108 protein-coding genes and 3 riboswitches (1 of these 111 only partly in view) are annotated in these 113,799 nt (G+C 63.5%); of the genes, 49 read left to right on the top strand and 59 right to left on the bottom strand.

Features of this window, described 5'->3' with window-relative positions:
* The first annotated feature begins 144 nt into the window (after window positions 1-144).
* From ACODRW_RS16975 to ACODRW_RS16985, 3 genes are all read left to right on the top strand, one after another.
* Window positions 145-993, top strand: coding sequence for a DMT family transporter (locus tag ACODRW_RS16975; protein ID WP_488906266.1), 849 nt, complete (start codon window positions 145-147; stop codon window positions 991-993).
* Window positions 994-1,067: 74 nt separating this feature from the next.
* Window positions 1,068-1,523, top strand: coding sequence for a large conductance mechanosensitive channel protein MscL (gene mscL / locus ACODRW_RS16980; RefSeq protein ID WP_107798407.1), 456 nt, complete (start codon window positions 1,068-1,070; stop codon window positions 1,521-1,523).
* Between the two features lie 38 nt (window positions 1,524-1,561).
* Window positions 1,562-1,745: riboswitch (yybP-ykoY riboswitch) on the top strand.
* Window positions 1,746-2,315, top strand: a complete 570-nt coding sequence (locus ACODRW_RS16985) for a TMEM165/GDT1 family protein (protein ID WP_253315029.1) — start codon at window positions 1,746-1,748, stop codon at window positions 2,313-2,315.
* A gap of 65 nt (window positions 2,316-2,380) precedes the next feature.
* Here the strand turns inward: ACODRW_RS16985 and ACODRW_RS16990 are convergent, their stop codons facing one another.
* The 3 genes from ACODRW_RS16990 to ACODRW_RS17000 all read right to left on the bottom strand — a co-directional run bounded on the left by ACODRW_RS16990 (window position 2,381) and on the right by ACODRW_RS17000 (window position 5,405).
* The gene (locus tag ACODRW_RS16990; protein ID WP_488906267.1) at window positions 2,381-4,201 is read right to left on the bottom strand and encodes a methyl-accepting chemotaxis protein; all 1,821 of its coding nucleotides are present in this window, start codon (window positions 4,199-4,201) and stop codon (window positions 2,381-2,383) included.
* A 199-nt stretch (window positions 4,202-4,400) separates the two neighbouring features.
* Window positions 4,401-4,982 carry a methyltransferase domain-containing protein gene (locus ACODRW_RS16995; RefSeq protein ID WP_488906268.1) on the bottom strand — a complete coding sequence of 194 codons (582 nt, stop codon included), beginning with the start codon at window positions 4,980-4,982 and terminating at the stop codon, window positions 4,401-4,403.
* Between the two features lie 33 nt (window positions 4,983-5,015).
* A complete protein-coding gene (locus ACODRW_RS17000; protein WP_107798403.1) occupies window positions 5,016-5,405 on the bottom strand; it encodes a DUF1289 domain-containing protein in 390 nt (129 codons plus the stop codon).
* Between the two features lie 95 nt (window positions 5,406-5,500).
* On the opposite strand from ACODRW_RS17000, the gene ACODRW_RS17005 reads away from it, so the two are divergent.
* Complete coding sequence (locus ACODRW_RS17005; RefSeq protein WP_107798402.1) at window positions 5,501-5,752, top strand: hypothetical protein; 252 nt, start codon at window positions 5,501-5,503, stop codon at window positions 5,750-5,752.
* A gap of 55 nt (window positions 5,753-5,807) precedes the next feature.
* Here ACODRW_RS17005 and ACODRW_RS17010 read toward each other — a convergent pair whose 3' ends face one another.
* Window positions 5,808-7,097: an NAD(P)/FAD-dependent oxidoreductase gene (locus ACODRW_RS17010; RefSeq protein ID WP_488906269.1), complete on the bottom strand. Its 1,290-nt coding sequence runs from the start codon at window positions 7,095-7,097 to the stop codon at window positions 5,808-5,810.
* Window positions 7,098-7,212: 115 nt separating this feature from the next.
* Entirely contained in the window at window positions 7,213-8,391 is a 1,179-nt protein-coding gene (locus ACODRW_RS17015) for an ABC transporter ATP-binding protein (RefSeq protein ID WP_488906270.1), read from the bottom strand.
* A gap of 648 nt (window positions 8,392-9,039) precedes the next feature.
* On the opposite strand from ACODRW_RS17015, the gene ACODRW_RS17020 reads away from it, so the two are divergent.
* The 3 genes from ACODRW_RS17020 to sbcB all read left to right on the top strand — a co-directional run bounded on the left by ACODRW_RS17020 (window position 9,040) and on the right by sbcB (window position 12,145).
* Window positions 9,040-9,828, top strand: coding sequence for an alpha/beta fold hydrolase (locus ACODRW_RS17020; protein WP_488906271.1), 789 nt, complete (start codon window positions 9,040-9,042; stop codon window positions 9,826-9,828).
* A 30-nt stretch (window positions 9,829-9,858) separates the two neighbouring features.
* The gene (locus tag ACODRW_RS17025) at window positions 9,859-10,647 is read left to right on the top strand and encodes an enoyl-CoA hydratase-related protein (protein ID WP_227107250.1); all 789 of its coding nucleotides are present in this window, start codon (window positions 9,859-9,861) and stop codon (window positions 10,645-10,647) included.
* A gap of 82 nt (window positions 10,648-10,729) precedes the next feature.
* Window positions 10,730-12,145, top strand: coding sequence for an exodeoxyribonuclease I (gene sbcB, locus ACODRW_RS17030; RefSeq protein ID WP_488906272.1), 1,416 nt, complete (start codon window positions 10,730-10,732; stop codon window positions 12,143-12,145).
* 368 nt (window positions 12,146-12,513) lie between these two features.
* Here the strand turns inward: sbcB and ACODRW_RS17035 are convergent, their stop codons facing one another.
* The 3 genes from ACODRW_RS17035 to ACODRW_RS17045 form a co-directional block, all read right to left on the bottom strand.
* On the bottom strand, window positions 12,514-12,789 hold the full coding sequence (locus ACODRW_RS17035) for a hypothetical protein (protein ID WP_107798394.1): 276 nt from the start codon (window positions 12,787-12,789) through the stop codon (window positions 12,514-12,516).
* On the bottom strand, window positions 12,786-13,829 hold the full coding sequence (locus ACODRW_RS17040; protein WP_488906273.1) for a DMT family transporter: 1,044 nt from the start codon (window positions 13,827-13,829) through the stop codon (window positions 12,786-12,788). The genes ACODRW_RS17035 and ACODRW_RS17040 overlap by 4 nt, the downstream gene beginning before the upstream one ends.
* A 170-nt stretch (window positions 13,830-13,999) precedes the next feature.
* Window positions 14,000-15,808 carry a PAS domain-containing protein gene (locus ACODRW_RS17045; protein ID WP_488906274.1) on the bottom strand — a complete coding sequence of 603 codons (1,809 nt, stop codon included), beginning with the start codon at window positions 15,806-15,808 and terminating at the stop codon, window positions 14,000-14,002.
* 326 nt (window positions 15,809-16,134) lie between these two features.
* Between ACODRW_RS17045 and ACODRW_RS17050 the strand changes: the two genes are divergently transcribed.
* The 4 genes from ACODRW_RS17050 (at window position 16,135) to miaA (ending at window position 20,840) form a co-directional block, all read left to right on the top strand.
* Window positions 16,135-17,604: an aldehyde dehydrogenase family protein gene (locus tag ACODRW_RS17050; protein WP_488906275.1), complete on the top strand. Its 1,470-nt coding sequence runs from the start codon at window positions 16,135-16,137 to the stop codon at window positions 17,602-17,604.
* 49 nt (window positions 17,605-17,653) lie between these two features.
* On the top strand, window positions 17,654-19,363 hold the full coding sequence (gene betA, locus ACODRW_RS17055) for a choline dehydrogenase (protein WP_488906276.1): 1,710 nt from the start codon (window positions 17,654-17,656) through the stop codon (window positions 19,361-19,363).
* Between the two features lie 23 nt (window positions 19,364-19,386).
* Window positions 19,387-19,647, top strand: a complete 261-nt coding sequence (locus ACODRW_RS17060) for a CBU_0592 family membrane protein (RefSeq protein WP_107798390.1) — start codon at window positions 19,387-19,389, stop codon at window positions 19,645-19,647.
* Window positions 19,648-19,862: 215 nt separating this feature from the next.
* Entirely contained in the window at window positions 19,863-20,840 is a 978-nt protein-coding gene (miaA, locus tag ACODRW_RS17065) for a tRNA (adenosine(37)-N6)-dimethylallyltransferase MiaA (protein WP_253315038.1), read from the top strand.
* A 4-nt stretch (window positions 20,841-20,844) separates the two neighbouring features.
* Here the strand turns inward: miaA and ACODRW_RS17070 are convergent, their stop codons facing one another.
* The 6 genes from ACODRW_RS17070 to ACODRW_RS17095 form a co-directional block, all read right to left on the bottom strand.
* Entirely contained in the window at window positions 20,845-22,062 is a 1,218-nt protein-coding gene (locus ACODRW_RS17070) for a M23 family metallopeptidase (protein ID WP_235089705.1), read from the bottom strand.
* Window positions 22,063-22,251: 189 nt separating this feature from the next.
* Window positions 22,252-22,599: a RidA family protein gene (locus tag ACODRW_RS17075; RefSeq protein ID WP_107798387.1), complete on the bottom strand. Its 348-nt coding sequence runs from the start codon at window positions 22,597-22,599 to the stop codon at window positions 22,252-22,254.
* A gap of 57 nt (window positions 22,600-22,656) precedes the next feature.
* On the bottom strand, window positions 22,657-23,802 hold the full coding sequence (locus ACODRW_RS17080; protein WP_227107242.1) for a trans-sulfuration enzyme family protein: 1,146 nt from the start codon (window positions 23,800-23,802) through the stop codon (window positions 22,657-22,659).
* 59 nt (window positions 23,803-23,861) lie between these two features.
* Complete coding sequence (locus ACODRW_RS17085; RefSeq protein ID WP_107798385.1) at window positions 23,862-25,238, bottom strand: pyridoxal-phosphate dependent enzyme; 1,377 nt, start codon at window positions 25,236-25,238, stop codon at window positions 23,862-23,864.
* Between the two features lie 78 nt (window positions 25,239-25,316).
* Window positions 25,317-26,180, bottom strand: coding sequence for a methyltransferase domain-containing protein (locus ACODRW_RS17090; RefSeq protein ID WP_488906277.1), 864 nt, complete (start codon window positions 26,178-26,180; stop codon window positions 25,317-25,319).
* A gap of 148 nt (window positions 26,181-26,328) precedes the next feature.
* A complete protein-coding gene (locus ACODRW_RS17095) occupies window positions 26,329-27,510 on the bottom strand; it encodes a DesA family fatty acid desaturase (protein WP_107798384.1) in 1,182 nt (393 codons plus the stop codon).
* A gap of 222 nt (window positions 27,511-27,732) precedes the next feature.
* On the opposite strand from ACODRW_RS17095, the gene ACODRW_RS17100 reads away from it, so the two are divergent.
* Window positions 27,733-29,349 carry a YdgA family protein gene (locus ACODRW_RS17100; RefSeq protein WP_107798383.1) on the top strand — a complete coding sequence of 539 codons (1,617 nt, stop codon included), beginning with the start codon at window positions 27,733-27,735 and terminating at the stop codon, window positions 29,347-29,349.
* Between the two features lie 83 nt (window positions 29,350-29,432).
* Here ACODRW_RS17100 and bfr read toward each other — a convergent pair whose 3' ends face one another.
* Entirely contained in the window at window positions 29,433-29,909 is a 477-nt protein-coding gene (gene bfr / locus ACODRW_RS17105; protein WP_107798382.1) for a bacterioferritin, read from the bottom strand.
* Between the two features lie 163 nt (window positions 29,910-30,072).
* The gene (locus tag ACODRW_RS17110; RefSeq protein ID WP_019103980.1) at window positions 30,073-30,273 is read right to left on the bottom strand and encodes a bacterioferritin-associated ferredoxin; all 201 of its coding nucleotides are present in this window, start codon (window positions 30,271-30,273) and stop codon (window positions 30,073-30,075) included.
* 107 nt (window positions 30,274-30,380) lie between these two features.
* Between ACODRW_RS17110 and ACODRW_RS17115 the strand changes: the two genes are divergently transcribed.
* From ACODRW_RS17115 to mnmA, 3 genes are read left to right on the top strand one after another with little or no spacing between them, the layout of a single operon-like run.
* Window positions 30,381-30,833: an NUDIX hydrolase gene (locus tag ACODRW_RS17115; RefSeq protein WP_107798381.1), complete on the top strand. Its 453-nt coding sequence runs from the start codon at window positions 30,381-30,383 to the stop codon at window positions 30,831-30,833.
* 28 nt (window positions 30,834-30,861) lie between these two features.
* Complete coding sequence (locus tag ACODRW_RS17120) at window positions 30,862-31,410, top strand: hypothetical protein (RefSeq protein ID WP_233246647.1); 549 nt, start codon at window positions 30,862-30,864, stop codon at window positions 31,408-31,410.
* Entirely contained in the window at window positions 31,407-32,483 is a 1,077-nt protein-coding gene (gene mnmA, locus ACODRW_RS17125) for a tRNA 2-thiouridine(34) synthase MnmA (RefSeq protein ID WP_107798379.1), read from the top strand. The genes ACODRW_RS17120 and mnmA overlap by 4 nt, the downstream gene beginning before the upstream one ends.
* 229 nt (window positions 32,484-32,712) lie before the next feature.
* Here the strand turns inward: mnmA and ACODRW_RS17130 are convergent, their stop codons facing one another.
* On the bottom strand, window positions 32,713-33,975 hold the full coding sequence (locus tag ACODRW_RS17130) for an MFS transporter (protein WP_235089709.1): 1,263 nt from the start codon (window positions 33,973-33,975) through the stop codon (window positions 32,713-32,715).
* A gap of 101 nt (window positions 33,976-34,076) precedes the next feature.
* Here ACODRW_RS17130 and ACODRW_RS17135 point away from each other — a divergent pair, with 101 nt between their 5' ends.
* Window positions 34,077-34,979, top strand: a complete 903-nt coding sequence (locus tag ACODRW_RS17135; RefSeq protein WP_488906278.1) for a LysR family transcriptional regulator — start codon at window positions 34,077-34,079, stop codon at window positions 34,977-34,979.
* Here ACODRW_RS17135 and ACODRW_RS17140 read toward each other — a convergent pair.
* Entirely contained in the window at window positions 34,963-35,715 is a 753-nt protein-coding gene (locus tag ACODRW_RS17140) for an SDR family oxidoreductase (protein ID WP_488906279.1), read from the bottom strand. The genes ACODRW_RS17135 and ACODRW_RS17140 overlap by 17 nt on opposite strands.
* A 3-nt stretch (window positions 35,716-35,718) precedes the next feature.
* On the bottom strand, window positions 35,719-36,621 hold the full coding sequence (locus ACODRW_RS17145; protein WP_488906280.1) for a prephenate dehydrogenase: 903 nt from the start codon (window positions 36,619-36,621) through the stop codon (window positions 35,719-35,721).
* A 93-nt stretch (window positions 36,622-36,714) separates the two neighbouring features.
* Here ACODRW_RS17145 and ACODRW_RS17150 point away from each other — a divergent pair, with 93 nt between their 5' ends.
* The gene (locus tag ACODRW_RS17150; protein WP_488906281.1) at window positions 36,715-36,984 is read left to right on the top strand and encodes a DUF4936 family protein; all 270 of its coding nucleotides are present in this window, start codon (window positions 36,715-36,717) and stop codon (window positions 36,982-36,984) included.
* Window positions 36,985-37,116: 132 nt separating this feature from the next.
* On the opposite strand, the gene ACODRW_RS17155 is transcribed toward ACODRW_RS17150, so the two are convergent.
* The 12 genes from ACODRW_RS17155 to ACODRW_RS17210 form a co-directional block, all read right to left on the bottom strand.
* Window positions 37,117-37,989 (bottom strand): EAL domain-containing protein, encoded by an 873-nt coding sequence (locus ACODRW_RS17155; RefSeq protein WP_107798374.1) that lies wholly within the window; start codon window positions 37,987-37,989, stop codon window positions 37,117-37,119.
* 258 nt (window positions 37,990-38,247) lie between these two features.
* Complete coding sequence (locus tag ACODRW_RS17160) at window positions 38,248-39,429, bottom strand: dicarboxylate/amino acid:cation symporter (RefSeq protein ID WP_107798373.1); 1,182 nt, start codon at window positions 39,427-39,429, stop codon at window positions 38,248-38,250.
* A gap of 198 nt (window positions 39,430-39,627) precedes the next feature.
* Window positions 39,628-40,440, bottom strand: a complete 813-nt coding sequence (gene pabC / locus ACODRW_RS17165) for an aminodeoxychorismate lyase (protein WP_488906282.1) — start codon at window positions 40,438-40,440, stop codon at window positions 39,628-39,630.
* The gene (locus ACODRW_RS17170) at window positions 40,440-41,732 is read right to left on the bottom strand and encodes an aminodeoxychorismate synthase component I (RefSeq protein WP_235089719.1); all 1,293 of its coding nucleotides are present in this window, start codon (window positions 41,730-41,732) and stop codon (window positions 40,440-40,442) included. The genes pabC and ACODRW_RS17170 overlap by 1 nt, the downstream gene beginning before the upstream one ends.
* A 126-nt stretch (window positions 41,733-41,858) precedes the next feature.
* Window positions 41,859-43,100, bottom strand: coding sequence for a beta-ketoacyl-ACP synthase II (fabF, locus tag ACODRW_RS17175; protein WP_488906283.1), 1,242 nt, complete (start codon window positions 43,098-43,100; stop codon window positions 41,859-41,861).
* Window positions 43,101-43,277: 177 nt separating this feature from the next.
* Entirely contained in the window at window positions 43,278-43,517 is a 240-nt protein-coding gene (gene acpP / locus ACODRW_RS17180; protein WP_019103041.1) for an acyl carrier protein, read from the bottom strand.
* Window positions 43,518-43,623: 106 nt separating this feature from the next.
* On the bottom strand, window positions 43,624-44,361 hold the full coding sequence (gene fabG, locus ACODRW_RS17185) for a 3-oxoacyl-ACP reductase FabG (protein WP_107798369.1): 738 nt from the start codon (window positions 44,359-44,361) through the stop codon (window positions 43,624-43,626).
* Window positions 44,362-44,413: 52 nt separating this feature from the next.
* On the bottom strand, window positions 44,414-45,343 hold the full coding sequence (gene fabD / locus ACODRW_RS17190; protein WP_488906284.1) for an ACP S-malonyltransferase: 930 nt from the start codon (window positions 45,341-45,343) through the stop codon (window positions 44,414-44,416).
* A gap of 130 nt (window positions 45,344-45,473) precedes the next feature.
* The gene (locus ACODRW_RS17195; protein ID WP_488906285.1) at window positions 45,474-46,433 is read right to left on the bottom strand and encodes a beta-ketoacyl-ACP synthase III; all 960 of its coding nucleotides are present in this window, start codon (window positions 46,431-46,433) and stop codon (window positions 45,474-45,476) included.
* A gap of 5 nt (window positions 46,434-46,438) precedes the next feature.
* Complete coding sequence (gene plsX / locus ACODRW_RS17200; RefSeq protein ID WP_107798366.1) at window positions 46,439-47,476, bottom strand: phosphate acyltransferase PlsX; 1,038 nt, start codon at window positions 47,474-47,476, stop codon at window positions 46,439-46,441.
* A gap of 57 nt (window positions 47,477-47,533) precedes the next feature.
* Window positions 47,534-47,713, bottom strand: coding sequence for a 50S ribosomal protein L32 (rpmF, locus tag ACODRW_RS17205; protein ID WP_011136965.1), 180 nt, complete (start codon window positions 47,711-47,713; stop codon window positions 47,534-47,536).
* Window positions 47,714-47,759: 46 nt separating this feature from the next.
* Complete coding sequence (locus ACODRW_RS17210; RefSeq protein WP_107798365.1) at window positions 47,760-48,263, bottom strand: YceD family protein; 504 nt, start codon at window positions 48,261-48,263, stop codon at window positions 47,760-47,762.
* Window positions 48,264-48,370: 107 nt separating this feature from the next.
* Here ACODRW_RS17210 and ACODRW_RS17215 point away from each other — a divergent pair, with 107 nt between their 5' ends.
* From ACODRW_RS17215 to pncB, 3 genes are read left to right on the top strand one after another with little or no spacing between them, the layout of a single operon-like run.
* Window positions 48,371-48,952: a Maf family protein gene (locus ACODRW_RS17215; RefSeq protein ID WP_107798364.1), complete on the top strand. Its 582-nt coding sequence runs from the start codon at window positions 48,371-48,373 to the stop codon at window positions 48,950-48,952.
* Entirely contained in the window at window positions 48,949-49,653 is a 705-nt protein-coding gene (locus ACODRW_RS17220) for an SAM-dependent methyltransferase (RefSeq protein WP_081546160.1), read from the top strand. The genes ACODRW_RS17215 and ACODRW_RS17220 overlap by 4 nt, the downstream gene beginning before the upstream one ends.
* 16 nt (window positions 49,654-49,669) lie before the next feature.
* Window positions 49,670-50,869, top strand: a complete 1,200-nt coding sequence (gene pncB, locus ACODRW_RS17225) for a nicotinate phosphoribosyltransferase (protein WP_255701250.1) — start codon at window positions 49,670-49,672, stop codon at window positions 50,867-50,869.
* On the opposite strand, the gene ACODRW_RS17230 is transcribed toward pncB, so the two are convergent.
* Window positions 50,858-51,730, bottom strand: a complete 873-nt coding sequence (locus tag ACODRW_RS17230) for a Rossmann-like and DUF2520 domain-containing protein (protein WP_488906286.1) — start codon at window positions 51,728-51,730, stop codon at window positions 50,858-50,860. The genes pncB and ACODRW_RS17230 overlap by 12 nt on opposite strands.
* Window positions 51,731-51,859: 129 nt before the next feature.
* Here ACODRW_RS17230 and ACODRW_RS17235 point away from each other — a divergent pair, with 129 nt between their 5' ends.
* The 3 genes from ACODRW_RS17235 to ACODRW_RS17245 are packed head-to-tail and all read left to right on the top strand — an operon-like array spanning window position 51,860 to window position 53,862.
* Entirely contained in the window at window positions 51,860-52,432 is a 573-nt protein-coding gene (locus ACODRW_RS17235; RefSeq protein ID WP_488906287.1) for a LemA family protein, read from the top strand.
* A 1-nt stretch (window position 52,433) separates the two neighbouring features.
* Window positions 52,434-53,363 carry a hypothetical protein gene (locus tag ACODRW_RS17240; RefSeq protein WP_488906288.1) on the top strand — a complete coding sequence of 310 codons (930 nt, stop codon included), beginning with the start codon at window positions 52,434-52,436 and terminating at the stop codon, window positions 53,361-53,363.
* A gap of 46 nt (window positions 53,364-53,409) precedes the next feature.
* On the top strand, window positions 53,410-53,862 hold the full coding sequence (locus ACODRW_RS17245; RefSeq protein ID WP_235089727.1) for a BLUF domain-containing protein: 453 nt from the start codon (window positions 53,410-53,412) through the stop codon (window positions 53,860-53,862).
* Between the two features lie 47 nt (window positions 53,863-53,909).
* Here the strand turns inward: ACODRW_RS17245 and ACODRW_RS17250 are convergent, their stop codons facing one another.
* Window positions 53,910-55,187, bottom strand: a complete 1,278-nt coding sequence (locus ACODRW_RS17250) for an O-acetylhomoserine aminocarboxypropyltransferase/cysteine synthase family protein (RefSeq protein ID WP_235089728.1) — start codon at window positions 55,185-55,187, stop codon at window positions 53,910-53,912.
* A gap of 678 nt (window positions 55,188-55,865) precedes the next feature.
* Here ACODRW_RS17250 and ACODRW_RS17255 point away from each other — a divergent pair.
* A complete protein-coding gene (locus tag ACODRW_RS17255; protein ID WP_488906289.1) occupies window positions 55,866-57,011 on the top strand; it encodes a porin in 1,146 nt (381 codons plus the stop codon).
* A gap of 307 nt (window positions 57,012-57,318) precedes the next feature.
* Here ACODRW_RS17255 and ACODRW_RS17260 read toward each other — a convergent pair whose 3' ends face one another.
* The 3 genes from ACODRW_RS17260 to ACODRW_RS17270 form a co-directional block, all read right to left on the bottom strand.
* Window positions 57,319-58,389 carry an ABC transporter ATP-binding protein gene (locus ACODRW_RS17260; RefSeq protein WP_227107199.1) on the bottom strand — a complete coding sequence of 357 codons (1,071 nt, stop codon included), beginning with the start codon at window positions 58,387-58,389 and terminating at the stop codon, window positions 57,319-57,321.
* The gene (locus ACODRW_RS17265; protein ID WP_235089731.1) at window positions 58,382-60,127 is read right to left on the bottom strand and encodes an ABC transporter permease; all 1,746 of its coding nucleotides are present in this window, start codon (window positions 60,125-60,127) and stop codon (window positions 58,382-58,384) included. The genes ACODRW_RS17260 and ACODRW_RS17265 overlap by 8 nt, the downstream gene beginning before the upstream one ends.
* A gap of 101 nt (window positions 60,128-60,228) precedes the next feature.
* Complete coding sequence (locus ACODRW_RS17270; RefSeq protein ID WP_107798355.1) at window positions 60,229-61,320, bottom strand: ABC transporter substrate-binding protein; 1,092 nt, start codon at window positions 61,318-61,320, stop codon at window positions 60,229-60,231.
* A 123-nt stretch (window positions 61,321-61,443) separates the two neighbouring features.
* Here ACODRW_RS17270 and ACODRW_RS17275 point away from each other — a divergent pair, with 123 nt between their 5' ends.
* Window positions 61,444-62,109: a response regulator gene (locus tag ACODRW_RS17275; RefSeq protein ID WP_488906290.1), complete on the top strand. Its 666-nt coding sequence runs from the start codon at window positions 61,444-61,446 to the stop codon at window positions 62,107-62,109.
* A complete protein-coding gene (locus tag ACODRW_RS17280; protein WP_488906291.1) occupies window positions 62,110-63,531 on the top strand; it encodes a sensor histidine kinase in 1,422 nt (473 codons plus the stop codon).
* 137 nt (window positions 63,532-63,668) lie between these two features.
* Here the strand turns inward: ACODRW_RS17280 and ACODRW_RS17285 are convergent, their stop codons facing one another.
* Window positions 63,669-64,319, bottom strand: coding sequence for a TetR/AcrR family transcriptional regulator (locus tag ACODRW_RS17285; RefSeq protein ID WP_107798352.1), 651 nt, complete (start codon window positions 64,317-64,319; stop codon window positions 63,669-63,671).
* Window positions 64,320-64,966: 647 nt separating this feature from the next.
* Window positions 64,967-66,550, bottom strand: a complete 1,584-nt coding sequence (locus ACODRW_RS17290; RefSeq protein ID WP_107798351.1) for an ABC transporter substrate-binding protein — start codon at window positions 66,548-66,550, stop codon at window positions 64,967-64,969.
* Window positions 66,551-66,737: 187 nt separating this feature from the next.
* On the opposite strand from ACODRW_RS17290, the gene ACODRW_RS17295 reads away from it, so the two are divergent.
* On the top strand, window positions 66,738-67,514 hold the full coding sequence (locus tag ACODRW_RS17295; RefSeq protein ID WP_370646609.1) for a substrate-binding periplasmic protein: 777 nt from the start codon (window positions 66,738-66,740) through the stop codon (window positions 67,512-67,514).
* Here ACODRW_RS17295 and ACODRW_RS17300 read toward each other — a convergent pair.
* From ACODRW_RS17300 to gcvT, 4 genes are all read right to left on the bottom strand, one after another.
* The gene (locus ACODRW_RS17300) at window positions 67,495-70,935 is read right to left on the bottom strand and encodes an EAL domain-containing protein (RefSeq protein WP_488906292.1); all 3,441 of its coding nucleotides are present in this window, start codon (window positions 70,933-70,935) and stop codon (window positions 67,495-67,497) included. The two genes, ACODRW_RS17295 and ACODRW_RS17300, sit on opposite strands and share 20 nt — an antisense overlap.
* Window positions 70,936-71,111: 176 nt before the next feature.
* Window positions 71,112-73,964: an aminomethyl-transferring glycine dehydrogenase gene (gene gcvP, locus ACODRW_RS17305; RefSeq protein ID WP_107798348.1), complete on the bottom strand. Its 2,853-nt coding sequence runs from the start codon at window positions 73,962-73,964 to the stop codon at window positions 71,112-71,114.
* A 123-nt stretch (window positions 73,965-74,087) separates the two neighbouring features.
* Window positions 74,088-74,474, bottom strand: a complete 387-nt coding sequence (gene gcvH, locus ACODRW_RS17310; RefSeq protein WP_107798347.1) for a glycine cleavage system protein GcvH — start codon at window positions 74,472-74,474, stop codon at window positions 74,088-74,090.
* 73 nt (window positions 74,475-74,547) lie between these two features.
* A complete protein-coding gene (gcvT, locus tag ACODRW_RS17315) occupies window positions 74,548-75,636 on the bottom strand; it encodes a glycine cleavage system aminomethyltransferase GcvT (protein WP_227107183.1) in 1,089 nt (362 codons plus the stop codon).
* A 41-nt stretch (window positions 75,637-75,677) separates the two neighbouring features.
* Window positions 75,678-75,774, bottom strand: a riboswitch (glycine riboswitch).
* 14 nt (window positions 75,775-75,788) lie between these two features.
* A riboswitch (glycine riboswitch) is annotated at window positions 75,789-75,880 on the bottom strand.
* Between the two features lie 245 nt (window positions 75,881-76,125).
* Between gcvT and ACODRW_RS17320 the strand changes: the two genes are divergently transcribed.
* Window positions 76,126-77,808: a dihydroxyacetone kinase family protein gene (locus tag ACODRW_RS17320; RefSeq protein ID WP_488906293.1), complete on the top strand. Its 1,683-nt coding sequence runs from the start codon at window positions 76,126-76,128 to the stop codon at window positions 77,806-77,808.
* Between the two features lie 43 nt (window positions 77,809-77,851).
* Here ACODRW_RS17320 and ACODRW_RS17325 read toward each other — a convergent pair whose 3' ends face one another.
* From ACODRW_RS17325 to gluQRS, 3 genes are all read right to left on the bottom strand, one after another.
* The gene (locus ACODRW_RS17325) at window positions 77,852-78,604 is read right to left on the bottom strand and encodes a M15 family metallopeptidase (protein ID WP_488906294.1); all 753 of its coding nucleotides are present in this window, start codon (window positions 78,602-78,604) and stop codon (window positions 77,852-77,854) included.
* Between the two features lie 141 nt (window positions 78,605-78,745).
* Window positions 78,746-80,086, bottom strand: a complete 1,341-nt coding sequence (locus ACODRW_RS17330; protein WP_227107177.1) for an amino acid permease — start codon at window positions 80,084-80,086, stop codon at window positions 78,746-78,748.
* A 423-nt stretch (window positions 80,087-80,509) separates the two neighbouring features.
* Window positions 80,510-81,397, bottom strand: a complete 888-nt coding sequence (gene gluQRS, locus ACODRW_RS17335) for a tRNA glutamyl-Q(34) synthetase GluQRS (RefSeq protein ID WP_488906295.1) — start codon at window positions 81,395-81,397, stop codon at window positions 80,510-80,512.
* Between the two features lie 137 nt (window positions 81,398-81,534).
* Between gluQRS and fdxA the strand changes: the two genes are divergently transcribed.
* Entirely contained in the window at window positions 81,535-81,858 is a 324-nt protein-coding gene (fdxA, locus tag ACODRW_RS17340) for a ferredoxin FdxA (RefSeq protein WP_107798342.1), read from the top strand.
* Between the two features lie 103 nt (window positions 81,859-81,961).
* On the opposite strand, the gene cheD is transcribed toward fdxA, so the two are convergent.
* From cheD to ACODRW_RS17390, 10 genes are all read right to left on the bottom strand, one after another.
* On the bottom strand, window positions 81,962-82,570 hold the full coding sequence (gene cheD / locus ACODRW_RS17345; protein WP_107798341.1) for a chemoreceptor glutamine deamidase CheD: 609 nt from the start codon (window positions 82,568-82,570) through the stop codon (window positions 81,962-81,964).
* The gene (locus ACODRW_RS17350; RefSeq protein ID WP_488906296.1) at window positions 82,567-83,640 is read right to left on the bottom strand and encodes a protein-glutamate methylesterase/protein-glutamine glutaminase; all 1,074 of its coding nucleotides are present in this window, start codon (window positions 83,638-83,640) and stop codon (window positions 82,567-82,569) included. The genes cheD and ACODRW_RS17350 overlap by 4 nt, the downstream gene beginning before the upstream one ends.
* A 75-nt stretch (window positions 83,641-83,715) precedes the next feature.
* The gene (locus ACODRW_RS17355) at window positions 83,716-84,549 is read right to left on the bottom strand and encodes a CheR family methyltransferase (RefSeq protein ID WP_227107171.1); all 834 of its coding nucleotides are present in this window, start codon (window positions 84,547-84,549) and stop codon (window positions 83,716-83,718) included.
* A gap of 20 nt (window positions 84,550-84,569) precedes the next feature.
* On the bottom strand, window positions 84,570-86,918 hold the full coding sequence (locus tag ACODRW_RS17360; RefSeq protein WP_488906297.1) for a methyl-accepting chemotaxis protein: 2,349 nt from the start codon (window positions 86,916-86,918) through the stop codon (window positions 84,570-84,572).
* Between the two features lie 10 nt (window positions 86,919-86,928).
* Window positions 86,929-87,435: a chemotaxis protein CheW gene (locus ACODRW_RS17365; RefSeq protein WP_227107169.1), complete on the bottom strand. Its 507-nt coding sequence runs from the start codon at window positions 87,433-87,435 to the stop codon at window positions 86,929-86,931.
* Window positions 87,436-87,453: 18 nt separating this feature from the next.
* A complete protein-coding gene (locus ACODRW_RS17370; protein WP_488906298.1) occupies window positions 87,454-89,463 on the bottom strand; it encodes a chemotaxis protein CheW in 2,010 nt (669 codons plus the stop codon).
* A 47-nt stretch (window positions 89,464-89,510) separates the two neighbouring features.
* Window positions 89,511-89,876, bottom strand: coding sequence for a response regulator (locus ACODRW_RS17375; RefSeq protein WP_043635932.1), 366 nt, complete (start codon window positions 89,874-89,876; stop codon window positions 89,511-89,513).
* Window positions 89,877-90,104: 228 nt separating this feature from the next.
* Complete coding sequence (locus tag ACODRW_RS17380) at window positions 90,105-91,103, bottom strand: SpoIIE family protein phosphatase (protein WP_488906299.1); 999 nt, start codon at window positions 91,101-91,103, stop codon at window positions 90,105-90,107.
* A gap of 80 nt (window positions 91,104-91,183) precedes the next feature.
* A complete protein-coding gene (locus tag ACODRW_RS17385) occupies window positions 91,184-91,489 on the bottom strand; it encodes an STAS domain-containing protein (RefSeq protein WP_039754785.1) in 306 nt (101 codons plus the stop codon).
* Between the two features lie 40 nt (window positions 91,490-91,529).
* Window positions 91,530-92,723: a sensor histidine kinase gene (locus ACODRW_RS17390; protein ID WP_227107165.1), complete on the bottom strand. Its 1,194-nt coding sequence runs from the start codon at window positions 92,721-92,723 to the stop codon at window positions 91,530-91,532.
* Window positions 92,724-92,866: 143 nt separating this feature from the next.
* On the opposite strand from ACODRW_RS17390, the gene ACODRW_RS17395 reads away from it, so the two are divergent.
* From ACODRW_RS17395 to ACODRW_RS17435, 9 genes are read left to right on the top strand one after another with little or no spacing between them, the layout of a single operon-like run.
* A complete protein-coding gene (locus ACODRW_RS17395) occupies window positions 92,867-93,820 on the top strand; it encodes a chemotaxis protein (protein ID WP_081546080.1) in 954 nt (317 codons plus the stop codon).
* A gap of 39 nt (window positions 93,821-93,859) precedes the next feature.
* Complete coding sequence (locus tag ACODRW_RS17400; RefSeq protein ID WP_107798334.1) at window positions 93,860-94,798, top strand: chemotaxis protein; 939 nt, start codon at window positions 93,860-93,862, stop codon at window positions 94,796-94,798.
* 51 nt (window positions 94,799-94,849) lie between these two features.
* The gene (gene cheY / locus ACODRW_RS17405) at window positions 94,850-95,245 is read left to right on the top strand and encodes a chemotaxis response regulator CheY (RefSeq protein WP_048410525.1); all 396 of its coding nucleotides are present in this window, start codon (window positions 94,850-94,852) and stop codon (window positions 95,243-95,245) included.
* A 45-nt stretch (window positions 95,246-95,290) separates the two neighbouring features.
* On the top strand, window positions 95,291-96,049 hold the full coding sequence (gene cheZ / locus ACODRW_RS17410) for a protein phosphatase CheZ (RefSeq protein WP_488906300.1): 759 nt from the start codon (window positions 95,291-95,293) through the stop codon (window positions 96,047-96,049).
* Between the two features lie 51 nt (window positions 96,050-96,100).
* Window positions 96,101-98,005 (top strand): chemotaxis protein CheA, encoded by a 1,905-nt coding sequence (locus ACODRW_RS17415; protein WP_488906301.1) that lies wholly within the window; start codon window positions 96,101-96,103, stop codon window positions 98,003-98,005.
* A 19-nt stretch (window positions 98,006-98,024) separates the two neighbouring features.
* Window positions 98,025-99,248, top strand: a complete 1,224-nt coding sequence (locus ACODRW_RS17420; protein ID WP_048415010.1) for an EAL and HDOD domain-containing protein — start codon at window positions 98,025-98,027, stop codon at window positions 99,246-99,248.
* A gap of 46 nt (window positions 99,249-99,294) precedes the next feature.
* Window positions 99,295-99,969, top strand: coding sequence for a tRNA (adenosine(37)-N6)-threonylcarbamoyltransferase complex dimerization subunit type 1 TsaB (gene tsaB / locus ACODRW_RS17425; RefSeq protein ID WP_488906302.1), 675 nt, complete (start codon window positions 99,295-99,297; stop codon window positions 99,967-99,969).
* Window positions 99,966-100,409, top strand: coding sequence for a ribosomal protein S18-alanine N-acetyltransferase (gene rimI, locus ACODRW_RS17430; RefSeq protein WP_488906303.1), 444 nt, complete (start codon window positions 99,966-99,968; stop codon window positions 100,407-100,409). The genes tsaB and rimI overlap by 4 nt, the downstream gene beginning before the upstream one ends.
* Window positions 100,406-101,248, top strand: coding sequence for a uracil-DNA glycosylase (locus ACODRW_RS17435; protein ID WP_488906304.1), 843 nt, complete (start codon window positions 100,406-100,408; stop codon window positions 101,246-101,248). Before rimI ends, ACODRW_RS17435 begins: the two co-directional genes overlap by 4 nt.
* 120 nt (window positions 101,249-101,368) lie before the next feature.
* Here the strand turns inward: ACODRW_RS17435 and rpmG are convergent, their stop codons facing one another.
* Together rpmG and rpmB are read right to left on the bottom strand one after the other, a co-directional pair.
* Window positions 101,369-101,524 (bottom strand): 50S ribosomal protein L33, encoded by a 156-nt coding sequence (gene rpmG, locus ACODRW_RS17440; RefSeq protein WP_017506994.1) that lies wholly within the window; start codon window positions 101,522-101,524, stop codon window positions 101,369-101,371.
* A 36-nt stretch (window positions 101,525-101,560) separates the two neighbouring features.
* Window positions 101,561-101,794 carry a 50S ribosomal protein L28 gene (gene rpmB, locus ACODRW_RS17445; protein ID WP_011137003.1) on the bottom strand — a complete coding sequence of 78 codons (234 nt, stop codon included), beginning with the start codon at window positions 101,792-101,794 and terminating at the stop codon, window positions 101,561-101,563.
* Between the two features lie 291 nt (window positions 101,795-102,085).
* Between rpmB and pyrG the strand changes: the two genes are divergently transcribed.
* From pyrG to ACODRW_RS17470, 5 genes are all read left to right on the top strand, one after another.
* Window positions 102,086-103,732, top strand: coding sequence for a CTP synthase (gene pyrG, locus ACODRW_RS17450; protein WP_107798328.1), 1,647 nt, complete (start codon window positions 102,086-102,088; stop codon window positions 103,730-103,732).
* A complete protein-coding gene (gene kdsA / locus ACODRW_RS17455) occupies window positions 103,729-104,580 on the top strand; it encodes a 3-deoxy-8-phosphooctulonate synthase (protein WP_107798327.1) in 852 nt (283 codons plus the stop codon). Before pyrG ends, kdsA begins: the two co-directional genes overlap by 4 nt.
* A gap of 82 nt (window positions 104,581-104,662) precedes the next feature.
* On the top strand, window positions 104,663-105,946 hold the full coding sequence (eno, locus tag ACODRW_RS17460; RefSeq protein ID WP_107798326.1) for a phosphopyruvate hydratase: 1,284 nt from the start codon (window positions 104,663-104,665) through the stop codon (window positions 105,944-105,946).
* 4 nt (window positions 105,947-105,950) lie between these two features.
* On the top strand, window positions 105,951-106,241 hold the full coding sequence (gene ftsB, locus ACODRW_RS17465; protein ID WP_019103546.1) for a cell division protein FtsB: 291 nt from the start codon (window positions 105,951-105,953) through the stop codon (window positions 106,239-106,241).
* Window positions 106,242-106,320: 79 nt separating this feature from the next.
* The gene (locus tag ACODRW_RS17470; RefSeq protein ID WP_486636695.1) at window positions 106,321-108,129 is read left to right on the top strand and encodes a GGDEF domain-containing protein; all 1,809 of its coding nucleotides are present in this window, start codon (window positions 106,321-106,323) and stop codon (window positions 108,127-108,129) included.
* Window positions 108,130-108,304: 175 nt separating this feature from the next.
* Here the strand turns inward: ACODRW_RS17470 and ACODRW_RS17475 are convergent, their stop codons facing one another.
* Complete coding sequence (locus ACODRW_RS17475) at window positions 108,305-108,604, bottom strand: RnfH family protein (protein WP_235089797.1); 300 nt, start codon at window positions 108,602-108,604, stop codon at window positions 108,305-108,307.
* Window position 108,605: 1 nt separating this feature from the next.
* Window positions 108,606-109,043 carry a type II toxin-antitoxin system RatA family toxin gene (locus ACODRW_RS17480; RefSeq protein WP_107798323.1) on the bottom strand — a complete coding sequence of 146 codons (438 nt, stop codon included), beginning with the start codon at window positions 109,041-109,043 and terminating at the stop codon, window positions 108,606-108,608.
* Between the two features lie 196 nt (window positions 109,044-109,239).
* Between ACODRW_RS17480 and smpB the strand changes: the two genes are divergently transcribed.
* The 6 genes from smpB to ACODRW_RS17510 form a co-directional block, all read left to right on the top strand.
* Window positions 109,240-109,695, top strand: a complete 456-nt coding sequence (smpB, locus tag ACODRW_RS17485) for an SsrA-binding protein SmpB (RefSeq protein ID WP_081546054.1) — start codon at window positions 109,240-109,242, stop codon at window positions 109,693-109,695.
* On the top strand, window positions 109,695-110,048 hold the full coding sequence (locus ACODRW_RS17490; protein WP_107798322.1) for a hypothetical protein: 354 nt from the start codon (window positions 109,695-109,697) through the stop codon (window positions 110,046-110,048). The genes smpB and ACODRW_RS17490 overlap by 1 nt, the downstream gene beginning before the upstream one ends.
* An 86-nt stretch (window positions 110,049-110,134) precedes the next feature.
* The gene (gene guaA, locus ACODRW_RS17495) at window positions 110,135-111,718 is read left to right on the top strand and encodes a glutamine-hydrolyzing GMP synthase (protein ID WP_107798321.1); all 1,584 of its coding nucleotides are present in this window, start codon (window positions 110,135-110,137) and stop codon (window positions 111,716-111,718) included.
* Window positions 111,719-111,962: 244 nt separating this feature from the next.
* Window positions 111,963-113,270: an MFS transporter gene (locus tag ACODRW_RS17500; protein ID WP_107798320.1), complete on the top strand. Its 1,308-nt coding sequence runs from the start codon at window positions 111,963-111,965 to the stop codon at window positions 113,268-113,270.
* A gap of 136 nt (window positions 113,271-113,406) precedes the next feature.
* Window positions 113,407-113,724 carry an ElaB/YgaM/YqjD family protein gene (locus tag ACODRW_RS17505; RefSeq protein ID WP_048415023.1) on the top strand — a complete coding sequence of 106 codons (318 nt, stop codon included), beginning with the start codon at window positions 113,407-113,409 and terminating at the stop codon, window positions 113,722-113,724.
* Between the two features lie 3 nt (window positions 113,725-113,727).
* Window positions 113,728-113,799, top strand: partial view of a phage holin family protein gene (locus tag ACODRW_RS17510; protein WP_107798319.1) — the start only. 318 nt of this gene lie beyond the right edge of the window; only the first 72 of its 390 coding nucleotides appear in the window; it begins with the start codon at window positions 113,728-113,730; the stop codon falls past the right edge of the window.

Consider the following 113,799-nt stretch of genomic DNA (forward strand, 5'->3'; position numbering starts at 1 on the left):
GAGCGACGGACTGTTAATCCGCAGGTCGCAGGTTCGAGCCCTGCTCGGGGAGCCAAAATTTCAAAAGCCACAATCTCCGGATTGTGGCTTTTTCCATTTTCGCTTCCGTTTTACAATCGGCCCACCCTCCCCATTGGAATAATAATGATTTCCAGACCGATTGCCTTTGCCGGGGGCGCCATCCTGCTCTGGGCCTCTCTGGCCGCGCTTGGCGCTCAAACACGCTCGCTTCCCCCTTTCTTCGTCGTCGGCGTCTGCCTGCTGATCGGCAGCCTGCTCAGCCTGCGCCATTACCGCGACTGGAAAGTCCCGATGCCCACCCTGCTGGTGGGGATCTACGGCTTGTTCGGCTATCACTTCCTGCTGTTCTTCGCGTTTCGGCACGCGCCGGCGATGGAAGCCAATCTGCTGAATTACCTGTGGCCGCTGCTGATCGTCATGCTCTCCCCCATCCTGGTGCCGGGCACCGTGCTGCATGGCCGCCACATCCTGGCCGGTGCGCTGGGCTTCAGCGGCGCGGCGCTGATCGTCAGCGGGGGCAAGCTCGCCTTGTCCAGCAGCCATCTCGCCGGTTATCTGCTCGCCATCGCCGCCGCCGTGGTGTGGTCCACCTTCAGCCTGCTGACCCGCAGGCTGCCCAGCTTTCCCAATAGCGCGGTGGGCGGCTTCTGCCTGCTGTCCGGCCTGCTCTCCTTGCTGTGTCACGCCCTGTTCGAACCCAGCGTCGCCCCCAGCGCCGGCCAATGGCTGGCCCTGATCCTGCTCGGCATCGGGCCGATGGGCGGCGCCTTCTTTCTATGGGACCGCGCGCTCAAGGAAGGCGACCCCAGGCAGATCGGCTCCCTGTCCTACGCCACGCCGCTGCTGTCCACCTTGCTGCTGATAGGCAGCGGCCAGGGTCAATTGAACGCCGTCGCTCTGACCGCCATCGTGCTCATTCTTGGCGGCGCCTTGCTTGGCAGCCTGCCCGTCCGCTCACGCTCAGCCGCTTGATAGAAAGACCCGCGGTGGAGCGACGGCGGCCGAATGTCCTATAATGCTTAACGCTATTTAAACAGAGGCCAACCATGTCCATTATTAAAGAATTCAAAGAATTTGCCATGAAAGGCAATGTCATCGATCTGGCGGTCGGCGTCGTCATCGGCGGCGCTTTCGGCGCCATCGTCAAATCGCTGGTCGACGATGTGATCATGCCCCCAATCGGCCTGTTGATCGGCAACGTCGATTTCTCCAATATGTTCTTCGTGCTAAAAGAAGGCAGCAAACAGCTTGGGCCTTATGTGTCCGTGGCCGCGGCCAAACAGGCCGGCGCCGTCACGCTGAATATCGGCCTGTTCATCAATGCCATGGTCAGCTTCACCATCGTGGCTTTCGCCATCTTCATGCTGGTCAAGGCCATCAATCGGCTGAAGCGCGAAGAACCGGCCGCCGCGCCGGCCCCCGCCACCAAGGAATGCCCGTTCTGCGTGTCCAGCATTCCGGAAAAAGCCTCTCGATGCCCGCAGTGCACGTCTCAACTCTAAGAGCGGAGATTGCCCCGCTACGCCAACTGATTTAGAATCGGCTGGTTCTGGGGGAGTAGCCTCGGCGCGGTTTTCAGCGCCGGCATGCGTCAACAGGCTTGGCCATCACGGCCATGGCGCATGCGACGAAAACTTCCGTTTGGCAAGACCCATGACATGTCTGCGCAACGCGGGGCTGCGGCGCGGGCTTGTCATGGCGTATGCGCAGCCCCCGGAGTTTTCATGGAAGCCTTCCTTATTTCCACCGGCATCGTCGCTTTGGCTGAAATCGGCGACAAAACCCAATTGCTCGCCCTGATGCTGGCCGGCCGCTACCGCAAACCCATGCCCATCGTTCTGGGCATCTTCGTCGCCACCTTGCTCAATCATTTCGCCGCCGCCGCGGTGGGTCACTGGCTGATGAGCAAGATAGGACCGGACTTCATGCGTTGGGGCTTGGGTCTTTCCTTTCTCGCCATGGCGGGCTGGATGCTGATTCCGGACAAGCTGGATGAAGACAGCCGGCTCATGGAGCGCTTCGGCGTGTTCGGCACCACCTGTATCGCTTTCTTTATCGCGGAAATGGGCGACAAGACGCAACTGGCCACCGTCGCGCTGTCCGCGCGCTTTCCTGAGGCCTTGCTGTTGGTGGTGGCCGGCACGACGCTGGGCATGATGCTGGCCAATGTGCCCGCGGTGCTCTTGGGCGAGGTGGCCGCGAAGAAGCTGCCGCAAAAGTTGGTGCACACCATTGCCGCGCTCTTGTTCGCCGGCCTGGGCATTATCACCCTGCTAAGCCCGTTGCAGATCTGAGGCAACGCTCAAAACAAAACGGAGGCCGCGGCCTCCGTTTTGTTTTCCTGCCGACCTGCGGCGCTTCAAGTCCGAGCGGCTCCGCGCCCAAGCGCCTCCAACAGCTGCTCCGGGTTGAAGCCCAGGCGGAAGCCGCCCCAATGCTTGCCGGACAACATGATGGGCAGCACCACTTCCGACAGCACCTCACCGGTGTCGCGGGTATACGTCTGCAGCAGGAAGGATTGCGTGCTGCGCGCGGCCCGCAAACCGGCGGCATCGGCGAACTTGCGCTTGTCGCGGCTGTTGATCAGGTCCTTGGCCGCATCTCCGCTCAAGGGCAGGCTATACCAGCTATTGTGGGTCGGCGCGTAGCCGTTGGTGTCCACCGCCAGGCAGAACACGCCGCCGGGCACGGACTTGGCGGCGCGGTCGTACACCGGCTGCATCAGTTTTTCCAGCTTGGCGTCGTACTGAGTGCGGAACTTGGCCGGCTTGGCGCCGGCGATGGGCTGGTAGTTCTGATCGAACAGCGCCACGCCCGCGGCCAGTTGCGCGGCCATCATGGTTTGCAATTCATCCCGCGCCTCGCGGGCCGTTTGCATGATCTGGTCGAACTCGCCCTCGCCCAGAATGAAGCGCGCCACCAGTTGCTGCACCTGCTCCGCCGCGCCGGATAATTTGGTGGCCGAGTCTTCGGTATGGTTCAGACGGTCCGTCACCTGATGGCCCAGTTCGTGGATTTCCGCCACATGCAGATTGACCTGGCCATTGGAGGCGACGAACTCCGACATGGTGGCGGCGATCTGGCTGAGACTGCTCGCCGTGGTTTCGAAGTCTCCCATCATCTTGCTGAAATGGTCGGACGCCTTGGAGACGATCTCCCGCGCCGACTTGGTGTCCTCGGTGATCTGCGCGGTTTCCACCTGGGTTTCCGACACCAGCCCCAACATGCCGTCGATATTATGCGAAATCTCGTCGGTGGCCTTTTTGACCCGCTCGGCCAGTTTGCGCACCTCATCGGCCACCACGGCGAAACCGCGTCCGCTCTCGCCGGCCCGCGCCGCCTCTATCGCGGCGTTCAAGGCCAGCAGATTGGTCTGGTCCGACACGTCCTTGATCAGATCGACAATGGTCTTGATGCTGGAGGAGCGCTGACTCAGATCATCCACCGTGTGATTGAAATGCCCCACTTTCTGGTTGATGCCGTAGATGCTCTCCGCCACGGATTTGAGTTCGGCGTAGGATTCCCGCGCCACATCCAGATTGGCCAGCGTAGTGGACGAGATCGCCTGGGTTTGCTCAGTGACCTGGCCCACGCCCTCGGTGCTCTGATCGCTGGCGGCCCGGACCTGCGTCGCCAGCTGATCCTGCTTGCGCGCGCCCTCCAGCGATTCGACCACGTTCTTGCGGGTGCGCGCCGAATCCATCGCGATCCGCACCGTCATCAGCCGCACATTGCTGATGATCTCGCGCATTTTCAGCAGGAAACGGTTATACGACAGCGACAATTCGCGGATTTCGTCATGGGTGATGGTGGGAATGTCTCTGGACAGATCCCCCTCACCGGCGCCGATTTCATTGAAAATCCGGATAATCATTTTCAGCGGTCTGACGATGAGAAAGCGCAGATACCAGACCATGAAGGCGATGAAAGCGACGCTGACCACCCACAGCGCCATTGTCCAAAACAGCGCGCCGTCGATGCTGGACTCGATGCCGGCCAACACCTGGGGCGAAGCGACCTGCCCTTTCAGCGAACTCCGTATGTTTTCCAGCACATAATAGACATAAGCCACCATGCCCAGCTGAAACACGCTGATGAAAAAGAAACTGCACAATTTCTTGGTCAACGTATCCCAGAAAGTCTTTTCCACCAGGGTATACACGCGCCAGAACCACTGCATGACTTCTCCTCTTGCTCCGCAATCCCGTTCAGCGGCTGGTGCCGGCCCCGCGCCCTCCGGCGCTTCGGACCCGCCCGTCGCTGTTATCTAGAATTATTGTTGTTTATTGACTTCAGTCAGCCATGCTAAGCGATAGCGGCCTTGTTTTTGGAATAGTTGGCTGACTATTGATTATCATCAAATAGGCCATGTCAATGTATTACAAATCCCCGTTTCTGTGTTGCCTTCTCCACACCATCCAGCACTCCCGACCGCCAAACACCGGCACGCCCTCCGCCTGCGGCGCGCAACTCTCCAACACGAAAGCCGGCTCCAGCAAAGCGCTCAAGGCCGGCATGCCCAAGCCGAACGGCGGGCCGCGCGGCGTGTCCGCAATAAAGAACACTCCAAGCAGCGCGCCGCCGGGGCGCAACAAGCGCGCCATCTTTTCCGCATAGCGGACATGCAGGCGGGGCGGCAACGCGCAGAGAAAGGCCCGCTCGAACACCATGTCGAAAGACGGCGTTTCCTCAACGGCGAAAAAGTCCGCCTGCCGGATATGGGCGGCCGCCTGCGGCCACTGCGCGCGAGCGATCTCCACCGCCTGCGCGCTGAAATCGACGGCCAGCACCTGATGGCCGCAGTCCAGCAACAGGGGCAAGTCTCCGGCGCTGCCGCAACCGGGCAGCAAGATTCGACTGGCAGGCTGAGCTTGGAAAAACGCCAGGGCCTCCGGACTCAGCCGCGCGCCCTCCCAAGGCGTCACGCCGTCGCGATACCGCACATCCCAAAACTCGGTCAAAGAACTGTCCTGCGCCATCGCCTTCCCCTCGTTCTATTCAACGCCCGCCTGCTCGCGCAAAAAGGCGGCCACCTGCGCCGGACTCCAGCCGGCGCAATCGCGCTGACACGCCGGCTCTCCCGCCCGCAGCCAACGCAGGCAGTTCCCCTCCATGCGGAACCACAAGGGCAGGCAGGGCACGCTCATCCACTCGCCCCCGTCCTCGCCCTGATGAAGCTCCGGCAGGCAGGAGAACACCGCGGCGATCTTCAATCCGCGCTGACGCAGCGGCAGCTGCAACCACACCCGCTCCCGCTCCTCCGCGTCCATGAAGCACCACTGCGAGATCTCGTCGAAGCTGCGCGCGCAGCCGCGGCAGATATCGTCGCCCACCGCGGTGGAACACACGGCGATGCAAGGCGAATCAGGCCGCTCCGTCGTCATGCCCCGGCCCTTGAAACAATAATGTCATATTTCTTGACGCGCCAAACTAAAGTGTCAGATAAATGAATAGTCATAAAAATAAAATATCCGCTGTCATGACCCGCAATGAAACCTTGATTTTCCGCACCTTACGCCTGCTGCAGACCATGCACATCCAGTATCTGGACGAACACAAACTGTTTCAGGCGCTCTCGCGCGAATCCGGCGGCGAATACAGCGCGGCCGACGTTCACGAGCACCTAGTCTACATGCAGCAAAACGGCTTGCTCAAACCCGTCCGCACCGCGGACAACCATACCGCCTACGCGTTGGATTGGGGCGGCTACGATTATCTGGACCCCACCTGAAAAATAAAAAGGCAGCGCGAAGGCTGCCCAGGGTCCGCGGCGCGGCGACGCCCGCTTATAAATAATCCCGCATCCGGAAATAAGCCATGCCCAGCACCAAGGCCGGCGTGCGCAGCCATTTGCCGCCGGGGAAGGGATTATGACGAATCTTGGCGAACAGGTCGAAGCGCGAAGCATCTCCGGCCACCGCCTCCGCCACCACTTTGCCGGCCAGGCCGGTGATGTTGACGCCGTGCCCGGAAAAGCCTTGCAGATAATAGACATTGCCGTCCAAACGGCCAAAGTCAGGGGCGCGGTTCACCGTGATGTCGCAAAAACCGCCCCAGGCATAGTCGATCTTGACGTCGGCCAGTTGCGGAAACACCCGCAGCATATCGCTGCGCATGCCGTCGGCCAAATGGGCCGGCTCGCGTCCGGAGTAACTGACCTTGCCGCCGAACAATAAGCGGTGGTCGGCGGACAGACGATAGTAATCCAGCACGAAATTGGTGTCGCACACCGCCATATCGTTGGCGATCAAGGCCTCGGCCCTCTCCTTCCCCAAGGGCTCGGTGGCGATCACATAAGTGCCGGCCGGCATGATACGCCGTTCCAGCTCAGGCACCAGCGCGCCGATGTAGGAATTGCAGGCCAACACCAGCTGGTCGCAATTGACCACGCCCCGCTCCGTCGCCACTTGCGGCCGCATCCCCCGCTTCAGGCGCAGCGCCGGGCTTTGCTCGTAAATGGCGACCCCCGCCTCTCGCGCGGCGCGGGCCAGGCCCAGCGTGTAGTTCAATGGGTGCAGATGGCCGGAGCGCGGATCGTACAGCCCGCCCTGGTAGCGATCGCTGGCCAGCCGGGTCCTGAGTTCGTCCCGGTCCCACAGCTGCATGCCTCCATAGTCATAGGCCTGCGCCGCCTCTCGCTGCCAGTCCTCCAACTCCTGCATATGCCGCGGCTTGACCGCCACGCTGACATAGCCGCGCCGCCAATCGCAATCGATGCCGTGGCGGCGCACCCGTTGCTCGATGATGTCCACCGCCTCCACCGACATGTCCCACATCTGCTTGGCCAGGCTGTCGCCCAATTGCGCGCGCAGCGTGTCGACGCCGCAAGCGAATCCGGAAATCACCTGTCCGCCGTTGCGCCCCGAGGCGCCGAAGCCGATTTGCGCGCCCTCCAGCAGCGCCACGGAGAATCCGCGCTCGCGCAGATTCAGCGCCGCCGACAAGCCCGCCAGCCCGCCGCCCACCACGCAGACATCGCAGTCGACGACGCCTTCCAGCGCAGCCCCGGGCTCCCAGGGCAGAGCGGTGGCGGCGTAATAGGATGGAGCGTGAGCCTGATGGGCAAAGCTAAGCATGAAGACCTCTCAATGAAAACAGGAATGGCGGCCAAAGCCGGGCGGACCAAACGCCTCGGGAAAGAGAAGAAAAAGCGGATGCCATGCGGCATCCGCTGCGGCGCGTGCGCGGGCGCTAGCGCGTCAACACCACCGGTACATCCTGGCGCCAACTGACGAAGACCGGATCTCCCCAGGTCGGCGCGGTTTCGCCCGCATCATACCAGCGCGAAGACGGCACCACCGATTTGACGACCTTGCCGCTGGCCAGTTTCACGTGATAGATGGAATAACTGCCCAGATAGGCGATGTCCTCCACCACGCCGGCGGCGACATTGGGGCCCACCGGCAACGGCTTGATGTCCAGCCTCACGTCTTCCGGCCGAATGCTGGCCCAGACGTGCATGCCCTTGGGGCCGGTAATCCCGTGGTCGATGCGGATGTCCCCGCCCAGCTCCGGCGAGCGCACTTCGACCAGGTCCGGCTCGTCCACCACCACCGCGCCCTCGAAAATATTGCTCTCGCCGATGAATTCCGCGGTGAAGCGACAGCTGGGGTAATCGTAAATTTCGGACGGGGTGCCCACCTGCAGCAAGGAGCCTTCGCTCATGATGCCGATGCGGCTGGCCATGGTCATCGCCTCTTCCTGATCATGGGTCACCATGATGCAGGTCACGCCCACCTGTTCGATGGTATTGACCAGCTCCAGCTGGGTCTGCTGGCGCAGCTTCTTGTCCAGAGCGCCCAGAGGCTCGTCCAGCAGCAAGAGCTTGGGCCGCTTGACCAGGCTGCGCGCCAGCGCCACCCGCTGCTGCTGGCCGCCGGACAATTGATGCGGCTTGCGGTTGGCGTACTTGCGCATCTGCACCAGATCCAGCATCTTGCCCACCCGCTCCGCGATCTCCTCGCGCGGCACCTTGTCCTGTTTCAGGCCAAACGCCACGTTCTGCTCCACCGTCATATGCGGAAACAAAGCGTAGCTCTGGAACATCATGTTCACCGGCCGTTCGTACGGCTGCAGGCCCTGCATGTCCTCCCCGTCCAGGATGATGCGGCCAGAAGTCGGCGTCTCCATGCCCGCCAGCATGCGCAGCAAGGTGGACTTGCCGCAGCCGGAGCTGCCTAGCAGGGCGAAGATTTCATTTCTGCGGATATCCAGATCCACATGATCCACCGCGACATGATCGCCGAACTTTTTCAGTACGCCGGCAATGCGCAGATAAGCCTTGTCGGCATCGGCCTGGGTTCCGGCGGCCTGGGCGTTGTGGGCGGAAAAAGCGGCCTGGGCCGGTTTGGCGGCAATAGCTTGCGTCATTGAGTCGTTCCCTCTATTGCAATTCCGCAGCGGCGCGGGCCGGCTGCGTCCGCCGCGCGGGCCTCGTCTCGAGGCGGCGCGGCGGCAATCGAATGCCTTGCTGGATGATCGCGCCGGCCTGGGCCCGCGCGCATGGGTTCAAGAATCCGTCCGGCGTCCTGCGCCGGCCGGCGGTCCCGCCGCGAGAGCGCGTGGCCATGCCGCCACCGCCGTGCCTATTGCCAACATGATGTCTCCTCTGTACGGCGCTTAATGCGAACACGGCCCGGCGGCCGCGACGACGGCGAGCGCCTTTGTCGTTTTAGTCTTGAACAGAAGCCTATGCCACGTTTAATAAATTTGACAATATCTAGTGCAAACGCTCTCGAAAATTTATCGCCTCTGTGGCGCGCGCGCCTCACCCAGGCTGGCCGGTCAAACCCGAAAACCCGGCCCTTTCCCCTAAGACGCCGGCGGCGAAAACCCCACCATCATTGTTTAATTCGTCAAACACTTTACCCTTTTCCACCACTGGCGAATCGGCGCGCGCGGCGCCGCGTCCTCGCCACGCGTCCGCGTCGCCAGCAAATTGCCCCGCAAACGCCGACGCGCTCTAGAATGAAGCATGCATGTTGACGCCGCGCAACGCCTGACCAAAGGAATACCGCCATGCCCTATGCCGAAATCGCCGGACACAAGGTCTATTACGAACTCAGCGGACAGGGCGCCCAAGTTCTGGCGCTATTCAACGGCATCACCATGTCCACCGCCGCCTGGGCCCTGCTGCAGCCGCAACTGGAACCGCACTTCCAGCTATTGCGCTTCGACTTTCTCGGCCAAGGCCAAAGCGACCGCCCCGGCGGCAACAAATATCCGCTCAGCGAACAAGCCGACCTCGCCGCCGGTCTGTTGAATCATTTGGGCATTGCGGAGGTCTATCTCACCGGCTTGTCTTACGGCGGCATGGTGGCGCAGCACTTCGCCCATCGTCATCCCGAGCGCGTGTCGCGGCTGCTGCTGGCCGCCACGCTGGCCTGGGCCGACAGCGTCAACAACCATATCAGCGACAGCTGGATTGCGGCCAACCGCAGCGGCGGGCTGGATTTGCGTTACGCGGTCAGCGTGCCCTGGCTGTTTTCCAGCCGATTTCTCGCCAGCAACGCCGCCATGCTCGACGATATGAAGCTGATCGCCGGCATGGTGGACTGGGACGCGGTGATACGTCTGATCGCCGGCGTCACCGAGCACGACGCGCGCACCTGGCTGCACGAGCTGAGCATGCCCTGCCATATACTGGTTGGCGACGAAGACCGCCTGACGCCCTTGTATCAAGCCGAACTATTGCGCGAACGGCTGCCCGGCGCGCAGCTGGAAATTCTGCCGGGCACCGGCCATGTATTGCACATTGAGGCCGCGGACGCCTTTGTCCGCAGCATTATCCGTTTTGGCCACGGCTGAAACGCCCATCATCAGAACAAGGAGAACCGAATGACCGCCGAGTCCGTTTTGCTTGCCGTTGATTCAAAGGGAATCGCCACCATCACCCTCAACCGCGCGGAACTGCTGAACGCGCTGGACGACAGCAGCGTCGGCCTGCTGACCGCGATGCTGGAAACCCTGGCCGAAGACGCTAGCGTGCGCGCCGTGGTGCTGACCGGCAGCGGCATCAGCTTTTCCGCCGGCCACGATATCGACTGGATGCGACGGATGGCCGGTTTCGGCCGCGAGGAACTGGAGCGCCACGCCCGCCTGCTGGCCAAGCTGCTGCGCACGCTGGACACCTTGCCCAAACCCACCATCGCCAAGATACAGGGCTCCGCCTTCGGCTTGGGCGCGGGGCTGGTCGCCTGCTGCGACGTGTCCATCGCCAGCTCCGAAGCGCTGTTCAGCTTCTCCGACGTCAAGCTGGGCGTGATCCCCGCGCTGGTGGCGCCCTATATGGTCCGCGCCATCGGCGAGCGCTCGACGCGCCGCTACTTCATGACCGCGGAGCGTTTCAACGCCGGCAAGGCCAAACGCCTGGGGCTGGTGCATCAGGTGGTGGAAAGCGATGAGCTCGACATGGCGGTGGACTTCCTGATCAACCATCTGCTGATCAACAGCCCGGCGGCGATGCTGGAAGCCAAGCGGCTGCTGGCCGACATCGCCGGCCTGGGCGTCGGGGAAGACGGCATGGAAATCTGCATCCAGCGCATTGTCGCCATCCGCCTGAGCGAGGAAGGCCGCGAGGGCGTTCAGGCCATGCTGGAAACGCGCAAGCCCTCGTGGATGGATTGAACAAGCGGCGGGGAACGGCGCGGCTGGCCCTGCCGCGCCATGGGTGCGACAATGCGGCCAACTTCACCGCATTGTTGCCGCCATGTCCAACCACAGCTTCTTCTGGCACGATTACGAAACCTTCGGCGCCGTGCCGCGCCAGGATCGCCCCTCGCAGTTCGCCGGCATCCGCACCGACGCCGAGCTGAATGAAATCGGCGAACCGGTCATGCTCTACGCCCGGCCCGCGCCCGATTACCTGCCGTCTCCGGTGGCCTGCCTGCTGACCGGCATCACCCCGCAATGGTGTTTGCAGCACGGCGTGGCCGAGCACGAATTCGCCGGCGTGATCGAACGCGAGCTGGCGACGCCGGGCACCATAGGCGTCGGCTACAACTCTATCCGCTTCGACGACGAAGTCACCCGCTTCCTGTTCTGGCGCAATCTGATGGACCCCTATGCGCGCGAATGGCAGAACCAATGCGGCCGCTGGGATCTGCTGGACCTGGTCCGCGCCACCTTCGCGCTGCGCCCGGACGGCATCCAATGGCCGCAGCACGAGGATGGACGCCCCAGCTTCAAACTGGAGCATTTGAGCGCCGCCAACGGCCTGGCGCACGAAACCGCCCACGACGCCCTCTCCGACGTGCGCGCCACCATCGCGCTGGCGCGCCTGATCAAACAACACCAGCCCAAGCTGTTCGACTTCTACCTGTCGCTGCGCAAGAAAGACGCGGTTAAGGTCCAGCTCAGCCTCCACGCGCCCAAACCCGTGTTGCACGTTTCCGGCATGTACGGCGCCGAGCGCGGCAATATGGCCGTGGTCTGGCCGCTGGCGGCCCACCCCTACAACGCCAACGAGGTGATTGTCTGGGACTTGGCCCACGACCCTCGCGAACTGCAAGGCCTGGGCTCGGACGCCATCCGAGAGCGCTTGTACACCCGCAGCGAAGATTTGCCGGAAGGCGTGCAACGTTTGCCGCTCAAAACCGTGCACATCAATAAATCGCCGTTCGTGGTCGCCAACCTCAAGGTGTTGAGCCCGGAGCGCGCCGCGCACTGGGGCGTGGACATGGAGCAGGTTCAGCGCCACGCCGACTACGCCGGCGCGCTGCCGGATCTGAGCCCGGTCTGGCGCAAGGTGTATAAGCGCGAAACCGGCGAGCCGCGCGACGTCGACGAAAATCTCTACGGCGGCTTCGTGTCCAACAACGATCGCAAAGTGCTGACCAAGCTGCGCCGCATGTCGGCCGACCAGTTGACCGGCGAGATGGCCTTCTTCGAAGACCCGCAACTGGCCGAACTCTTGTTCCGCTACCGCGCGCGCAACTTCCCGCGCTCCCTGTCCGGCGAAGAGCAAGAACGCTGGCAGACATGGCGTCAAGCCAAGCTCAACGGCGGACCCGGCCGCGATGTCCGGCAATTCCGCCAGGAACTGGAGGAAGCCCGCGCCGGCGAGCTGAGCGAAAAAGCGCAAGACGTGCTGGCGCAGCTGGAAGCCTACGCCGCGCAACTGTAAAAAAGTCGGTTCAAAGCCTGAGAGCAAGGGCGGGACAAGCCCTTGCGGCGGAGAAAACGGAATGCGCGCGCGGCGCAGGGCCTGTCTTCAGGGCTATAGCGTTCTCACATAACGCCTGGCGACGAATAAAGCCGCCAGGCTCAAACCCACAATCACAACCATCGCCAGCGTGGATGCGCCTTCATAACCCCAATAGTCGGACATGCCCTTCTCCTTAAAAGCGGTTCAATGTCTGCCGCGCGTCGGCGAGATGACTAGAACGGGGCCTTGAACCCGTCTTCGACATGCTCATGCGCCACGAGTACATTCCGCCTTGCTAGCCGTTATCGTCTTGTCTCGCTCTTGCTCGCGAGGCTTTGCGCGGGCATCTAGACCAAACCGGTCTGCCGCATGCGCTCCAGCCCGAACTCGCTGACCCGATAATTGAACAGCAGGCGCGCGCCCTCCTCCTGCCAACGCTCGCATAAGGCCACCACCAGACCGCTGGCGCTCAAATCCGCCAGGCAGGCCCTCACCATGCCCAGCCAGTAGGCGTCTTCCGGTTTGCGGTACTCCCGGCAAATGCGCCGGGCCAGATCCACGTCCCACAAGCCCGGCTGCCTGGCCAAAGCCTGCAGGATAAAACCCTTGATGTGCACCTTCACGCCCCGCCCTCCACATTGCGCACCGCGCCGGGATGGCGCTCGCTGTCCGACACCATGACGAAGCCGCCCAGAATCACCAGGGCCAAGCCGATCAGAAAATGCCACTCGGGAAAATTCAAAGTGAACGCGGCGGTGAACAAGGTGGCGAACAGCGCGTAGAAAGCACCGATCGCCTGGCCGCGCCCAACGCCGATCAAGGGAAAGGATTTGTACCAGGCCACGGCGCAGAAAGCGAAACTGAGCCCGCCCACCGTCAGATAGAGCATAGGCCGCCACGACCACAGCTCGCCGGCCAGCGCATACACCGGCAAGGGCGTCAGCCAGGCCAGCGCCGGCAGAATCAGCAGCAGCCAATACAGGGCCTCGGCCAGATAGCGGATCGCCACCCCGCAATCGGGATCGGTCACATCCATCGCCCGTCCGACGATGGCGCCCTCCAGTCCCCAGCCCAGCGCCGCCAGCGCGCCGCCCAGATAGCCCAGCCAGCGCGCGTCGCCGTCGCCGCTCAGGTCCCCAAGCAGGCCCGGCGCGTAAATCGCCGCTCCGCCCAGCACGATGACCGCGATGCCCAGCGCCGCGCGCCGGTCTATCCGCTCGCGGTACCACAAGCGCGCCAAGGCCGCGCCCACCACCGGATACAACAGGCCCGCCACCGCGGCGAACACCGCGCCCACATAACCCATCGCCAGATATGAGCCGAAATTGGCCATCAGGCCGCCCAAGACCGCGGCCAGGAAATACCACTTGGAAATGCCGCCGAAGCGCCATAGCGTGCGGAAGAAGTCGGCCAGCTTGCCCAAGGCCGCCAGCCACAACAATTGAAACGCCGCCACCAGGCAGGCGTGAAAGGCCGTCAACACCGCGGCCGCCATCAGAAACCACTCCGGCCGCCCCCGCGTCAGCCCGGCCAGCGGCGCCTCGTGCCACACCGCGGCGCCGGGCACATACCATGCGCCCCACAACACCGCCGCCCACAAGGCCCAGCCATAACCCCAGCGGGTTCGGCGGCGAAGATACTGCTGTCTGTGCATGCTGTTCATAGCGCGTCAGCTCCTGTTGTCGGACGCCGCCCAAGCTTCCAGCGGCGCCTATTCTGGGTTCGAACGCAACAAGACGAAATCCATCTGCCTTGCCAGACGAGGGTCAAAAATTACCATAAGTTAATTTTTTCACCAACAGTCAATTAGTCCACACCCGGCCGCGGCCGAGATCAGCGCGCGCCCAAAGCGCCGATCAGGCGGCTGAGCGCGCCGTCGCTCCCGCGCTGCGCCACCAGCGACAAGACCAGCGGCAAAGTCTTGCCGCCCTCGCCGTGCCACGACACATCCAGCTGCGCGCGGCTGGAAATATTGAAAATCGCCTCCAGGCTGTCCAGCCACCCCTGCCGCGAGGCGATGCGCAAACCGTCCAGAAAGCGCTGCTCCGTCGTCTCCTCCAAAGCCTCGCCGAACAATAGCCGCGCGGCCTGCGGCGACAAGCGCAGCCGCCCGGCGCCCAGATCCCATTCCCAACTGGCCATGCCGATGGACTGCAGCGCCAATTCGCTGCGCAACCGGGCCTCCTCCTGCGCGCGGCGCGCCTCGCGCCGCGCGGCCACCTCCTCCACCGCGGCGATCAAATGCCAGGGCTCGCCGCTCACCGGGTGACGGCTCAGCGAGGCGCTGACGTTCACCCAGATATGGCCGCCCTGTTTGCGCAGCAAGCGTTTCTCCAGCGAAAAACTGGCGACCTCTCCGCTCAGCAACTGATCCAGCCGCAGCAGATTGTCCTCCAGGTCTTCGGGGTGGGTCAGTTGCTGGAAGCTCATCCCCTCCATCTCCCACGGCGCGTAGCCCGTCATCTCGGCCAGACGGCGATTCACCTTGAGCCATCGACCATCCAGGCCCAGATGCGCCAGGCCCAGCGCCGCCTGCTCGAAGACCTCGCGGAAACGCTCCTCGCTTTCGCTATAGGCCACCGCGGCTTGCCGGCTGTCGGTGACGTCCTGAGCCGCGCCTATCATGGCCTCCGCCCGTCCTTCCCCGTATAGAACCTCGCCCTCCTCGTGAATCTGGCGGCGGCGGCCGTCCGGCAGCAGGATGCTGTACTCCACGCAATAGGGCTGGCGCTCATCGATCGCCCGCCGGATGGCCCGATCGATGCGATCTCGGTCCTCCGGCGCCATCGCGGCGAAGTAACGCTCCATCGTCACCTTGAAGGCCTGCGGCTGCCAGCCGAAAATCCGGTAAGCCTCATCCGACCAGATGCAGTCGTCCTTGCGCACATCCCAGAACCAACTGCCCAAATGGGCGATGGACTGCGCCTTGTCCAGGATGGCCTGGTTCTGACGCAAGGCCTGCTCGGCCAGGCAACGCTGGGTGATGTCGAAGCTGACGCCTATCATCTTCACCGGACGGCGGTCGGCGTCCAGCACGCAGGTGGCGCGCGAGGCGATCCATCTCGTGTCGCCCGCCGGCCAGCGCACGCGGAACTCGGCCTCGTAAGCCGCGCCGGAGTTCAGGCACGCCTCCAGTTTGGCGCGCAAGGCCGGCGCGTCGGCCGGATCCAGCGCCAGCCAGAAATCGGACAGCAGGCGCACCGGGCGGCCAAACAAGTGCTCGGCGTTGGCGGAGTAAGCCACCGCGTCGCTCAGGATGTTCCACTCCCAGGTGACGATGCCGGACACCTTCTGCGCGAACTTCATCCGCGCTTCGCTTTCCATGATCTCCGCCAGATGCTTGCGGCGGATCTCGGTCAATTGCGCATCCGTCGTCGTCGCCGTCGCCAAATCCAGCACCGCCTGCTCGCCGTAGCGCAGCCAGATCCAGTTCACGCCCAGAAAATCCGCCAACACCCGCAGTTTGCGATATTCGATTTCCCCGCCGCGCGTCCATTTGTGCACGGCGGCGGACGATACGCCCAGGGCTTCCGCCACCTGTTTAAGCATGACGCGCTTGCGCCCCAGCACCTCCTTCAGGCGGGTGGCGAAGGTTTCATCCCCGACGGGAACAAGGGTTTGGCTGACTTGATTTAACGACACGCAACTGGTCGCGGCGACGGCCGCGCCTCCTGGGTAATTGAATGCGAACACGGCGCGCCGATGCGCGCGCGCCACAGCCTGCGGCTGTCAGCCGGCCATGTTAACTCAGGCCGGAAAAATCCCGAAGCAAAGCAAAAGCCCGACAGCCAAGCAAGCCAGGCCGGCCTCCGGACCCGGCTTGAACCTCGCCAATATAGCCAAACTCAATACATCCACTATTGCCATAGCTGATTACGGATTGCCGGCCGCGCCGAATCGACACTACAATTAAACCAAAGGTAAATTTATTTACCAATAGTTAATTTCATCTCTTGCGTGAGGCTGCCATGATCTCTACCCAGCTCTTCATCGATGGCCAATGGCGCGACGCCGCCAAGGGGCAAACCCGTCAGATTCTCAATCCCTGCGACGAAAGCGAGATCGCGGTCGCCGCGGACGGCGGCCGCGCCGATGCGCAGGCCGCCATCGCCGCCGCCCGCGCGGCGTTTGATCACGGCCCCTGGCGGCTCCCCCCCCAGCGCCAACGCAGCCGCCTGCTGCTGGACATCGCCCAACTGGTGGAGCGCGACAGCGAGCGCCTCGCCGAACTGGAGACGCTGAACACCGGCAAAACCCTGAGCGAGAGCCGCACCGATATGGGCGACATCGCCGCCACCTTCCGCTATTTCGCCGGCCTGGTGGCCACCGAGAACGGCCAGGTCAACCCGGCGCCCGAGCAGGTGATCAGCCGCACCCTGCACGAGCCGGTGGGCGTCTGCGGCCTGATCACCCCGTGGAACTACCCCTTGCTGCAAGCGGCCTGGAAGATCGCGCCGGCGCTGGGCGCCGGCAATTGCGTCGTGCTCAAGCCCAGCAGCCTGACCCCGCTCAGCAGCTGGCGCTTCACCCAGCTGCTGACCGAGCTGGATTTGCCGCCGGGCGTGTTCAACCTGGTCAGCGGCGGCGCCGAGGCGGGCGCCGAACTGGCGGAGCATCCCGACGTGGATCTGCTGTCCTTCACCGGCGGCGCTCAGGCGGGGGCCAGCATCATGCGCGCCGCCAGCGCCAACTTCAAACGCATCGGCCTGGAGCTGGGCGGCAAGAACCCCAACATCGTCTGCGCCGACGCCGACCTCGACGCCGCCGTCGACTACGCGCTGAACGCCGCCTTCTTCCACGCCGGCCAGGTCTGCTCGGCCGGTTCGCGGCTGCTGCTGCAAAACGAGATTCACGACGACTTCGTGAACCGGCTGGCGGAACGGCTGCCGCGCATCGTCGTCGGCCCCGGCCAGCAGCCGGACACCCAGATGGGGCCGGTGCAGTCCGCCCAGCAGCACGACAAGATCCTGAGCCTGATCTCCGCCGGCGTGGAGGAAGGCGCCCGCCTGGTCTACGGCGGCGGCCGTCCGGACGGCGAACGCTATCGCAAAGGCTATTGGCTGCAGCCCACGCTGCTGGTCGACGTCCACGCCGACATGCGCATCGCCAAAGAGGAGATTTTCGGCCCGGTCATCACCGTGGAGCGCTTCCGCGACGAGGCCGAGGCGCTGCGGCTGGCCAACGACACGCCCTACGGCCTGGCGGCGGCGGTGTGGACGCGGGATCTGGCCCGCGCCAACCGCATGAGCCGCGCGCTGCGCTTCGGCACCGTCTGGGTCAACGACTACCACCCCTATTTCCCCGAAGCCCCCTGGGGCGGCTTCAAATCCAGCGGCATCGGCCGCGAGCTGTCGCGCATCGGCCTGGACGAGTACACCGAGCTCAAGCACAGCTACATCAATCTGGCGCCCAAGCCGATGGGGTGGTTTGGCGCCTGAGGGTCCATTCACCCGGTACCGCCTTCGTTCACCGATAAGGAGAATCAAGATGAGCACCACTCAGGAATTCGACTACATCATCGTCGGCGCCGGCTCCGCCGGCGGCGTGCTGGCGGCGCGGCTGAGCGAAGACAGCGGCGTCAAGGTGCTGCTGCTGGAAGCCGGCGGCCCGGACTGGCGTCTGGACTGGCGCACCCAGATGCCGGCGGCCCTCGCCTACCCCTTGCAAGGCCGCACCTATAACTGGGCCTATCTGACCGAGCCTGAGCCGCATATGGGCGGACGCCGCATGGCCCAGGCGCGCGGCAAGGGCCTGGGCGGCTCCTCGCTGATCAACGGCATGGTCTATATCCGCGGCAACGCGCTGGACTACCAGGGCTGGGCCGAATTGCCCGGGCTGGGCGACTGGAGCTACGCCGACTGCCTGCCCTATTTCCGCAAGGCGGAAAGCTACGACAAGGGCGCAAACGACTACCACGGCGGCGACGGGCCGCTGCACGTCACCACGCCCAAGGCCGGCATCAGCCCCTTGTTCGAAGCCTTCATCCAAGCCGGCGAACAAGCCGGCTACGCCCGCACCGACGATCTGAACGGCTATCGTCAGGAAGGCTTCGGCCCCATGGACCGCACCACCACCGCCCAGGGACGGCGCTGCAGCGTGTCGCTGGCCTATCTGGACGCCGCTCGCGACCGCGCCAATTTCTCGGTGCGGACCCGCGCGCTGGCGGACCGCATCCTGTTCGACGGCGCGCGCGCCGTCGGCGTGCAATACCTGCAAGGCGGCCGCAGCCATCGCGTTCGCGCCCTGCGCGAAGTCATCGTCTGCAACGGCGCGATCGCCTCGCCGCAGTTGCTGCTGCGCTCCGGCGTCGGCGACGCCGCCGAACTCGGCCGCCACGACATCGGCGTGGTCGCCCACCTGCCCGGCGTGGGCGCCAATCTGCAGGACCATCTGGAAATGTATCTGCAGTACGAATGCCTGCGTCCGGTGTCGCTATACCCGTCCTTGCGCTGGTGGAACAAGGCCCGCATCGGCGCTCAGTGGTATCTGAACGGCAGCGGTCCGGGCGCCAGCAATCACTTCGAGGCCGGCGGCTTCATCCGCAGCGACGAGCGCTTCGCCTTCCCCAATCTGCAATACCACTTTCTGCCGCTGGCGGTGAATTACGACGGCAGCCACGCCGTCAAGATGCACGGCTTCCAATGCCACGTCGGCTCGATGCGCTCGCCCAGCGTCGGCCACGTCAAGCTGGCCAGCCGCGACCCGCGCGACAAGCCGCTGCTGCAATTCAACTATATGGCGCACGACACCGACTGGCGGGAGTTCCGCGCCGCGGTGCGGCTGACGCGCGAGATCGTCGGCCAGCGCGCGCTTTCCGCCTTCCGCGGCCGGGAAATCCAGCCGGGCGACAAGGTCGCCAGCGACAGCGAGATCGACCGCTTCGTCAAAACCCACGCCGAAACCGCGCTGCATCCGTCCGGCACCTGCAAGATGGGCAGCGCCGCCGATCCGACTGCGGTGGTGGATCATCAGGGCCGCGTGCACGGCCTGACCGGCCTGCGCGTGGTGGACGCGTCCATCATGCCGCGCATCGTCACCGGCAATCTGAACGCGCCCACCATCATGATGGCGGAGAAGATCGCCGACCTGATCCGCCAACTGCCGCCGCTGCCGCGCTCGAACGCGCCGTTCTACCAGGCCGGCGGGGATCAAGACCCCGTCGCCGAAACGGCCGCGGCGCAAACCGCCCCCTTGTAAACGCCACGGCCCAAGGAGCCCATATGTACGACCTCATCGGCCTGATCGGCGTCATCAGCTATCTGGGCGCCTACTTGGGCAACCAGCTATTGGGCCTGCGCACCTCGGACCCTCGCTACTTCGCCTTGAACCTGATCGGGCCGGTCTGCATTCTGATTTCGCTGTCCAACCACTTCAACCTGGCGTCCTTCGTCAACCAGTGCATGTGGTTTCTGATCACCCTGGGCGGCTGGTGGCGCGCCAGCCGCCGCCGGGCGCTGCCGGCGCCCGAATCCGGGGCCTGAGCGCGTGTTTACCCTCTAGCGAGACCAGGCCTTGCGGCGGGGAACGCGGAAGCCACACATGGCGCACGGGCATTTTGCAGACGGTTCCAAGGCCCATGCCCACACCACCCTGTCGACGCGCAGCCCATCGTCGACACCTTGCGTGTCCTGGGCGGCACTGTCCGCCCATGGGCCGCTTATGCGACAATCCGTCGATTGAACCGCAAGACCCGCCCATGAACGACACCCCGCACGCCATCCTGCTGATGGGCCCCACCGCCTCCGGCAAAACCGGCCTGGCGCTGGAGCTGGCCCGCCATTTTCCGGTGGAGATCATCAGCGTGGACTCCGCGCTGGTCTATCGCGACATGGACATCGGCACCGCCAAGCCCAGCGCGGCGGAAATGGCGCAATGCCCGCACCATCTGATCGACATCATCAGCCCGCTGCAAAGCTATTCCGCCGCCCAGTTCCACGCCGACGCCAACCGGCTGATCCGCGAGATCAACGGCCGCGGCCGGCTGCCGCTGCTGGTGGGCGGTACCATGCTGTATTACAAGGCCTTGCTGGAGGGCTTGTCCGACCTGCCGCGCGCCGACGCGGCGCTGCGCGCTCAGCTGGACGCCGACGCGGCCCAGGCCGGCTGGCCGGCGATGCACGCGCGGCTGGCGCAACTGGACCCGGACACCGCCGCCCGCCTCAATCCCAATGATTCGCAGCGCATTCACCGCGCGCTGGAAGTCTGCCTGCTCAGCGGCGAGCCGATGTCGCGGCTGCTGGCGCGCGGCAAGGAAGCCGCGGCGGATTTTCGCCTGCTGTCGCTGGGCCTGGTGCCGGCGGAACGCGGCTGGCTGCACCAACGCATCGCGCAGCGTTTCGAACTGATGCTGGAACAGGATTTCCTGGCCGAAGTGCGGCGTTTGCGCGCCGCCTATCCGGCGCTGACGCTGGAGCTGCCGTCGATGCGCTGCGTCGGCTATCGCCAGGCCTGGGAATACCTGGACGGCGTCGGCGACGAGCAAACTTTCATCGACAAAGGCGTCGCCGCCACCCGCCAGCTGGCCAAGCGCCAGCTGACCTGGATGCGCAGTCTGGACCTGGTGCCGGTCAACGCCCAGCGGGACGGCCTGGCCGAACAGCTGGGCGCCGCCGTCGCCGCCTTCCAGGCCGGCGAGCCCCTGCCCGCCGGCCTGCGTTTCGACGGCGTGTATTAATCGCTCACCAGGGCCGGCTGGCCGACGCGCACAGCGGCACCACCGGCCCGTTGCTGCCGGTGTCCAGGAAGCCGTCGCTGATCCAGTCGCCGCCGCGGGTGCGGTTCCACACATCGGTGCGGCCCCACACCCCCTCCACCGCCTCGGCGCGCACATGGCACTGCAAGGCGACGCTGTCGCCGCGGCTGACCGCGCCGGTGATGCCGGCGCTCAGGCTGGGCGCGCTGCGCAGGTTCACCCTTCCCTCGCCCTTCGCCGGCGTCGCCACGCCGCTGGCGCCGGCCGGCGCGCCTCCGCCGCCGTAATTGTTCAGCAGGCCGCCGACATTGACCCGCGTCCCGTTGCGCAAGGCATAGCCCTGATAGGCGCGGTTGCCGGCGAAGAACTGCCAGCCGCCGAACAGCTTGCCGTTCACCGGCTCGGCCCGGCCCTGATACAAGAGGGAGAAATGCACGTGCGGGCCGGTGGTGCTGCCGCCGCACGGCAGGCCGTTGCCTATGGTGCCGAGATACGCGCCCGGATTGACCCGCGTTCCGTCCGCCAGCGTGTTCAAATTGATCATATGGTAGTAGGTGGACGAGAAGCCGTTGTCGTGCACCAGCTTGACTAAGCCGCTGCCGCCGCGCACGCAGCTCTTGTAGATCACCCCGGCCTGTGGCGCCAACACCCTGCCGTCGCCGCCGGCGAAGTCGATGGAATCGTAAGGCTGGCTTTCCCCGCTATAGCCGTGCGGGCCGCCGGTCATGCGCCAGGCCGCGCCTTGCCGCCACGGCAGGCCCAGACCGGTGGCGTTGGGCGCGAACGGCAAGCCCGGCCTGGCCGACTGGCTGCCCCAGGCGCGACGCTCGTCCGCGTTGAGCCAATCGGCCGGCGCCAGGCTCAGCATCGCGGCGAAGCCCGGACTGCCTTCCAGTTCCAGCGTCCAGCCCTGCGCGTCGCGGCGCGCCAGGAACAGCCTGGACACCGGCACATGATCCATCGCCGCGATCGTGGTCATCGTCGGCAGCGGCTGGGTCACCGATCCCAGCACCCAGCCGCCGTCGGCGCTATCGCGGTTGACCTCCACCAGCATGTCCAGCATCTCCCCCTTGGCCAGCGGCAGCATGGGCTGCAAGGCCTTGACCGCCGCCTGGCGCAATAAGGGGTCCGGCTGCTTCGATTCCGCCTGCGCGCCGCCGGCCAAGGCCGCCAATACGGCCATCATCAGAGCTGCTTGTTTCATTTCGGGCTCCATTCCTGGTTGGGAAAAACCAAAGCGACGCAATGCCAATAGCATTGCGCCGCAAACCATAGGGTTATAGAAAGCCCCATCCTTATTTCCTGCTGGCCTTTGGCTCAGCAGACAGCCGGCAAAAATCGATAAAAAAAGCCCACGTCGCAGGACGTGGGCGGTAGCGGCGGCGAGGCGATGTCAGCGCGCGGCCACCAGCTTGATTTCCACCTTCCAGGCCGGGTTGGCCAGTTTGGCCTCCACCGTGGCGCGCGCCGGCACATGGCCGGCCGGCACCCAGGCGTCCCAGGCGGCGTTCATCGCGTCGTAATCGGCCAGGCTGGCCAGGAAGATGGTGACGTCGACGATCTTGCTCTTGTCCGAATCCAGTTCCGCCAACAGCGCGTCGATCTGGCCCAGCACGTTTTCAGTTTGCGCCTTGGCGTCGGCCTCGGTGTTTTCCGGCACCTGGCCGGCCAGGAAGATCAGGCCGTTGGTGACCACGGCTTCTGCCAGACGCGCGCCCTGCTTGTGACGATAAATGCTCATGCGGATTCCCCTTGGGTGAGTCGGAACAAGACGAAGATTCTAACCCGGCCGCGCCGGCTATTGCCATGCCTGGCGCAAGTCCTCGATCAGCGCCGCCTCGCCTTCGATGCCCACCGACAAGCGGATCAGGTTGTCGGCGATGCCCAGCTCGCGCCGACGTTCAAGCGGAATCGACGCATGCGTCATCGCCGCCGGCAGGCAGACCAAGCTCTCCACCCCGCCCAGGCTCTCCGCCAGCGTGAACAGCTTCAGCCGCGCCAGCACCCGCCGCGTTTCTTCGGCGTCGCCTTTCAGATAAAAGGACACCACCCCGCCGTAACCCCGCATCTGGCTGCGCGCCAGCTCATGTTGCGGATGGCTGGACAGGCCCGGATACAAGACCCGCTCCACCTGCGGCTGGGTTTCCAGCCAACGCGCCACCGCCAGCGCGTTGCTATTGTGGCGCTCCACCCGCAAGGCCAGCGTGCGCAGGCCGCGCAGCACCAGGAAACTGGCGAACGGGTCCAGCACCGCGCCCACCGCGTTGTGCAGGAAGGCCAGTTGCTCGGCCAGCTCCGGCCGCCGGCGGCTGACCACCGCCGCGCCGGCGATCACATCGGAATGACCGTTCAGGTATTTGGTGGCGGAATGCACGACGATGTCGAAACCGAAGGCCAGCGGGCGCTGCACCACCGGCGAGGCGAAGGTGTTGTCCGCCACCGTGATCAGGCCGTGCCGCCGCCCCAGATCGGCCACCGCCGCCAGGTCCACCAGTTGGTTCAGCGGATTGGACGGGGTTTCCACCCAGATCATCCGGGTATTCGGCCGGATCGCCGCCTGCAAGGCGGCAAGGTCTTCCGACGCCACATAGCTGATCTCCAGCTGCGCGCTTTGCTTGCGCACCTGTTCGAACAATCGGTAAGTGCCGCCGTACAGATCGTTGACCGCGATCAGATGGCTGCCGGCCGGCAGCAGCTCCAGCACCGTGGCGATGGCCGCCAGGCCGGAAGGGAAGGCGTAGCCGCGCGCGCCGTCCTCCAACTCCGCCAAGGCCCGCTCCAAGGCCTCGCGCGTCGGGTTCTGCGAGCGGGAATACTCGTAGCCGCTGTGCTCGCCCGGCGCGTGCTGCCGGTAGGTGGAGGTGGCGTAAATGGGCGGAATCACCGCGCCGAAGGCGTCTTGATGCAGACCGGCGGTGATGGACAAAGTATTGAAATCAGTCATGACGTTTTCTCGCAATGCGGGTGGCCGGCCCCGCTTGGACCGGCCGGGATGAGGAGGAGCTAGACGGCGCGCGAGCGAGGCTGACGGCGCCAGAAGGCCAGCAGATCGGCCTGGGTGATCAGGCCCAGGTAGCGCTCGCCGTCCACCATTAGGGCGACGTGGCCGTCGTTGAAAATATGCAGCAGGTCTTGCAGCGAAGCGCGCGGCGACAGGGTCCGCACCTCGCTGGTCATCGCGCTGCGCACGTTCTGGCGGAAGTTTTCCGGCTCGCCGTGCACCGACAGCAGCAAGTCCCATTCGTCCAGGATGCCGACCACCTTATCGTCGGCCAGCACCGGCAACTGCGACACATCGTGCAGGCGCATGCGCTGATAGACCACGTTCAAGGGCTCGTCCGGGTGGCAAGAGACGGTGCTGCCGTCGGCGTGGCGGCGCACGATCAGATCGGTCAAATCGCCCAGCCGCGGCAGCTCCACCAGGCCGTTGTCCACCAGCCAATCGTCGTTGTACATCTTGGACAGATACTTGTTGCCGCTGTCGCAGACCAGCGTCACCACGCGCTTGGGCTCGGTCTGGGCGCGGCAATAGCGCAAGGCCGCCGCCAGCAGCGCGCCGGAGGAGGAGCCCGCCAGAATGCCTTCCCGGCTCAGCAGCAGGCGGGCGCTGTCGAAGCTTTCCTGATCGCTGATGCGGTAGGCGCGCTTGACCAGGCTGAAGTCGGTTTGCGGCGGGATGAAGTCCTCGCCTATGCCTTCGATCAGCCAGCTGCCGGCCTCGCCGTGGCGTCCGGTCTCGACATGATCCGCCAGCACCGAGCCCACCGGGTCCGCCAGCACGATTTCCACCCGCGGCGCCTCCCGGCTGAAGAAACGCGTCAGCCCGGTCAGCGTGCCGCTGGAGCCCACGCCCACCACCACCGCGTCCAGTTCATGGCGCGTCTGCTCCCAGATTTCCGGGCCGGTGCCGGTTTCATGCGCCAGCGGATTGGCCGGGTTGTTGAATTGATCGATGTAGTAAGCGTCCGGCGTTTCCTTGGCGATACGCGCGGCGAGGTCCTGGTAATACTCCGGATGCCCCTTGCCCACGTCGGAGCGGGTCAACACCACTTCCGCGCCCAGCGCCTGCAGATGCAGAATCTTCTCCCGGCTCATTTTGTCCGGCACCACCAACACCAGCCGATAGCCTTTTTGCGAAGCCACCAGCGCCAGCCCCAGGCCGGTGTTGCCGGCGGTGGCCTCGACGATGGTGCCGCCCGGCTTCAGCTTGCCTTCGCGCTCGGCCGCGGCAATCATGGACAGCGCCACCCTATCCTTGATCGAGCCGCCCGGATTGTGGCTTTCCAGTTTCAGATACAGCTCGCACAGGCCGGTGTCCAGATGCGTCACCTTCACCAGCGGCGTATTGCCGATTAAGGACAAAACGGATTGGTCTTGCATATTGAAATCTCCTAGCTACCGCATATAAATATTGTTTTTAACAACTTGTAGTTATATCGAAAATAAAAAAACGCCGCTTCACACCACGGCGGTGGCTTGCAGAAAACTATAGAAAAACACCAGTTCCGGATTGCTGCGCAATTGGCGCAGTTCCCGCGTCATCGCCGCCACCAGCGCGGCGTCCACCCGTTTCGCCTCGATCAGCTGATCCGCGGCCGACAGCAAGAGCTCGGTCCAGTAATCCAGCACTTGCTGGCGACGATGCGGATCGCGGCTGTCCAGATGCCAGGTCTTGACCTGGGTCTCCACATGGCGAAAGCCCAGGCGCAGCAGCATATTGCCCAGCTTGGCGCCGACGAAGGGATCGCCGCCCACCGCCAGTTGATGGTCATTGAAGGCCAGCCAGTACTGCTGCAGGTTCGAGGAATAAGGCGATAGAAAGAAGGACGCGTTCATCGCCTCGGTGGCGTACAGCCGCGCGCCCGGCTTCAGCACGCGCCGCACTTCGGCCAACACCCGCTCCGGCGACAAGACATGCTCCAGCACCCAGCACAGAAAGGCGGCGTCGAAACTGGCCGGCTGGAAATCCAGATCCTCGGCGTCCATATGCAGCAGCCGGGCGCGGTCCTGCCAGGGGCTGCCCTGCAAACGCTGACGCGCCACCGCCAGCTGACGCTGGCTGAAGTCGACGCCGATGACCTCCAGGTCCGGATAACGCCGCAACAGGATCTCTGTCTGCGCGCCCACCCCGCACCCCACCTCCAGCAGCTGGCCGACGCCGGAGAAATCGATGTCCCGGTAGACCACGGACTCGGAGAAGCGCGCCTGGCGCACCAGGCGCGCCTGTTCGGCGGCGGAAAAACCATGAATATAGGGCAGCTCGCTCGCCCCGTCGGTCAGTTGCAATGTGGCCATGTCCATCTCGCAGAGTTGCATCAACATGGCCACATTATATTTCCAATTATTATTACAAATATAAATTTTATTTCTTATTTTCATATAAAAAACGAGTCTATCCACCCCGCCCCAAGCCTGCGCGGACGCAAAAAAACCCGCGGCGCGCCGCGGGTTTTCATCGAGTCGGACAGGCTTAAACCATGGCCGCCTGACGCAGGCTGATCGAGAAGCGCTGCAAGGCGGCGATGCCGGAGGCCTCGGCGCGGGTGCACCAGTCCTGCAGTTCCTTGAGCAGCTGCTCGCGGCTCAGCGTGGAACGCTCCCACAGACGGGTCAGCTCCTGGCGCATCGAATACACGGTGGCCAGCACCTGGCTGTGCTCCAGCAAGGTGGCCAACTGCATGCGCTCGGTTTCCGGCGTGTCCTTGGCGTCCTGCTTCAGCCACACCTTCATCTTGCCGCTCAGCTTGCTACCGGAAAAGTCCGGCAGATTGATCTTGTCCAGCTCGCTGCGGTACACCTCTTTCAACTCGCGCGCATAACGGGAGGCGATGGCGTAGCGGTTGGAAATGATGGCCTGCAGATGTTCCAGGTCCAGTTGCGGGCGCGAAGCGTCCTCGGCCAGCCGCGGCGCCACCTTGCGCACCTTGGCCAGGCCCAGGATTTCCAGGATGCGGATATACATCCAGCCGATGTCGAACTCGTACCATTTATACGACAGCTTGGCCGAGGTGCCGAAGGTATGATGGTTGTTGTGCAGCTCTTCGCCGCCCACCAGAATGCCCCAGGGGAAGATATTGGTGGACGCGTCCTCGTTCTCGAAATTGCGATAGCCCCAGAAGTGGCCGATGCCGTTGATCACCCCGGCCGCCCAGAACGGAATCCAGATCATCTGCACCGCCCAGATCGTCAGGCCAGCCGGCCCGAACAAGACCAGATTGATCAGCAGCATCAGCACGATGCCCTTGGCGCTGTGGCGGGTGTAGACATTGCGTTCCAGCCAATCGTCCGGCGTGCCGTGGCCGAACTTGTCCATGATGGCCTGATCCTTGCAAGCGCCGCGGTACAGTTCCGCGCCCTCCCACAGGACCTTCTTGATGCCCAAGACCTGCGGGCTGTGCGGATCGTCCGCGGTCTCGCACTTGGCGTGGTGTTTGCGATGGATGGCGGCCCATTGCTTGGTGACCATGCCGGTGGTCAGCCACAGCCAGAAGCGGAAGAAGTGGCTGGGGATGGGATGCAGATCGAGCGCGCGGTGCGCTTGGTGACGATGCAGAAAGATGGTGACCGATGCGATGGTGACGTGGGTCAGCGCCAAAGCGACCACGATATAGCCCCACCAGGGGAGGTCAAGCACGCCGTTTATCCAATTCATGTACTAATCGCGCCTCGTAAAGCAATCTAGAAGAAAGACTCTATTCTATACAAGCGGCCCGCCGATGTCAGACCGTTTTGCGCTTGCGCCGGCAACCCGCCGCCGCAAACGCCCAACTTGGACCCCGCCGACGCCCTCCGGTTCACGCGCCGGCAGTAACGCAAGCGGTGGACGATGGTGTACCATAGGGCCTCATTCCATCCTAGTTAAGAAAAAGCGCTAGTGTTGCCAAATCGTCGTCTGATCATTGCCGGCGCCACCCTCGGTGGCCTGTTCGTTCTGTATGGAGGCGCGACCCTGTGGGCCGGCGTCAAGGCGGAGCAGACCTTGCAGGAACAGCACAAGATGCTGGCCGACCTGCCGCTGTTCAAAGTCAAATCCCACAGCTACCAACGCGGCTGGTTCTCCTCCACGGAAACCACCGAACTGGTGTTCAATCGCCATTTGTCCGGCCCGTATGAAAACATGCTGCCCGACAATGTGAAGCCGCTGCTGAACGCCACCATCAAGTTCACCAACCACGTCAAACACGGCCCCCTCCCCGGCATCGGCGATTTCGATTTCCGGCCCGGCCGCGCGCTGGTGCGCACCGAGTTCGCGATGAGCGACTCCACCCGCAAGACGCTGGCCAGCTTCTTCGGCGACAAGGAACCCATCACCATCTTCAACCGTCTGGGCTTCGGCGGCGGCGGCGAACTGGACGTCAAGGTGCCGGCCTTCGACTATGAAGAAGCGCTGTCCGGCGTAAAGATGAAATGGAAGGGCTTCGACCTGAAGCTCGACTACGCCAACGGTTATAAGGAATACAAGAGCGAGGCGCTGTCGCCCGGCTTCCTGCTGGAAGCCGCCAGCAAGGGAACCGTGGCCTTCGACGGCGTGCGCTACGTCTCCGACATCCGCCCCGGCAACACCGGGGTCAAGCTGGGCACCAGCGAACTGACCGTGGGCAATGTCCGGCTCAACTCCCGCGAAAGCGTGCCCTACAGCATCAAGCTGAACGAGCTGGTCTACCTGATGACCCGCGTGCGCGTCGGCGAGTTCATCAATCCGTCCGGCGAATTCAAGCCGTCCGCGGTGACGCTGAAGGACTTCCGCTATCAGATCGTCACCAGCGAGCAGGACGACTACGTCAACACCCGCGGCAAACTCAACTTCGCCGAGTTCAACTTCAACGACCACCGCTACGGTCCGATGCGCCTGGACATCTCGGCCAACCATCTGCACGGCCCGACCCTGGTCAAACTGGATCAGGCCATCGGCCAGATTCCGTTCGAAGGCGTGGACCCGGCGCTGCTGCGCAAGCAATACATCGACACCATCAAGAAGAACGGGATTCCGCTGCTGCAAAACGATCCCAAAGTGGTGATCAACGAGTTCTACCTGAAGATGCCCAACGGCGAAGCCAAGCTGGAGGGCAGCCTGGGCGTCAAGGGCCTGCAAGCCGCGGATCTCAACGACGCCGCGCAGTTCATCAGACGCTTCGAAGTGGACGCCAAGCTCAGCCTGCCGCGCCAGACGCTGGAAGACCTGGTGATCGCCCAGGCGCGTACGCTGTTCACCGTCGATCAGAGCGCCGAAGACCAGCCCAATATGAAGGAAGTGGAAGACCTGGCCAAAAACCTACTGGACAGCCAATTGGCGCAGTGGAAGAGCGAGCAGTACATCGTTGAGGACAAAGGCCAGATCAACACCGAACTCAACTACGGCGGCGGCGTGCTGACCATCAATAAGAAGAAGGTGGCCCTGCCCTGGGAGGAGATCGAGGCGGAAGCGCCGCGCGACGCCTCCCAGCCCGGCTCCGACAAGCATACGGACAAGAGCGCCGACAAGAAGAAGTAAGACGGCGGCCCACGCCGCACGCAAAAAGGGCTGTCATACGACAGCCCTTTTTCTTTTCCGACCCGGTCGAAACCTTGCGGCGCTTAATCGTCGTCGTGCATCTGGCTTTGCAGATAATTCTGCAGGCCCACGCTTTCGATCAGGCCCAACTGCGTCTCCAGCCAGTCCACATGTTCTTCCTCGCTCTCCAGAATGTCTTCCAGCAAGTCGCGGGTCACGTAGTCCTTGGCGCTTTCACAGTAGGCGATGGCTTCGCGCAACAGCGGCAGCGCGTCCATTTCCAGTTTCAGGTCGCACTCCAGCATTTCCTTCGGATTCTCGCCGATATGCAACTTGCCCAGGTCCTGCAGATTCGGCAGCCCTTCCAGGAACAGCACGCGCTCGATCAGCGCGTCGGCGTGCTTCATCTCGTCGATGGACTCGTGATACTCGTGCTCGTTCAGCTTCTTCAAGCCCCAGTTCTTGTACATGCGGGCATGCAGAAAGTACTGGTTGATCGCGGTCAGTTCGTTCTTGAGGATCTGGTTCAGATACTTGATAACTTTTTTATCGCCTTGCATCGCGCTCTCCGGGAAGAAATGATTCTTCCATTATGACATAGCGCGCGCCAGTCTCAAGTTATCACAGCCAAAATAAAGGACTTCGCCCCGCTTGACGCGGTGCGTGGGGGATTTGCAGTTCGTCCGGCCTTGGCCGAGACTAAGCAACAGACGGGGTCAGGAATTAAGCGGCGCTGCGCGCGGTCGAAGCCGGACCAAGCGCGTGGACAGCCTCCTTGCGAAGTTGGTTAGCCATGCAGGCGCACTTGCCGCAATCGGTCGCCACCCCAAGCTCGCGGCTCAGATCGCACATGCGGGTTGCCCCGTTGTGTACCGCTTCGCGGATTTGCTTGTCAGTTACAGCGTGGCAGAGGCAAACGTACATGGCAGTTCCGGTGGTGAATGAAGACGGGATTGAGTTAAAGTAATCGAGAATCGTTATCAAGAATATAGATTCAAACAAGAATCATTGTCAACAAGAAAGCGCAGACCATGACGCAGTGGAAACCAAATGCGACAGTTGCGGCAGTCATTGAGCTGGACGGGCGCTACCTAATGGTGGAAGAGGTGACCAGCGACGGCATCTGCTTCAACCAGCCCGCCGGTCATCTGGAATACGGCGAAACGCTGGAAGACGCGGTGAAACGCGAAGTGCTGGAGGAAACCGGCTGGCACTTCCGGCCCTTGGGCCTGGTGGGCATTTATCTGGTGGACCGGCCCAACAGCGACATCACCTATCTGCGCTTCGCCTTCTACGGCCACCCCTTGCGCCGCGAGGACTATCCGCGGCTGGACGACGGCATCCTGTCCGCGCAATGGCTGAGCCACGAGGACATCGTCTCGCTGCGCGCCCAGCATCGCAGCCCGGTGGTGCAGCAATGCCTGGACGACTATCGCGCCGGCAAACGCCACCCCCTGGCGCTGATCCATCATCTGGGCCGCTGACCGCCCAAGCCCACCGCCCGGAGCCGGCATGTCCTTGAGATCATTGTCTTTCCTATTGGCTCTGCTGGCCGGCGTCCCATGGGCGGCACAAGCCAGCGCCATCAATATCTGCTACCATTACGGCTGTTCCAGACATGCCTACGTAGACATCTCCGCCGAAGCCGACGCCTGGCTCGCCGCTCGCCTGTCCGCCGCAAACAGCCCGGAAACCGAACGTTCCGCCGTCAGCGACGCCGTCACCGCGCTTTATCACATCGCCGCGCGCACGTTGCCCATTTGGCAAGACAAGGGCGGCAATTTCCGCGACGGGCCCGCCGAAGGCCGCATGGACTGCGTGGACCACAGCAGCAATGTCACCGCCTTCCTCACTTATCTGCAGGATCACGGCTGGCTGCAATACCACACGGTGGGCAAACCGGCCTGGCGCGCGCCGCGCCTGCTCGACCTGCATTACACCGCGGTGCTGCGCGACCTGCTCTCCGGCCAGGATTGGGCGGTGGACAGCTGGTTCAAGGACTTTGGGCAAGCCCCGGTGGTGCTTGCCCTCGATATTTGGATGGAAGGATATTCCCCATGACGGGTAAGAAAAGAATTGTCGTCGGCATGTCCGGCGGCGTGGACTCCTCGGTGACCGCCTCGCTGCTGAAGCAGCAGGGGCACGAGGTGATCGGCGTCTTCATGCAGAACTGGGAAGACGACAACGACGACGAATACTGCTCGATCAAGCAGGACGCGCTGGACGCGATGAGCGTGGCCGACATCGTCGGCATCGACATGGAGATCGTCAACTTCGCCAAGGAGTACAAGGACCGCGTGTTCTCCTACTTCTTGAAGGAATACTCCGCCGGCCGCACGCCCAATCCCGACGTGTTGTGCAACGCCGAAATCAAATTCAAGGCCTTTCTCGACTACGCGATGGAACTGGGCGCCGACTGCATCGCCACCGGCCACTACGCGCGCAAACTGGAAAAGGATGGCACCCACTATCTGATGAAGGCGGTGGACCACACCAAGGATCAGAGTTACTTCCTCTACCGTTTGCAGCAGCATCAATTGGCCAAGTCCATCTTCCCGCTCGGCGACATCCGCAAGACCGAGGTACGCAAGCTGGCCGAGGAAGCCGGCCTGCCCACCGCGGCCAAGAAAGACTCCACCGGCATCTGCTTCATCGGCGAACGTCCGTTCCGCGACTTCCTGCAGCGTTATCTGCCCACCCAGCCCGGCGAGATGATGCTGCCGGACGGCAAGGTGGTGGGCGAGCATATCGGCCTGATGTATTACACCCTGGGCCAGCGCAAGGGACTGAATATAGGCGGCGCGCGCGAGGGCACCGGAGAACCGTGGTTCGTCGCCGGCAAGGACATCCCCGGCAACAAGCTGATCGTGGTGCAAGGCCATGACCACCCGCTGCTGCTGAAGCCGACGCTGGCGATGGCCGACCTGAGCTGGACGCTGCCGGCGCCGCCGGCGGCCGGCGAATACGCGGCCAAGAACCGCTACCGCATGGCGGACGCCGGCTGCAATCTGTCCGCCATCGTCGACGGCCAGGCCACGCTGACGTTCCGCGACAAGCAATGGGCAGTCACCCCCGGCCAGTCCGCGGTGCTGTACGACGGCGACGTCTGCCTGGGCGGCGGCATTATCCAATAAGAACCTGTTTACGATCCGCTACGCGTCGGTAGAGACATTGTGCGATGAGTGCCGACTTCGAAATGCTCATGTACCCTATGTACACTCCGCTTTCTCAGCCGCAACGCCTTGTCTCGCCCTAGCTCGCCAGATCGTAAACAGGCTCTAAGCAGCGGTTCAAAGTCCGCTGAGCGCCGACGATGCGATGAAAAAGCCCTGCGCCAAACCGCAGGGCTTTTTTCTTTCAAACTCAAGGTTGCGGCAAGGGCGGCAGCCGCCTCAGGCCCAGGCTGATCGCCAGCATCGCCGCCAGGCTGGCCCCCAAGACCGCGGCCACGCCCTGCCAAGCGCCGCGGCCCCACATCAGCCCGGACAAAGACCCCACCAGACTGGAGCCCAGATAGTAGGCGCTCAAGTAAATGGCCGAAGCCAGCGCCCTCCCCTGACGCGCCCGCAAACCCACCCAGCTGCTGGCTACCGAATGGCCGGCGAAAAACCCGAAGGTGAACAAGGCGATGCCGGCCACCAGCAGGACGATGTGATCGCTCAAGGTCAGCGCCAGCCCCAAGAGCATGGCCAGCACCATCAGCCACAGCATATTGCGCCGGCCCAGGCGATCCGACAGCTTGCCGACCCAGGCCGATGACCAGACACCGACGATATACAGCGAAAACACCAGCCCCAGCAGGCTCTGGCTCATATTGAAGGGCGCGGCCAGCAGACGGAAACCCAGGTAGTTGTACAAACTGACGAAACAACCGGACAGCAGAAAGGCGCTGATGAACAAGTAAGGCAGACCCGCGTCTTGGAACAGGGCCTTGGCCTCCCGCCACATGCGGCCCAGATCATGCCGACGCGGCTGGAAATGCCGGGAAGGCGGCAGATTGCGCCAAAACAGCCAGGCGCCGGCCGTGCCCAGCAAGGCCAAAGCCAACAAGGCCCAGCGCCAGCCGAAATGATCCGCCAGCAAGGAGGCGATGAAACGGCCGCTCATTCCGCCCAAGGCATTGCCAGCGATGTACAAGCCCATCGAGTGGCCCAGAGATTTCGCGTCTACCTCCTCGCTCAGATACGTCATCGCCACCGCCGGCAGGCCGGCCAGCGCCACGCCGAAAGCCGCGCGCAGCCACAGCAGATGCTGAAAGCTGTCCGCAAGCGCCGACAACAGCATCAGCAGCGCGCCCAGCGCCAGCGCCGCGTTCATCAAGGGGCGGCGGCCCAGGCGATCCGCCAGCAGGCCGGCGGGAATCAGGCTCAGGGCCAGGCTGCCGGTGGCCAGCGAGACCACGCCGCTGGAGGCGGCCGGCGACAAGGAGAAATCCTCCGCGAACATCGGCATCAGCGGCTGTGCGCCGTAGAGCATGGCGAAAGTGCAATAGCCGCCGACGAACATGGCGCGCGCGGTGGCGCGGAATTCCGCGGTGCCGGCGTGCAGCTTGACCGGCGGAAGGGGGGCGACGGACGGCGGCGGTACGACGGCGCCTAGGCAGGGTGACGAGGAATCGGCGGACATGAAAAGCTTTCAATGCGAAATATGGCTTTGAGCTTAGTCTTGGCCGAAAGCGCAGTCCAATATATATTTAACCATCATTTGATACTTTTAAAATATCAATCATGGAACTACGCCATCTACGCTACTTCGTCGCCGTTGCCGAAGAACTGCATTTCACCCGCGCCGCCCTGCGCCTGCATATCGGCCAGCCTCCGCTCAGCCAGCAGATCCAGGCCTTGGAGGCCGAGCTGGGCGTGCGGCTGCTGCGCCGCCACCAGCGCAAGGTGGAGCTGACCGAGGCCGGCCGCCAATTCCTGAGCCGGGCCCAGCGCATTCTGGCCGACGCGGAACTGGCCGCGGCGGAAGCCAGACGCGCCGCGCGCGGCGAGATAGGCGAATTGAGCATAGGCTTCACTTCTTCTCTGCCGCTGTCCCCCATCCTGCACGCCGGCCTGCACGACTATCGTCTGCGTTTCCCGGAGGTCGGCCTCAAGTTGCGCGAGATGTTCACCACCGACCAGTACCAGGCTTTGCTGCAACGGCGGTTGGATATCGGCTTCGTCCGCTTCAACGGCCTGGAGCCGATGCCGGACATCGCGGTGGTGGAGTTGCAGCGAGACGCGCTGCGGGTGGTGATCAGCGCCGAGCATCCGCTGGCCGGCCTGCCGGCGCTGCGCTTGGAGCAATTGCGCGGGGAAAGTCTGATCGGCTACCCGCAGGAGGCCGGCACCGGCTTGAACACGGTGCTGCGCGAGCTGGCGAGCCGGCAAGGCATGGACTGGCGGCCGCGGCAGGAGGCCGGCGAGGCGATCACGCAGATCGGCCTGGTGGCCGCCGGACTCGGCATCGCCATCCTGCCCTCGCCGCTGGAATGCGTGCGGCTTCCCGGCGTGCGCTATGTGCCGCTGCTGGACGAGGGCGCTTATCTGGCGATGGGCTTGGCCACGCGGCTGGACGAAGACTCGCCGCTGGTCAACCAGTTTCTGAACTTGATGCGCGAGCGCTGGCTCAACGCCCCCCGCTGACGTCCAGCAGGCTGCCGGTGCAAAAAGAGCTGGCGTCGGACAACAGCCAGACGATGGCGGCCGCCACCTCCTCGGCCGCGCCGCCGCGCCCCATCGGCACGCTGCCGGCCAGGCGCTCCACCCTGCCCGGCTCGCCGCTGGCGGCATGAATGCCGGTGTGGATCAGGCCCGGGCGCACCGCGTTGACGCGGATGCCTTCGGCGGCCACTTCCCGCGCAAGACCCAGGGTTAGGGTGTCGACGGCGCCCTTGCTGGCGGCGTAATCGACATACTCGCCGGCCGAGCCCAGCCGCGACGCGGCGGAAGAAACGTTGACGATGGCGCCGCCAACGCCGCCATGACGGGTGGACATCCGGCGCACCGCCTCGCGGCAGCAGAGAATGGGGCCCAGCACATTGCTGCGCAACACCTGCTCCACCCGCTGCGCCGAGTAATCCTCCAACCGGCCTATCGGCGCGGTGACGCCGGCATTGTTGACCAGGGCGTCCAGGCGGCCGTAGCGGCCCACCACCGCGTCGAACAGACCGACGATGTCAGCCTCAAGCGAGACATCGGCGCAAAACGCTTCGGCGTCCGCGCCCGCATGCCGCAACTCGGCCGCCACGGCCTCCGCCCCGGCCCGGTCGCGGCGGTAATTGACGGCGACGCGCCAGCCCTCCGCCGCCGCCAGCCGCGCCGTCGCCGCGCCTATGCCGCGCGAAGCGCCGGTGATCAGCACCACCTTGCCCTCATTCATGGATCAAGCCTTGCGCATGAATTGCTGATGCCAGCGCGTGCGCGCGCCGCGCGCCGCGCCGAAACGCTCCGCCAGCCGCTCGCCGTCGCCGGCGTCCAGCATCTGGCGCAGTTGGTCCAGCCCGGCGCGGTAACGGTCCAGCTCCTGCAGCAGCGCGTCGCGGTTGGCCAGGCTGATATCGGTCCACATTTCCGGATGGCTGCCGGCGATGCGGGTGAAATCGCGAAACCCGGTGGCGGCGAAGTCGAAACAGCGCTCGGCGTCGGCCTTGCCCGCCACCATGTCCACATAGGCGAAGGCCAGCAAATGCGGCAGGTGGCTGACGGTGGCGAACACCGCGTCGTGCTCCTCCGCCGTCATGCTGTGGATGTCCGCGCCGCAGGCGCGCCATAGCGCCGCCACCCGCTCCGCGGCTTGCGGCTGCGTTTCCGGCAGCGGCGTCAACACCACCTTGCGGTTTTCGTACAGGCCGTACTGCGCGGCGGCGGCGCCGGACAGATCGGAACCGGCGATAGGATGCGCCGGCACGCAATGCGCCAACTGGCGCGGCAGATGCCGGCGATACAGCTCCACCACGTCGCCCTTGGTGCTGCCGGCGTCGGTGACGATGGTCTCCGGCCGCAGCTTCGGCGCCATCGCCGCCATCAGCGCGCCCATCTGCCCCACCGGCGAGGCCAACAGCACCAGATCGGCGCGTTCGGCCACGGCGGCCAAGTCCTGGCTGATCTCGTCCACCACGCCCAGTTCCAAGGCCCGCTCCAGGTTTTCCCGGGTGCGGCCGACGCCGATCACATGCCGCGCCATCCCGGCGCGCTTCAGCGACAAGGCGAAAGAGCCGCCGATCAAACCGACGCCCACCACCACCAGGGTATCCATCCCTTGCTGCACCGCTTCTCCTCTATCCATGGCGGAACCTAGAACGGCTATCATACCTGCCTAATGTCGGCTGACAACCACTCCGTTGCGACGCGATCCCGCGCGCCCTGCTTAGGACATACGATGCGCTACAGTTTTTATTGCTATTTCAAGGTCGATGCGGACAACGCGCCCCTGCTTGCGCAGCTGCGAACGCTGCAAGCCGGCCTCCTGGCCCGCGCCGGCGTCGCCGGCCGCCTGCTGCGCCGCCGCGACGACGCCGGCACCTGGATGGAAGTGTATGAAGGGATTGCCGACGCCGACGCTTTCCGCAGCCTCTGGCTGGATGTCAGCGCCGAATGCGGTCTGGCGGCGCTGAGCCGCCATGAGGAGTGGTTTCAGCCGCTGGATTAAGAACCGGCTTATGATCTGCGGCGCGTCGTGAGACCTTACACGGCGAGCAGCGCTTCGAAATGCTCATGTACCGCATGTACACTCCGCTTTCTCTGCCGTTTTCGCCTTAGCTCGCGAGCTCGTACACAGGTTCTAAGAAATTGGCCAGCTGAGGCTGTCCGTCGGCCGCGCCAAGTGAAAGCCCTGGACGAAATCGCAGCCGGCGGCGCGAGCAATGTCCAGCTGCATCTCGCTTTCAATGCCCTCGCCCACCACCTTGGCGCCGTGCAGCTTCAGGATGGCCACCAGCTCGGCCAGCTTGTCGCGCAGCGCCGGCCGCATCAGCGCGCGCCGCATCAACACCTTGTCCAGCTTGACGTAATCCGGCTCCAGCAGCCACACCCGCTCCAGATTGGACGCGCCCTGGCCAAAGTCGTCCAGAGAGATCAAAAAGCCGAGATCACGGTAGCGCTGCACCGCGCCGTGCAGCCGCACCGGATCGCTGACCGCGTCCTCCACGATTTCCAGGCAGACATGGCGCGGCTCCACCCCCAGCAGTTGCAAGGCCTCGGCGAAGAATTGCCCGTGCGCCTCGCTGACGTTCACCAGATGCTGGGCATTGACGTTGAGCGACAGCACCAGGCCCGGCGGCGGCGATTGCAGCAGAAAATTGAGCAGGTGCAGGCAGCGCAGTTGCCGGTCCACGTACACGGTGCGGCGCGGCGTGGTTTCCGCGGCGAACAGCACGGTGGGAATCAGCTGGCCGCCAAAGCGGTCCGACACCCGCGCCAGCGCCTCCACCGACCACAGCTTGGGCTCCCCGTCCTGCAAGCGGTACACCGGCTGGAAGACGCTGCGGAAGCGCCAGTCCTCATGCCGGCCGCGCACGCGCTCTTCGCGCCAGGCCAGCGGCTCCGCCTCGAAGCCATGCCGCGCCAGCATCTGATTCAGACGCGGCAACGCCGCCCGCGCCTGCCGCGCGCCCAGGTCCAGAACCGCTACCTCACACTCCGCCATCGCCGACATTGCGCCTCCCGGCATGCGCCAAGAAAACAAACAAGAAAAAAGGCCGAACATCGTTCGGCCCAAACAGGATACGAGAGAAACCTGCATGCGGTTCTGTTGAACCGACAAACAGTAAGAGGCTGCCTTTGACGACAAAGCCGCCAAAAGCCGCCAGCGCTCTACTGCGCCAGAAAGACCCGCTTAATATACATGGCTCTCTTTATCTCTAAAAATAATTAAATGCTCGTTGTATAGTTCACATAAATCTATGACTTGGATTTAGGCCTGCTGAGAAGCCGGCTTGCCTTCCGCTTCCGCCGGCCGGCCCATGATGCGATCCAGCCACAGCGCGATCACGCCGTCGCCGGTAACGTTGCAGGCGGTGCCGAAGCTGTCCTGAGCCAGGTAGAGCGCGATCATCAAGGCCAGGCTGGCCTCGGGGAAGTGCAGCATGCTGGCCAGAATGCCCAGCGCCGACATCACCGCGCCGCCCGGCGCGCCCGGCGCCGCCACCATGGTCACGCCCAGGAGCAGGATGAAGGGGAACATCACGTCCCAGCTCGGCACGTCCAGGCCGGCCGTCATCAGCATCACCGCGGTGGCGCAGGTGACCAGGGTGATGGTGGAGCCGCACAGATGGATGGTGGCGCACAAGGGCATCACGAAATCCGCCACCGGGCCGGACACCTTCATCTGCTTGGCCGAGCGCAGCGCCACCGGAATCGTCGCCGCCGACGACATGGTGCCCAGCGCGGTCAGGTAGGCCGGCAACATATTGCGGATCAAGGACCAGGGATTGCGGCCGCTGGCGAGGCCAGTCACCGTGTACAGCAGGGTCAGCCAGATCCAGTGCATGGCGATGGCCAGCACCAGCACCACGCCGAAGGTCTTCAGCGTGGAAAACACCGAACCGTCGGCCGCCATCTCGGCGAAGACGCAGGCGATATAGGCCGGCAGCAGCGGAATCAGCACCTTGGCCAAGACCAGTTCGACGATGTCCTTGCCCTGATCCACCACCTCCTTGAGGCGCAGCGCGCGGGTGACGGCGATGCCGAGGCCGAACACGAAGGCCAGCATCAGCGCGGTCATCACATCGAACAGCGGCTTGATCTCCAGCGTGAACAAGGCCTTGATCGCCGCCGGCTTGTCGGTGGCGTGCACGCCCTGAGCGATCAAGGACGGCAAAACGCCGGAGGCGACGGCGAAAGCCGCCAGCCCGGACAGAATGGTGGAGCAGTAAGCCAGCCCCACGGTCCAGCCCAGCATCTTGCCGGAGTTGGACTCCAGCGCGGCGATGCCGCTCATGATGTAGAACACGATGATCAGCGGAATCATGAAGCCGATGAACTGCCCGAACAGGGCTTTGAAAGTCATCAGCAGGGCCAGCGGGCCGTCCGGGGCCCATAGTCCCAGCGCCAGGCCAACCGCCATGCCGGCCAGTAGTTTAAGAATCAATTTCACGGCAACCTCTCTGAGCTTGGTCTTTGGTCTAATGTTGTTCGCGATCCGCGCGTGCGCTTGCCGCCATGCCCGGTCCGGACACGGCGCGCCAGTCGGAAGAATGGAGATCCGCCCGTCGAGGGCGGCATGGACAAGAGAACGGACGCGGTCCGGGCAGACCTGTATGCGGGCCGGGAACTGCCCTCCCGGCGCCTGGCCTCAGGCTTGAAGCGACAAGCTGTGTCGCAGGGCGCTCAATAGCGGATGAGGCGTCCAGCTACGCTCGCCCAGGCGGGTAATCTGCCAGATACCCATCAGGCTATTGGAGAGAAACACCGCATCGGCGTCAATCAAGCGCGGGGCGGAAAGTCGCGTTTCAGTAAAAGAGCGTCCGATATCCAAACAATGCGCGGTCAACCAATCCCGCACCGCGCCGTTCACGCCGCAACGGTCCAGCCTTGGCGTGACGATGGCCTCGCCTTCCAGCAGATAGACATTGCTCATCGTGCCCTCCGCCACCCAGCCTTCCATATCCAGCATCAGGCCTTCGGCGATGGCGGGATCTCGCCATTCCGAGCGCGCCAGCACGTTCTCCAGCCGGTTCAGATGCTTGATGCCGGCCAGCGCCGGCTGCAAGGCCAAGCGGGTTTCGCACCAGCGCGCCGTCACGCCCTGTTCGGCGCGCTCTGGCGGATAGCCGTTCCAGGCCGCGGCGCTGACGATGCGGGTGCAAGACGGCGCCTCCGGCATCGCGTAGCCGCGCGCGCCTTCGCCGCGGGTCAGCACGATCTTGGCCACCGCGCGCGGCAGGCCGTCCGCCGCCGCGGCCAGTTCGGCCAGCAACAGCGCTTCTTCGGGCGGAGGCAGGCGCAGCCGGCGCGCGTCCTCGCACAGGCGCGCGTGCTGCCAGGCCCACAAGCGCGGCCGACCGTTCAGCAGCTCCAGCGTGCGGAACACGCCGTCGCCGTAGGCCAGGCCGCGGTCCGCCGCGGCGATCCGCTCGCCGGGCCCGCCGTTGATCAGCATCGCCATCAGGCCTGCTCCACGCCCAGCGCCCGCAGCAGGCCGCGCGCCTTGTGGCGGGTTTCCTGCAGTTCGCGTTCAGGATCGGAGTCGGCGACGATGCCGCCGCCTGCGCGGAAGCGCAGCGCGCTCCCCTCCTGCATGAAGGTGCGGATCAGGATGTTCAGGTCCATGCTGCCGTCGCGGTTGAGATAGCCCAGGCTGCCGGTATAGGCGCGGCGCGCGCTGTTTTCCAGCTCGCGGATGATTTGCATGGTGCGCACCTTGGGACAGCCGGTGATGGTGCCGCCGGGAAACAAGGCGCGCAGCGTTTCCACCGGGCCGACGCCGGGACGCAGGCGGCCGCGGACATTGGATTCAATATGGTGGACATAGGCGTAACTGGCCACCGCCATCAGTTCGTTGACCTCCACGCTGCCGGGCTGGCAGATGCGGCCCAGGTCGTTGCGCTCCAGATCGATCAGCATCACATGCTCGGCCCGCTCCTTGACGCTGGAAATCAGCCGCTGCTTCAAGGCGGCGTCTTCCGCCGGGTCCGGCGAGCGCGGATGGGTGCCGGCGATGGGCCGCGTTTCCGCCCAGCCGTCGCGCACCCGTACCAGCCGCTCCGGCGAGGAGCTGACGATCTGCGCGCCGCCGAAATCCGCCAAGGCCGAGAACGGCGCCGGGTTGGCGCGGCGCAGTGCGGCGAAGAGATCGGCCGCGGCGACGCCGGCGTCCAGTTCGGCGCGCCAGCCGCGCGAAATATTCACCTGGAACACATCGCCTTCGTAGATGTAGCGCTTGAGGCGGACGACCGCGTCGGTGTACCACTGCGGCGGGTCTTCCTCCAAGCCCCGCAACGCCACCGGACAGGGCTCGAAGACCGGCGCCGCCTGGGCCAGGCTCAGCGCACGCTGCCACAGCTCCGCGCTTTCCGCCACGATCCAGCCGCAAGCCTCGCGGCGATCCACCAGCACCGCGGCCGGGGTGCGCGCCAGCGCCGCCAGCGGAAAGCTGTCCGGCAGCGCATCGGCCACGCTGGGCTCGAATTCGGACAGCAGATCGTAGCCCAGGTAAAGGAAATGCCCGCCGACGAAAGGCAGTTGATGACGGTTATCGACCGGCTGCGGCTTGAACTCGGCCAGGCGGCGCAGAAAATCGCCGCCCTCGCCAGCGTGAAACAGCTCGCGGCCGTCTTCCAGCAGCAACAGATCCCAGCCGGCGTCGCCGGAGGACATCATCAAATACGGAAAGGTTTGCGGATCCGCCGCATGCATCGCCAGCAGGTCCGGCGCAAAATCCAGTTTCTGAGTGAACATCGAGAAGTCCCGGGCCGGCAGCCCGGCGCAGCTTGCCGCCCGCTTTGACCCGGACGGCGTGAAAACAAAGAAAAACCGCTGCGAGTGTAGCGCAGCGGTTCGGACTGTCAATCGACAAGACGACGATCAGACGCGCTTGAACACCAGCGTGCCGTTGGTGCCGCCAAAACCGAAGGAGTTGGAGATGCCGATGTCTATCTTCATCTCGCGCGCGGTATTGGCCACGTAATCCAGATCGCAGCCGGCCTCCACATCCTGATCGTTCAGGTTGATGGTGGGCGGCGAAACCTGGTTGTGCACCGCCAGAATGGTGTAGATCGCCTCCACGCCGCCGGCGCCGCCCAGCAAGTGGCCGGTCATCGACTTGGTGGAGTTGACCACCAGCTTCTTGGCGTGGTCGCCAAACGCCAGCTTGATCGCCGTGGTTTCATTGGCGTCGCCCAGGGGCGTGGACGTGCCGTGAGCGTTCACGTACTGCACCTGGTCGGCGTTGATGCCGGCGTCGCGCAGCGCGTTGCTCACGCCGCGCGCCGGGCCTTCCGCGCTCGGCGCCGTGATGTGGTGAGCGTCCGAGCTCATGCCGAAGCCGATCAGCTCGGCGTAGATCTTGGCGCCGCGTTTGACCGCGTGCTCATAGTCTTCCAGCACCAGCACGCCGGCGCCCTCGCCCATCACGAAGCCGTCCCGGCCCTTGTCCCAGGGACGGGAAGCCGTGGCCGGATCGTCGTTGCGCGTGGACAAGGCCTTCATCGCGGCGAAACCGCCGATGCCCAAGCGCGAAACCGCGCCTTCCGCGCCGCCGGCCAGCATCACGTCGGCGTCGCCGTACTGGATCAGCCTAGCCGCGTCGCCGATGCAGTGCGCGCCGGTGGTGCAGGCGGACACGATGCCGTAGGACGGACCCTGATAGCCTTTCAGGATGGACACCTGGCCGGCGATCAGATTGATCAGCGAGCCCGGGATGAAGAAGGGGCCGATCTTGCGCGGACCGCCCTCCATCAAGGCCACGCCGGTTTCCTCGATCAGCGGCAGGCCGCCGATGCCGGAACCGATGTTGACGCCGACCCGGGTCTTGTCCAGGCCCGGCACGTCGTCCAGGCCCGCGTCCGCCACCGCTTGCAGCGCCGCGGCGATGCCGTAGTGGATGAACAAGTCGTTGCGGCGGGCTTCCTTCGGCGAGATATAGTCGCTGATCTCAAAGCCCTTCACTTCGCCTGCGATCTGGCAAGCCATGTCGCTGGCGTCGAAACGGGTAATCTTGGCGATGCCGCTGTTGCCGGCCAGCAAATTGGCCCAGCCGGTGGCGACATCATTGCCGACCGGGGACACATGGCCCAGGCCGGTTACTACAACTCTGCGTTTTGACACGAAGAATCTCCGTGAGAGATGGGAGGGCAGTCTCCCCACGAGACCGTCCACGCATTGCGATGCCCTACGGTTTGGCAGGGATCAAACGCGCGTTTGGCATCCTCTTGGCAAAAGACCTCTGCGAAGAGACCAGAAGGCTCCGGGCAGAGGTCCTAATACCCCTCGAAAGGGAAGGAATTACTTGTTCAGGTGGGCAGTGACGTAGTCGACGGCTTGCTGAACGGTGGTGATCTTCTCGGCCTCTTCATCCGGAATTTCGCACTCGAACTCTTCTTCCAGAGCCATTACCAGCTCAACGGTGTCGAGGGAGTCGGCGCCCAGATCGTCCACGAACGAAGATTCGATTTTCACTTCGGCTTCGTTTACGCCCAGTTGTTCGGCAACGATCTTCTTAACGCGCGCTTCGATGTTTTCCATTTGTTTAAACCCTTGACCTTTCTGATTCGGGATAACAAAACCCCGGTATTCTACAAAAAAAAATTAGAGCAGCCTACCTAAATCTCCAGGCGGGCCGCAAGCTCGTTCACGGCATCAACATGCCGCCGTTGACATGCAGCGTCTGGCCGGTGATATAGCCAGCGCGATCCGACGCCAAAAAAGCGGTGGCGTCGGCGATATCCTTGGCGTCGCCCAGGCGGCCCAGGGCGATCTGCTCGACCAGTGCCGCGCGTTGCGCTTCCGGCAGCGCGCGGGTCATATCGGTGTCGATGAAGCCGGGGGCCACGCAGTTGACGGTGATGTTGCGGCTGCCCACCTCGCGCGCCATCGACTTGGTGAAGCCGATGATGCCGGCCTTGGCCGCCGAATAATTGGTCTGGCCCGGGTTGCCGGACACGCCCACCACCGAAGCGATATTGACGATGCGGCCGAAGCGCGCCTTCATCATGCCGCGCAACACGGCCTTGGACGCCTTGAACACCGATTTCAGATTGGTGTCCATGATGTCGTCCCAGTCCTCGTCCTTCATCCGCATCAGCAAGCCGTCGCGGGTGATGCCGGCATTATTGACCAGGATGGCGATCGCGCCGAATTCTTTTTCGATGGATTCAACCAGCGCGTCGATCGCGCCGGCCTCGGTCACATTCAACACCCGGCCGGCGCCGCCCTGTGCGGACAGACGCTCGTGGATGCTCGCTGCGCCGGCCTCGCTGGTCGCGGTGCCGATCACCACGGCGCCTTCGGCCGCCAGCGCCGCGGCGATCGCCGCGCCGATGCCGCGCGATGCGCCGGTGACCAATGCCACTTTGCCTTGCAGGCTCATTGCAGTCTCCTTATCGTTATTCCGGCCCCGCCTTGACGCGGCCGCATTGCATTCAGTTCAGTTCGCCGCGAGCGGCTTCCAGCGCCGCCACATCGGTCAGCGCCAGGCATTTGATGTTGCCGTCGATGCGCTTGGCCAGGCCGGCCAGCACTCTGCCCGGCCCGCATTCCGCCATCTGCGTCACGCCGTCGGCGGCCAGCTTCTGGATGGTTTCGGTCCAGCGCACCGGCATGTACAGCTGACGGGTCAGCGCGTCGCGGATCTGCGCCGGCTCGTTGTAGCTGGCGACGTCGGCGTTGTGCAGCACCGGAATGGCCGGCGCGCCGATATCCGCTTGCGCCAGCGCCGCGGCCAGTTGCTCCGCCGCGGGCCGCATCAACGCGCAATGCGAGGGCACCGACACCGGCAAGGGCAGCGCGCGCTTGGCGCCGCGGGCCTTGCACTGCTCCATGGCCCGCTCCACCGCGCCCTTATGGCCGGCGATCACCACCTGACCCGGCGAATTGAAATTGACCGCTTCCACCACTTCGCCCTGAGCCGCTTCCACGCAGGCGGCGCGGATGTCCTCGTCGGACAGGTTCAGGATGGCGGCCATCGCGCCGACGCCCACCGGCACCGCGGACTGCATCGCCTCGGCGCGCAGGCGCACCAGTTTCACCGCTTCGGCGAAGGGCAAGGCCGCCGCCGCCACCAGGGCGGTGTATTCGCCCAGGCTGTGGCCTGCCACCAGCGTCGGCTGGCGGCCGTTCAACTCCTGCCAGGCCAGATAAGTGGCGTAGCCGGCGGCCAGCATGATGGGCTGGGTATTGACGGTGGCGTTGATCTCGTCGGCCGAGTCCGCCTGCAGCATCGCCCACAGGTCGACGCTCAAGGCGTCCGATGCTTCGTCAAAAGTGTGTTTCACCACGGGCAGATCGGCAAAGCCGTCCATCATTTTCAAGCTTTGCGAGCCTTGGCCCGGGAACAGAAAAGCAAACGCCATAGTCGACTCCAGAGAATTCGACGCAAGAATGACGCAAACCGGCGACGTCTGCCAAGCCTAACGATCAAATATCGCGGAGGCTAGTGACCTCACGGTCAGCCGTCGGCGGCTTGCGCGCCAATGTTTCGGGTCAGATCTTCAACAATACAGCGCCCCAGGCGAAACCGCCGCCTATGCCTTCCAGCAATACGGCCTGGCCTGGACGAATGCGGCCGTCGCGCACCGCGCAGTCCAAGGCCAGCGGAATCGATGCGGCGGAGGTATTGCCCTGTTGCGGCAATGTGACGATCACGCGTTCCATCGGCAAGCCCAGATGCTTGGCGGTGGATTCTATGATGCGCAGATTGGCCTGATGCGGCACCAGCCAGTCCACTTCGCTCTTGTCGACGCCGGCTTCCGCCAGCGTCTTGGCCGCGATGTCGGACAAGGCTTTGACCGCGAATTTGAACACCGCCGGGCCGTCCATGTGCAGATAGGGCATGCCCTGAATCTTGCCGCCGGAAATCTGGGCCGGAGTGTTGAGAATGTCCTTGTAGCGGCCGTCCGCCGCCAGCTTGGCGTGCAGGATGCCCGGCTCCTCGGAGTCGCCGAGAATCACCGCGCCGGCGCCGTCGCCGAACAGCACGCAGGTGCGGCGGTCGTCCCAGTCCAGCACCCGTGACATGATTTCCGCGCCCACCACCAGAGCGCGGCGGGCCATGCCGCTCTTGATGTAGTTGTTGGCGGTCACCAGCGCGAACATGAAGCCGGCGCACACCGCCTGCACGTCGAACGCCGCGCAACCGGGAATGCCCAGCTTTTCCTGCAACAGACAGGCGGTGCTGGGGAAGACCATATCGGGAGTAGTGGTGGCCACGATGATCAGATCGATCTCGTGCTTGTCGATGCCCGCGCTCTGAATCGCGGCTTCCGCCGCCTTGAGCGCGAGATCGCTGGTTTTGTGTTCCTCTGCGGCAATATGGCGCGCGTGGATGCCGGTGCGAGAGACTATCCACTCGTCGCTGGTATCCACGCGTTCAGCCAACTGCGCATTGGTGAGCACCTGCTCGGGCAGAAAGCTGCCGGTGCCTAGAATGCGGGAATAGCCCATGGTTGTCAGTTCGCTTCCGCCTCGGACTGCTTGAGATTGTTTAATTGGTGCGCAATCCGGTCGGCGATGTGACCAATCACGTCGGAACCGGCTTCCTCGCAAGCCTGCTCCAGCGCGTAACGGAATCCTGTGACGTCGGTCCCGCCGTGGCTTTTCACCACGATGCCGCGCAGCCCCAGCAAGCTGGCGCCGTTGTAGCGGCGGGGATCGATGCGCCTCTTGAACAGTTTGAGCACCGGCAGCGCGGCCAGCGCGCACAAACGCGTCCACCAGCTGCGGCCAAACTCTTCGCGCAGGAACACGGCAAACATGTGAGCCAGCCCCTCAGCTGTCTTCAAAGCCACATTGCCGGTAAAACCGTCGCAGACTACCACATCCACCGTGCCTTTACAGATGTCGTCGCCCTCCACGTTGCCGTGGAAATTGAGCTCGGACTGGCGCAGCAGTTCGGCGGTCTTCTTGATATTGTCGTTGCCCTTGATGTCTTCCGAACCGATGTTCAGCAGGCCGACGCTAGGGCTGGCGTTGCCGCTGAGGCACACCACCAGTTCGGATCCCATGATGCCGAACTGCAACAGTTGTTCTGGGGTGCAATCGACGTTGGCGCCCAAATCCAACACGCAAGACGAGCCCTTGACGGTGGGCAGCATTTTGGCGATGGCGGGACGGTCGATGCCGGGAATGGTCTTGAGTACGAAACGCGCGGTCGCCATCAGCGCGCCGGTGTTGCCGGCGGACACGGCGGCCTGAGCTTCGCCTTCTTTGACCAGATTAATGGCCACCCGCATCGACGAATCTTTCTTGTTCTTCAAGGCGAGCTGAGGCGCCTCATCCATGCCCACCACTTGGGTGGCGTGCTGGATGCGGATGCGTTCACGCGCGACGCCTTGATGCGCGGCCAGTTCAGCCTCTAGGGCTGCTTGGTCGCCAACAAGAATCAAACGGGTGTCGGGATGGTTCTGCAGGAATTGGATCGATGCAGGGACGGTAACCTTGAGGCCAACGTCACCGCCCATTGCATCAACCGCGACGGTGATAGTCATCAACGAGTGCGGTAATAGTGCTGCCTAATCAGTGGGGAAAGTAGGAAAACGGGGAGATTACTCGCCCTTGGTCTTCACAACTTTGCGGCCGCGGTAGAAACCGTTCGGGCTGATGTGGTGGCGCAGGTGCGCTTCGCCGGTGCTGGCTTCAACTGCCAGAGCCGGAGCGGTCAGAAAATCGTGTGCACGATGCATGCCGCGCTTGGACGGGGACTTTTTGTTCTGTTGAACAGCCATGGTCGACTCCTAAGAAATTCAAGTAGATTCAGTTCGAATCCGGGTTTTACTCGGACTTGGGTCTCTTAAGCGCCGCCAGCACCGCAAACGGATTGGGCTTGTCAGCCTTGGCGAGCGAGAGAGTTTCCCTGCCGCAGTCGTCGTGTTTCGGCGACAGCGGCAAGCCCATAATGATTTCGTCTTCGATCAACGCCGTCAGGTTCAGTTCCGGCTCGGCGATGATAGCGTCCAGCTCCTCGTCCTGCTCGCAAGCCTCTTCCAGCTTGTCCGGATCGGTAAACAAGGTGACCACCGAATCGGTGTCCAGGCTGTACGGCATGCTTTCCATGCAGCGCTGGCAGGTCACTTTGAGTTCCCCGGACAAATGAAGACGCAGCGACAAACGGTTCAAGCTGTCGCGAAAACCGTCCAGGGCGTATTCCACGTTCCCGGAGGTGTCGGACAGGTCGCTGTGCACGCGCTCATCCAGCTCGCCAACCGGCAGTTTGCCGGCCTGCGAACGCCCTTCCCGGGCGAACTTGAGCGGATCGATCAAAATCGGTTTAGACATAAACCTCGCATGGTACAATCCATTCCCCTGATTTGTCAAAAGAAACAAGGAGCCCTCCGCGCGCGCCGCCAGGCCGCCCCGGCTCCGCAACAAGCGACGTCCACATCATGCAGATCGTACTGGCCTCCACCTCCCGCTACCGCCAAGAAATCATCGCCCGTCTGGGCCTGCCCTTCCACGCCGAACCGCCGGTGTGCGACGAAACCCCGCTGCCGGGCGAAACCGCGCTGGAAACCGCGGTGCGGCTGGCGCGCACCAAGGCGCAATCGCTGGCGGACAAGCATCCGCAAGCGCTGATCATAGGCTCCGACCAAGTGGCTTTGCTTGACGGCCAGCAGATAGGCAAGCCAGGATCGTTCGAGAACGGCGTCAAGATGCTGCAATGGATGAGCGGCCGGACCGTGGTGTTCCACTCGGCGCTGGCCTTGTACAACAGCGCCGAGCATCGGCTGCAAGAAGCGGTGGGCATCACCCGCGTCACCCTGCGCGCGCTGAGCGAAGCGCAGATCCGCAACTATCTGGAACGCGAGCCCGACGCGCTGCACTGCGCCGGCAGCGCCAAAAGCGAGGGCCTGGGCGGCGCGCTGCTGGAGCGCGTGGAGTCCGACGATCCTAATGCGCTGATCGGCGTGCCTCTGTTCAAACTGATTACGATGCTGGCCGATGAAGGCGTGGAGATTTTGCGATGAGCGGCACCCTGTTCCTGATCCCCGCCCCCTTGGGCGACGAATCCATCGCCTGGCTGCCCGAAGCCGAGCGCGCCAAAGTGCTGCACCTGACCCGTTTCGTGGTGGAAGCCGAAAAAACCGCGCGCAAACACCTGAAGGCGCTGGGCGTCAGCGCGCCCATCCGCGAACTCGCCATGAGCACGCTGAACGAACACACCCCGGCCGCCGACGTCGCCGCCTTGCTGCAACCGCTGCTGGACGGCCACGATCTGGGCCTGATCTCCGAAGCCGGCTGCCCGGCGGTGGCGGACCCCGGCGCGCAACTGGTGGCGCTGGCGCATGAGCGCGGCTTGCGGGTGGAGCCCTTGATCGGCCCCTCCTCCATTCTGCTGGCGCTGATGGCCAGCGGCGCCAACGGCCAGTGCTTCGCCTTCCACGGCTACCTGCCGGTGGACGCCGCCGACAAGGCAAAAATCGTCAAGGAGCTGGAGCTGCGTTCGCGCCAGCGCAACGAGACCCAGGTCTTCATCGAAACGCCGTACCGCAACAACGCGCTGCTGCAGCAATTGCGCGACACCCTGTCCCCGGCCACCCGGCTGGCGGTGGCCTGCGATCTGACCTTGCCGAGCCAGACCATCGTCAGCCGCCGGGTCAAGGACTGGCCCAAGGACGCGCCGGACCTGCACAAGCGCCCGGCCATTTTCATCATTCACGCCGCCTGAGCCCGCCATGGCCAAGATTCCGCCGCTGATCCATTCTCTGCTGGACACCGACCTTTACAAGTTCACCATGCTGCAAGTGGTGCTGCACCAGTTCCCGGCCTCGCACGGCGAGTACGAGTTCAAGTGCCGCAACCGCCCGGACATGCCCTTGACCCAGCTGAAGAAAGAGCTGGAAGCGCAATTGGACTGGCTGTGCCAGCTGCACTTCACCCAGGAAGAGCTGGCCCATCTGCGCACCCTGCGCTTCATCAAGAGCGATTTCGTCGATTATCTGGAGCTATTCCATCTGCAGCGGCGCTTCATCACCGTGTCCTGCCAGGACGAGGAGCTGGCGATCCGCATCAAGGGCCCGTTGGTTCAGGCGATGTTTTTTGAAATCTTCGTGCTCGCCATCGTCAACGAATTGTACTTCCGCCGTCTGGACAGCGCGGAAGTCCGCGCCGAGGGCCTGCGCCGGCTGGAAGCGAAAATCGCCGTGCTGGAACGCTTCCGCGACAGCGAGGCCGCGCAGCAGCGCTTTCCCTTGCTGATCGCCGATTTCGGCACCCGCCGCCGTTTCAGCCGGGACTGGCAGCAGCATGTGGTGGAGCGCCTGAACACCGCCTTGCCGGACATTTTCCGCGGCACCAGCAATGTTTACCTGGCCTGGAAGCTGGGCATCACTCCGATAGGCACCATGGCCCACGAGTTCTTCCAGGCCTTCCAGGCGCTGGGCGTGCGGCTGCGCGACTTCCAGAAGGCGGCGCTGGAATCCTGGGTCCAGGAATACCGCGGCGACCTCGGCATCGCGCTGACCGACGTGGTGGGCATGGACGCTTTCCTGGCGGACTTCGACCTCTACTTCGCCAAGCTGTTCGACGGTCTGCGCCACGACAGCGGCGATCCCTATCAATGGGGCGAAAAGGCGATCGCGCATTACCGCAAGCTGCGCATCGATCCCGCCACCAAGATGCTGACCTTCAGCGACGGTCTGAGCGTGGACAGCGCGCTGGACCTGCACCGCCATTTCAGCCCGCAGATCCAGGTCAGCTTCGGCATCGGCACTCATTTCACCAACGACATGGGACTGGAGCCGCTGCAAATCGTGCTCAAGCTGGTCAGCTGCAACGGCCAGCCGGTGGCCAAGCTATCCGACAGCCCCGGCAAGACCATGTGCAGCGACGAAACCTTCCTCGCCTATCTGCGCCAGGTGTTCAAGGTGGCGCTAGCTGCCTGAGCCCTCCGCGGGTGCCAGCGCGCTCAGCACTTGCCGGCGCGCCTGCTCGGACAGGCGCTCGCCGGCCAGCGCCACCGTCTGCCGGCCCAAGGCCTGGTAGGCGGCGCGCAAATCGGCATCGTCCATCGCCTGCAAATGCAGGGCCACCGTCGAGGCGTCGCCGCGCGCGATGGGCCCGGTCAAAGCCGCCTGTGGCCCCAGCGCCAAGGCATTGTCCAGCGTTTGCCGCATCAGACCGCCCAGCAAGGACGTCAGCAGCGCCTCGGGCACCCCGCCCTGGCCGGCCAGCCGCCGCGCGATGGCAGTCAGCGTCACCAGATAATTGGACGCCACCGACAAGGCCGCGTGATAGGCCGGTTTGCCGCCCTCGGCCAATTGAAACGGCCGCCCGCCTATGGCCTGCGCCAATTCCCTCAAGACAAGGCACGCTTCGGCGTCGCCCTCCAGCGCGCACAGCACGTCGGAAAACCCCTCAAACGCGATGGCCGGATCGGCGAAGGAAAAGGCCGGATGCAGGCTGCCGACGTGCGCGCCGCGCGCCGCCGCCGGCCGCAACAGTTCGGATCCGCTGACGCCGCTGGCGTGAAACACCACCGCGCCGGCCGGCACCTCCGTCTCCGCCAGCCGCAAAGCGCAGTCGGCGATCGCCGCGTCCGGCACCGCCAGCAGGTACAGGTCGGCGGCGGCCAACTCCGCCCATGCGGTCACCGGACGCCCCGTGCCGATGAAGGCGCAGGCGGCGGCGGCGGAATCCGCGCCGCGCGTCATCACGTCCTGCACCCGGTAGCGGCCGGAACGCCGCGCCAGCGCCGCCAAGGTCTTGCCCAGACGCCCCGCGCCTATGATGTTGATCCGAATCACGCTTCCTCCCGAAAACCTCAAGCCGCCCGCGCGTGCGCGAATCCTGGCGCAGACAAAAAAACAGCCTTGCACGATAATGCCGACATGGACGCCGCGCATCGGCGACGCCTGTCCCGGAGAGACCCCATCATGAAGCTCGCCGTTTTCCTCGGCCTCATCGCCGTCGCCCTCTTCTACTTGATCACGCTATACAACGCGCTGATCAATTTGAAGCACCAGCTGACGCAAAGCTGGGCCAATATCGACGTCATCCTCAAACAACGCCACGACGAATTGCCCAAGCTGGTCGAAGTATGCCGGCAATACGCCCAGTTCGAACAAGAAACCCTGACGCAAGTGATGGCCGCCCGCAGCGCGGTGGCCGACTCCGCCCGAGCGCGGGATCCGGAGGCCCTCGGCGCGGCCGAAGGACGCTTGCACGGCCTGATCGGCCAGCTATACGCGGTGGCCGAGGCGTATCCTGCGCTGCAGGCCGACCAGCAGTTCGCGCAATTGAGCGCGCGCATCACCCAGTTGGAGGAGTCGCTGGCCGATCGCCGCGAACTGTACAACGAGGCGGTCAAACTCCACAACGCCCGCATCGAGCAGTTCCCCGACGTGCTGCTGGCCCGCCTGTTTCATTTCCCGCCGGCCCGGCCGCTGCGCTTCGCCGCCGCGGAAACCCGCGACGTGGACATGAAAGCGCTATTCGCGCGCAACTGACATGCCGGCGTTCGCCTCCCTGCTGCCGGGCCTGGGCTTGGCCCTGTATCTGCTTGCCGCCGCCTCATGGCTGCTTGGCGGCGAGACCCGCCATGGCCTGCTGATCGCGACGGTAGTCGGGCTGATAGGCTGGCGTCTGAATTACCGCCATTACCGCCAGGTGGCGGACACCCCGACGTCCAGACTGGCCAGCGCGGCCTTGGGCCAAGTCGAATTATGCGGCCAGGCCCGCTGCCATCCGAACGCGCCCAATTACAGCCCCTTGAGCGGCCGACGCTGCGCCTGGTACCGCTGCTGGCGCATAGACGAGCGCGGCAAACTGGACTGGGAGGACTGGCTGACCTGGGCCATGCAACGCTCCAACCGGCTGGCGACCCGCGCCAACCCGCCGGAAGTCAGCAGCGACGACAGCTTTCTCCTGGTGGACGGCGACGCGGAAGCCACCATTCTCCCCGGCGGCGCCCAAGTGGTCGCTCGCCGCCGGCGTCGCTGGCATGAGGACGGCATGTTGCTGATAGAGGAATGGATAGACGAAGGCGAGGCCATCTATGTGCGCGGCCGGCTGCGACAGTTGGACGCGCGCGCCAGCGCGCTGGACCTTCGCCTGGATATCGGCGCCAAACTGGCCGAATGGAAAAACGACAGACAAGCCCTGCTGCGCCGCTTCGATCTGGACGGAGACGGGCAGCTCAGCGAGCAAGAATGGTCGCTGGCGCGCGCGGCGGCGCAGCGCGAAGTCGTCGCCCTGCAGCAGGAGTTGGCGCGGCAGCCGGCGTCCTTATTGCTGCAGGGAGACGATCAAGACGCGCCCTTGATCCTCACCACCCTGTCTCCGCGGCAAAGCGCCCGGCTGTTCCGCCGCCGCGCCTGGCTTCACGCCGCCGTGGCGCTGGCCTGCCTATTGGGCTGGCTCAAGCTGGCTCGATTCTAAAGCGCTATACTGAAGCGAAAGCACTCGCCACACGGCAGGAGCGCAGATGATCCGCCTGATCTACAGCAGCGCAGCCCATCACCCGGTTTCCGCCGAAGCCATGCAAACCCGCATTCGTCGTTTCCGCGACTACAACCGGAGCCAGGACATCGTCAGCGTGCTGCTGATGCTGAACGACGACTTCCTGCAAATCCTGGAAGGCCCGGAAGACGCCATCGACGCGCTCTATCAACGCATCGCGCGCGACCCGCAGCACCATCAGCTGACCCTGTTGTCGCGCGAGGAGATCGACCACCCCATGCTGGCCAATCACCCGCTGGAATACCTTGCCCCGGCGCCGCAGGCCGACGGCAAGCCTCTGTCCGCCTCAGCCATCGCCCGAGACGCCGGCTGGACCCTGCACGGCAAGGTCCAGCATGTGATCCAAAGCTTTCTCGACGGCAAATGGCATCATCACCTGCCCAACGGCATGAATCCGCAAGTGCTGCGCCGCGGCTGAGCTTATCTATATATGAGTGCGCTTCCTCTTCGGCGGGCCTGACCCGCTCAAGGTTCCGCCGCGACCAACGCCTGGTCGATATCGGCCAGGATGTCGTCGATATGCTCGATGCCTATCGACAAACGCACCATTTCCGGGCGCACGCCGGCGCGCAGTTGCTCATCGGCCGACAGTTGGCGGTGGGTGGTGGTGGCCGGGTGGCAGGCCAGCGATTTGGCGTCGCCGATATTCACCAGCCGGGTCACCAGTTGCAAAGCGTCGATGAAGCGCCCGCCGGCCGCCGCGCCGCCGCGGATGCCGAAGGACAGCACACCGGAAGCCCGGCCGCCGAAGTAACGTCGCGCCAGAGCATGGTCCGGGTGATCCTCCAGGCCGGCGTACTCGACCCATTCCACCGCCGGGTGCGCGCGCAGATGCTGGGCCACGCGCAGCGCGTTGGCGCAGATGCGGTCCATGCGCAGCGCCAACGTCTCGATGCCCTGCAAAATAAGAAAGGCGTTGAACGGCGCCAGCGCCGCGCCCATATTGCGCAAGGGCACCACTCGCGCCCGCGCGATATAGGCCGCCGCGCCCAATGCTTCCACATAGTTGACGCCGTGGTAGCTGACGTCGGGCGTGTTCAAGCGCGCGAAGCGCTCGGCGTGCTCGGCCCAGGGAAAACGCCCGCTGTCGACAATGGCGCCGCCTATGCTATTGCCGTGTCCGCCCAGATACTTGGTCAGACTATGCACCACGATATCGGCGCCGTGCTCGAAGGGCCGGCATAGATAAGGAGACGGCACCGTGTTGTCGACGATCAGCGGCAAACCGTGACGATGAGCGTGATCGGCGAAGGCGGCGAAGTCGACCACATTGCCCAGCGGATTGCCGATGGATTCGCAAAACACCGCCTTGGTACGCGCGTCCGCCATGTCGCCGATCCGCTCCGGATGGCGATGGCTGACGAAGCGCACCTCGATGCCCAGCTGCGGCAGCGTGTGGGCGAACAGATTGTACGTGCCGCCATACAAGGTGCTGGTGGCGATGATGTTGTCGCCGGCCTCGGCGATGGTTTGTATCGCGTACGTGATCGCCGCCATGCCGGAAGCCACCGCCAGCGCGCCTATCCCGCCCTCCAAAGCCGCCACCCGCTTCTCCAGCACATCGGTGGTCGGGTTCATGATGCGGGTGTAGATATTGCCCTGCACCTTGAGGTCGAACAGATCCGCTCCATGCTGGGTGCTGTCGAAAGCGTAGCTGGTGGTTTGGTACAAGGGCACCGCCACCGCCTTGGTCGTCGGATCCGGCGCATAGCCGGCATGCACCGCCAGGGTTTCCAGTTTCATCTCGTCAGTCCTTCCTTCTATATAAGGCGAGTCGCGCAGCGCTCCTCTATGCCACTCGCCTACCTTAACCGGGAAGCGAAGCCAGCGAAAGAAGCTAAATCTAAAACCGGAAAACCAAACAATCTATGCGGACGCACGTCCAGACCGTAAACCTCGCATAGATTCAAAACAGACAAAACAAAACAAAATATATTTTACAAACAACAAGTTAACACTCACGCCCATTAGCGAACTCTCAAGAAATCAGTCTAGCTTCAGCCTATTTACATAGACATCGCTTTCTATTATGATTCGAATGTGAATTCATTCTGATGTGCGTCTTGCGGCATCGTGAATTCTCTTCAAGTCACGTTGATTTTTGAGCCCGCCCTCCGCGGGCTTATTTTTTTGCATCGCCCTGAATCACCCTCCCCCTTCCCCTTCCCGCTCTTATCCTTATGGCATCAGGCTTTCGGCCAACAAGTGCATTTTTACAACACCCGCACGCAATGCGTCGATTTCATGATTTACCCCTTTATTTCATTGGCTTAGCCAGACATTCCCATGTAAAACCACACACACAAAGCAACAATTGGTTGTTGATTTGCAACACCGCATTTACCGAAAAGTTGCATTTACACAACTTAGCCAATAGCATTTGCTCACATTCCTAAACCCATATAAAAGGATGACTTGACCATGAAAAAGAGTCTGATCGCCCTGCTGGTAGCTACTCTGCCGGCTGCAGCTTTCGCTGACGTGACCATCTACGGCAAAATCAAAGGCGGCGTTGAATACGTTGACGATGGTTCCACCAAGATCACCAACATCGACGACCTGGGTTCCCGTATCGGCTTCAAAGGCAAGGAAGACCTGGGCAACGGTCTGAAGGCTATCTGGCAAGTTGAAACCGGCTTCAGCGTTGACGGCGCTTCCAAGTCCAGCTCCTCCACCGGTACTTTCGCCAACCGTAACTCCTTCGTAGGCCTGCAGAGCGATCTGGGCACCCTGCGTCTGGGCAACGTGTCCAACTTCCTGGACAGCGACATGGGCATCGTTGACAGCTGGGAATACGGCAGCGACGCACTGGGCCTGGGCGTGTTCACTCGTGACGGTACCCGTCTGAAGAACTCCATCCGCTACGACCTGCCGAGCATCGCTGGCTTCAGCGCTGCCCTGCAATACGGCACCAAAGAAGACAAGAGCAAAAATACCCAAGCTCGTGAAAGCGCTATCGTTGGCATCGGCTACGAAAACAGCGGCTTCTTCGGTAAGTACGCGTACATCCACGAGAGCAAAGCTCAGTCCGCCTACAACATCTATTACGATGCTAACAACAAGTACTCCGTAGACAAAGTTGCTGGCGCAGGCCTGACTGCCGTTCCTTCGGTTAACAGCACCTCCAATGACAAGCACCGTCTGGAAGTTGGCTACAACGCCAACAACCTGCTGGTTGCCTTCGGTTACCAGCAGCAAAAAGGTGGCCTGGACATCGTTGGCAGCACTTGGGCTAACGCAGTCATCAACGGCGTGCCGTCTTCCGATCTGAACAACGTTGGTCAAAACGACAAGTACAAGACTCGTGAGTACTCGTTGACCGCTGCCTACACCTTGGGCGCTTTCACCCCGAAATTCAGCTACGCCCACGGCGACAAGGTTGAGCTGGGTGGCAAGAAACTGGGTAACAGCGGCTACAACCAGTATGTACTGGGTGTTGACTACGCGATCTCCAAGCGCACCACCTTCGGTGCCCAGTTCGGTGTGCTCGACGTTAAGAGCGGCGACAACACCGTCAAAAACAACGACCTGAAGGCCGTTGGCGTAAACATGATCCACGCATTCTAATTTGTCGGTTCGACGCAAGAACCTACGAACATGAATGAGAGAAAGGCCCGTGCAAGCGGGCCTTTTTCATTGCTTAGACGTTCTATTCACCATCAGATTAAACAATGGCGGCCAAAGGCACACAGTCTAGAAACGCCACACCAAACCGAACCGGGACCACATACTCCGTCCCCTAATCTCGGCTCTGCTCAACAATAGGTGAAGCTCCCTTAGCCCAGGTTTCAACCGTTCTCCCGCCTCCCAAACAAGCGGCCATGAAAAAGGGCAAGCCAAGCTTGCCCCCGACCGAACAAGCACACAGAACCTCTCAGGCCGAAGCGGCCTCGAACGCCCAGGTGTCCTCCAGCCCGAACTCCGCCCAGCACTCGCCGTTAGACCTAGCCTGCTGCCCAAAGGCGCGCAAGCGCAGGTCGCCGTGCTGCAACAGGTATTCCCAGCGATCCCCCAGATACATCGATGCGATCAGCCGCGCCGGCAAGCTGTTGCCGCCGGGCTCGTCTTGCACCCTCAGCCGCTCCAAGCGGATCACCGCCTCGGCCTGCTGCCCCACCTCCAGTGCCTGCCTCGCGGTGGCGCGCAGCTGCCAGCCCTCGCCCTGCAAGGTCACGCTGTCGCCGTTTCTGGCCGCCACCTTGGCCCGCAAAGTATTGTTGGCGCCCATGAATTGCGCGGTATAAAGGGAAGCCGGCGCGGAATACAAGTCGGTAGGACTGCCGGCCTGTTCGATGCGGCCGTTCTTCAACAACAAAATCTGGTCCGACATCGCCATCGCCTCGCCCTGGTCATGGGTGACGCACAAGGCGGACAGGTTCATCGACACGATCAGTTCGCGCAACCAAGCGCGCGCCTCTTCGCGCAGCTTGGCGTCCAGATTGGACAAGGGCTCGTCCAGCAGAATTACCGGCGGGTTGTAGACCAGCGCGCGGGCGATAGCCACGCGCTGCTGCTGACCGCCGGACAATTGATGCGGATAGCGCTCGGCCAAATGCCCCAGCCCCAGCTTGTCCAGAATCTGCCTCACCCTCGCGGCGATCTCCGCCGTCGGGGTCTGGCGCAGCTTCAAGCCATAGCCGACGTTCTGCGCCACGGTGCGGTGCGGCCACAAGGCGTAAGACTGGAACACCAGGCCCAGAGAACGCTGCTCCACCGCCAGGTTGCAACCGGCGGACGCGTCGTACAAGGGGCGGCCGTCCAACAGGATTTGACCGGCCGACGGCTGTTCCAACCCGGCGATGGCGCGCAGCAAAGTGGTTTTGCCGCTGCCGGAAGCGCCAAGCAAGGACACCACCTGGCCGGCGGCCAGATCAAAGGAAACACCCTTCAAAATAGGATTCTGCTCATAATTCAGATGCAGATCGCGCACGCTCAGCTTAGTCATGCAGTTTCACTCCCAGACGCAAGGCCAGCGCCAAGCCGGCGCCCACCATCAGAATATTGATCACCGACAAGGCCGCCACCTGGTCCACCGCGCCGGTGGCCCACAAGGACACCAGCAAGGAGCCGATCACTTCGGTGCCCGGCGACAGCAAATACACCGCGGTCGAATACTCCCGCTCGAAAATCATGAAGATCAGCAGCCAGCTGGACAGCAGGCCGAAACGGATCAAGGGCAAGGTCACGTCCAGACTGGTCCGCCGCTGGCTGGCCCCGGCGGTGCGGGCGGCCTCTTCCAGCTCCGGCCCCACTTGCAACAGGGCGCTCTGCACCAGACGCATGCCATAGGCCAGCCAGACCACGGTGTAAGCCAGCCAGATCGACAGCATGCTGTTCTTGGCGCCCTGCAGGCCGGGCACGAACAGGAACACCCACAGGAAGGCCAGGCCTGCCAGGATGCCCGGCACCGCGCGCGGCAGCAGTACCAGATAGTCCAACAGACGAGCGCCCCAATCATTGCGGCGATGTCCGGCGAAACCGACCAGGGTATAAAAGCCCACCGCCAGCGCGCCGCCGATGATGCCGACGCCCAGGGTGTTGACGATGGCGCGGACGATGTTGTCCTCCTCGAACACCAAGGCGTAATGATCCAGCGTCAAGGTCTCCAGCAAGGACACGCCCTCGCCCCAATGGCTGACCACCGAGCGCAGCGCGATGCCGGAAATCGGCACCACCACGGTGAGGAACAGCCACAGCAGCACGATGGCCAGCGCCAGATAGCGCCACGGTCCCAGCGACAGCGGATGCTGACGGCCGGCCTTGCCCTTGAGCGCGACGAAACGCTGAGCGCTGCGCAATAAGCGGCGCTGCAACAGGACCAGCGGGAAGGTGATGGCGATCAGGCACACCGCTACCGCCGCCATCAGATGATAGGACGGCACGCCGAGTTTATTGGTCAGCTTGTACAGATAAGTGGCCAACACCAGATGGCCCTCCGGGTCGCCCAACACCAGCGGCAAGCCGAAGACTTCAAACCCCAGAAAGACCACCAGCACGCCGGCGAACAGCATGGAGGGCATCACCATCGGCAGGCTGACGTCGCGCGCCACGCGAAAAGGACCGGCCCCGGCCACCCGCGCGGCCTCCTCCACGTCCGAACCCAAATTGCGCAGCGCCGCCGACGCGTACAGATAGACATGCGGCACATGGGTCAGCCCCGCCACCACCGCGATGCTGAGCAGGGAATAAATATTCCACGGCACCTCTTCCACGCCGAACCACTGCTTGAACCACAGGGAGTAAAACCCCACCGGTCCGGCCGCCACCACGTAGCCGAAGGCCAATACCATCGGCGACACGAACACCGGCGTCAGCAACAAGGGCTCCAGCCAGCGCCGGCCGGGCAAATCGGTGCGCGCCATCAAGAAGGCCAGCACCCCGCCCAGCGGAATGGCGATCAGCGCCATGCCGGCCGCGATCACCAGCGAGTTGCCCAGCGCGGACCAGAAATCGGGATCGGCGAACACAAAGCGGTAGGCGGCCAGCCCCACATTCTTGTCCGCCATGAAGAAGGGCTGATCCAGCAGGCTTTGATAGACCACCAGCGATAGCGGGGCCAGCACCAGCAAGGCCAGCGCACCCAAGACCAGCCAGCGGCTAGCGGCGCTCCAGCGCGGCCAGCCGCCGCGCGCGCGGGGCTGGGCGGCCGCGGCGGGGGCGGTCGGATTAATCGAGGAATTCATGCTTGCTCCCAGGCCTGCGCGCAGGCCTCTGCGCCGTCCGCGCGCGGCGGACGGCTGATTGAGTCATTGGAAACGTCGGCCGCAACGGCCGGAAGGGGACGCTATTTCTTCAGCGCCTGCTGCCACTGACGCATGAAATCCAGCCGCTTGGCCTGGTCCAGATAGACCAGCAGACCGGTGCCCACCTGGATGGGCTTGGCGCTGCCGCCCAATTGCTGGTTCAAGGCGGCGATGGAAGCCGCGCCGCTCACGTCGCTGCGCAGCGAGAACAGCTCGGACTGATTGGCCAGCACGCTCTGGCCGCGCTTGGACAGCAAATAGTCCAGCCACAGCCGCGCCGCACCGGGATTGCGCGCCTTCTTGGAGATGATGGCCAGCCGGCTGACCACCTGGGTGTAATCCTTGGGATAGACATAGCCGATGGCCGGGTCCTTCTTCGCCTTGGCGTAAGCGTAGGAACCGAGGATGTTGTAGCCGATCAGGTTTTCGCCCGAGGAAATCCGCTCCATCATCGCGCCGGTGGAGGTTTGCAGTTTGACGCCGCTGGCGCCGAGCGCGCGCGCCAGTTCCCAGGCGCCGTTGGCGTTATGGCGGACGTCCTGGGTCAGGAAGTTGAAGCCGACGCCGGACTTCTCCACATCGTACGTGGTGACCTTGCCCTTGAAGCGAGCCGGATTCGCCTTGAGGATGCGCACCAGATCGGCGCGGGTCTGCGGGATGTCCTCCGGCTTCAGCAAGCGCTTGTTGTAGACGATGGCCACCGGCTCGTAAGTGGTGCCGTAGGCCTGCTGCTGATAATGCGCCCAGGACGGCAGATTGGCCGCCTCCGGCGAAGCGTAGCTGGCGGCGTAGCCGTCATTGACGAACTTCACTTGCAGATCCATCGCCGAGCTCCACACCACGTCGGCGCTGGCGCTGCTGGCGGCGTTCTCGCTGATGAAGCGATTGTAGATCTCGGTGCTGTTCATATCGTGGTATTCCACCTTGACGCCGGGATACAAGGCCTGGAAATCCTTGATCAGGGGCCGCGCCGCGGCGCTGTCGGTGGCCGAATACACCACCACCTTGCCCTCCTTGACGGCGGCGTCCACCAGATTCTGATAACTGGCGGGATAGCCGGCGGGCACGGCCGCCCAGGCGGCGGCGGAACCCAGCGCGCAGCACAGCGCGGACAAGCTTCTGACTCTATTCATGGTGTTGCTCCTAGGTAGATGAAGATGTTCGCGACATCTTTCGAATCGCGCAGCTCTATTGGCTTCGCTTCCCCAGCCATGATATTAGAGTAAAGCTTTCAATCCGCTTTCAGTGACCCAACCATGCGCCTGCTCTTGGTGGAAGACAACCCGGCCCTGTCCGAATCACTGGCCCAGGCCTTGCGCCAGGCCGGTTTCGCCGTGGACTGCATGCTCAACGGCAGCGACGCCGATCATGTGCTGCGCACCCAGGATTACGCGCTGGCCATCCTGGACTTGGACTTGCCCAAGCTCAACGGCTGGGAGGTGCTGCGCCGGCTGCGCGCCCGCAAGCAAACGCTGCCGGTGCTGATCCTGACCGCGCACGGCTCGGTGGAAGAACGAGTGCGCGGGCTGGACCTGGGCGCCGACGACTATCTGGCCAAGCCCTTCGACCTCAACGAACTGGAAGCGCGGGTGCGCGCGCTGATCCGCCGCAGCCACGGCCGCGAAAGCCCGCTGCTGGAATTAGGCCCCCTCAGCTACGACAGCGTCGGCCGCCAGTTTCAGCTGAGCGGCGACGCGCTGCACCTGACGCCGCGCGAGCACGCGGTGCTGGAAGTGCTGATGCTGCAAGGCAGCAAGGCCATAGGCAAAAGCCAGCTGTCGGAAAAGATTTTCGGCCTGGACGAAAGCGGCAGCGCCGAAGCCATCGAAATCTATGTGCACCGCTTGCGCAAGAAGCTGGCCGGCCAGCCGGTTTCCATCGTCACCTTGCGCGGGCTGGGCTATCTATTGACCACACCGTAAATGCGACTCGCCCTCTCCCGCCTCAAACCCGCCAGCTTGCGCAAGCAATTGCTGCTCGGCCTGTCCGTTCCGCTGCTGCTGATGTTGGCGCTGGACGGCTGGATGACTTACGACCGCGCCTTGCAGGCGGCCAACACCGCCTTCGACCGCATGCTGCTCAGCTCCGGCCGCGCCATCGCCGACGGCGTCGCCGCCCACGACGGCGCCGTCAGCGTGGACATACCCTATTTCGCCTTGCAAATGTTCGAGTCCAACGCCTCCGGCAAGGTGTTCTACCGCGTCAGCCGCTCGGACGGCGCGCTGCTCACCGGTTACGACGATCTGCCGCTGCCGCCTCCGCGTCGGCGCGAGACCATCCGCTACCAGCCCGATTACATGGACATTTCCTACCACGGCGAAACGCTGCGCTTGCTCACCTTGAGGCTGTCGGTGCGCGACATGAGCACGCTGCGCAGCCAGGACGTGTGGATACAGGTGGCGGAAACCCCGGAGTCCAGGGAGCAGCTGGCGCGCACCCTGCTCATCGGCTCCCTGGCGCAGGAGGCGCTGCTCGGTGTCATCATGCTCGCCATCGTGCTGCTGGCGGTCGGCCATAGCCTGCGGCCCTTGCGCCGCTTGTCGCGCAATGTGGTGGCGCGCAAGGAAACCGATCTCAGCCCCCTGCCCAGCCGCGAGCTGCCCACCGAGTTGACGCCCTTGGTGGACGCGCTGAATCAGCAGGGCGTGCGCTGGCATAAATTGCAGGCGGCGCGCCGCCGCTTCATCGACGACGCCGCCCATCAGTTGAAGACGCCGCTGGCGGTGATGCGGACGCAGGCGGAGCTGGCGCGACGCCAGACGCTGGAAGCCTCATTGCGCCAGCAGCTGGACAAATTGCTCGCCTCGCTGGACAGCGCCAGTCACGGCGTGCACCAGCTATTGCAACTGGCGCGGGTGGAGCCGGACAACGGCCAGGCCATCGAACTGGACGATATGGACCTGGCCGCCTGGATCAGGGAATGGGCGCTGGAACAAGCACCCTGGGCTCATGGCCAGGGTGCGGATCTGGGTTACGAAGGGGAGGAAACGGTATGGGTGCGCGGCAACGCCGGTCTGCTGCGGGAATTGCTGGGCAATCTGCTGGACAACGCCATCCGCTATCATTCCGGCAACGGCGACTCGCGGATCACGATCGCGGCCGGGGCGCTGCCGGCGCCGTGGCTGCGCGTCGACGATAACGGCCCCGGCATCGCCGAGGCGGAACAAGACAAGGTATGGCTGCGTTTTTACCGCATCGCCGGCGCCGCCAGCAGCGGCAGCGGCCTGGGCCTGGCCATCGTCAGGGAGATCGCCCACCGACATGGGGCGACCGTGGAGTTGAGCCGCAACGCCGGCGGCGGCCTCAGCGTCAAGCTTCAGTTTCCGCCGGCCGGCAGGGGATAGGCTTGAAGCCCGTTCACGGGCTCGCGAGCGGAGACGAAAACCGCCGAGCAAGCGCTATGCGCATACGCGCATCTGCGTTTCGAAACGGCGCTCGCCTCATCGCGTCTCGCAGCGTGCGGCGGACTTTGAACAGCTTCTTAAAACGGCAGTTGGTATAAAGGATTGCGGCTGTCCGCGCCTTCGGCGCGAATGCGTTCCAGCTCGCTGCGCAGAGCGGTCTGCAACCACTGTTCTCGCATTTTGTCGCCTTCGGGATGCTCGTTCAGCATCCGGTACAAGGCCATGCCGTGGAAGGTGGTCATCATGGTCAGCAAGGTGGCGAAGAAGCCGGTGGAAATGGCGTAACGCGGAAACAGCGAGGCCATCATGGCGACGAAGCGGTCGCGGAAGTAGTTGCTGGAACTGGCCAGGAAGATTTCCCGCAGATCGGCGGTGGTGCGAGCCGCCATCAGCAGTTCCATCAGTACGATGTGACGCGGCGACAGCACCAGCGCCTTCATCAGCGCGACGATCCGTTCCTCCTCCGGCATCGTGCTGGACATTTCCGCCGCCAGCTTGAGGCCGGCCTCGAAAATATCGTCGACTACCTTGCGCCCTACCGGCAACATCAGTTCGTTCTTGGTGGCGAAATGGCGGAATAGGGCTCCCTGGGAGACGCCGGCCCGGCTGCAGATCAGCTGCACGCTGGTACCGTGATAGCCAAACTCCAGCAGACACTCGATGGCCGCTTCCACCAGTTTCCCAATGGTGGACTCCCTACGACTTTGTTGTGTTCGTCTAGTTTGCATTATATTCTTATGTCATGTTTATCCCAACCAAGGTCTGATGATACGCGAAACTTTTGCCATAAGCGAGGGCGAGCGCACGCTAAATAGGCCAGTGAGTAGTTTCAACTAGGGATAGCCGGAAAAATGCTGTTCTTTTTAAAGTTATTTCCCAATAACTCTTAAAAAGAGGTCGCAAATATTAAAATTACTATTATTAAATTGCGTAGTTTTGATGATTTGGAACATTTTGCGCGTCTTACTGTCTTGCCAGACGCCCCCAGCATGGACTCGCCGCCGGCGTGGCGTCCGCGCAACGCGCGAAAATAGCGGCAAGATCGCCGCGGATGTGAACAAAAACGCGCCATAGCAATGACGATGCTCGGCGACCGTCATCGACATCGTCACGCCCTCCCCGCCGGTCTTCTCCGCTTGACGACCCGCCTCAAGATAACAAGCAGACACTCAAGCAATGTCGACCTTAGAAAGCAGCTAGTTTCTAATCGAAAAAATAAATACGTTAAAACAACATTTCAACAAAAATACGATGTTGAATTACTTAAAGCGGGGAAATATGCACAGGCAAGTTCGCATTCGAACATTAACCGGCATTTCCTCGCTTATGCTGACAAAGCCTGACGGGCCGGCCGTCGACAACCGGCCCGCCGGGCTCAATTCAACTGCGCTCGTCCAAAGTCCACCCGCCCGAACGGACTGACGGCGTAAGCGCTCAAATCCTTGCTCGCCAAGGCGTATGCAGTGGGGTGGGCCAAGGGCAGCCACAAGGCCTGCTCCTGGATCAACTTCTGCGCCGCCAGATACAGCTTGGCGCGCTGGGCGAAATCGCTGCTCTTCTTGCCGTCGCTGATCAGCTTGTCCAGCTTGGCGTCGCAGAAGCGCGCGAAATTGGTGCCGGACTGCACCGCCGAGCAGGAAAACTGCGGGGTCAGGAAGTTGTCGGGGTCGCCGTTGTCGCCGGCCCAGCCCATGAACAATAGCTCATGTTCGCCGGCCTTGGCGCGCTTGATCAGCTCCCCCCACTCAATCACCTTGATCTGCACCTTGACGCCGATCTTGGCCAGGTCGGACTGCAGCAGCTCCGCGCCCGCCTTGGGATTGGGATTCAGCGTGCTGCCGCTGGGCCGCACCCACACCGTGGTTTCGAAACCGTCGGGATAGCCGGCTTGGGCCAGCAGTTTCTTGGCGCGCGCCGGATCGTAAGGATAGGGCTTGGCCCCCTTGTTATAGCTCCAGGTATTCGGCGGATAAGGCAGGTCCGCCGCGGTGGCGGTATTGTCGAACACCGTTTTCAGATAAGAGTTCTTGTCGAAAGCCAGGTTGAGCGCTTGCCGCACCAAGGGGTTGTTCAACGGTTTTTTCTGGCTGTTGAAGGCGACGAAGGCGGTCATGAAGGCCGGCGTTTGCAGAACCCGCAGCTTGGGATCCGCCTTGGCCGCCAGCACGTCCTGCGGCTTGGGCGACAAGGCCAGCTGGCATTCGCCGGCTCTCAGCTTCTGCGCGCGCACCGCCGAATCCGGCGTGATCGCGTAAATCAGCGCGCCGACCTTGGGCTTGGCTCCCCAATAAGCCGGATTAGGCGCGTAGCGCACCACGGCGTCCTTCTGGAAGCTGCGGAAGACGAAGGGCCCGGTGCCGATTGGCTTGGCGTTCAAGTCCGCCTGGCGGCCGGCCGCCTGCAACTGCCCGGCGTACTCGGCCGAATAGATGGACGCGAAGCCCATGGTCAGGCTGGACAGGAAGGTGGCTTCCGGATAGTTGAGCTCGAAACGCACAGTATTGGCGTCCACCTTCTGCACCGCCTTGATCAGCTTGGGAAACTGCATGGATTGCGCGTGCGGATAGCCGTTCGGCGCGCTCTTGTACCAAGGATGGGCCGGATTGAGCATGCGTTCGAAAGTGAACACCACGTCGTCGGCCGTCAGCTTGCGGCCGGGCTTGAAGTAATCGGTGGAGTGAAAGGCCACATTGGGCCGCAGCTTGAAGGTGTAGCCGAGGCCGTCGTCGCTGACCTGCCAAGACGCGGCCAGGCCCGGCACCACTTTGCGGGCGGCCGGATCGTATTCGACCAGGCGGTTCATCAGCACGTCCGCCGACGCGTTGGTGGTGACCAGGGAGTTGTACTGCACCACGTCGAAACCTTCCGGATTGGCGTCGGTGCACACCGTCAACGGGCGCGCGGCCAGCGCCAGGGTAGGCGCCAGGGCCAGGGCCAACAGCGTCAATTGCTTGTTCATCGGCATTTCCTCATCAAACAGCATGGCATCTTCGGTATCAGAAACGAAGGTTAAGCGAATAAGCGAAAAAAACAAACCATCGATTATGCATATTCATATTCGCGACGCGGCCAAGCATGGAGTTTGAGGCCGGCGCAAATTGCCGCTACAGTCAAAGCGGACAGCCAGAATACAAAGCGCCATCGACATGAACCGCCGCCACTGCCTGCTTGCCCTGTTTTTGACCAGCTTTGTCGCCGCGCCGCTGCGCGCGGCGCCGGGCCCTGCGCTGGACATCCTGACCGAGGATGACCCACCGCTGACTTTCGAGCAAGACGGCAAGGCCGCCGGCCTGGTGGTGGAAGTGGTGCAAGGGATACAACGCCGCGTCGGCAACCACGACCCCATTGCCGTGGTGCCTTGGGCGCGCGGCTATCGCCAGGCGCAACAGCAGCCGAACACCGTGCTGTTCAACACCAACCGCACCCCGGAACGGGAGCGCATGTTCAAATGGGTGGGCCCGGTCACCGAAACCCTGGGCTGCCTGTTTGTGCGGCGCGACAGCCCGATCAAACTGCAAACGCTGGACGACGCCCGCAAACTGCCGCAAATCATGGTGGTGAGAGACTGGTATCTGCAACAGCTGCTGAGCGCGCAGAACTTCTCCAACCTGGCCACCGTGGCCACGCCGGACCAGTTGCTGACCATGTTGATGCGCAAGCGCGCCGACGTCATCGTCAGCGAAAACACCACCTTGCCGCATCAATTGCGCCAGCAGGGCTTCGACCCGGCCCAAGTGCGCAAGGCGCTGACCTTTTCCCACACCTACGGCTACATCGCCTTTTCCCGTCAGACCCCGGACGCGGTGATCAAGGCCTGGCAACAGGCGCTGGACGAGATGAAGCGCGACGGCAGTTTCGCCGCGCTGTACCGGCGCTGGCTGCCCGGCGAAACGGCGCCGGGCATCAATCCGCCCGCCCCGTGAAACACTCGAAACGGCCGCGCCACCAGGACACCAGCTCCTCGGGCGGCAAGGAGCGCGAATACAGATAGCCCTGGCCGCTATGGCAGCCTCGCGCCAGCAGCAAGGCGTGCTGGGATTCGGTTTCCACGCCCTCGGCCAGCACTTGCAGGCTCAGGCTTTCCGCCATGGACACGATGGCCGCCACCATGGCCAGATCGCGCTCGTCGCTGTCCAGCCGCATGATGAAGCTGCGATCTATCTTCAATTCATCGATGGGCAGCCGCTTGAGATAGGACAGCGAGGAAAAACCGGTGCCGAAGTCGTCCACGCTGATGTGAAAGCCCATGCGCTTGAGCGTCGGCAAGGCTTTCATCGCGCTGTCCGCGTCCATCAGCGTGCCCTCGGTGATTTCCAGGCACAATTGCTCCGGCGGCGCGCCGCTTTCCTCGGCGATCGCGCGCAAACGCGCGACGGCGTCCGGCAAGCCGAAAAAGCGCGCCGACAGATTGACGCTGACGCGCCAGGGCGGCAGGCCCTGCCCTCTCCAGGCCATCACCTGGCTGCAGACATTGCGAAACACATACTCGTCGATATCGATGATCAGGCCAGTTTTTTCGGCGATGGCGATGAACTCCGCCGGCGACTGCTTGCGCCCGTCCAGCTCCCAACGCAACAGCGCCTCCATCCCCAGCATGTCCTGGCTGCGCAGCGTCATCTGCGGCTGGTACTCCAGCCGCAGCTCCCGTCGCTGCAAGGCCTGACGCAAGCCGGTCTCCACTTGCAGGCGCTGGCGCACGCCGTCCGCCATATCCTCGGAGAAGAAGCAATAACCGTTCTTGCCCGCGTACTTGGCGCGGTACATCGCCATATCCGCATCGCGCATCAGCCCTTCCGGCGTATCCGCGTCGCAGGGATAGCAGCTGATGCCGATGCTGGCGGACAGGAAATAGCGGTGGTCTCCGTCCTGGTACGGCGCCGCCAGCGCCGCCAGCACCTGCTCGGCCAGGCTGTCGGCCGCGCCGTCGGCGGCGTTCTCGGCCAAGGCGACGAATTCGTCGCCGCCGATGCGGAACAAAAGATCGTGGCCGCTCACGCAGGCGCGCAAGCGTTCAGCCACGATGCGCAACAGGCGGTCCCCCACCTCATGCCCAAGGTTGTCGTTGATGAAGCGGAAATCGTCCAGGTCCACCAAAAGCAGATACAGGCTCCGCCCTGAGCGCCGATGATTCCTCAAGCTCCATTGCAGCCGCTCGTTCAACTGCACGCGGTTGGGCAGTTGAGTCAGGCTGTCGTGCTTGGCGAGAAACTCGATATTGAGCTGCGAACGCTTCAGCGTGGACACGTCGCGGGCAAAGCCCATCGCGCGCCGCGGCCGCCCCTGTTCGTCCCGCCACAGGCTGGCGCTCACCTGCATCCAGACCTGCCCCGCCTCCGGCAGGGCGACGCGAAACTGACACTCGTGCAGGCTTTCTCCGGCCTCGGCCGGCAAGGCCTGCCAACGCCGGCGCAACTCGTCCAGGTCCTCCGGATGGATTTGCGCCAGCAAGGCGTCCAGACTGTCGTGACGATAATCCTCGGCCCGCCCGAAAATCCGCCCCACCGGCCCTTCTTCGTGCAAGACCCCGTCGCCCAGGTCCAGCTCCCAGGCGATTTGTTCCGCTGCGTACAGCGCCTGCTTCAAGCGCATCGCCGAGCGGCGGCGCTCGCCGATCAAGCGCCCCACCCGCGCCAGCAGCTCCGCCACCGAAAACGGCTTGAACAAGAACTCCTGCACGCTGTTCTGCAGCATACGCAGCCGCAGCGAATCGTCGGCGCGCGCCGACAGCATCACCACCGGGATGTCCTCGGTCTGGCGGTTGCCGCGCAAAGCCGACACAAACTCTTCTCCGCCCATTCCCGGCATCATCAGATCGCTGATGATCAGGTCCGGCTGCTCGCTCTGCGCCAAACGCAGGCCGCGGCCGCCCTCCGGCGCCGTCATCACCCGATAATGCTTGCCCAGCGCGCCGGCGATGAAGGCGCTCATATCGATGTTGTCCTCCACCAGCAGCACCAACGCCTGGGCGCCCTTGTCCGGTGCGGCGCCCCCCTCGGCCTGCGGCGACGCGGGCGCGGGCACCGCGCCGCCGGCCAGCAAATCGTCCAGACGCAAGTCTTCCGACTCTATCGGCGCACCCGCCGGCGCCAACAGAGGCAGGCTGAGGCGGAACAAGGCGCCGCCGCCCTCCGCGGCGAACAAGCTCACCTTGCCATGGTGCAGTTCGATGAATTCTTTGACGATAGCGAGGCCAAGCCCGGTGCCGCCGTGCCGGCCGTAATCGCCGTCCTCCACTTGCACGAAGCGCTCGAACACCTTGTCGCGCATCTCGGCCGGCACGCCGGGCCCGTTGTCCTGCACCCGGATGCCGGCCTGGCTTCCTCTCAGCTCCAGCGCAATCTGAATGCGGCCGCCGTCCGGCGTGAACTTGAAGGCATTGGACAGCAGGTTCAGCAATACGCGCTGCAATTTGATCGCGTCCACCTGCGCCGACGCCGTTTTCGGCGCCGCCACTTGATAGTCGATATGCCGGTCGCTGGCCAGCGAAGTAAAATAAGAGGCCACGTGACGCACCAGCTCGGCCAGGTCCAGCTGCGCGTAGCGCAGCTTCAGTTCCCCCGCGTCCAGCTTGGCCACGTCCAGCAAATCGTTGACCTGCTGCAGCAACATGCGCGCCTGCCGCTGGATCATCAGCAGATTGGGGCTCTCCTCCGGCTCGGCCTGGCCTGTCAAAAAGCGTTCTACCTGACCCAGAATCAGAGTCAGCGGCGTGCGCAACTCATGGCTGACATTGGCGAAGAAGCGGGTCTTCATCTGATCCAGCTCGCGCATCTGCTGATTCAAGCGGGCCAGCTCGTTATTGGATTCCTTCAGATCGGTGTTGGCCCGGGCGATTTGCGCATGCTGGTTCACCATTTCCGCTTCTAGCGCCGCCGCGTCCATTGCCCGCCATTCCGCCGGCTGACTCTGCTGCGGCTGGCTCCGTTTCAGGCGCACGAACTCGCTGACGTCCTGCGCGCTGTGAATGATGCAGGCCACGCTGCCGTCTGCGCGCTTCACCGGCCAGTTGGTCGGACTCCAATAGCGCTCTTCGAAACTGCCGTCCGGCCGCGGGATATCGTATTTCTGCATCGCCATGCTGTCCTCGACCCCGGTGGCCAGCACGCGCTGCAAAGAAATGCGCAGATTGCGCGAGCCCTCGCCTTCCGGCTCGGCGGGATTGACCGGAAAGATGTCGAACAGATTGCGCCCCAGGATGGACTCGCGCCGGGTCAAGGTCGTCTGCAGATAAATATCGCTGGCGGCGATGACGTTGAAATCGGTATCCAGCACTAAATACAGGCCGGGGGCCCGTTCGAACAGCAGCTGGAAATCCGGTGCGGCAATCGCAACCTGCGCGTTCAACGCCAACGCAGCCTCCTATCGGTGGGGTTCGCGGATCAAGGGCGGCAAGACTGCCGTCATATTCCTCATTAAATATGATATTCGTATATCCACTCAACTCCAGTGCCGTATCGACGCGTCGACGCGTAAAAAAACCCCGGCCAGGGCCGGGGTGGTTTGGCGTCCGCCTGCGCGGATCAGGCGTAGCTGTCGGTGGACGGGCAGCTGCACACCAGATTGCGGTCGCCGTATACGTCGTCGATGCGGTTGACGCTGGGCCAGAACTTGTTTTCCAGCACATAGTCCAGCGGGAAAAGACCGGTTTCGCGGCTGTACGGACGCTGCCAGTCGCCGGCGATGTCGGCCTTGCTGTGCGGCGCGTTGCACAAGGGATTGTTGTCCGCCGGCCACACGCCGTTCTGCACCTGGTCGATTTCCCGACGGATAGCCGCCATCGCCGCGATGAAGCGATCCAGCTCAACCTTGGGCTCGGACTCAGTCGGCTCAATCATCAGCGTGCCCGGCACCGGGAAGCTCATGGTCGGCGCGTGGAAGCCGTAATCCATCAGCCGCTTGGCCACGTCCACTTCGGTCACGCCGCTGGCGGCCTTGAGCGGACGCAGATCGATGATGCACTCATGAGCCACCCGGCCGTTGGCACCGGTGTACAGCACCGGGAAATGCTCGGCCAGCCGCGTCGCCACGTAGTTGGCGGACAGCAAGGCGTTCTCCGTGGCCTGCTTCATGCCTTCCGCGCCCATCATCGCGATATACATATAGGAGATGGGCAGGATGGAGGCGGAGCCGAACGGCGCCGCCGACACCGCGGTCTGGCCCGGCTGGGCGGTGGGCACCGAGGCCACCACGTGGTTGGCGATGAAGGGCGCCAGATGCGCTTTCAGGCCAATGGGGCCCATGCCCGGGCCGCCGCCGCCGTGCGGGATGCAGAAGGTCTTGTGCAGGTTCATGTGCGACACGTCGGCGCCGATGTCGGCCGGACGGCACAAGCCCACCTGGGCGTTGAGGTTGGCGCCGTCCATATACACTTGGCCGCCGTGCTGATGGATGATCGCGCAGATTTCGCGGATAGGCTGCTCGAACACGCCGTGGGTGGACGGATAGGTGATCATCAGCGCCGCCAGCTGAGCCGAATGCTGCTCGGCCTTGGCTTTCAGATCCGCGACGTCGACGTTGCCGGCCTCGTCGCAATCCACCACCACCACCTGCATATTCATCATCTGCGCGGTGGCCGGGTTGGTGCCGTGGGCGGAGCGCGGAATCAGGCAGATATTGCGTTGGCCGTCGCCGCGCGACTCATGGTAACGGCTGATCGCCAGCAGGCCGGCGTACTCGCCCTGGGCGCCGGAATTGGGCTGCATCGAAATGATGTCGAAACCGGTGATCGCGCGCAGCTGCGTTTCCAGGCCGGCGATCATTTCCAGATAGCCCACCGTCTGTTCGCGCGGGGCGAACGGATGCATATTGGCGAACTCCGGCCAGGTGATCGGGATCATTTCGCTGGTGGCGTTGAGCTTCATGGTGCAGCTGCCCAGCGAGATCATCGAATGATTCATCGCCAGATCGCGGCTTTCCAGCTTCTTCATATAGCGCAGCATCTCGTGCTCGCTATGATGGGTGTTGAACACCGGGTGGCTCATGAAGGCGGATTCACGCTTCAGTCCGGCCGGAATCGCGTCGGCGGCCGCGGCGTCCAGCGCGGCGATGTCGGCGCTCTTGCCGGTGAAGATTTCGATCAGACGAGCCAGATCGGCCTCGCTGGCCGCCTCGTGGAAGGCGACGCCCAGCACATTGCCGCCGGCGCGGCGCAGATTGTAGCCGGCGGCCAGCGCCGCCTGATACACCGCCTCGGCCTTGGGCGCCTCAACCTGCACCGTGTCGAAGAAGCGGTCGAACACCAGCTTGCCGCCGGCGGCCTTGACCGCGTGGGCGAAAATGGCCGCCAGGCGGTGAATGCGGGCGGCGATGCGCTTGACGCCTTCCGGACCGTGGTACACCGCGTACATGCCGGCGATATTGGCCAGCAGCACCTGGCTGGTGCAGATATTGGAGTTGGCCTTTTCGCGGCGGATATGCTGCTCGCGGGTCTGCAGCGCCATGCGCAGCGCGGTCTTGCCCTTGGCGTCCACCGACACGCCGATGATGCGGCCCGGCGCAGAGCGCTTCATCTCGTCCTTGAAGGCGAAGTAAGCGGCGTGCGGGCCGCCGAAGCCCATGGGCACGCCGAAGCGCTGGGTATTGCCGATGGCCACGTCCGCGCCCATCTCGCCCGGCGATTTCAACGCCACCAAGGCCATGATGTCGGCGGCCACCACCGCCACCGCGCCCTTGGCCTTGACCGCGGCGATGTGCGGGGTCAGGTCGATCAGATCGCCGGCTTCGCCCGGATATTGGAACAAGGCGCCGAAGTATTCGCCCTTGCCCGCCTCTTCCGGATGGCCCTGCACCAGCTCGAAGCCGAAGTACTTGGCGCGGGTCCGCATCACGTCCAGGGTTTGCGGCAGCACGCGGCTGTCTACGAAGAACTGGCCGGACTTGGCCTTGGACACGCGGCGCGCCATCGCCATCGCCTCGGCGGCGGCGGTGGCCTCGTCCAGCAAGGAGGCGTTGGCCAGTTCCAGACCGGTCAGGTCTATCACCATTTGCTGGAAGTTCAGCAAGGCTTCGAGACGGCCCTGGGCGATCTCGGCCTGATACGGAGTGTAAGCGGTGTACCAGCCCGGGTTTTCCAGCAGATTGCGCAGGATCACCGTCGGAGTCAGCACCGGGTAATAGCCCTGGCCGATGAAGGATTTATTGACCACGTTCTTGGCGGCGACGGCCTTCAGCGCGGCCAGCGCCTCGGCTTCCGGCATCGGATCCGGCAGCTCCAGCTTGCGGTTCAGGTGAATGTCGGCCGGCAGCGTCTGCGCCACCAGTTCATCGATGGAGGCCACGCCGATGGCGGCCAACATTTGCTCGCGCTCGGCGTCGGACGGGCCGATGTGGCGGGAGATGAATTCTTTGCGGTTGAAAAGTTCGGAGAGAGACATGAGTACGGGGCCTTCTGTGCTTGCCGTCCGCGCCGCGGCTTGCGCGGCCAATCGGGTGTTGCTGGATATCCGGGCGAAAAAAACGCCTCGCGGTCGATTAGGACTGCGAGGCGGTTTTCACCATCAGGCGCCAATTTCCTTGGCGTAGGCGGCGGCGTCCATCAGGGCGTCCAGGTCCGCCGGATCCGCCGGCTTGATCTTGAAGAACCAGCCGGCGCCGTAGGGCTCGCCGTTGGCCAGTTCCGGTTCGGCTTCCAGTTCCTCGTTGATGGCCAGCACTTCGCCGGCAATCGGACAGTAGATGTCGGAAGCGGCTTTCACCGACTCCACCACGCCGGCCTGCTCTTCCTTGGCGAGCTTGGCGCCCACTTTCGGCAATTCGACGAAAACGATGTCGCCCAGCAGTTCCTGCGCGTGCTCGGTAATGCCCACGGTCACGGAGCCGTCGGCTTCCAGGCGCAGCCATTCGTGGCTTTCAACGTATTTGAGTTCGGCGGGGATGTTGCTCATGAGTGTCTCCAGTCAAATCCAGGTCTTAAACGATATTCCCGGCCGCGTCGCGCGGCCTGCCCAAGCACGCCGCTCAGGCGAAAACTTTTTTGCCGTTGCGCACGAACGGCATTTTGACCACGCGCACCTCGGTCAAGGTTCCGCGCAGGTCCACCAGCGCCGTATCGCCGGTGCCGGCCGGCACGCGCGCGATCGCGATGGAGTGTTTGAGGGTGGGCGAGAAGGTGCCGCTGGTGATCACGCCCTCGCCTACGCCTTCCACCACCACTTTCAGGCCTTCGCGCAGCACGCCGCGGCCTTCCAGCACCAGGCCCACTTGCCTGGTTTTCAGGCCGGCGGCTTTCTGCGCCTCCAGCGCCTTGCGGCCGATGAAATCGCGCTCCGCCGGTTCCCAGGCGATGGTCCAACCCATGCCGGCCTCCAGCGGGGAAACGGTTTCATCCATATCGTGGCCGTAGAGATTCATGCCGGCTTCCAGGCGCAGGGTGTCGCGCGCGCCCAGACCGATCGGCGCCACGCCGGCGGCCTGCAGTTGCTGGAAGAAGGCCGCGGCCTCGACGCCAGGCAGCATCACCTCCAGGCCGTCTTCCCCGGTGTAGCCGGTGCGGGCGTAGAACCAATCGCCGGCGGGCTGGCCTTGGAAGGGCTTCAAGGCCTGGATAACGTCGGCGAGCTCGGGCTTGACCGCGCAGACCTTGGCGATGGCCTGCGGGCCCTGCACCGCCAGGATGGACAGATCGCGGCGCACCTTGATGTCCACGTCGAAATCCGCCTTGCGCCCTTCCATCCAGGCCAGGTCCTTGTCGGTGGTGCCGGCGTTGATCACCATGCGGTAGCCGTAGGAGGTCAGATAGACGATCAGATCGTCCACCACGGTGCCGTCGGGGGTGAGCATGCCGGAATACAGCGCCTTGCCTTCGAAGCCGAGCTTGGCCACGTCGTTGGCGATCAAGCGCTGCAGCCAGACTTTGGCGTCCGGGCCGCTGATGTCCAGCACCGTCATATGGGAAACGTCGAACATGCCGGCGTCGCTGCGCACGATCTCATGTTCCTTGAGTTGGGAGCCGTAATGGATGGGCATTTCCCAGCCGGCGAAATCGACCATCTTGGCGCCGGCGGCGATATGGGATTCAAACAGGGGGGTGCGTTTCGGGGCCGTCATCGGTGCGTCCTTAGCAAAAGCGTGTAGTGTTGCTCTATTCCCTACACCCCTCTGTCCCTGCACCTGAGATTTTCCGGCCTTGCGGCCGTTAGCCCCTTCGGTGGGCATCCGCGGATGCCGCTCTCCAGATTCGGCGAACTGGCTGCGGCCAGTCCGATGATGCAGTCCTTTTGCCTGAGCGATTGCGGGTGCGCTTGCGCCTTCGGCGGTGGCGCGGACGGCCACTCTCTCCTGCATGACGAGCCAGATTATGGTTGCTGGGCCGGGGCTTGGCAAGCCGTGTTTATCTTCAACTTAAACAATGACTTAAAATATTCGAAATCGCAAAACATTGAACCGGCATTGCTTCGTTTAAGATCGATTACGAACATATTTCATTTCCTTATCGATCAAAAAATAGATGACCACCCCATTGCGCCGGCGCTGATCGTAAGATGACATCCATCTTGACCAAGCACGATCTCTATCCGATCTGGAAAGGAAACCGCGATGCGAAAACTGATCAACGATCCGCGCCATGTGGCGCGGGAGATGCTGGAAGGCCTGGCCGACACCCTGCCCGGCCTGGCGCTGCTCGAGGAAGAAAACGTCTTGCTGCGGGCGGACCTTCCCGCCGGCGGCCTGCGCGACAAGGTGGCGCTGATTTCCGGCGGCGGCAGCGGCCACGAACCGGCCCACGCCGGCTACATCGGCCACGGCATGCTGGACGCCGCCGCGGTGGGCGACGTGTTCACCTCGCCCAGCGTAGACACCGTGCTGGCGGCGATCCGCGCCGTCGCCGGCCCCAAGGGCGTGCTGCTCATCGTCAAGAACTACACCGGCGACCGGCTCAACTTCGGCCTGGCGGCGGAACTGGCCCGCGCCGAGGGCATCGCCGTCGACAGCGTGGTGGTGGCCGACGACGTGGCGCTTCGCGACACCGTGGAGCCGGCGCGCAGGCGCGGCATCGCCGGCACGGTGCTGGTGCACAAGATCGCCGGCGCGGCGGCCGCCTCCGGCGCCGGCCTGGCCGAGGTCGCCGCCGCTGCGCGGCAGGCTGCGGAACAAGTGGCCACCATGGGCGTGGGCCTGGGCGCCTGCACGGTGCCGGCCACCGGCCTCCCCGGTTTTCAACTGGACAGCGGGGAGGCGGAACTGGGCCTGGGCATACACGGCGAAGCCGGCGTGCGCCGCGTGGCGACGCCATCGGCCGCCGATTTGTGCGCAACGCTGCTGGATGCCATCTTGCAAGACCGCGGCTGGCGCTCGGGACACAGGGTGGCGCTGCTGGTCAACGGCCTGGGCGGCACGCCGCCGATGGAGCTGGCCATCGTCGCCCGCGCCGCGCTGGCTCATCTGCGCCTGCGCGGCCTACAGGTGGAACGCGCCTGGAGCGGCAACTTCATGACCGCGCTGGAAATGCCCGGCTGCTCCTTGTCCCTGATGGCGCTGGACGAACAGCGCCTCAACTGGCTGGATCAAACCACCCTGGCGCCGGCTTGGCCCGGCTCAGGCCGTCTGCCGGCGCAACGCCAGCTGCGCGCCGCGCCGCCGCGCGACGCTTTCACGCCCTCGGCCGCCGCGGCCGATCCCCGTTTGCGCACCGCGGCCTGGGCCGCGGCCGACGCGCTGGACGCCGCCGAGCCGCTGTTGACCGAACTGGACGGCGCGGCCGGGGACGGCGATCTGGGCGTCAGCATGCAGCGCGGCGCGGCCGCGATCCGGGCCTTGCCCGACAGCGCATGGAGCGACCCCGCCACGGCGCTGCGCGCGGTCGGCCAGGCCTTGCGCCAAGCCATCGCCGGCAGTTCCGGGCCTTTCTACTCCACCGCCCTGCTGCGCGCGGCGCGGCGGCTGGACACGACGACCCCGCCCACCCCGAAGGACTGGGCGGCCGCCTTTCTGGACGGCGTCGCCGCCGTCGCGGAACTGGGCGGCGCGCAAGTGGGCGACCGCACCATGCTGGACGCCTTGTCCCCCGCCGCCGACGCTTTCGCCTCCGCCCTGGACGCCGGACAGACTCCAGAGACGGCCTGGCGTTCGGCGCTGACAGCGGCGGAGCGCGGCTGCGCGGCAACCGCCTCCATGCGGCCGCGCCTGGGCCGGGCCAGCTATCTGGGCGAACGGGCGCTGGGCGTGCCGGACGCGGGTGCCAGCGCCGCGCTGGTCTGGTTGAAGGCGCTGACCGGCTAGCGCCAGGCCATGGGCCGCCGCGCCCCCGCGGCGGCCCTGGCGATCAGGCCGGTCTCTCCGGCTCGGCCTCCATCGACGGATAGATCCAATCCACGCCCAGCGCCTGCCCCCACAGGCAGTCGCCCAGATCGTAATGCCACCATTCCTCGGCATAATTGCTGAAACCGGCCTGCTTCATCAGATTGAACAAGACGCGGCGATTGTGACGCACCGTCAGCCAGCGCTCGGAGGAAAAACCCAGGGCCGGATCATGCGGCGCTTCGAAGAAATCGGTGCGCGACGCCGGCTCCGCCGCATCGAAGGCCGTGCCGAAATCGCAGATCTCGCCCGTGTCCATCCGGCAGATCGCCAGGTCCACGGCGCCGCCGGAATTGTGCGGCAACACCGCGAAACGGGCGGTGTCGTCCGGGTGGGCGGCGAACAGTCGCGCCTGCCGCTCCACCGCCGCCGCGTCCCAGTCCGGGTGCGCGGCGCGCACATCGTCCAGCACCATCTGAAACAGATCCGCCTGGGTTTCGCGGCTGCGGTAGGCGTCGAACAGCAGCAAACCGTACTCCGGCGCCAGCCGCGCCGCCGTCTCGCGCAAGCGGCTCGCGACAAAGGACCGCGCCGACATGCCTTCGGCGCAGCCTTTGCGGCCGGCGCGGTAATAGCTGTTTTCCGGAAACAGGCCGTCCGCGCGCTCAAGCGCGCAGGGCGCGTTCTCCGCCCGCATCCGCGCCAGCGTCTGCGCGTCCGGCAGCGGATAGGTGAAATCGATGTCGACGAGCGCGTGATCGGCGGCGCTTATCCTCATGGCAACTCCCGGTCTGAAAGCAAAGCGCCCTAGTAGGCCACCAGCCGGCGGCATAGGCAAGCCCGTTTACTCATGACGATAGGCTTGCGCAAAAAGAAAACGCGGCCTAAGCCGCGTTTGGGATCCGACATTGCCTCTCCTTCATGAAGGATCGGCGTAACGCTCCTTCACCTGCCAGACATAGACCGGCAAGCCCAGCAGCAGCAGAATCATGCCCCACATCACGATGTCGGCGCCGGAGCCGTACAAGGCCCAGACCGAATAGGCGAAACCCACGCCGGCGAAGCACAGCGGCGCCAGGAAGTCCTTGCGCTGGAACTGCTGGGGGCGCATCAGCATGATGGCGAGCAAGGCCATCGAGCAAAAGGCGTAGGGCAGCAAAGTGGTGGCGGTGGCCAGCAGGATGATGAACTCGAAAATCTTGACGCCGCCGTCGCCGCCGGCGTACTTCATCGCCATCAGCACCGTCACCAGCCCGCTGGACAGCAGCAGGCCGAAAATGGGCACGCCCTCGCGGTTCATCTGGGCGAAACGGCGGGGAAACAGACCGTCGTGCGCGGCCGCGGCCGGCACGTGCGCCTGCATCAGGCTCCAGCCGTTGAGCGCGCCGAAGCAGGACACGATGGCGCCGAAACCCACCAGGTAATAGCCCCAATCGCCCCACATCAGCCGGGCGGCGTCGGCGAAGGGCGCCTGGGAGGCGGCCAGCATCGCCGGCGGCATCAAGCCCATCAAGGCCACCGTGGACAGGATGTAGAGCACGGTGGCGATCAGGGTGCCCAGCACCGTGGCGCGCGGAATGTTTTTTTCCGGCTCGATCACGTCGCCTGCCGGCACCGACGCCGATTCCAGCCCCAGAAAGGCCCACAGGGTCAGCGCCATGGTGGCGGACACCGAACTGAGCAGCGGCTTGTCGTGAGGGTTGAACACGATATTGTCCGGCTGCATGTGGAAAAAGCCGATGAAAGTGACGGCGGCCAGCGGCAACAGCTTGAGCAAGGTGGTCGTCACCGCCACCAGGCCGGAACTGCGCGCGCCGCGGCTGTTGATCCAGGTGACGATCCAGATCAGGCTGATGGCGAACACGCCGGCCAACACATTATTGTGGCCCAGCGCCGGAACGAATACCTGCATATAGCTGGTGGCGGCCACCGCCAGGGCCGCATTGCCGGCCCACAGCGCAATCCAGTAGCCCCAGGCGATCCAGAAGCCGGCGAAACCGCCGAAGGCTTCGTGAATATAGGCGTACGGCCCGCCTTCCTTGGGCAGGATGGCCGCCAGCCGGGCAAACACCAAGGCCAGGCAGATCGCGCCGGCGGCGGTGAGCAGCCAGCCTATCATCGACACGCCGCCGAACGGCGCCAGCGACGCGGGCAGCAGGAACACGCCGGAGCCGATCATATTGCCCACCACCAAGGCGGTGCACATCCATACGCCCAGCGCCCGGGTCTTGGTCTTGCTGTCTAAATTGGTATTGCTCAAGGCTTGGTCTCCATCGGGCCTGCCGATTGACGGGCGCGCCGCGCGCGCATGTTTACGTTCATGCGATGGCGCCGGCGGAATTGGCCTGGCCAGTTCCGTTCGCATTCAGACTGATACGGCTGAAAAAGCGCCCATGATAGAGGGCCTCGCCCGCAAGCTGGGCATGCTTTCTTCAAACCGCTTGACCGGAGTCAACTGAAGCGGGACTTTGCGCCAGTGCGCGCGCATGAAAAAAAGGCGGCATTAGAACACAAATTCGACATAAAAACATGTCGCATTTTCCGCATATCAAGGAGAAGACGATGGCGACCCGCTTGCCGCGGCCGATGATGCGCAACAAGCGCGTGCGCAGATGCCAATATAGGCCAGCCGGGATGGAAAAAAAGACGTCAAACGCATAATTTTGGCATAAAACGGCGCAATTCAGCCGGCAAGCACCGGTCCGACCGGCACGCGCGCCAGCGACCAATGCGCTCGCGCCCACTGCCACAACTCGGCCAGGCCGCCGCACTCCTCCGGCGGAACATGCCCCAGGCGGCTTAAGGCCAGGCGCAAGGCCGCGGCGGCGTCCTCGGCCGCCACCGCCGGCGCCAGCGTCTGCTTGGACAGCTTCTCCCCCGCGGCGTTGACCAGCACCGGCAGATGACAATAACCCGGCGTCGCCATGCCCAGCGCCTGCTGCACCGCGACTTGGCGCGGCGTGGATACCAGCAGGTCGGCGCCGCGCACCACATCGTTCACCCCTTGTTCCGCGTCGTCCACCACCACGGCCAATTGATAGGCCCAAAAGCCGTCCGCGCGCAGCAAGACGAAATCGCCGATGTCGGCCGTCAGATTCTGACGGTAGGGCCCTTGCAGGCGGTCCGCCACCACGGTGTCGCCGGGCGCCGCCCGCAAGCGCCAGGCGCGGCCGCCCTCTTCCGGACGCCGCCGCCGACAATGGCCGGGATAGACGTAGCCGTCCAGGCCGCGCCGCGCGGTCTTGGCGATCTCCTTACGCGTGCAATTGCACGGATAGGCGTGGCCGGAGGCGATCAACTGCTCCAGCGCCTGACGATACAGCTCGTGGCGACGGCTTTGATACACCACTTCGCCGTCCCATTCGAAGCCATAGGCGTCCAGCGTGCGCAGGATGGCGTCGGCGGCCCCGGCCACCTCGCGCGGCGGGTCCAGATCCTCCATCCGCAGCAGCCACTCGCCGCCGCGCGCGCGCGCCTCCAGATAACTGCCGACGGCGGTGCACAAGGAGCCGGCGTGCAGCAAGCCGGTGGGACTGGGGGCAAAACGCCCGCGATAGCGAGAAGAGTTCATGACGGATAGGAAATTTACGGCGGCAATGCGTTGTGAAGGGAATTTCTGGCTAATAATGTTGACTGATACGCTCGAATCATCGCCCCGCCGCCGCGCCAAACGGCGCCGGCCGGCTTTCGACGACCAAGGAGCTGAACATGGCCTACGTTGTAACCGATGCCTGCATCAAATGCAAATACACCGATTGCGTCGATGTCTGCCCGGTGGACTGCTTTCACGAAGGCCCCAATTTTCTGGCGATCGACCCCGAGGAATGCATCGATTGCACGCTATGCGTGGCGGAATGCCCGGTGAACGCGATCTACGCGGAAGACGACGTTCCGCCGGGACAAGAGGGTTTCGTCGCGCTCAACGCCGAATTGTCCAGGCTCTGGCCCACCATCACGGAGAAGAAGGACCCGCTGCCGGACCATGAGGACTGGGCGGAAGTCGAAGGCAAGCTGCAACACCTGGAGCGCTGAGAAGCTCGCCCGGTCTCGCTAAGCGCGAGACCGGGCGAAACGCTTGGAAACGAGGAAGGCAAGCGCATTGCGTCTCACGACGCGCGGCGGACGTTGAGCCGCATCAGATAAACAGCTCGATATCGCCGGACTTGCCGGCCACCTCCGGCTGCATCACCTGCTGACGATAGCGGGTCTCCTCGCTGATCAGGCTGCGGCTGCGCTTGAGCTTCTTGACCAACACCTTGCCGCTGTCGGTGAAGAAATACACTTTGCGCGCGCAGTCGCCCAACAGGTCCTCGGCCAGAATGGGAATCCTTTCCGCATCCAGGTAGCCGTGGATGAAGCGGCGATTGCGCTCGCCCACGTTCATCACCGACATGCCCTCCAGCACATTGCCGCCGCCGAAGACCTTGGCTTCCATCCGATGGCGCATCGCGCCCAGTTTCTGCATTTCGGTAATCATCAACTCCATCGCGTGCACGCCGAAACGGGCGGCGGACGCACCCTCGCCCACCTCGATGCTGCCCTCGGGCAACAGGAAATGGTTCATGCCGGCCACATTGGCTGTCCGGTCCAGCATGCATACGGCCACGCAGGAGCCCAACAAGGTCACCAGCAGCTGCGGCTGGCCGGTGACGTAGAAGCCGCCGGGAAACACCTTCACCGCCTGGCTTTGAAAATGCTTGTCGAAATACGAATGGCTGCTGAAATGCACCGCGCCGTTCTTCATAACATCGCCTTTTCCGCCTTGCCGTACAGGCAGGCCATGATTTTGGAGGGCAGCGCGTCCAGCGGCCACTCCTGTTGCACGCCGCCGGCCTTCATCGCTTCCCGCGGCATGCCGTACACCACGCAACTGGCCTCGTTCTGACCGAAGGTGACCGCGCCGGCGTCGCGCATCCTGCGCAGGCCGTCCGCGCCGTCCCGCCCCATGCCGGTCAGGATCACGCCGATGGCGCGCTTGCCCAGGCAGCGCGCGGCGGAGTCGAACAGCACGTCCACCGACGGCCGGTGCCGGTTCACTTTGTCGCTCTGATCCAATTCGATGCGAAAACCGTCCGCGGCGGCCTGCACCCGCATATGCCAATCGCCCGGCGCGATATAGGCCACGCCCTGCCGCACCGGCTCGCCCGCCTCCGCCTCCTTCACCCGCATCGGACAGCTGGCGTTCAAGCGCGCGGCGAAGCTGGCGGTGAAATGCTCGGGCATATGTTGAACCACCAAGATGGGCGGGCATGTCGCGGGCAGGCCGCTCAGCAGCGCGCGGATCGCCTCGGTGCCGCCGGTGGAGGCGCCGATGAACAACACCGCCTGCTGCGCGCCGGCACCCAAGGGCGGCGCCGGCGGCGGAACATCGGCCGGGCGATGAAAACGATGCGGCGCCCGCACCCTGGCCGCGGCCGCGGCCCGTATCTTGTCCCGGATCTCATCGGCGTAATCGCCCATGCGCCTGGCGATATCGTGCGCCGGCTTGGACAGAAAGTCGATGGCGCCCAGCTCCAGCGCCGTCAGCGTCGCCTCCGAACCCTGCTGCGTCAGCGAGGAGATCATCAGCACCGGCGTCGGCCGCAGCCGCATCAGCCGGCGCAGGAACTCCAGGCCGTCCATCCGCGGCATTTCAACGTCCAGCGTGATCACGTCCGGATCCAGCGCGCGGATGCGCTCGCGCGCGATCAGCGGATCGGAGGCGGTGGCCACCACTTCCATGTCCGGCGCTTCGTCGATGATGGAGGTCAGCAGATTGCGGATCAGGGCCGAGTCGTCCACCACGATTACCCGAATTTTCTTTTCCAGCGCCATCCACGCTCCCGGATCGATAAACAAGGCTCATAAACTCGCGCCGCAGCGCGACGGCCGGACGCACGGAACGCCTGATCAGGCCAGCCGGTAGCTGGTCTTGCCGCAGGGGACGAAGGCGTCGCTCAGGTGCAGGATGTTTTCCGAATGCCCCAGCAGCAGCAGCCCGTCCGGAGCCAGATGCCGCGCCATATGATTGAGTATGGCCGCCTGCGTCGGCTTATCAAAATAGATCAGCACATTGCGACAGAAAATGACGTCGAACTCCCCCAGCGGCGGCCATTCCTCCGCCACCAGATTCATCTGGAAAAACGTCATCGCCTCGCGCACGCGTTTCTTCAGGCGCACCTTGCCCTCATTGGCGCCTACGCCCTTGTCGAAAAAACGGCGCAACTGCGGCTCCGGCAACTGGCTGACGCGCTCACGCAAATACACGCCGCGCATCGCCTGTTGCAGCACATGGGTGTCGATGTCGGACGCCAGCAACTCGCAGGGGAAGGGCCGCAAGCTCTCCGTCAGCTCCGCCATGGTGATGGCGATGGAGTAAGGCTCCTCGCCGGTCGAGGACGCCGCGCTCCAGACCCGGTAGGGCCGGCCGCGCTTGCGCCAGCGCTCGGCGTGGGCGCGCAGCATGTCGAAATGATGCGGCTCCCGAAAAAACGAGGTCAGATTGGTGGTCAGCGCGTTGATGAAATTCTGCCATTCCTCCGACAAGGCGTCCTGATCCAAGCGGTCCAGATACTCGGCGAAGCTTTTCAGGCTCAAAGCCCGCACCCGCTTGGCCAAGCGCGCGTAGGCCATATGCGTCTTGCTGTCGTTGAGGGCGATGCCGACCCGCTGGTACACCATGTCGCGGATGCGGCGAAAATCCTCGGGCGTGAACGTGATGTCCAATTCCAAGCCCGCCAACACGGCCCCTCCGGACCTGTGCCTCAAAACTCCTCCCACTCGCCGTCGCTCAGGTCCACCTGCGGATGCAGCCGCGCCGGCACCACGATCTTGCCCGCCGGCTTAGCCGGCGCCGGATTGACGCCGCCGGCATGGGCGGCCGGCTCCGCCGCCGACGCCACGCGCGTCGGCGCTTGCCGCAGACGCGGGCCATGTTCTCCCAACTTGAACACCTGCACCGCGTCGTCCAGATAGCGCGCCTGCTCTTCCAGCGACTCCGCCGCCGCCGCGGCCTGTTCCACCAGCGCGGCGTTCTTCTGCGTGTTCTCGTCCATCTGCGTCACCGCCAGATTGACCTGTTCAATGCCCGAGCTCTGCTCGATCGACGCGGCGGAGATATCGCTCATGATGTCGGCGACGCGGCGGATGGAGATCACGATCTCGTCCATGGTGCTGCCGGCCTCGTCCACCAGCTTGGAGCCGGACTCGACCTTGGCCACCGAGTTGCCGATCAAGCCCTTGATCTCCTTGGCGGCGGCGGCGGAGCGCTGCGCCAGATTGCGCACCTCGCTGGCCACCACGGCGAAGCCGCGCCCTTGCTCGCCGGCCCGCGCCGCCTCCACCGCGGCGTTGAGCGCCAGGATATTGGTCTGGAAGGCGATGCCGTCTATCACGCTGATGATGTCGACGATCTTGCGCGCGCTGTCGTTGATCTCGTTCATGGTGGCCACCACGTCGCCCACCACCTTGCCGCCGCGCGCGGCGATGTCGGAGGCGCCGGTGGCCAGCGTATTGGCCTTCTTGGCGTTCTCCGCGTTCTGCCGCACCGTGCTGGTGATTTCCTCCATGCTGGAAGCGGTTTCCTCCAGGCTGGCGGCTTGCTGCTCAGTGCGGCTGGACAGATTGGCGTTGCCGGAGGCGATCTCGCGCGCGGCGGTGTTGATCGCGTCGGTGGACTCCTTGATGTTGGACACGATTTCCTTCAGCCGCATCACCGTGGTATTGGTATCGTTCTGCAACTGGCTGAACAAGCCCTGGTAATCGCCCTTGATCGCATGGGTGAGATCGCCCTTGGCCAGAGCCGCCAGCACGGTGGCGATATCGCCCAGACCCTGGCTGGTCACCGCCAGCAATTGGTTGACGCTTTCGCCCAACTGGCGGAAAAAGCCGTCCTTGCCTTCCAGATTGATGCGCCGGTCGAAATCGCCGGCCGCGGCGGCGGAGATGATGCTGGCCACCTCTTTCTCTATCTCCACCTCCCCGGTACGGTCCTTCCATTCCACCACCGTACCCAAACGGGAACCGTCGGTGCCGAACACCGGATTGGCCACCAGGCCGAAAATGCGCGTGCCTATATTGATCTGCGCGCGATAAGTGGCGCTCAGATTGGCCAACAGATCGCGCTGATGCGCCGGATTGCTGTGGAAAACATCCATATTGGCGCCCAGCATCGCGCGCGCGTCGAAATTGGGCAAGGCCTTGCGCAGATCGGCCTCGGCGCGACGCATCATCTCCAGCACGCTGTGATTGGTGTAGATGATGTTGCGCTCGTTGTCGGCGATCATCACATTGGTGGAGGCGTTGTCCAGCGCGTTGCGCACCCGGATGTTCTCGATCGCCTTCTCGGCCAGCAAGCTCATCGACGCGAACAAGCTGTGCTGGTCGCCCGGTTTGACCTTGATTTCGGAGCGCACCTGGCCTTCGGTCAACTCCCGCATCACTTTGACCAGTTCCGCCGGCTCCCCGCCCAGTTGGCGCATCAGCGAGCGGATGATGAAGACGCCGAAGCCGACGCCGATGAGCAGGGCCAGCAGAGTAAAGGCGAACAGCAGTTTGTAGGCCTGCCGGGAGTTGTCGCTGGCGTCCTGTCCCGCCTTGCGCATCAGATTCTCTTCAAACGCGATGTAGCGGTCGATCGAAGCCATGTATTTGAGCTGGGTGTCGCGCAGGGTGACGAACAGATAATCGCGGGCCTGCACATCGCGCCCCTGCGCCTGCATGCGCCGGAACACGTTCAGCTCGGAGCGGAAACTGGCCTCGTCGGAGCGCATCGCCTCGAAAAGCGGCCGCCCGGCGCTGCCGACATTCGGCTCCAAAGCCGTCATCCGCTGCGTCAGATTGGCCAGGCTCTCGTCGATCTGCTGGTTGAACTCCTTGACCAGTTGGGCATCCTTGCTCAGCAGCAGATTGCGCACGTCCCGAGACGCCAGATCGACATTGGCGGCGATCTTGTGCGCGGCGCTGACCTGCGGGATATGCACGCCGGAAATATTGACCAGATCATCGGCCAGTCCCTGCAGCTGTCTGACCGCCAGCGTCATCGCCACCGCCAGCAACAGGATCAGCAGACCGAAGCCCAGGATCAGTCTATGGATCACTTTCATATTGTTCATGCTTCGCCCCCTAATTCGCTTGCACTCGAGCCGCGGCGTCAGTCAACGCCATTTCCTCGCTGCCCATCAGCCTCTCGATATCGACCACGATGATCATGCGCTCGTCCAGCGTGCCCAGTCCTTCGATATAGGCGGTGTCCACCGCCGCGCCAAACTCCGGCGCGGCGCGCAGCGCATCGCTCTCCAGCTGAATCACGTCCGACACGCCGTCCACCACCGCGCCGATGACCCGCCCGCACACATTCAGCACGATCACCACGGTGAACGCGTTGTACACCGGTTCGCCTATGCCGAACTTCAGGCGCAAATCCACGATGGGCACGATATGGCCGCGCAGATTGACCACGCCCTTGATGAAGTCCGGCGCGTTGGCGATGCGGGTCACCGCGTCGTAACCGCGGATCTCCTGCACCTTCAAAATATCGATGCCGTATTCTTCCGTCCCCAGCGTGAACACCAGCAGCTCATTGCCCGAGCGTCTCTGCGCCAGGCCCGGACCATCCCGTTCCGCCACCATTTCTTTATCCTTGTTGTTTCATGCGTCCAGCGCCATACGCTGGTTGTGCCGCGCAATCGCGGCGATGTCCAAGATCATGGCCACCTGACCGTCGCCCAGGATCGTGGCGCCGGAAATGCCGTCCACCTTGCGGTAATTCGTTTCCAGATTCTTCACCACGAACTGCTGCTGGCCGATCAGGTCGTCCACCAGCAGCGCCAGCCGGCTATTGCCGGCCTCCACGATCACCAGGATGGCCTCGCTCGGCGTCCGCCTCGCGTCCGGAATGGAGAAAAACCGGCCCAGCGGCACAATCGGCAGGTACTCGCCGCGGATGGCCACCACCTGGCCGCGAGCGGCCACTGTCTTGATTTCGCTCGGCGCCGGCTGCAAGGACTCCAATACCGCGCCCAAGGGCATCACATAGGTTTCCGCGCCGATGCGCACCGACATGCCGTCCATGATCGCCAGCGTCAGCGGCAGATGAATGCTGATGGTGGTGCCGATGCCGGCCATGGAGTCGATCTCCACCCGGCCGCCCATGCTCTGAATGTTGCGCTTGACCACGTCCATGCCCACGCCGCGGCCGGACACTTCGGTCACCTCGGCGGCGGTGGAGAAGCCGGCTTCGAAAATCAGATTCCACACCTCGGCGTCGCAAAGCGAGGCCGGCGCCGCCAAACCGCCTTGCCGCGCCTTGGCCAGAATCCGCTCCCGGTTCAGCCCGGCGCCATCATCGCTGACTTCGATGACGATATTGCTGCCCTGATGGAAGGCGCGCAGCGTCAGCCGTCCCACCGGGTCCTTGCCGGCCGCCTGCCGCGCTTCCGGGGCCTCGATGCCGTGGTCCAGGCTGTTGCGCACCAGGTGAGTCAGCGGATCGGACAGCTTCTCGATGAAGCCCTTGTCCAGCTCGGTGCCCTCGCCCATCATCGTGAGCTCCACCTTCTTGCCCAGACGGCCGGCCAGATCGCGCACCACGCGCGGGAAGCGGTTGAACACGAAGGCGATCGGCGTCATCCGGATGGACATCACCGCCTCCTGCAATTCCCGCGCGTTGCGCTGCAAGGCGCCGATGCCGCCTAGCAGGCGCTCGTGCGCCACCGGGTCCAGACCCGCACCGGACTGCGTCAGCATGGACTGGGTGATCACCAGCTCCCCCACCAGGTTGAGCAGCAAATCCACCTTGTCGATATTGACCCGGATCGAATTCTCGCCCACCGCGCCGCCGCGCGCAGCCGGCTTGGCCACGTCGGGGTCCAAGGCCGGCGCCTCGTCCTGCGGCGCCGCCTCGGCTGGCGGCGGCTCGAACAGGCCGAAGCCGTCGCCCTCCAGCCAGACAGAAGCGTCCGGCTCCGGCACCGCCTCGAGAAACAGCCCGAAGCTGCCCTCCTCCTCCACCCCATGATCGACGTTGATGCGGAAGCTGTCCTGCGGCAAGGCGAAGGCCAGCGACTCCGCCACCTCGGCGGCGTCCAGCGGCGAGGTGAACACCGCCACCCAGGGCAGCTTGTCGGCGTCCTCGCCGTGCTGCACCACGCTCAAGTCCCCGTGCTCGGCCAGCGACTCCAGCAAGGCGTCGATATCGACGCCGTCCACCACGTCGATTTCCAGGTACAACGTCCAGTGCCGCGTCTCCTCCGGCGTCGCCCGCCGCGTCGCGGCCTCCGCCGGCGCGGCGGCCAGCGCCTCCAGCTGCGCCTTGAGTTCGCCGGCCAGCGCCGCATCGGCCTCGCCCTTGCCCTTGTGCGCCGCCAGCATCCCGTACAGCACGTCCTTGGCCCGCAGCACCAAATCCACCAGATCCGAACTCAAGGCGCGCGCGCCGCGCCTCACCTCGTCCAGCAAACCTTCGAGCACATGGGTCAGATCCGCCATATCGGCGAAACCGAAGGTGGCGGCGCCGCCCTTGATCGAATGCGCGGCGCGGAACACCGCATGCAAATCCTCCTGCTGCGGACAGGACTGGTCCATGCCCAGCAGCAGGCTCTCCATGCTGGACAAGTGTTCATCCGCCTCATCAAAAAACACTTGATGAAACTGCGACATGTCGATTGCCAAAAGCTCGCTCCTCGCCGTGCCCAAGATCAGCCGATTCAGCCGATCACGCGCTTGACCACATCCAGCAGCTTCTGCGGATCAAAAGGCTTGACCAGCCAGCCGGTGGCGCCGGCCGCGCGGCCAAGCGCCTTCATCTGATCGCTGGACTCCGTGGTCAGCATCAGGATAGGCGTCGTCGTATACGCCGGCAGCTTGCGCAAGGAGCGGATCAAGGTCAGCCCGTCCATGCCCGGCATGTTCTGGTCGGTCAGCACCAGATTGAACTGCCCACCCTGCGCCTTGGCCAGGCCGGCGTTGCCGTCTCCGGCCTCCACCACCTCGTAGCCGGCGCTTTTCAAGGTGAACGACACCATCTGTCGAATCGAAGCGGAATCGTCAACCGTCAGTATTTTTTTGTGCATAACATCCCCGTTTCAGGAAACCGCCCGCCGCTCGTCCGACGCAGTCCGCGCCGGGTCCGTTTCCCATTCTTTACCTTGCTCGCTCGTCGTCTCGCGCCGCGGCGGCGAGACGACCGATTCGCCCAAGCGCTGAAATTCGCGCAGATATTAATGATTGATCAACTAAAAAGCCCGCCGATTCAAGCCGGAATCCGCGCGGAACCGGCGCACGCGGCCAATGGACATTCTTCAAGCCGGCCGCGGCGGAGCCGACGACGGCACGGCGAAAGCCAGCGACGACATGTCGTCATTGTATGGGCTGCTGAAGCCTAGCGGAATTGACGGCAAGGGGCCATAGCCGAAACCGTCGGTCGAGGAAATGCTGGACAAGCGCAGCAAACGCGACAGCAGATACGGCAGATCCGACTCCTCCATGCCGTCGCTGTGCGCCAGGAAGTGCTGGCCTTCCGCCCAGGGCAGCGCCAGCGGCGCCAGCGGTTCGATGTCGGCTCGCAGGCCCAGCGGACTGCACATGGAAGAAAAGCGCTGTTCCAGCCTGGTGGACAGGAACAACAGAATGTCCGGCATGCCGGCGTTGACCAGCCTCACCATTCGGGCGGCCCAATCGATCTCCAGCAAAGCGCTGCCGACGTAGCGTCCATCGGCCACATGGCTATGCATGAAGGCGTTGAGCTCCCGCAGGGCGGACAAGGACAGAGGCTGCTCCAGCAGCACCCGCGACGCGCCCAGCGCCAACAGCGCGGCGTCCAGCGCCGAACCCTGGCCGTGGCCGGACGCGTCGCCCAGGATCAGCAAGGTCCGCTCCGGCAAATCCGCGCGCAGCACCACGTCGCCGCCCACCGCGTCCACCGGCTTGACCGACACTTCCAGGGGAAACACGCGGCCCGACGCCTGTCCCGACGGACGGTACAGGGACATGGCGCCGTTGATGATGTCGAACGCCGCAGCGCCGAACAAGCGCGGGCAGAGCGCATGTTGCTGCCAATGCCAGGCCAGCAGGCGGCTGCGCAGCAAGTCCGCGTCGAAGTCGCCGCGCAGAAAATGAATACTGGGCGTGGCCAGCCAGGGCGCCGCGCGCCCCGAGGAAAACACCCACAAGGGCTTGTCGCCCTCCCACTGCTCGAACAGCTCGGCCGGAGCGTCCGCCAGATTCGTCAGCCAAAGATCCTGCTTGCCGCCCACCGCGAAGTCGGCGCCACCGCAAAACCACCAATCCAGCGCCGACAACCAAGGATCGCCACGAACCCGTGCCTCGGCATCAGCGGACAACCAGGCCCGGATGCGCACAGACGCTCCAATGCTTGAACTTACTTAATGGTGAACATCTTGTTGAAGCAGGCGATTTCGAACACCTGCATCACCGCCTCTCGGCAATTGATCAAGGTCATGCTCTTCTTCTGCCCCGCCGCGCGCTCCTTCAGCAACAACAGCATGCCCAGCGCGGAACTGTCCAGGAAGGGCACCTGATCGAAATCGATCTCGATCTCCTGCACCTCCGGATTGTCCAGCAACTCCTGGCTGGCCTGCCGGAATTCCCGATGCAAGTTGAAGTCGAATTGCCCGATCAGGATCATCTTTCCAACTCTGCCCTCGACTTTGACAATGGGTCTCATGCGGCGTCCTCTGCTTTCTTCTGAATAAACGGCACATCCATCACGATTGCATCATCGGAAGGCTGAGCTCGAAACAGGCCCCGCCCTCCCCCTTGTTGAAACAACGCACTTGCCCGCCCAGTTCGTCCACCACTTTCTTGACGATGGCCAAGCCCAGGCCGGTGCCGCCGGGGCGGGTGGTGAAAAAGGGCTCGAACATCTTCTCCAGCTCCTCCGGGTTGAATCCGGGACCCGAGTCCTCCACCCGAAACAGCAAGGCCGTCTCGCCTTCCTCCACCGATAGCCGCACCACATCGCCGCTTCCTGAAAAGTGCCAGGCATTCTCCAAGAGATTCACCAAGGCCCCCTGCAACGCTTTGCGGTCCACCAAAACCTTTATGGCAGATGACACCACCACATTGCAATCAAAAAGCACGCCTTTTTCATGACATTGTGGTTGCATGACGGCGCGCAAATCCTCCAGCAGACCCTCCAGATCCAAAGGCTCCAGCGTCGTCACCTGGCCGCGGACAAAACTCAGCATGTTCTGGATCAGGCTCTCCAGCGCCCGCATCCGGGCCAGGCTCTTGTCGACGAAGCGGGCGCGATCCTCCGCCCGCGGGATATCCTGCTTCAGATTGGCCGTATACAGCATCGCCGTGGCCAGCGGCGTGCGCAGCTGGTGCGCCAACGCCGCCGCCATGCCGCCCATGGACGCCAACTTCTGCTGACGCGCCAATTCTCCGGTCAATTGATGCAAACGCGATACATCGTGAATAAGCACAATCTGCCCTCCGACAGACGGCAGATCCTGGCATTGCATGGTCAACACCAGACCCGGCTCGCCATGCCGATGGCAATAGGTATCGTCCAGTTCCGAACGCTGCAGCCCCGCCAGCATGTCCCGCCATAAAGCGCCGACAGAACAGCCATTTAGCATCCGGCTGGCGGCCGGATTCACCGCCGTGACCGCGCCTTCGGCCGAGACTTGCACCACGCCCGCGGGCAGCGCCTCCAGCAGCAAACCCAGGCGCTCGGCCAGCATTGCGTTCTCATCGCGCTGTTTGCGCAGCTGATTATTGGCTTCGTCCAGCTGCGCGTTGAGAACTGTCACCTGGCTCTCAAGTTGTCTATACGCATCAATGAGTTGGCCGGACACCGCATTGAATTGCTCGAAAGCGGCTTCCAGTTGCTGCTGATCTTTGAGGCTTGAAACCATATGCCGAATCGCTTGCGAGTTATTTGTAAAAACCACTTAAACAGTATGATAATGAATGGGTATCGCTGAGCCAAGCTGTTATCTGGCATGCAGCTCAGCAAAAAAAACCGGGCAAAACCGATATCTGGCGTATAAAGGGTAGTAGTACGCCACTTCAAAAGAATGCAGCGGAGGTTTCTGTGTCAGAGCTTCTCAAAAAAATCGACGCCAGGACGAAACTGGCCGGCACCAACAAGCTGGAAATCCTGCTGTTCTCGTTGGGCCAGGATCAGCGCACGGGGCGCAAGGAAATCTTCGGGATCAACGTGTTCAAGGTGCGCGAGGTCATGCGCACACCGGAAATCACTTCCGCGCCTGAAATGCCCTCCTCGGTGGAAGGCATGGTCAGCCTGCGCGGCGCGCTGGTGCCGGTCATCGACCTGGCCAAATACACCGGCGTGGTGACCAGCAACAAGCCGGAAATCATGATTGTCACCGAGTACAACGCCCACACCCAGGGCTTCCTGGTGGAGGCGGTGGACACCATCCTGCGTCTGGACTGGTCCGCGATGCGCGTGCCGCCGGAAATGATCACCAACCGCATGGCCGGGCTGGTGACGGCCGTGACCGAGCTGGACAACGGCACGCTGGTGATGATGATGGACGTGGAAAAAGTGCTGGCGGAAACCACCATCGTCGACGACGGCCACACCTTCCTCGGCATCGAGCCGGTCAAGGAACCGCGCCGGATTTTCTTCGCCGACGACTCCGCCGTGGCGCGCAAGCAGATCGAACGCACGCTGGAAGTGATGAACATCCAGTACACCTCCGCCATCAACGGCATGCGCGGATGGGAAGAATTGCAGAAAATGGCCAATCAGGCCGATCTGGCCGGCAAGAAGCTGTCGGATTCGCTGCACTTGGTGCTGACCGACGTGGAAATGCCGGAAATGGACGGCTATATGCTGACCAAGATGATCAAGAGCGATCCGCGTTTCAACGGCATTCCGGTGTTGATGCACTCCTCCCTTTCCGGTTCCTCGAATCAGAAGCTGGGCGAATCGGTCGGCGTGGATTCCTACGTCGCCAAATTCGAACCGCAGAAGCTGTCGATGAAACTGCGCCAGATGCTGAATCTGGAACCCAAAGACTAAAGATCAAGTAAGCAAAAGCATTAAGGGAGAGGGACAGATATGGCAGCCACAGACGCCTCCTTGCTTGCAACCGTTGACGCCAGGACCAAACTGGCGGGTTCCAACAAAATGGAGATTCTGCTGTTTTCGCTTGGAACGCGGGAAACCTTCGGCATTAACGTTTTCAAAGTGCGCGAGGTGTCGCAGACCCCCGCCATCACCAAAACCCCGAACATGCCGTTTGGCGTGGAAGGCGTGCTGTCGCTACGCGGCAATATCATCCCGGTCATCTCGCTTGGCAAGTTCATCGGCGCCGATCAAACCCGCAGCTACGAAACCATGATCGTCACCGAGTTCAACAAGAGCACCCAGGCCTTCCTGGTCGACTCTGTGGACCGCATCATCCGCGTGGACTGGGACAAGGTGCGCGCGCCGGAAAACATGATGGCGGCGAGCGGCACCAACCAGAACCTGATCACCGCGATCACCGAACTGGAAAACGGCAAGCTGGTATCCATCCTGGACGTGGAGCAGATCCTGGCCAGCGTGGTCGGCGAGCCGCGCCTGCCGGACGTGCCCACCGCCCAGCTGGAAAACGACCAATACCTCTTCTTCGTCGACGACTCGGTCGTCGCCCGCAAGGAAATCACCGGCGTGCTGGAGAAGATGGGCATCAAATTTCAGCAAGCCACCAACGGCCGCGAAGCCTGGGACCGGCTGCAGACCCTGGCCGGCCGCAATTTCGGCGAGGACGAGTGCCTGCACGACCACCTGAAAATCATCCTCGTGGACGCCGAAATGCCGGAAATGGACGGCTATGTGCTGACCAAGCTGATCAAGTCCGATCAGCGTTTCCGCGGCATTCCGGTCGTGATGCACTCCTCGCTGTCCTCCAACGCCAACCGCGCGATGGGCTCCAGCGTGGGCGTGGACGCCTATGTCGCCAAGTTCGACCCCGGCGTGCTGGCCGAAACTTTGATTCCATTCCTGCAGAGGTAGTCGCTACAATATGCGGCTCGATGAATTTCAGATAAATCAGGACACACCTCAATGGCAGACAAGAATATTCGCTTCCTAGTCGTAGACGATTTCTCCACCATGCGGAGAATCGTGCGCAACCTTTTGAAAGAGCTAGGATTCACCAACGTCGACGAAGCCGAAGACGGCATGGTTGCGCTGCATAAGCTGAAAACCCAGCACTTCGACTTCATCGTTTCCGACTGGAACATGCCCAATATGACCGGCATCGAGCTGCTCAAGGCAGTCCGCGCCGACGCCCAGCTCAAGCACTTGCCCTTCATGATGATCACCGCGGAAGCCAAACGGGAAAACATCATCGAAGCGGCCATGGCCGGAGCCAGCGGTTACATCGTGAAACCCTTCACTGCCGCCACCATGGAAGAAAAAATGAACAAGATCTTCCAAAACCTGAATAAACCAGCCTGAGTGCCGAAAAAAAACGGTCTGCGTCAGTATTGAGGAGGATTTATCGTGTCCAATCACATCCTGGAGAGCGGGGACAACCCGGATCTTGAAGCTCTGTTCGACAGCATTGCGACGCAGCAAAGCGAGGCCGCGCCGCCTGAAGCCGCCACGCCCGAAGCCGTCGCAGCGTCCCAGCCCGCCGGAGCCGCCGGCAGCCCTACCTCGATGTATGAACAAATTGGTCAGTTAACCCGCAAAATGCATGATGCGCTACGCGATCTAGGCTACGACAAATCCCTGGGAAAAATGGCGGACGCGATTCCGGACGCCAAGGACAGGCTGACTTACATCGCCACCCTGACGGAAAATTCGGCCGAACGCGTGCTCAACGCCACGGATCTGGCCAAGCCGTATCAGGACCAGCTGGAAAGCAAGGCGCTGGAGCTGTCCTCGCGCTGGGAACGGCTGTACGCCAATCTGTTGAGCGTGGAAGAGTTCCAACAACTTGCGGCCGACACGCGCGGCTACTTAAATGAAGTGCCGGCCCAGACCCAGGCGACCAGCACCCAGTTGCTGGAAATCGTCATGGCCCAGGACTTTCAGGATCTGACCGGCCAGGTCATCAAGAAGATGATGGGCATGGTCCAACTGCTGGAAAGCGAGCTGGTCAACTTCCTGATCGAATTTTCGCCGGAGGCGAAAAAAGAAGAATTGGGCATGGGCACCAATCTGCTGAATGGCCCGGTCATCAATCCGGAAGGCCGCACCGACGTGGTCAGCAGCCAGCAACAGGTCGACGACCTGCTGGAAAGCCTGGGCTTCTAACGAACAACACGCAGAACAGAGCACGCGAGCAAGGCGTGGCGGGAGTGGAAAATGAGCGAATTCGCCGGCATGGAAGAGCTGCTGCAAGACTTCTTGATGGAGTCTACGGACCTCCTTTCCGATGTAGACAATAAACTGGTCGAACTGGAAAAGCGCCCGGAAGACAAAGCGCTGCTGAACGACATTTTCAGAGGCTTCCACACCATCAAGGGCGGCGCGGGCTTTCTTAATGTCGGCCCGATGATCAATCTATGCCATCGCACCGAAAACCTGTTCGACAAACTCCGCAACGGCCAGCTGCACATCACCGCCGGCATCATGGACGTGATTCTTGACGCCACCGGCATCGTGCGCGATATGTTCGGCACCATGGGCCAGGGCCTGATGCCCAGCGAAGCCGACCCGCGCATCCTGGCGGCCTTGGACGCCGCGCTGGCGGGCGAGGCGCTGTCCGAAGAGCCCGCGGCGGCCGAACCGGCCCCAGCGGCAGCTCCCGCTCCGGTTGCAACGCCGGCGCCCGCCGCTGCGGCCGCGCCGCAGCCCGCAAGCAACGGTCAAGGCCCGGACTGGAATCAGCTCTATCAAGCCGTCACCCCCGGCGGCGCGCCAGCCGCCCCTGCGGCGGCGCCCGCGCCCCAAGCGGCGGCGGCGCCTCCGGCCCCGGTTGCCGCTGCGCCTGCTCCCAAACCGGCCGCCAAGCCGGCTCCGAGCAAACCGGCCGCCAGCGCGCCCAGCAGCAGCGGCCCTCAGGAAAACACCATCCGCATCGACACCGTGCGTCTCGACATGGTGCTCAACCTGTCCGGCGAAATCGGCCTAACCAAGAACCGTCTGACCACGCTGCGCACGGAAATCCTGCAAGGCAACCGCGACACCAATACCCTGCGCTCGCTGGACGAGGCGATCAGCCAGCTGGACCTGCTGGTCGGCGACCTGCAGAACGCGGTGATGAAAACCCGCATGCAGCCGATCGGCCGCCTGTTCCAGAAATACCCGCGCTTGGCTCGCGACCTCGCCCGCCAGCTGGGCAAGGAGGTCGAACTGGTGCTGTCCGGCGAAGAGACCGAGCTGGACAAGACCATGATCGAGGACTTGAACGATCCGCTGGTCCACTTGGTGCGCAACGCCGTCGACCACGGCATCGAACAGCCTGAAGAGCGCATCGCCGCCGGCAAGAAGCCGCAGGCGCTGGTGCAGCTGACCGCCGAACAGGTGGGCGACCACATCCTGATCGAGATCACCGACGACGGCAAAGGCATGAACGCCGACGCGCTGCGTCGCAAGGCCATCGAAAAAGGCCTGATCGACCAGGAAAGCGCCAACACGCTGGATGAGAAGCAATGCCTGCAGCTGATCTTCCTGCCCGGCTTCTCCACCAAGGATCAAATTTCCAGCGTGTCCGGCCGCGGCGTGGGCATGGACGTGGTGCGCACCAATATCCAGAAACTGAACGGCCGCATCGACATCAACTCGGTGCAAGGCGAAGGCACCCGCATCAGCATCTCGCTGCCGCTGACCCTCGCCATCCTGCCGGTACTGGTGGTGCGCGCCTGCAACCAGCCGTTCGCCGTGCCGCTGGCGATGGTGCGCGAAATCATCACCATCGACCCGAGCGCGATCCAGGAAGTCTCCGGCAAGCCCACCATCGTGGTGCGCGACGAAATCCTGCCGCTGAAAACCCTGGCCGGCCTGCTGGGCTGGGAGCCGACGCAAAAGCCTTACTTCGGCGTGCTGATGCAGTCCGCGGAAAAATCCTTCATCCTGGCGATCGACTCTTTCGTCGGCCGCGACGACGTGGTGATCAAGCCGCTGCAGAACATCCGCCCGAAAGGCGTGGCCGGCGCCACCCTGTCCGGCGACGGTTCCGTCGTGCTGGTGCTGGACATGGAAGACCTGCTCACCTCCAGCGAGGCAAGCAACACCGTCACCCGATCCGCGGACCTGATCGCCACCTGAGCAAAGGCATACCGGGACAATGACCTCGACGAGCGCCTTCATAGGCAGGCAGGCCGTTCTCAACCGCAACCAGCAGCTCATTGGCTATGAGCTGCTTTTTCGTCCCAGCGGCGAGGCCTCCGGCGTCGGCAAGCATACCGAACTGCAAGCCGATACCCAGGTGCTGGTCAACACGCTCAACAATATGGGCACCAGCTGGCTGATAGGCAGCAAGCTGGCCTTCATCAATATCGGCGAAGCCATGCTCAGCAGCGAGTTCCTTGAACTGCTGCCGCCGCGCCGCGTCATTCTCGACATCTCGCCCCGCATCGTACCCTCCAACGAACTGCTGTCGCGCGCGCGGCACCTGCGTTCGCTGGGCTTCGGCATTTCGCTGGACGACTTCAGCTTCGAATCGCCGGCGGCGGCCTTTCTGGAACTGGCCAACTACGTCAAGCTGGACATCCAGCATCAGGACACCAACCGCTTCCAGATGCTGGCGTCGCGGCTGCGCAGCTATCCGGTGATCCGCATCGCCGAACGCGTGGAAACCCACGCTCAGTTCCATCTGTGCAAAGAGCTGGGCATGGACGGCTTCCAGGGCTTTTACTTCGCCCAGCCGGAAACCCTGTCCGCCAAGGTCATCCACCCCTCCTTCCGCAACACCCTGGAGCTCTTGAACCTGCTGCGCCTGGACGCCGACATCCGCGACGTCGAGCAGGTGCTCAAACGCGACCTGGCCTTGTCCTACAAGCTGCTGCGCTACGTCAACTCCGCCGCGGCCGGCCTGAACACCAGCATCAGTTCCTTCTCCCACGCCGTCACCGTGCTGGGCTATCAAAAGCTCTACCGCTGGCTGACCCTGCTGCTGGTCACCGCCTCCGACGAAGGGCACGCGCCGCCGGCGCTGCAAAAAACCGCGGTCACCCGCGGCCGCTTCATGGAACTGCTGGGCAAGGCCCACGGCGAGCGCCACGACACCTGCGACAATCTGTTCATCATCGGCATGTTCAGCCTGCTGGACGTGCTGTTCGACATGCCGATGGCCAACATCATCGAGCATCTGCAGCTACCCGAAGCCATCACCGAGGCCCTGTTGCACGAGAAAGGCACGATGAGCCGCTTCCTCAAGCTGGTCAAAGCCTGCGAAGACGGACAACTGACCGGTGTGCCGGAACTCTGCGCCCAACTGAACCTCAGCAGCGAGCAGTTCAACCAGGCGCATGTCTCCGCGCTCGCCTGGGTGGAAGAACTCGGCTTATAATTCGCAGTCTTGCAGCACGCTCTTAAGCTTGAGACCGAATTCCCCGATGAAATTGCTTGCCATTGATTGCTCCACCTCGTTTCTATCCCTAGCCGTTGACAACGGTTCGCGCATTTTCTCCTTCCACGAGAAAGTCGAGCAGAAGCACGCCGAACGCGCGCTACCGGAACTGGCTCGCCTGCTGGAACAGGCGGAACTGCGGCTGGAGCAACTCGACGCCATCGCCTTCGGCCAGGGCCCCGGCTCCTTCACCGGCTTGCGCATCGCTTGCGGTCTGGCCCAGGGCCTGGCCTTCTCCGCCGGCATTCCGGTCATCGCCATACCCACGCTGGACAATATCGCGCAGCAAGCCGGCACCGGCACCGTGCTGGTCTGTCTCGACGCCAGAATGCAGCAGGTCTACAGCGCCGGCTACCTCGTCGCCGACAACGGCGAACCGGAACGCCTCGGCCCGATCAGCGTCGGCGCGCCGGAAGCCATCCAATGGCCGGAACGCGCCGTCATCGGCGCCGGCGACGGCTTCGAACGCTACCCCGTCCTGCAAGAAAGCGCCGGCGACGCCGTTGTGCGCGCGGATCTGCAGCCCAACGCCCTCGCCTACTTCCCGCTGGCGCGCAGCGGCCGCTATCCGCAAACCCATCCGCGCGAAGCGGAGCTGCTGTATGTGCGCAATAAAGTCGCCCTGACCGCGCAGGAACAGCAGCAGGCGCGCCAAAAATGAGTTCCGTCTATCGCGCCTTCCTGCCCGACGACGCCGCTCAACTCGCCGAGCTGGAGAGCCGCACCTGCGCTCACGGCTGGTCCGCAGCTCAATACCAAGACTCCGTGCGCTGCGGCCACCAATTCCACGGCCTGTTCGCCGCCGGGCGCCTGCAAGGCTTCGCCGTCACCCAGAGCGTGCTGGACGAGGCGGAACTGCTCAATATCGTGATGGATCCGCAATGGCAGGGCCAGGGCTTGGGCAAGCGGCTGCTGCGGGAACTGAGCGCCGCTCTGGCCGCCGCCGGCGCGCGACGCCTGTTTCTGGAAGTGCGGGCCGGCAACGCCGTCGCCCGCGCCCTGTACTCAAGCCAGGGCTTTATTGAAAACGGCCGGCGCAAGAACTACTACCCCTGTGCCGACGGCCGCGAAGACGCCATCCTGATGGAGACCGACCTATGAGCCGCGCCGCGCTGATTCAAAGCGTCATCGGACTGGGCCCCGCCTGGGAAGCGCGCCCCGGCTGGTTCGAACAACACCCGGCGGCGCTGAGCCGCCAAGCGGAAGCGCCGGCCGACGTCGACTTGGCGCCCGTGGAGCCCCCGGCTCCGCCGCGGCCGGACATTGTCGCGCAGCCCGAACCGACGACGCTCGTCGCCGCGCAGCCCTCCGCCAAGCTCCCTCCGCTCTCCGCCGAGCCCCCTCCGATCGCCTCCCCCGCGCCCGAAGTCCTGCCTCTGCTGGAATGGGACGCGCTGGAACGCGCGGTGCGCGACTGCCGCGACTGCCGGCTGTGCCAAACCCGCACCCAAACCGTTTTCGGCCGCGGCAACCGACAGGCGCGCTGGCTATTGATCGGCGAAGCGCCGGGCGAACAGGAGGACAGGCAGGGCCAACCTTTCGTCGGCCGAGCCGGCCAGTTGCTGGACAATATGCTGGCCGCCACCGGACTGGATCGCGACCGCGACGTGTATATCGCCAACGTGCTCAAATGCCGTCCGCCCGGCAACCGTAACCCCGGCGGCGACGAAATCGCCGCCTGCCAGAGCTATCTGATCCAGCAGATCCGCCATATCCAGCCCACGCTGATCCTGGCGCTCGGCCGCTTCGCCGCCCAGACCCTGCTGCAAACGGAAAAGGGCATCGGCCAATTGCGCGGCAAACTGCACAGCTATCAGGACATTCCCCTGATCGTCAGCTACCACCCGGCCTACCTGCTGCGCAACCAGCCGGACAAACTCAAGGCCTGGCAAGATCTGGTGTTCGCCAAAAAAACCTTTGGCCGCCTCAGCGCCGATTAAACGCAAAAACCCCGCCAAGCATGCTTGACGGGGTTTTTTAGTGCCGAACCATAAAGAAAAAAACCCTTCTCCGTGCACCAGAGAAGGGCTCTTTGCTTTCGCGTTCCCGCGGAAACCGGCTTATTTCAGCTTGGTTTCTTTGTACAGAACGTGTTTGCGAGCAACGGGATCAAATTTTTTGATCTCCATTTTTTCCGGCATCGTACGCTTGTTCTTCGTAGTCGTGTAGAAGTGGCCGGTGCCAGCAGTGGACTCAAGCTTGATTTTATCGCGCATGTGTTATTACCTCAGTAGCTTTCTGGTTGACCGCAATCAGATCTCGCCGCGAGCGCGCAGATCAGCCAGCACTACATCGATGCCAACTTTGTCGATGGTACGCAGTGCCGCGTTGGATACGCGCAGACGCACCCAGCGGTTTTCGCTCTCAACCCAGAACTTGCGATATTGCAGGTTAGGCAGAAAACGACGTTTAGTCTTATTGTTGGCGTGGGAAACATTGTTCCCGGTCATCGGACGCTTGCCGGTGACTTTGCAAACACGCGCCATGTTGAACACTCCCAAAACCGGTAAAAGCTGGCTTTATATCATAGACAAAGCCAGACACTCAAGCAGAAAACGCACCCTTTTGCAGCATGGGCGCGATCGTGTATGAAACAGTCGGCGGCAATTGTACCGTATTCGCCACAGAGATGCGAGCACTTCTTTGCCAAGCGGCGAAACGCGTCTGGCCGGCCGCGCTCGGGGACGGCGGCGCGACTTGCAACAACATGGTTCGAAGCGATTCAAATCGCAACGATTTCAGGGTAGAATCCCGGATTCCCATAGAGCCGTAATCTCATGACCAAGTACATCTTCGTAACCGGCGGTGTGGTGTCCTCCCTGGGTAAGGGCATTGCCGCTGCGTCCATCGCCGCCATCCTCGAGTCTCGCGGGCTGAAAGTCACCATGCTGAAGCTCGATCCCTACATCAACGTTGATCCGGGCACCATGAGCCCGTTCCAGCACGGCGAGGTGTTCGTCACCGAAGACGGCGCGGAAACCGACCTCGATCTGGGCCACTACGAGCGCTTCATCCACGCGAAGATGAAGAAAAGCAACAACTTCACCACCGGCCAGGTGTACGAGTCCGTGATCACCAAGGAGCGCCGCGGCGACTACCTGGGCGGCACCGTGCAAGTGATCCCGCACATCACCGACGAAATCAAGCTGAAGATGCATGAAGGCGCGGCCGACGCCGACGTCGCCATCGTCGAGATCGGCGGCACCGTGGGCGATATCGAATCGCTGCCCTTCCTGGAAGCCATCCGCCAGATGCGCTCCAACCTGGGCCGCAAGAACACCCTGTACGTGCACCTGTCCTACGTGCCCTACATCGCCACCGCCGGCGAGATCAAGACCAAGCCGACCCAGCACTCGGTGAAAGAACTGCGCGAGATCGGCATTCAGCCGGACGTGCTGCTGTGCCGGATGGACCGCGAACTGCCGGAAGACGAAAAGCGCAAGATCGCGCTGTTCTGCAATGTGGAAGAAAACGCCGTCATCGGCTGTTACGACTCCGACTCCATCTACAAAGTGCCGGCCATGCTCCACAACCAGGGCATCGACGACATCATCGCCGAGCAACTGCAACTGGACCTGCCCAAGGCGGATCTGTCGGTGTGGGGCCGCATCATCGACGCGATCGAGCACCCGGACCACAGCATCAACATCGCCATGGTCGGCAAATACGTCGATCTGACCGAGTCCTACAAGTCGCTGACCGAAGCGCTGAAGCACGCCGGCATCCATACCCGCACCAACGTCAACATCATCTACGTGGACTCCGAGGAGATCGAGCGCGACGGCGCCGACTCCCTGAAGGACATGGACGCCATCCTGGTGCCGGGCGGCTTCGGCAAGCGCGGCGTGGAAGGCAAGATCAAGGCGGTCAAGTTCGCTCGCGAGAACGACATCCCCTATATGGGCATCTGCCTGGGCATGCAGATCGCACTGATCGAATACGCTCGCGACGTGGCCGGCATGGCCGGCGCCAACTCCACCGAATTCGACCTCGACACCAACTTCCCGGTGGTGGCCTTGATCGACGAGTGGGTCAACCACGACGGCAAGGTGGAAAAACGCGACGAAAACTCCAATCTGGGCGGCACCATGCGCCTGGGCGGCCAGCAGTGCGATCTGGAGCCGGGCTCTCTGGCGGCGAAAATCTACGGCGCCGGCGAGATCGTAGAGCGTCATCGCCACCGCTACGAAGTCAACAACTACTACATTCCGCGTCTGGAACAGGCCGGCCTGGCCATCAGCGGCCGCTCCGCCGGTCATGAGAAGCTGGTCGAAACCATAGAGCTGGCCAATCACCGCTGGTTCTTCGCCTGCCAGTTCCACCCGGAATTCACCTCGACTCCGCGCGACGGCCATCCGCTGTTCATCTCCTACGTGAAAGCGGCGCTGCAATACCAAGCGGACAAGCAAGGACCCAAGGCATGAAACTGTGCGGATTCGAAGTCGGCCTCAACCAGCCGCTGTTCCTGATCGCAGGCCCCTGCGTGATCGAGAGCGAACAGATGGCGCTGGACACCGCCGGCCAGCTCAAGGAGATCACCGCCGAGCTGGGCATCAACTTCATCTACAAATCGAGCTACGACAAGGCCAACCGCTCCTCCGGTTCCTCCTTCCGCGGCTTCGGCATCGATGAAGGCCTGCGCATCCTCTCGGAAGTGAAACGCCAGATCGGCGTGCCGGTGCTGACCGACGTGCACAGCGAGAACGAAATCGTGCAAGTGGCCAGCGTGGTCGACGTGCTGCAAACGCCGGCCTTCCTGTGCCGCCAGACCGACTTCATCCGCGCCGTCGCCCAATGCGGCAAGCCGGTGAACATCAAGAAGGGCCAGTTCCTGGCCCCGGGCGACATGAAGAACGTCATCGACAAGGCCCGCGCCGCCGCGCAGGAAGCCAACCTCGAGCCGGACAGCTTCATGGCCTGCGAACGCGGCGTCTCCTTCGGTTACAACAACCTTGTGTCCGACATGCGTTCGCTGATGATCATGCGCGACACCCAGTGCCCGGTGGTCTACGACGCCACTCACTCGGTGCAGCTGCCCGGCGGCCAAGGCACCTCCTCCGGCGGCCAGCGCGAATTCGTGCCGGTGCTGGCGCGCGCCGCGGTGGCCTCCGGCATCGCCGGCATCTTCATGGAAACCCATCCGAACCCGGCCTGCGCAATGTCAGACGGCCCCAACGCCTGGCCTTTGCCGCGCATGAAGGAACTGCTGACCACGCTCAAGGCGCTGGACGACTTGGTCAAGCACAATCCCTGGCCGGAACACACCCTGTAAACCGGCAGGCGCAGATCGCAACCGGCTCCGGCCGGTTGCTTGCCCTCCGCCCGAACACAACCAGCCTTTGAAGGAAATGTAAATGAGTTCGATCATCGATGTGGTAGCTCGTGAGATTCTGGATTCGCGCGGCAATCCGACCGTGGAAGCAGACGTATTGCTGGAGTCCGGCGTCATGGGCCGCGCCGCGGTGCCCAGCGGCGCCTCCACCGGCGAAAAAGAAGCGCTGGAACTGCGCGACGGCGATAAAAGCCGCTATCTGGGCAAGGGCGTGTTGAAGGCGGTGGAAAACATCAACACCGAAATCTGCGAAGCCATCATCGGCCTCGACGCCAGCGACCAGGCCTTCATCGACAAGACCCTGATCGAGCTGGACGGCACCGAAACCAAATCCCGCCTCGGCGCCAACGCGCTCTTGGCCGTGTCCATGGCCGTGGCCCGCGCCGCCGCCGAAGACGCCGGCCTGCCGCTGTACCGCTACCTGGGCGGCGCCGGTCCGATGGCCCTGCCGGTGCCGATGATGAACGTGATCAACGGCGGCGCGCACGCCAACAACACCCTGGACATCCAGGAATTCATGATCATGCCGGTGGGCGCGCAAACCTTCCGCGAAGCGCTGCGCTGCGGCGCGGAAATCTTCCACAGCCTGAAGAAGATCTGCGATCAGAAAGGCTACGCCACCACCGTGGGCGACGAAGGCGGCTTCGCGCCCAATCTGAACAGCCACGAAGACGCGATCAAGCTGATTCTGGAAGCCATCGACGCCGCCGGCTACGTGGCCGGCCAGGACGTGATGCTGGCGCTGGACTGCGCCTCCTCCGAGTTCTACAAGGACGGCAAATACCATCTGACCGCCGAAGGCCTGCAGCTCACTTCCGAACAGTTCACCGACTACCTGGAAACCCTGGTCAACCACTACCCCATCCTCTCCATTGAGGACGGCATGAGCGAGCACGATTGGGACGGCTGGAAACTGCTGACCGAACGTCTGGGCGCCCGCGTGCAGATCGTCGGCGACGATCTGTTCGTCACCAACCCCAAGATCCTGGCCAAGGGCATCGAAGGCGGCCTCGCCAACTCGCTGCTGGTCAAGGTCAATCAGATCGGCACGCTGTCGGAAACGCTGAAAGCGGTTGATCTCGCCAAGCGTTCCCGCTATACCAGCGTTATGAGTCATCGCTCCGGCGAAACCGAAGACAGCACCATCGCGGATCTGGCCGTTGCCACCAACTGCATGCAGATCAAGACCGGCTCGCTGTCCCGCTCCGACCGCATGGCTAAATACAATCAGTTGCTGCGCATCGAAGAAGAGCTGGGCGACGCTGCCTACTATCCGGGCAAAGCTGCCTTTTACCACCTGAAGTAATCGTATGCGCTGGCTGACCCTGACTCTGGTGACAGTAATACTGGCCCTGCAATGGCCGTTGTGGTTTGGCAAAGGTAGCTGGCTCAGAGTCTGGCAGCTGGACAAGCAACTACAGGAACAGCGGGCGACCACCCAAAAGCTGGTGGCCCGCAACGCCGCGCTGGACGCGGAAGTGCGAGATTTGAAACAGGGGACGGACGCCATTGAGGAGAGAGCCCGCAATGAACTTGGCATGATTCGGAATGGTGAAGTATTTTTCCAATTGCTGGATCCGGTGAAGCCAACGCCTCGCTAAATATCCGCCCGGACCGCACTGTAGAGCTGAACAGACAACAAGAATGACGTCCGGTCTAAAAAAGTCCAAGGTTTGGGCAATGACAACACAAAACCCCATCGAAGTCGCACGAGAAACGCTCAAACAGCTGACGGTGCGCAAGCTGTTGCCGACACCGGAAAACTTTGAGCGGGTTTATCACGAGCTGACGCAAACGCCGGTCGACCGCGACAACAAGCTTGCGGTGCTGTTGCTGCGCGCATTGGAAACGCTGCCTCAAGAAAGCGTGCAGGCCAAAGTCACGCTCACCCGCCTGAAACAAGTCTGCGACGAAAACCGCTGGGAACAAGCCCCGCAACTGATCATAGACTTTCTGCGCGCCTCGCTCAGCGCCAGCCAACAGCAGCACAGCTGGGGCACGCTGATCCAGAACCTGATCCGCAATTGGGACCTGCGCCTGCCCAATATGCCTCAGCACCACAAGCAATCCACGCTGGAACGGGTGCTGATCAATTACGGCAACCAGCCCGACGAATTGAACCAGAAGCTGGCCACGCTGATCCAGAATTGGACCCAGTCCGCGCCGTCGTCCAACGGCAACGGCGCCGCCCTCCCCGATGCCTCCGCTCCCGCAAACAGCCCCGACGACGACGACGCCGACGTCCCCAGCGACAGCTGGCTGGCCTGGCAGCGCACGCTGAGCTTCGCGCTCAAGCACGGCCTGGAGCCGCGGCTGATCAACTATCCGGAATTGGTGGACGCGCTGGAAGCGCTGCTGGGCGAACTGAATCAAGTGGCCGACGACGCCGCGCTCAACGCCTACATGCCCAAGCTGCGGGCGTTCATGATCAAGCTGGAACTGCAATCGCAGCAGGACGACCGCCTGGTGTCGGCGATGACCAATCTGCTGCGCCTGCTGCTGGAAAACATCGCCGAGCTCAATCACTCGGACACCTATCTGGTGGGCCAGGTGCACTCGCTGCAGGACATCCTCAGCCACGAGCCGCTGTCCATGCAGCAGGTCTATCAGATGGAGTCCAGCCTCAAGGACGTGATCCGCAAGCAAGGCCAATTGAAAACCTCGCTGGACGAGGCGGCCAGCTCGCTGCGCTCCTTGCTGGACCGCTTCATCTCGCGTCTGGCGATGATGACGGACAGCACCGACGACTTCCAGAACAAGATCAAGGACCACAGCACCCGCATCAAACAGTCGCAGAACGTAGAGGAACTGGGCAGCATCATCGGCTCCCTGATGGAAGACACCTCGCTGATGCAACTAGACCTGACCCGCTCCCGCGACGAACTGCTGTCCGCCAAGGAACAGGTGGAAGCCGCCGAACAAAGAATCGCCGAACTGGAAGGCGCGCTGGAGGCCGCCAGCGCCAAGGTGCGCGAAGACCAGTTGACCGGCGCCTTCAACCGCCGCGGCCTGGCCGAACATTTCCAGCGCGAAATCAGTCGCGCCGAGCGCACCGGCGCGCCGCTGTCCGTCGCCCTGCTCGACGTGGACAACTTCAAGCAGCTGAACGACAAGTACGGCCACCTGGCCGGCGACGACGCGCTGAAATACCTGGTGGACACCATCAAGCACAGCCTGCGTCCGGCCGACATCGTCGCCCGCTTCGGCGGCGAGGAGTTCGTGATCCTGATGCCGGACACGCCGGAAGACGAAGCCGTCGCCACCGTGCAGCGGCTGCAGCGCGAACTGACTAAAACCTTCTTCCTGGCCAACAACGACCGCCTGCTGATCACCTTCAGCGCCGGCGTGGCCAAATGGCATTTGGGCGAGCAAGAGGCCGACGTGCTGGAGCGCGCCGACCAGGCCATGTACCAAGCCAAGCTCAACGGCAAGAACCGCGTGCACTCGGCGGAGGAGCAGCCGCCGTCGCTGATGGCGCCGCAGCTATAAACCGCGTTTAGAACGTGTTTACGATCTCGCGAGCTAAGGTGAGACAAGGCGAAAACCGCTGAGAAAGCGGAGTGTACACACGGTACATGAGCATTTCGACGTTGTACTCGCCGTGCCACACCTCACAACGCGTAGCAGATCGTAAACAGGTTCTTAGACATCCTCTCGGCGGCGGCTAGTGCCCGCCCCCTTTTTTCATCTGCTTCCCCGCCTCGGCGCGCTGCCGCCTCACCGTCTTGGGGTCCGCGATCAAGGGCCGGTAAATCTCCACCCTATCGTGCTCGCGCAACGGCGCGTCGTCCTTGACCGCCTTGCCGAAGACGCCCAGCTTCAGGCTCTCCGTCTCCAGTTGCGGGAAGCGCGCCAGCAAACCCGACAACTCCGCCGCCTGGCGCGCGGTCGTTCCCGCCGCCACCTGCAAGACCACCAGCTCCTGACGCTCGGGCAAGGCCAACACCACTTCCACCTGCATCAGCTCAGTCATCGCCGTACACCTTGTCGGCTTCCTTGATGAAGGCGTCCACCAGGGTGCCGGAAATATGGCCGAACACCGGCCCGATGATCATCTCCAGAATCTTGCTGGAAAACTGGTAGCTGAGACGGAACTCCACTTTGCAGCCAATCTCGCCCAAGGGCTTGAAGTGCCAGCGCCCTTCCAAATGCTCGAACGGCCCGTCCACCAGTTCCATCAGGATGGCCTCGTCCGCTTGATTGGTGTTGCGGGTGGTGAAGTGCTGCTTCACCTTCAGGTAATCGATATGCAGGCTGGCCACCACCTGATCGCCCTCGCGCGACAACACCTCGGCCTTGCCGCACCAGGGCAGGAACCGGCTGTAATGCTCGATATCGTCCACCAGCGCAAACATCTGCGCCGGCGTATGCGCCACCAACACGCTTTTTTCAACCACCTGCATCCATTGCTCGCTTATCGTCACCGCTGTCCCGTCTTTGCCACGGGAATCGTCAGCATCGGTAAAAACCTCAAGTTTAACAAAATCCGGCGCGCCCCACCCTGCCTCCCGTCAAAGCGCTGTATTTTCATGGCTTTGGCAAGCCGCCGGCTTCTGGTACAATGGAGGATTCATTCCACAGATTACTCCGATAGCCGACATGAGCATCATCCAGAACCGCAAGGCCTTCCACGACTACTTCATCGAGGAAAAGCTCGAAGCCGGGCTCGTGCTGGAAGGTTGGGAAGTCAAGGCCATCCGCGCCGGCCGCGTCCAGTTGAAGGAAAGCTACGTGGACTGGAAAAACGGCGCCTTCTGGCTGATCGGCTGCCACATCACGCCGCTGCAATCCGCTTCCACCCACGTCAAGGCCGACCCGGTGCGCCCGCGCAAACTGCTGCTGTCGCAAGAACAGATCAACCGCTTCATCGGCAAGGTGGAACGCGCCGGCTACACCATGATGGCGCTGGACCTGCACTACACCCGCGGCAACATCAAGGTCGAAGTGGGGCTGGCCAAGGGCAAGAAGCTGCACGACAAGCGCGACACCGAAAAAGACCGCGAATGGCAGCGCGAAAAACAGCGCTTCATGAAAAACCAGCGTGGAGCCGCCTGATGAACCGCAGCGCAGCCCTGCCCATCGTGCTCATTTGCCTGGGATCGGTCTGGTTCCTGAAAAGCACCTCGCTGCTGCCCAACACCGCCACCTTGCTCTCTCTGTTGCTGGCCGCCGCGGGCGTTTTGCTCTTCGTCGTGGACGGCTTCAACAAATCCACCCTGGTCACCAGCCCGCTGCTGATCTACGCCGGCGGCGCCATCTACCTCTACGACGCGGTAGGCCTGCGCCCCAGCCATCTGCTGTCCTTCGGCATGATCCTCGCCGGCCTGCTGATGCTGCTGGCCCGCAGCGAACACGTGCCGGAGCGCAGCCGCAGATTCCGGCTGCCGTCTCGGGACGGCGAACAATGAAAGCAGGCCCGCGCCGCCGCGCGCCCAGCCGCCTGCAACACTATCTCAATCATCACGGCCGCACGGCCCACAACATTTCCTGAAGGATAGGCATGGACAAAGTCCTCATTCTCGATTTCGGCTCTCAGGTCACCCAACTGATTGCCCGCCGCGTACGCGAAGCTCACGTTTACTGTGAGCTTCATTCGTTTGACATGCCGCTGGAAGAAATCCGCGCCTTCGCGCCCAAAGCCATCATCCTCTCCGGCGGCCCCAACTCGGTGTACGAATCCGACTACCAGGCCGATCCGGCGCTGTTCGAACTCGGCGTTCCGGTGCTGGGCATCTGCTACGGCATGCAGTTCATGGCTCAGACCTTCGGCGGCAAAGTGGAAGCCGGCGACAAGCGCGAGTTCGGCTACGCCCAGATCAAGGCCCGCCATCACTCCAAACTGCTAGAAGGCCTGCAAGATCAGGTGGACGACGCCGGCAACGGCTTCCTCGACGTATGGATGAGCCATGGCGACAAGGTCACCGGCCTGCCGCCGGGCTTCAACGTCATCGCCGAAACCCCGTCCTGCCCGATCGCGGCCATGGCCGACGAGAGCCGCGGCCTCTACGGCGTGCAGTTCCATCCGGAAGTGACCCACACCAAGCGCGGCACGGAAATGATCCATCGCTTCGTGCTGCACGTGGCCGGCTGCAAACCCAGCTGGACCATGCCCAACTACATCGACGAAGCGGTGAAGAAGATCCGCGAGCAAGTGGGCGACGAAGAAGTCATCCTCGGTCTGTCCGGCGGCGTGGACTCCTCGGTGGCCGCCGCGCTGATCCACCGCGCCATCGGCCCGCAACTGACCTGCGTCTTCGTCGATCACGGCCTGCTGCGCCTGAACGAAGGCAAGATGGTGATGGAAATGTTCGCGCAGAACCTGGGCGTGAAAGTGGTTCACGTGCAGGCGGAAGCCGACTTCATGAGCAAGCTCGCCGGCGAGAGCGACCCGGAGAAGAAGCGCAAGATCATCGGCGCGGAATTCATCGAGGTGTTCGACCGCGAATCCGGCAAGCTCAGCAACGCCAAATGGCTGGCCCAGGGCACCATCTACCCGGACGTGATCGAATCCGCCGGCGCCAAGACCAAGAAGGCCCACACCATCAAGAGCCACCACAATGTGGGCGGCCTGCCGGAAGACATGAACCTCAAGCTGCTGGAGCCGCTGCGCGAGCTGTTCAAGGATGAAGTGCGCCAATTGGGCGTCGCGCTCGGCCTGCCGCACGACATGGTCTACCGCCACCCCTTCCCGGGCCCGGGCCTGGGCGTGCGCATCCTGGGCGAAGTGAAGAAAGAGTACGCCGATCTGCTGCGCCAGGCCGACGCCATCTTCATCGAAGAACTGCGCAACACCGTGGACGAGAAGAGCGGCAAGAACTGGTACGAACTGACCAGCCAGGCCTTCGCCGTGTTCCTGCCGGTGAAATCGGTGGGCGTGATGGGCGACGGCCGCACTTACGACTACGTCGTCGCGCTGCGCGCCGTGGTCACCAGCGACTTCATGACCGCCCACTGGGCGGAACTGCCGTACAGCCTGCTGGGCCGCGCGTCCAACCGCATCATCAACGAGGTCAAGGGCATCAACCGCGTGGTGTACGACGTGTCCGGCAAGCCGCCGGCCACCATCGAGTGGGAATAAGCGCCCTCCTCTCAACCCCGGCAGACGCCGGGGTTTTTTCTTGTCCGCGCCCGGCGCAATTTATGCCGTTAAAATGCAATTGACTATCGCAACATTTCCCGACACGCGCTAAACTGGCGGCATGTTTGCCATACCGCCATATTCGCATTGCCTTAAGCAGATTCCAGCCCTGCGTCCAGCCCTTGCCGGCGCGCATTGAATCCGACTCCAGCCCCTCCTTCGCGCCACCGTCACCCAAACCGTCATGAACGCCATCGCCACGCCCGCCGCCGCACTTTCACGCTCCGACTACCGCACCCTGGGACTGGCCGCGCTGGGCGGTGCGCTCGAAATCTACGACTTCATCGTCTTCGCCTTCTTCGCCGCCACGCTCAGCCAATTGTTCTTCCCGCCGCAGATGCCGGAATGGCTGCGCCTGCTGCAAACCTTCGGCATCTTCGCCACCGGCTACCTGGCGCGCCCGCTGGGCGGCATCCTGATGGCCCACTTCGCCGACCGCCTGGGCCGCAAGCGCATGTTCAGCCTCAGCATGCTGATGATGGCCGGTCCCTGTCTGCTGATCGGCCTGCTGCCCACTTACGCCCAGATCGGCTATCTGGCGCCGCTGCTGCTGCTGTGCCTGCGGCTGCTGCAAGGCGCGGCGGTGGGCGGCGAGGTGCCCAGCGCCTGGACCTTTGTCGCCGAACACGCGCCGGCGCGCCATCGCGGCTACGCGCTGGGCCTGTTGCAAGCCGGCCTGACCATGGGCTATCTGCTGGGCGCGCTGACCGCCACCCTGCTGGCCGAAGTCTTCAGCCCTCAGCAAATGCAGGACTACGCCTGGCGGATTCCGTTCCTGCTCGGCGGCCCGCTCGGCCTGTTCGGCGTCTGGCTGCGCCGCTGGCTGAATGAAACGCCGGTATTCCTGTCCCTGCGCTCTCAGCGGCAGGAGCGCGCCTACCCGCTGCTGGAAGTGCTGCGCGCGCACCGGAGCACCCTGCTGCCGGCGGCGCTGCTGACCTGCGTGCTGACTTCGGCCGTGGTGATTCCGGTGGTGGTCACCCCCACCTTGCTGCAGCAGCACTTCGCCTGGCCGGCCAAGGACGCCTTCGCGCTGGGCAGCCTCGGCATCGTCTTCCTCAACATAGGCTGCGTGATCGCCGGCCGCGTCACCGACCGCGTCGGCCCGTTGCGCAGCCTGATCCTCTACAGCCTGTTGTTGCCCGTGGGCGTGGGCCTGCTCTACGCCAGCCTGATCGGCGGCTGGCGCTGGCCCGGCCTCGCCTACGCCGTCGCCGGCCTGTGCTGCGGCATCGTCGGCGTGGTGCCCTCGGCGATGATCAGTCTGTTTCCCGCCGACATCCGCGTCTCCGGCATCGCCGTCACCTACAACATCGCTTATTCGCTGTGGGCCAGCGCCGCGCCGCTGCTGCTGATCGCCGCCACCCCCTGGAGCCCCTGGATCTCGGCCCTGTTCAGCCTGGCCATGGGCGGCGTGGGCTTGTACGCGGCCAGCCGTTTCCGCGCACCACGGCTTCCGCAGTGGGAAAACGTCGCCTACGGCCGGATTTGACGCAGGCGAAAGCGGTCAAATCCAGTGTTTGACGTCATTGGCCCAGCCTGATAGGTTCATGGTAGCCAGCTTGATTGCTGCACCGCGAGAGTCGTGCCTTCGCGGAATTCCCATTCATTTTCACCAGGAGATCTTTATGTCCAATGCCGCTGCAATCGCCAAGGAAAAAGAACAATTACTGGATGACGTGCGCCAGGTTCTGGTCAGCACCGAAGAGCTGATCGACGCCTCGCTGGACGACGGCAGCCAGAAAAGCAAGGAAATCCGCCAGCGCGTCAACGAAAAGCTGAAGCTCGCCAAGGCCAAGTTGCTGGACGCCGAGCAAGTGGTGGTCGGCAAAGCCAAGGTCGCCGCCAAAGCGACCGATCAATACGTGCATGAAAACCCGTGGAAATCCATCGGCATCGCCGCCGGCGTCGCCTTCCTGCTGGGCATGCTGGTTTCCCGCCGCTAAGGCATGCCGCAACGCCAATCTCCGCCCCGCCCCGGCAGCCTGCGCTCCTTCGCCGGCGGGGTGGCTTCCTTGCTG

The organism is Chromobacterium sp. FG89, from assembly GCF_057808735.1.

Coding starts and splice junctions, on each gene's coding strand:
- ACODRW_RS17195 (WP_488906285.1), bottom strand. CDS start 46,433: ATGGGCTATTCCCGCATTCTAGGCACCGGCAGCTTTCTGCCCGAGCAG.
- ACODRW_RS17210 (WP_107798365.1), bottom strand. CDS start 48,263: ATGTCTAAACCGATTTTGATCGATCCGCTCAAGTTCGCCCGGGAAGGG.
- mnmA (WP_107798379.1), top strand. CDS start 31,407: ATGACGGGTAAGAAAAGAATTGTCGTCGGCATGTCCGGCGGCGTGGAC.
- ACODRW_RS17025 (WP_227107250.1), top strand. CDS start 9,859: ATGACCGCCGAGTCCGTTTTGCTTGCCGTTGATTCAAAGGGAATCGCC.
- rpmB (WP_011137003.1), bottom strand. CDS start 101,794: ATGGCGCGTGTTTGCAAAGTCACCGGCAAGCGTCCGATGACCGGGAAC.
- ACODRW_RS17420 (WP_048415010.1), top strand. CDS start 98,025: ATGACCTCGACGAGCGCCTTCATAGGCAGGCAGGCCGTTCTCAACCGC.
- ACODRW_RS16985 (WP_253315029.1), top strand. CDS start 1,746: ATGGAAGCCTTCCTTATTTCCACCGGCATCGTCGCTTTGGCTGAAATC.
- ACODRW_RS17130 (WP_235089709.1), bottom strand. CDS start 33,975: ATGTCCGCCGATTCCTCGTCACCCTGCCTAGGCGCCGTCGTACCGCCG.
- ACODRW_RS17295 (WP_370646609.1), top strand. CDS start 66,738: ATGAACCGCCGCCACTGCCTGCTTGCCCTGTTTTTGACCAGCTTTGTC.
- ACODRW_RS17415 (WP_488906301.1), top strand. CDS start 96,101: ATGAGCGAATTCGCCGGCATGGAAGAGCTGCTGCAAGACTTCTTGATG.
- ACODRW_RS17070 (WP_235089705.1), bottom strand. CDS start 22,062: ATGAAACAAGCAGCTCTGATGATGGCCGTATTGGCGGCCTTGGCCGGC.
- bfr (WP_107798382.1), bottom strand. CDS start 29,909: ATGCAAGGCGATAAAAAAGTTATCAAGTATCTGAACCAGATCCTCAAG.
- cheD (WP_107798341.1), bottom strand. CDS start 82,570: ATGAAGAACGGCGCGGTGCATTTCAGCAGCCATTCGTATTTCGACAAG.
- ACODRW_RS17095 (WP_107798384.1), bottom strand. CDS start 27,510: ATGAATTGGATAAACGGCGTGCTTGACCTCCCCTGGTGGGGCTATATC.
- rpmG (WP_017506994.1), bottom strand. CDS start 101,524: ATGCGCGATAAAATCAAGCTTGAGTCCACTGCTGGCACCGGCCACTTC.
- ACODRW_RS17325 (WP_488906294.1), bottom strand. CDS start 78,604: ATGAGGATAAGCGCCGCCGATCACGCGCTCGTCGACATCGATTTCACC.
- ACODRW_RS17090 (WP_488906277.1), bottom strand. CDS start 26,180: ATGTTGATGCAACTCTGCGAGATGGACATGGCCACATTGCAACTGACC.
- ACODRW_RS17400 (WP_107798334.1), top strand. CDS start 93,860: ATGGCAGCCACAGACGCCTCCTTGCTTGCAACCGTTGACGCCAGGACC.
- fabG (WP_107798369.1), bottom strand. CDS start 44,361: ATGAGCCTGCAAGGCAAAGTGGCATTGGTCACCGGCGCATCGCGCGGC.
- fabD (WP_488906284.1), bottom strand. CDS start 45,343: ATGGCGTTTGCTTTTCTGTTCCCGGGCCAAGGCTCGCAAAGCTTGAAA.
- ACODRW_RS17280 (WP_488906291.1), top strand. CDS start 62,110: ATGCGACTCGCCCTCTCCCGCCTCAAACCCGCCAGCTTGCGCAAGCAA.
- ACODRW_RS17320 (WP_488906293.1), top strand. CDS start 76,126: ATGCGAAAACTGATCAACGATCCGCGCCATGTGGCGCGGGAGATGCTG.
- ACODRW_RS17275 (WP_488906290.1), top strand. CDS start 61,444: ATGCGCCTGCTCTTGGTGGAAGACAACCCGGCCCTGTCCGAATCACTG.
- ACODRW_RS17150 (WP_488906281.1), top strand. CDS start 36,715: ATGCGCTACAGTTTTTATTGCTATTTCAAGGTCGATGCGGACAACGCG.
- ACODRW_RS17115 (WP_107798381.1), top strand. CDS start 30,381: ATGACGCAGTGGAAACCAAATGCGACAGTTGCGGCAGTCATTGAGCTG.
- ACODRW_RS17490 (WP_107798322.1), top strand. CDS start 109,695: ATGAACCGCAGCGCAGCCCTGCCCATCGTGCTCATTTGCCTGGGATCG.
- cheY (WP_048410525.1), top strand. CDS start 94,850: ATGGCAGACAAGAATATTCGCTTCCTAGTCGTAGACGATTTCTCCACC.
- kdsA (WP_107798327.1), top strand. CDS start 103,729: ATGAAACTGTGCGGATTCGAAGTCGGCCTCAACCAGCCGCTGTTCCTG.
- ACODRW_RS17015 (WP_488906270.1), bottom strand. CDS start 8,391: ATGACGCAAGCTATTGCCGCCAAACCGGCCCAGGCCGCTTTTTCCGCC.
- ACODRW_RS17435 (WP_488906304.1), top strand. CDS start 100,406: ATGAGCCGCGCCGCGCTGATTCAAAGCGTCATCGGACTGGGCCCCGCC.
- ACODRW_RS17060 (WP_107798390.1), top strand. CDS start 19,387: ATGTACGACCTCATCGGCCTGATCGGCGTCATCAGCTATCTGGGCGCC.
- ACODRW_RS17140 (WP_488906279.1), bottom strand. CDS start 35,715: ATGAATGAGGGCAAGGTGGTGCTGATCACCGGCGCTTCGCGCGGCATA.
- mscL (WP_107798407.1), top strand. CDS start 1,068: ATGTCCATTATTAAAGAATTCAAAGAATTTGCCATGAAAGGCAATGTC.
- ACODRW_RS16990 (WP_488906267.1), bottom strand. CDS start 4,201: ATGCAGTGGTTCTGGCGCGTGTATACCCTGGTGGAAAAGACTTTCTGG.
- ACODRW_RS17250 (WP_235089728.1), bottom strand. CDS start 55,187: ATGAAACTGGAAACCCTGGCGGTGCATGCCGGCTATGCGCCGGATCCG.
- gluQRS (WP_488906295.1), bottom strand. CDS start 81,397: ATGAACTCTTCTCGCTATCGCGGGCGTTTTGCCCCCAGTCCCACCGGC.
- ACODRW_RS17245 (WP_235089727.1), top strand. CDS start 53,410: ATGATCCGCCTGATCTACAGCAGCGCAGCCCATCACCCGGTTTCCGCC.
- ACODRW_RS17240 (WP_488906288.1), top strand. CDS start 52,434: ATGCCGGCGTTCGCCTCCCTGCTGCCGGGCCTGGGCTTGGCCCTGTAT.
- pyrG (WP_107798328.1), top strand. CDS start 102,086: ATGACCAAGTACATCTTCGTAACCGGCGGTGTGGTGTCCTCCCTGGGT.
- fdxA (WP_107798342.1), top strand. CDS start 81,535: ATGGCCTACGTTGTAACCGATGCCTGCATCAAATGCAAATACACCGAT.
- ACODRW_RS17350 (WP_488906296.1), bottom strand. CDS start 83,640: ATGGCGCTGGAAAAGAAAATTCGGGTAATCGTGGTGGACGACTCGGCC.
- ACODRW_RS17005 (WP_107798402.1), top strand. CDS start 5,501: ATGACCCGCAATGAAACCTTGATTTTCCGCACCTTACGCCTGCTGCAG.
- ACODRW_RS17040 (WP_488906273.1), bottom strand. CDS start 13,829: ATGAACAGCATGCACAGACAGCAGTATCTTCGCCGCCGAACCCGCTGG.
- ACODRW_RS17050 (WP_488906275.1), top strand. CDS start 16,135: ATGATCTCTACCCAGCTCTTCATCGATGGCCAATGGCGCGACGCCGCC.
- ACODRW_RS17110 (WP_019103980.1), bottom strand. CDS start 30,273: ATGTACGTTTGCCTCTGCCACGCTGTAACTGACAAGCAAATCCGCGAA.
- ACODRW_RS17155 (WP_107798374.1), bottom strand. CDS start 37,989: ATGTCGGCGATGGCGGAGTGTGAGGTAGCGGTTCTGGACCTGGGCGCG.
- ACODRW_RS17220 (WP_081546160.1), top strand. CDS start 48,949: ATGAGCGGCACCCTGTTCCTGATCCCCGCCCCCTTGGGCGACGAATCC.
- ACODRW_RS17360 (WP_488906297.1), bottom strand. CDS start 86,918: ATGAACAATATGAAAGTGATCCATAGACTGATCCTGGGCTTCGGTCTG.
- ACODRW_RS17370 (WP_488906298.1), bottom strand. CDS start 89,463: ATGTCGCAGTTTCATCAAGTGTTTTTTGATGAGGCGGATGAACACTTG.
- ACODRW_RS17120 (WP_233246647.1), top strand. CDS start 30,862: ATGTCCTTGAGATCATTGTCTTTCCTATTGGCTCTGCTGGCCGGCGTC.
- sbcB (WP_488906272.1), top strand. CDS start 10,730: ATGTCCAACCACAGCTTCTTCTGGCACGATTACGAAACCTTCGGCGCC.
- ACODRW_RS17135 (WP_488906278.1), top strand. CDS start 34,077: ATGGAACTACGCCATCTACGCTACTTCGTCGCCGTTGCCGAAGAACTG.
- ACODRW_RS17260 (WP_227107199.1), bottom strand. CDS start 58,389: ATGACTAAGCTGAGCGTGCGCGATCTGCATCTGAATTATGAGCAGAAT.
- ACODRW_RS17255 (WP_488906289.1), top strand. CDS start 55,866: ATGAAAAAGAGTCTGATCGCCCTGCTGGTAGCTACTCTGCCGGCTGCA.
- ACODRW_RS17285 (WP_107798352.1), bottom strand. CDS start 64,319: ATGCAAACTAGACGAACACAACAAAGTCGTAGGGAGTCCACCATTGGG.
- ACODRW_RS17270 (WP_107798355.1), bottom strand. CDS start 61,320: ATGAATAGAGTCAGAAGCTTGTCCGCGCTGTGCTGCGCGCTGGGTTCC.
- ftsB (WP_019103546.1), top strand. CDS start 105,951: ATGCGCTGGCTGACCCTGACTCTGGTGACAGTAATACTGGCCCTGCAA.
- gcvP (WP_107798348.1), bottom strand. CDS start 73,964: ATGTCTCTCTCCGAACTTTTCAACCGCAAAGAATTCATCTCCCGCCAC.
- gcvT (WP_227107183.1), bottom strand. CDS start 75,636: ATGACGGCCCCGAAACGCACCCCCCTGTTTGAATCCCATATCGCCGCC.
- ACODRW_RS17000 (WP_107798403.1), bottom strand. CDS start 5,405: ATGACGACGGAGCGGCCTGATTCGCCTTGCATCGCCGTGTGTTCCACC.
- ACODRW_RS17375 (WP_043635932.1), bottom strand. CDS start 89,876: ATGCACAAAAAAATACTGACGGTTGACGATTCCGCTTCGATTCGACAG.
- pabC (WP_488906282.1), bottom strand. CDS start 40,440: ATGGCGATGCTGATCAACGGCGGGCCCGGCGAGCGGATCGCCGCGGCG.
- ACODRW_RS17085 (WP_107798385.1), bottom strand. CDS start 25,238: ATGCAAGACCAATCCGTTTTGTCCTTAATCGGCAATACGCCGCTGGTG.
- ACODRW_RS17500 (WP_107798320.1), top strand. CDS start 111,963: ATGAACGCCATCGCCACGCCCGCCGCCGCACTTTCACGCTCCGACTAC.
- ACODRW_RS17075 (WP_107798387.1), bottom strand. CDS start 22,599: ATGAGCATTTATCGTCACAAGCAGGGCGCGCGTCTGGCAGAAGCCGTG.
- ACODRW_RS17080 (WP_227107242.1), bottom strand. CDS start 23,802: ATGACTGATTTCAATACTTTGTCCATCACCGCCGGTCTGCATCAAGAC.
- gcvH (WP_107798347.1), bottom strand. CDS start 74,474: ATGAGCAACATCCCCGCCGAACTCAAATACGTTGAAAGCCACGAATGG.
- ACODRW_RS17145 (WP_488906280.1), bottom strand. CDS start 36,621: ATGGATAGAGGAGAAGCGGTGCAGCAAGGGATGGATACCCTGGTGGTG.
- ACODRW_RS17290 (WP_107798351.1), bottom strand. CDS start 66,550: ATGAACAAGCAATTGACGCTGTTGGCCCTGGCCCTGGCGCCTACCCTG.
- tsaB (WP_488906302.1), top strand. CDS start 99,295: ATGAAATTGCTTGCCATTGATTGCTCCACCTCGTTTCTATCCCTAGCC.
- ACODRW_RS17480 (WP_107798323.1), bottom strand. CDS start 109,043: ATGCAGGTGGTTGAAAAAAGCGTGTTGGTGGCGCATACGCCGGCGCAG.
- ACODRW_RS17505 (WP_048415023.1), top strand. CDS start 113,407: ATGTCCAATGCCGCTGCAATCGCCAAGGAAAAAGAACAATTACTGGAT.
- ACODRW_RS17020 (WP_488906271.1), top strand. CDS start 9,040: ATGCCCTATGCCGAAATCGCCGGACACAAGGTCTATTACGAACTCAGC.
- ACODRW_RS17470 (WP_486636695.1), top strand. CDS start 106,321: ATGACAACACAAAACCCCATCGAAGTCGCACGAGAAACGCTCAAACAG.
- plsX (WP_107798366.1), bottom strand. CDS start 47,476: ATGACTATCACCGTCGCGGTTGATGCAATGGGCGGTGACGTTGGCCTC.
- ACODRW_RS17235 (WP_488906287.1), top strand. CDS start 51,860: ATGAAGCTCGCCGTTTTCCTCGGCCTCATCGCCGTCGCCCTCTTCTAC.
- ACODRW_RS17265 (WP_235089731.1), bottom strand. CDS start 60,127: ATGAATTCCTCGATTAATCCGACCGCCCCCGCCGCGGCCGCCCAGCCC.
- eno (WP_107798326.1), top strand. CDS start 104,663: ATGAGTTCGATCATCGATGTGGTAGCTCGTGAGATTCTGGATTCGCGC.
- ACODRW_RS17365 (WP_227107169.1), bottom strand. CDS start 87,435: ATGGTGGCGGAACGGGATGGTCCGGGCCTGGCGCAGAGACGCTCGGGC.
- ACODRW_RS17010 (WP_488906269.1), bottom strand. CDS start 7,097: ATGCTTAGCTTTGCCCATCAGGCTCACGCTCCATCCTATTACGCCGCC.
- betA (WP_488906276.1), top strand. CDS start 17,654: ATGAGCACCACTCAGGAATTCGACTACATCATCGTCGGCGCCGGCTCC.
- rpmF (WP_011136965.1), bottom strand. CDS start 47,713: ATGGCTGTTCAACAGAACAAAAAGTCCCCGTCCAAGCGCGGCATGCAT.
- acpP (WP_019103041.1), bottom strand. CDS start 43,517: ATGGAAAACATCGAAGCGCGCGTTAAGAAGATCGTTGCCGAACAACTG.
- miaA (WP_253315038.1), top strand. CDS start 19,863: ATGAACGACACCCCGCACGCCATCCTGCTGATGGGCCCCACCGCCTCC.
- ACODRW_RS17385 (WP_039754785.1), bottom strand. CDS start 91,489: ATGAGACCCATTGTCAAAGTCGAGGGCAGAGTTGGAAAGATGATCCTG.
- ACODRW_RS17215 (WP_107798364.1), top strand. CDS start 48,371: ATGCAGATCGTACTGGCCTCCACCTCCCGCTACCGCCAAGAAATCATC.
- smpB (WP_081546054.1), top strand. CDS start 109,240: ATGAGCATCATCCAGAACCGCAAGGCCTTCCACGACTACTTCATCGAG.
- rimI (WP_488906303.1), top strand. CDS start 99,966: ATGAGTTCCGTCTATCGCGCCTTCCTGCCCGACGACGCCGCTCAACTC.
- ACODRW_RS16975 (WP_488906266.1), top strand. CDS start 145: ATGATTTCCAGACCGATTGCCTTTGCCGGGGGCGCCATCCTGCTCTGG.
- ACODRW_RS17170 (WP_235089719.1), bottom strand. CDS start 41,732: ATGTTCACTCAGAAACTGGATTTTGCGCCGGACCTGCTGGCGATGCAT.